Here is a 112,058-nt window from a genome sequence, read left to right on the forward strand (position 1 = left end):
TCCCATGACTAACTCGTCGTATCGTTTTATCAGGCGGGCATCTAGCCCAGTCATTTGATATCCATGCCGTCCCTTTATAGACCAGGATCGGGAGATGTGTAGATACCAATGCAGCGATGGGGCCAGTATAGGCACTGCAGAGTTTCAGACTTTGCTGGCAACCAAGGTAAAGCACAACGGCATCTGCGCCTCGCGGTTCAGGTATTGGTCGTACACCTCTTCGCGGTTCGAATGCGGGTATTCCTTGAAGTGGCTGATGTTCAGGCCCGCTTCGATGGCAGCGGTGAAGATCGCGCCAAGGGTGTGCACGAACCAGTACGATGCCGCTGACTGCTGCTCGACCTTGCCCGCATAGACGATCGGCTGTTCCTGCACGAACGGTTGTTTGCGAAAGTACGACGTCTCCAGGCGAAACGGGTCTTCGCCCTCGGGATCAACCATCTCCAGAAACGGATGAGTTTCGTAGATCACCAAACGACCGCCCGGCTTGAGAGTCGAGGCCACATGGCGGAAAAATTCGCCAATATCGGGCATCCAGTTCAGAACGCCGATGGTGATCAGCGCCACGTCGAAGCGGTTGTGCAGCGACATCGGCAAGTGATGGATATCGGCTTCGATGAATTCACCATGGTGCGGTGAGCGCGCGTTGATCTCCCGCGCCTGCTCAAGGAATGCGGCCGACTGATCAACCCCCACCACCTGCCGCGCCCCCAACGCAAACAGCGAAAGACTTTCACGACCGTTGTTGCAGCCCAGTTGCACGACGTCTTTACCCTCAACGCCGACCTGCTCCAGCAACCCGCGCAACGTGTCGTCGAGGCAGCAAAAATCGGCCTGTATGACCTCGCTCAGCAACACCTGCCAGTCAGGCGACTCCTGATGATGACGGGCAGAATCGTTCCACGCCTGTCGATTGCTTTCGATGGCGTTTTTGTTGTTTGGCACTTCCATGGCGCACTCCGGACGATGCTCGTGATTGAGCGGCCCGAGTCTAGATCAGCCCGACCATCCAGATTGTTGCAATCTTGTAAGCCCCACCTGCGGTAGCCCCTACAGGGGGTTCGTGGTTGCGTTCTGGTTGAGGCGCTCGCGCAAAAACTCGATCAACGCCTGCACCGGGCGCGAGGCCTGGCGGTGTTGTGGATAGACCGCCGAAAGGGTCAAGGGCTCAGGGCGCAGGTCATCCAGCACCGGCACCAGCCGCCCATCCTTCAGCGCTGCGCCCACAATGAACGTCGGCAGATAGGTAATCCCCATTCCCTGCACCGCCGCGTCCCTGAGCAACTCGCCGTTGTTGACCCGCATGCGGCCAGTGACATTCACCAATACCGGCTTGCCCTGCCCCGCATCGAATCGCCATTGCACCGAACGCCCGTGGCCGTAAGGCAAGCAGTCATGGTTGTGCAGGTCCTCAGGTTTGAGCGGCGTGCCGCGTTCGGCGAGGTACGCGGGGCTGGCGCAATACACACGCTCGATGCTGGCGATGCGACGCGCGATCAACGTCGAGTCTTCCAGCACGCCGATGCGCAGCGCCAGGTCATAGCCTTCGCCGAGCAGATCCACCGGGCGGTCGCTCAAGTCGACTTCCACCGTGACTTCGCGATAACGCTGCAAGAACAGCGGCAACAGGCAGCCAAGGTGCGCCACAGCAAACGACAACGGCGCACTCAGACGAATCGCCCCGCGCGGCTCGGCGGTCTGCCCGGCGATGCCTTGCTCGACCTGTTCGACTTCGCCCAGCAAGCGCAGCGCCGACTCGTAATAGCTCTGGCCCAGTGGTGTGACGTCGAGGCGCCGGGTCGAACGGTTGAGCAAGCGCACGCCGAGGCGCTCCTCCAACTGCATCAAGCGACGGCTGACGAACTGCTTGGACAGGCCCAACTGATCAGCCGCTGCGGTGAAGCTGCCGGAGTCCATGACCTGGCAAAAAATACGCATGTCTTCGAACGGGTTCATTGTCACTCTCTGGTGGACAGTTAAACGCTTTATAGCCGCTTTTTCACACCACGGCACCCTATTAATCTGTGTCCACGGTTTGAAAACACCACAACTCAACTTATCGAAAATGGAATTGAACATGAACTTCAAACAAACCCTGACCGCTTCCCTCCTTGCCCTGTCCATCGGCAACGCATTCGCCGCAGAACCGACCGGCGTCGAACACAACACCCAAGCCTTCCTCAACGCCCTCGCCGCTGGCGGTGGCAAACCGCTGGAACAACTCAGCCCGAAGGACGCGCGTGCAGTGCTGACCGGTGCTCAGGCTTCGGTGAAGGTGGATCTGTCCGGGGTGGAAGTCAGCGACAAGGCGATCACCGTCGACGGCCAGACCATCAACCTCAAAGTCGTGCGTCCGGCCAAGGTCAAAGGCGAGTTGCCGGTGTTCATGTTCTTCCACGGTGGCGGCTGGGTGCTGGGGGATTTCCCGACTCACCAACGCCTGATTCGTGATCTGGTGGTGGGTTCTGGTGCAGTGGCGGTGTACGTCGATTACACGCCGTCGCCGGAAGCGCAGTACCCGACCGCGATCAACCAGGCTTACGCCGCAACCAAATGGGTGGCCGAGCACGGCAAAGAGATCGGCGTCGACGGCCAGCGTCTGGCAGTCGCCGGCAACAGCGTCGGCGGCAACATGGCGGCAGTCGTCGCGTTGATGGCCAAGGAACAGAAAACTCCGGCGCTGCGCTTCCAACTGTTGATGTGGCCGGTGACCAACGCGCAGTTCGACGACGGTTCGTACCAGCAATTCGCCGAAGGCCATTTCCTCACCAAAGGCATGATGCAGTGGTTCTGGGACAACTACACCACCAACCCGGCCGAGCGCGCGCAGATCCATGCCTCGCCGCTGAACGCCAGCGCCGAACAGCTCAAAGGCCTGCCCGCCGCGCTGGTGCAGACCGCAGAGTTCGACGTGCTGCGTGATGAAGGCGAGGGTTACGCTCGCCACCTCGACGCGGCGGGTGTACCGGTGACCTCGGTGCGCTACAACGGGATGATTCATGACTTCGGTCTGCTGAATCCGCTGAGTCAGATTCCGGAAGTGAAAGCGGCGGTACGTCAGGCTGCGGCTGAACTCAAGACTCACCTGAACTGAGTCCCAAGGCTTTGCCACCTTTGTGTGGCAAAGCTGCTTTTTGTGGCGAGGGAGCTTGCTCCCGCTGGGTTGCGAAGCGACCCCAGAATCTACAAAACAGTGGAGATTTTGTGAGTGCTGCGCACTCAAGCGGGAGCAAGCTCCCTCGCCACAGATTTCCATCCGGCTCGGAGAATCCCCATGTCCTTCTTCTACACCCACCTGCTGTCCTGGAGCGCCCTGCTGCTGGTGCTCGACACCGCACTCTGGCACCTCGCCCCGTTCAAGCATCGTGCACCGCGGGTCGGTGTGCGGCTGGCGCTGTTTCTGGCGTTCAGTGCGCTGATCATCAATGCCGGCGTCAGCCCGTTGCAGGCGCCGTTGTTCGCTGATGACCGTGTCGCGCAACTCGGCGCAACGGCCCTGGGAATTCTCTGGTGGCTGTACGCGGCGCGCGTGCTGACTGAAGTGATTGGCCTGCTGCTGATGCGCCGCATCGGTCACAGCGGTCGCTTGCTGCAAGACGTGATCGGTGCGCTGGTGTTTCTGGTGGCCATCGTCGCCGCTGCCGGTTACGTGCTGGAACTGCCGGTCAAAGGCTTGCTCGCAACCTCCGGCGTGGTCGCCATCGTCGTCGGTCTGGCGCTGCAAAGCACTCTGGCCGACGTGTTCTCGGGAATCGTGCTCAACACCACCAAACCGTATCAGGTGGACGATTTTGTGGTGATCGACGGCGTCGAAGGCAAGGTGCTCGACATCGACTGGCGCGCCACACACCTGCTGACCAGCGCCGGAACCATGGCCGTGGTGCCGAACTCGGTGGCGGCCAAAGCCAAGATTGTCAACCTCAGCCGCCCAAACAACATGCACGGCGTGTCGATCAGCATCAAAGTGCCCAACCACATCCGCCCGCGCCGCGTACTGGATGCCCTCGACCGCACGCTGCAAGGCAGCAGCAGTCTGCTGTTGTCGCCCGCGCCCAAAGTGGTGTTGAAAGAGGCTGGCGAAGAAATGTCCGAATACGTGGCCAGCGGGTTTATCGCCGAGCTGGGCAAGAAAGGCGAAGTGCGCAATCAACTGTTTGACCTCGCCCACCGCCATCTCGAAGCCGCGGGAATTTCCCGCCATCCCGACGGCGTGATCGAACCTTCGTCCCGCGCTCGCGCGTTGCTTGATGAAGTGAAAATCTTCCGCTCGTTGAGCCCTGATGAACGTGATCGCCTGGCCGAATCGATGGTCGCGCAGCAGTACAGCGCGGGCCAGGTGGTGCTGGATCTGAATGAAGTGCCGGACAGTCTGTTTGTGATTGCCACGGGCGTGGTCAGCGCAACGGTGACCGACGGCAACGGCCAGGCTGAAGCCGGGCGCATGGGGCCGAGTGAAGTAATGGGTGAGCAGAGTATTCTGGCGGATACGCCTTCACAGGCGACGTTCACTGCGCTGACGTCTTCGATCATTTATCGCCTCGATAAAGAGCTGACTCGCCAGTGCATGGGCCAGCGTGGCGAGGTTGGACGCGCGCTGAACAAGTTGCAGGCGGTGCGGCAGCAGAGCAGTCGGTTGGCATTGGTGGCTGCGCCGGTGGCGGTGAGGAAAGGTGGGTTTTTGGGGTGGCTGCAAAGGCGCTGAGGTTTATGGTTTGGAATGCTTTGTCAGCGTTGAGATCTTTACCCCCTCACCCCAGCCCTCTCCCCCAAGGGGACGAGGGGGAAAGGGGGCTGATCTTCACGCTATTCGAGGCCTGAGCTCGACTCAGAATTTTCAGGTCGATGTAACTCGCAAATCCAACACGGTCGGCCCCCTCTCCCTCCGGGAGAGGGCTGGGGTGAGGGTCAGCGATCCCAATCTGAAACCCGATCCAACAGCCAAAAAAATGCCCGCTCTTCAGCAGGCATCTCCCCTCTCACCCAATCACTTCTCAGTGAACTTGGTATAGCTGTTGATCAGATTGCGATAGTTCGGCAGGCGGTTCGACAACAGATTCGCCAGGCCTTCCATATCGTTGCGCCAGTCGCCCTGCAGCTCGCAAGCCACCGAGAACCAGTTCAGCAGTTGAGCGCCAGCCGCCGACATCCGCGCCCACGCCGCTTGCTGCACGGTGGTGTTGAAGGTGCCGGACGAATCCGTCACCACAAACACTTCAAACCCTTCCGCCAGCGCCGACAGGGTCGGGAACGCTACGCAAACGTCAGTCACCACACCGGCGATGATCAGTTGCTTGCGGCCAGTCGCCTTGATCGCTTTGACGAAGTCTTCGTTGTCCCAGGCGTTGATCTGGCCTGGACGCTGAATGAACGGCGCGTCCGGGAATTGCTCGCGCAGTTCCGGCACGATCGGGCCGTTCGGGCCGGCGTCGAAGCTGGTGGTGAGGATGGTTGGCAGTTTGAAGAACTTGGCGATGTCGCCCAATGCCAAAACGTTGTTCTTGAACTCGTTCGGTGTGAAGTCCTGCACCAGCGAGATCAGACCGGTCTGGTGATCGACCAACAGCACAACTGCATCGTCTTTGTTCAGGCGCTTGTAAGGAACGTTGCTCATGTGAAACTCCTCGATGGATGGTTATTGCGCTGAGCGCCGACCAAGCGGGCCGACGCTTTTAAAAGCAATCAGAAAGCGAAGCAGGAGCAACCGAACGCGCCCCAAAACCCGGCGAAGTCGCTGACCGGAGCGTTCGACAGGCGGGCCTTTTCATGGCTGTGCGAGTGCACGCCACACGGGCCGCTGCACTGGTGCACTTGCGCCTGCAATGGCGAATTCGGGCGCCAGTGGCCCGGGACTTTCACCACCGGCGACCAGTCCGGCAGTACCGGCACGCTGGCCGGGCCGAGTTTTTCGAAGTCATCGGCGGCGTACACGATCTTGCCGCCAACCACGGTCAGTACCGACTCGATCCACTTGATCGCTTCTTCTTCGACGTGGAAGAAGTCCGCGCTCAACGCAGCCAGATCCGCCAGTTGCCCGACCTTGATCTGACCCTTCTTGCCCTGTTCGGACGAGAACCAGGCGCTGCCGTGGGTGAACAATTCCAGCGCCGTGGTGCGCGGCAGACCTTCTTCGTACAGCGCCAGACCGCCAACGGTACGGCCGCTGACCATCCAGTACAGCGAAGTCCACGGGTTGTAGCTGGAGACCCGCGTGGCGTCGGTGCCGGCGCCAACCGGTACACCTTCGGCGAGCATGCGTTTGATCGGCGGTGTGGCTTCGGCGGCTTGTTTGCCGTAGCGGTCGACGAAGTATTCGCCCTGGAACGCCATGCGATCCTGAATCGCAATGCCGCCGCCCAGCGCTTTCACGCGTTCGATGTTCTGCGGGGTGATGGTTTCGGCGTGGTCGAAGAACCACGGCAAGCCGTTGAACGGAAGGTCGCGATTGACCTTCTCGAACACGTCGAGCATGCGGCTGATGGATTCGTTGTAAGTGGCGTGCAAACGGAACGGCCAGCGCTGCTCGACCAAGTGCCGCACCACTGGCTCCAGTTCCTGTTCCATGGTCTGCGGCAGGTCCGGGCGCGGTTCGAGGAAGTCTTCGAAGTCGGCTGCCGAGAACACCAGCATCTCCCCAGCGCCGTTGTGGCGCAGGAAGTCGTCGCCCTGGTGCAACTTGACGCTACCGGTCCAGTTCTGGAAATCGCTCAGCTCTTCTTTGGGCTTCTGGGTGAACAGGTTGTAGGCGATGCGGATGGTCAATTGCTCATCCTTGGCCAACTGCTCGATCACCTGATAATCGTCCGGGTAGTTCTGGAAACCACCGCCGGCATCGATCGCACTGGTCAGGCCAAGACGGTTGAGTTCACGCATGAACTGCCGGGTCGAGTTGACCTGATATTCCAGCGGCAGCTTCGGCCCTTTGGCCAGCGTCGAGTACAGAATCATCGCGTTCGGCCGCGCCACCAGCATGCCGGTCGGGTTGCCGTTGGCATCACGCACGATCTCGCCACCCGGCGGATTCGGCGTGTCGCGGGTGTAACCGGCTACGCGCAGGGCAGCGCGGTTGAGCAGCGCGCGGTCGTACAGGTGCAGGATGAACACCGGCGTGTCCGGCGCGGCCTGGTTGATTTCTTCCAGGGTTGGCATGCGTTTTTCAGCGAACTGGAATTCATTCCAGCCCCCGACCACGCGCACCCACTGCGGGGTTGGCGTGCGGTCAGCCTGATCCTTGAGCATGCGCAGCGCATCGGCCAGCGACGGCACGCCTTCCCAGCGCAGTTCGAGGTTGTAGTTCAAACCGCCACGGATCAGGTGCAAGTGCGAGTCGTTGAGACCGGGGATCACGCAGCGGCCCTTGAGGTCGACCACTTGTGTTCCGGCGCCGCGCAGGGCCATGGCTTGGGCATCGTTACCGACGACGGCGAAGCGGCCATCCTTGATCGCCACGGCACTGGCGAGGGGTTTGGTGCGGTCTACGGTATGAAATTGGCCATTGAACAGAATCAGATCAGCATTGGCGTTCATCGCAGTTCCTTCGGTAAAAGTGAAACAAAGCCGGAATCCGCCGGATCAGCGCGGCGGATTGGTGTTGGATTCAGGTTTTTTGGCTTGCAGCCATGGGGCGAACAGACGCGTCGCCAGCGGCATGCACACGTACACCACCGAAACCACGATGGTCACAGTGATCAGAAATGTGGCGATCACGTAGTTGGACAGAAACGCATTGAGGCGCAGCAACGGCCCCCAGATCAGTGGCACCAGCAAGGTGTGGGGCAAAATCACAAACAGCGTGACCACGGCTTGTTTCCAGCGCGGCGGTGGCGGCGCAGCGGCATCGGTCTGCGGCGTGAACCAGAATTCATTGGCGGCGTTGACCTCCGTCACATCACCATCGGCGAGCATCGGCGCGGCTTCATCGACCAGCGCCTGGCGCTGCGGCGAATCGAGCCAGCGCTGCATCGCGTCGGTCGAGCAATAGCGCAACACGCAAGTGAACAACGCGAGCCCGCCCTGCTGGCTGCGCATCACATCCACGCCCAAATGCCCTTCCTCACGCCCCGCCACGCTGACAATGTTGCGCAGCCAGGCTTCGTACGGCGCCTCGAAACCGGCCTTGACCCGGTGCTTGACGATCAACGTGACCGTCTCGTCGGGCCCCGGTTTTTTCAGGGATTGGGCATCAGGCATAACGAAACACTCCGGGCAAACGAACATTGAGCGCCAGCCGTCCCGGCCCGGCGATAAACACAGTGGTGAAAATAATCAGCAGCAACCAGCCGAACTGCCCCTCGGCCACACTCCATTGCGGATGCACAACCAACAGCGCCACCAGCAGCACAAAGAGAATAGGCAAGCACGCCAATCGCGCCAGAACCCCGGCGACGATCAGTAGCGGACAGACGACTTCGGCGAAAATCGCCAGGATCAACGTGAGGTGGGCACCGAGGTGGAACGGGTCTTCGATCAGTTGCAGTTGCGCAGTGAAGTCCAGCAGCTTGGGCAGGCCGTGGATCCACAGCAGAAACAGTCCGCCGGTTACCCGCAGGAACAGCAAGCCAAGGCTTAGCGCCTGGTCATTGCGTTGGGAAGATTGCATGGGGCCACCCGTGATCGATCATTGCCCGTTATGGTGCAACGATCGATCAAGGGGAAATTGAACAGGTGTGCTCTCTTGAACGCCGAACGCTACGCAACCTCCAACTGCTGCCCACCATCCCCTGTGGCGAGGGGATTTATCCCCGTTCGGCTGCGCAGCAGTCGCAAAACCATCAAACACGGTGTATCAGCAATAACCAGGTTGAATGGTTCTGGGGCTGCTGCGCAACCCAACGGGGATAAATCCCCTCGCCACAGGACCGCGTGTTACTGAGGGCTCGCGTCAGCCTTCAGTTCCAGATTATCCAGCACCCGATTCACCGCCAGTTCCCCGAGCATGATCAACTGCGCAATCCCCAACAACACATGCCGCTGCGACGCATCTAGCATCCCGGCGAAGTCGTTGGCCATGACCTTCGCCGAGGCCAGGGTTTCGCAGGCGTTGGCCAGCAGTTCTTCGCTGTCGATGCCGGGGGCGATTTTGTAGATGGTGTTGGGTTTGAGCGCAGGTCTGCGCGGCAGGAACGGGTTGAGGTAATGGTCGAGGGCGCGTTCAGCGGCTTCGTGGAATTTCTTGGAATCGAGGGATTCGTAAGGCGAGGTGGTGTCGGTTTCTGGTGGATTTGGTGTTGGTTTGATCATGGTGAAACTCCTTGAGAATGGAGCCGTCATCCGTCGCTGCTAAACGAATCAGGTGGCGGCTGAACGCGGGTTAGCAGACCAGGCTCAAGGATCCCGGCGCACCGAAGTGCCCCACGCTAGCCGCCATAAAACAACAATGGCGAAACCGACGTGCCTTGAGATTAACCGAGCTGCTAAACCCGATCGCTGTCAATCAGCGACCCGCCAACAATAGAACCCGCCCCCAAGGCGCACAAGCCGGCCGATTCTGGCGTACGTGTAGGCAAAGGCGCAAGGCTGTGTGGCTTTGCGGACATAGCCTTAAACACTATTCAACGAAGGCTTCAGATTGACCTTAAACAAAAACTCGCGCTCCTCTATGAGTAGGAGCGCGGGCTTTCTTAGTTGGGGCTGGAAAATAAATGCGTCCCCTTTTTTTCCCCAGGCTTAAACACTATTCAACGATTTCAGCGAATTTGGCTTAAACAGAAAAAGCCGCACGCCCTTTTTAACAGGAGTGCGGCTTTCTTGGTTGGGACTGGTAAATAAATGCGTTCCCTTTTCTGTCCCATCCGACGCAGAACGCGGAGCGTACGTAAAAGCGTTCCCGCACAGGAGAGTACGACCGATCAGCCTTGGTTAGGCTTCATCTAGGTTTTATACAACCAGCGAGAATAAGTGACTCACTTTCAGATGCATTTCTTGTCTTCACAAATGAAGGGGCAGTTGAATACACAACCCTGACGCCTCCACTCGGTGAGTCAGTGAGCCAAGCCTCAAGGCTATGGTATGAACCAGTCCCTTGTGCATACGCCTCCCGAAGCACGGCGAGGCTAATCATTTGTCGGCCTTCTCGTTGAGCTTGCTGGACACATTGCTGATAGGTGCCCCGAAAGTTCACGATCTCTTTACCAAACTCAAAAACGTTAGCTGTAGTTACAGAATATTGGACCTTTTGGCCCCCAGCGTCTTCTGCCGTGATGACTGCCGAGCCATTCCCTACCGAAACGACATAGCCGTTTTGATCGACTAGGACTTTTGTCGGCTGGCTTGAAGAATATTTATAAGGCTCCTCGCCACCTCGCGCAGATCTAGTGGCATGAGCACCGGCCGGAGGGATTTGGGCGGGCAAACCTAGTGGCCAATTTCTTGAAATGTAGTGAGCCGCTGCGAGCCTTAGAGGTGATGTATCAATGCTCAGGGCCGAGACGACAGTTACTGTCCACGCCGCCGATACCGGCGACGCTCCATACAGCCCCTTGACCGTATAAATGCGCGCACCCGACGCCGGATCAACGTCGGTGTACGAGTAATCACCTGTAGGCCCGACCGTCAGCGTGGTGACCACATCCGTGCCTTTCAGTACCTGAAGTTGTTGACCCGCGCTGGCCTTGCCGGCAATGACCAGAGTGGTCGCCGTAGTCGACCCACCATTTGCAACGGGTGTACCGGTGGCGGTGTTTTCGGTCACTTTGATGATCGTTGGCGCGACGACGGCAACGACAATCACATTCCGCGCATTGGATACCGGCCCATCTTTCCTCCTCGCCTGCAGGTTGTAAGTAGCGACCACAAGATTCTTCAGTTCAAACTTCCATATACCCCGCCCATCAACCTGAATCTCAGCGCCTCCCGGTATAAACGCCCCACCGTTTACAAGATCGAGTGTTGTATTCGGCGGGCCAACTCCGCTCACGATAATTGATGCGCCAATAGTCGTACCGTTATGCGGAATTTCCACACCGCCAGAATCGGTAATCAAAAGCAATTGCGGCACGCTGTTCGCTACCACGTTGAAGTTTCGAACGTTGGAGAATACGTCAGCACTTGGATGGTATAGAGACTTGACATACACGCGCTTGGCGCCCAGTTGCAGAGCTATCGGACGCTCCCAGTATCCCGACTTATCAGCAGTCGCCTTACCCAGGGAAACCGCAGTCGCACCGCGCCCCTGATACGCCTCCACCTCACCGTGCGCACTCGCTGTGCCGCTGATTATCAATGACGTGCTGATGGTGCTCTCGCCTTCCAGAACTTCGATAGTACCGGCAAGCACTTTTTGAAGCGTCGGAACCACAAGTGCCACAGCCCTGATTTTGTAGACCCGATCCGGAAACACCTGCGCTGTCGCCTCGACATTGCTCTTGTCCATCGACACCTTGAACTTGATCGTGAGTAGAGTGGCATCCCCAAGTTGTTTCAAAAAGGTGTTGGCCAGCGCTCGCGGCCAGAAACCTTGTTTGACCCACGTTGAATTGACCCGCGACGGTAAGCCTTTCCACAAATCAAGTTTATGCGCCGTCCCGTCTGACTTCTTGCCTTCGACTGATAACCAGCACGGCTGGTAGTCCTCAATCAATGTAAAGAGCAAAGCGTGAATCGTGGCGTTGCTGGCGCCCAGTGCGGTGACGTCCAGCACGTTGTTTACATCCACCTCCAAAATTTTCGGCGAGATCAATGCCGTGACCGGCAGAGGCAGAATATTCAGAAGCAGAGGTTTCGAAGTTGTTGACACGCCATTACGCTCAATGAAGTAGATGACCTCGACAACTTTGCTCAAACTGTAAGCCAGCACCGAACGCGGGACCACAACCTCCAGACCGGCACTGACCAAGCGCTTCGGACTGGTGAATGAGGCCGCCGGCGTGCTGATCGCGCCTCTCCAGATGGCGTACATTTTGTCGGTGGGCAGCAGCGTGCCCGGAGGCACCAACACGCTCACATCCTGCTGGGTCGGGGTGAAATTGTTGCCCGTCTGGCCCTTGACGGTGGGCGCCGGCAAATCCAGCCGGCGGATATGGATGTCCAGCGACTTTGCTGGCGACTTAACGACGTTGCCCAACTGATCGATAACCAGGAACTCGGTCACTGCACGCGGGTTGTCACCCGCCTTCTCGAACGTATCGGTGAACAACTTGCAGGTAATGGGCGCCGGTGCAGCGGGAACATCAAAGCTGACAGATGTATCGCCCAGCAGAAACAAAATGCTGTCAAATGCCCGGCGGTTGTTATAAGTAAATCCGAACTCAACACCCTGCACCCCGTCGACGGGACCGATTCCGCTGGTTATGTTCTTCGGCGGGATAACCAAGTCCAACGTATCGGCGTGTCGAAGGTGGTAGAGCACGAATAGATCCCGCGAGTTCTCGCCGATATTCCCGCCAGCGCGCTTCACCGTGTAATGCAATCTGTTTACACCGTGAATCAGTCGTCCCTTAGGCACATACAAAAGGATGCGCTGCTGCTCTTCCCCTTTCTTGACCGTATGACCTGTAACAGCGTTGGCGTCATTATTGAGGTACAAGTCAACGCGATCATCGACGACCAACGTTGCCCCACGTGCTTTCTGTTCTGTCCAGGGATCGATCAGACACTCAAGCCCATTGGGCTGGTCGTCGTAAATCGACCATGGGATACCACCATGCGCGAGGTCGCCAGGTTTGACCGGTGATACCCAGCCCTGGATGATTACTGGCACCAATACAAATAACGAATTCAATGTAGAGGACTGGATGTCCATCTTGATCTCCTGGAGTAGCGCTCAAGTGCTTTTTGCGGTGATCTATCACACCGCAAAATCGGAGAGTCGGCACCTGTCAGATCTGACAGGTGCACAGGGTTTCAAGACGAACGGTCGTCAAGGACTTCAGCGGCATCCTCAATGATCATTCGTTGAAGGTGGACACGGTCTGACCTGAGCGGTGAAACAACAAAACCCGCCACCCCGATCAAACGGGACGCGGGTTTTTTGTGTCAGGCAGAAACCTGTGGCGAGGGAGCTTGCTCCCGCTCGAGTGCGAAGCGCTCGCAATACTTTTGGGGCTGCTGCGCAACCCAGCGGGAGCAAGCTCCCTCGCCACAACAGTTCGTAAGCCTACAGGGCTTTGTCAGCCTTCAGTTCCAGATTATCCAGCACCCGATTCACCGCCAGTTCACCTAGCATGATCAACTGCGCAATCCCCAACAGCACATGCCGCTGCGACGCATCAAGCATGCCTGCGAAGTCGTTGGCCATGACCTTGGCCGAGGTCAGGGTTTCGCAGGCGTTTGCCAGCAGTTCTTCGCTGTCGATGCCGGGGGAGATTTTGTAGATGGTGTTGGGTTTGAGCGCAGGTCTGCGCGGCAGGAACGGATTGAGGTAATGATCGAGCGCGCGTTCGGCGGCTTCGTGGAATTTCTTGGAATCGAGGGATTCGTAGGGCGAGGTGGTGTCGGTTTCTGGTGGGTTGGGTGTTGGTTTGATCATTGATAAAGCCTCTAGAGTGGTTGGGGGCGCCACACTTCGCTGCTAAACGAAAGAGGTGGCGGCCGTACGTGGGTTAGCAGACCAGGACTCTAGAACCCGGCGCACCGAAGTGCCCCACGCAAAGCCGCCATAACGTGAACGGACAGGCATTAACCTGATCACGAAAAAGGACGTTGTGCGTCTAGAGAAAAGCCCGGGCTGCTAAACCCGATCGCTGTCAATCAGCGACCCGCAAACAATAGAACCCGCCCCCAAGGCGCACAAGCCGGCCGATTCTGGCGTACGTGTAGGCAAAGGCGCAAGGCGCTGTAGCTTTCATCAAGTAACGATAAACGTCCTTAAACACCGTGGGCTAAACGTCATAAACCACTCGCGAGCGCTACCGAATCGTGTACTGGCGCGGGGCAAAAACCTGAGCCGTTGCGGCGTTAGCCACTGTGTCGAGGTTGACCCTGAACCGCAGAGTCAATGTGCTGCCGGGGCGCAGATCCTTCAGATAGCTGAACAACACGGTGACGCTGTAACCGCCATTGAACACCCAGCTCTGATTCACCACCACGTTGCCCATCCACATCGCCTGGTTGTGCGGGCCGCCATTGGCATCTTCACCCTCAAAGTCCAGCCAAAGTGCCTGCGCACGCACGATATGCGGCCACACACCAAATCGCAGCGTAGCGCCGGCTTGCACATTGGCGAGGATCAAGTCCGTCGTACCATTCGCCTCGAGAAAGACTGGCGCAACGAACCGATCCGCCGGGATCGTGCCCACGTTCAAGTGGATAGGTCCTAAAGGCGCTGGCGGGGCCGTGCCGCGGTCATACTCGGCGCTGACCGTGACCCGCTTGCCCAGGCTGAACGCCAGCAGCGTAAGCGGTAGCGGGATGTTCCTGGGAATCGTGGTACCCGCCGTGACGGTGTTGGTGGTATGTGAGCCGCCCGGTGGAGTGCCCGGGGCAGCAGCCCAGCGGACTCTGATTCGGTCGTTGGCCTGCATGTTGTAATTCAGGACTGCCGTCAGACTGGTCAATGCCGCCATTGGATCAATAGTGCCGTTGTCGGGCGCCTCGGCAATCGTCAGTTCCAGGTTTTGCAGTACGACGTTGATTCGCCGTGGACTTGAGGCGCCGCCGCTGCCATCCGCCAACTTGACTGTAAACACATGCAGTCCACCCGTGAGCGCAGCGACGACATACGTCCAGACGCCGGCAACGGGGTTAACCGTATCGAGGTAGGTCGATCCATCGGATACATCCACTGGGCCGGAGGTGCTGCCGCTCAGAGTGACACTGGTGTAGCGAGTGTCCGCACCATCGAGAATTTCTCCATCAAGATCGGTAACCGACAATATCCTCGGCGCATTGGCTGATTCTGTCAGGAGCACATAGTTGCGGTGGGCAAATGTTTGGGCGCGGGATGGATCTGTACTGCGCTCCAGCGCCGCCATGAACTCCAGCGTCAGCACGCTGCGATGTTTCAGACCTAGCAGTGCTGCAGCAGGAAAACTCTGCTCGAAGAAACCGAAGCGGATGAATTCATCGTTGATCACGTTGCCCGGTGCTTGCCAGAACGACGCCTCAAAAACACTATCATCGGCGTTGGTGCCTTTGAGTTTGAGCCAGAAGAATTGCCCCATGCTGTGCAACAGCCAGGCATCGATTCGCAAACTGAAATCAGTCAGATTGTTCAGATCCAGCACCAGCCCGTGACCGGCGTTATCCGCTTGTTTGATCAATGGTCGGGTAAGGTCGCCTAGCGCGATGGGCAGTACATAGGCAATCAGCGGCTGCGATGCCACCGGCAGCCCGCCATCAGGGTAGATGGTGTAGAAGACGTTAACGGACTGGCCGAGATTGAAGGTCACCAACTCGGTATCCAGACGCACTTCGTGGGGGTCTTGCCCGGAAAAAGGAATGCGCGACGTGGTGTGCGACCCCTCGACCCCTGTTCCCGGTGCGCCTTGCCAAGTCACGGTAAAACTGCCTGATGACTGCCCGTCGTATCTGACCAGAATGGTCAGCGTGTGCCTTAATCGGGCCGGATCCAGCAAGCCGAATGAACGACTTTCCTGCGTCTGCGGGCTTTCCTGTATTGATGGGGGCGGCAGTTCGGTGGTGACGAGAGCATGAGTAGGCGCGTGCATATCCCCATCCCTTGAGTGCTGGCCATTTTCGGCATGGGCCCATCAGACACGGGATGGAGAGAATTCACCACTGTCAGAACTTACAGGTACGGCACAGTTTCGGACGAACGGCAATTCACACCACCGGAATATCCAGCGTCACCGACATGAACTGACTGATTCGCGCCCGCAACCATTTCTCCGCCGGGTCGTTGTCATGCACCCCGCTCCACGCCATCGACAGTTGCGCCGCATCGATGGGAAACGGCGGATCTTCCGCGCGCAACGCGCAACCGTCGACCAATGCACACGCCGCGTAATCCGGCACCGTGGCGATCATCTCGGTGCCCGCCAGCAACGCGCGCAAACCACTGAATTGCGGCACGCCGAGTACCACGCGGCGGGTGCGGCCGAGCTTGGCCAGGTCCATGTCGATATTGCCGCTCAGGTCGCCCGAGAACGACACCATCGCATGCGGACGCTCGCAGTATTCATCGAGCGTCAGCGGCCCCGGACGATCATCGCCGCGCAGGACTTTGCAGGGAATGTCGCGCAGTTTTTTGCGCTTGGCGTTGGCCGGCAGGTCGGTGGTGTAGCTGACGCCAACCGAGATTTCGCCCGAGGCGAGCAATGTCGGCATCAGCAGGTAGTTGGCGCGTCGCACCACCACGACGATGCCCGGCGCCTCTTCCTGCAACTGGCGCAACAGCGGCGGAAACAGACCGAACTCGGCGTCGTCCGAAAGACCAATGCGGAACACATCGCAACTGGTCGCCGGATCGAATTCCTTGGCGCGGCTGACAGCGCCGGAAATCACGTCCATCGCCGGTTGCAGTTCCTGCAGAATCGCCAGCGCCCGCGCCGTCGGTTCCATGCCGCGACCGTTGCGCAGCAGCAACGGATCGTCGAACAGATCGCGCAAGCGGCCCAATGCGGCGCTCACCGCCGGTTGGCCCATGAACAGTTTTTCGGCGACGCGGGTCAGGTTCTTTTCGAACATCAATGCTTCGAAAATCACCAGCAGATTCATGTCGACGCGGCGCAGATCGTTACGGTTCATGGGCACGTTTTCCTTGTTTTAGCCGAGCGTGAGATGTGGGCACTTTACTCGATCAACGGCACTTTGGCCGCGCGTTTGTACGGGCCGTATTCCACGGGCACCCATTGGAAATGTTTGTCGACCGCAGTGATGTGGCCGATACCGGGAAACGGCAGATGCGCAGCCGTCACCCAGGTTTTGCTGGCCGCCGCTGCGCCGAACACCGCGTTGCGACTTTTGATTGCTTGCTGGCTGTTGACGTCGAAGCTGATCGACACCTCGGGATGCTCGAACTGCACGGCGAGGTTGTGCACCAGATCGCCCATGAACACGATGCTCTGGTTTTGCGAGGTGAAGCGGTAGGTGGTGCTGCCCGGCGTGTGCCCGGCCTCAAGCGTGGCGTCGACCAGACCCGGCAGCGGTGACTGGCCGGCGGCGAAGGTTTTGAAGCGCCCGGCCGCAACGTACGGCGCAGTTGAATCCTGGGCGATCTTGAAGAACGCTTTGGCGCCGTCCGGGGCTTTGGCGAGGGCTTGCGGGTCGAGCCAGTAATCGGCTTCAGCCTTGGCGGCGTAGACCGTGGCGTTGGCGAAGATCGGTTTTTGCTCGCCGTCGACCAGGCCACAAACGTGGTCCAGATGCAGGTGCGTCAGCAGAATCGTGTCGACCTGCTCAGGCTTGTAGCCCGCTGCCTGCATGTTCGCCGAGAGCTGACCGGCGGTGGCGCCGATGCACTGGCCAGCGCCGGTGTCGACCAGAATCAGTTGCTTGCCGGTGTTGACCAGGAACGCGTTGAACGCGGTCTGTACGCCCGGCGTTTCAATCGAGCGCCGCGCCAGCAATGCGCGGATCTGGCTCTGACTCATGCCTTGCAACAGCTTGGGCGACAGGTCGTTGTAGCCGTCGAACAATGCTGTCACTTCGTAGTCACCGACGGCCAGGCGGAAATAGCCCGGCGCCTGCGTGCCGACTTGCGGTGCTTGTGCCATCGCGTTGGACACGCCCAGCGCGAGTGCCAAGGTAATTGCGCCGTTAACAAGACTCTTCATGTTTGATCCCGTTTTCGCGACCCCCGATGGCCCGCCCATATTGTCGTCATCCTGCCCGAACCTCGGCGCCCAGACTTGCAACGGTGTGCTGAGTTCACGCAGTGGCGATGGAATTAACAACGTTTAACTCGTCAGCCTCAGGCCCCCGTCCAACAATGAATGCCTCTGCGCAGCGTTGTTTTTTGCCCCGAGGGACAGCACCGCCGGTGCACTCCCCCCGATACGGACTTTGGCCATGGCTCACACACAGCAAAACGTCGCCCTCGCCTCCGCCTGCGAACCGCGCCGCAACAGTACCGGCGGGTTAAGTCCGCAGCGCCAGCGGTTGGTCAAACAGTTGATTCTCGATCGCCTCGGCGACAGTCTCGAAGTCACTGACCTGGCCCGCGCCTGCTCGCTGTCGCGCAGCCATTTCTCGCGCGCCTTCAAATGCAGCACAGGGCTCTCACCGCAGGACTGGATCCGCACTCAACGCATCGCCCGCGCCAAGCTGTTGATCCAGCATACCGACCTGAGCCTGACGCACATCAGCCAGGAATGCGGCTTCTGTGATCAGGCGCACTTCTGTCATATCTTCACTCGCAGCGAAGGGATCAATCCGTTTGCGTGGCGTTGCCGGGAGGTTCGGGATTTGAAGATCAAGAGATCGCAGCCTTCGAATGTTGCGCCGCGAACACCGCCATTTGCAGCAAGGTGTTGAGCATGTCACCCGCACAGGCTGCCGGAATGGGTGATGCCTGCCGCGAGTTTGTCGCGCCAGGGTCGGACCAGATAAACCCCCGCAGTCGCCTCCATGGATTGCTTGAACGCCGCCGGTTTGCGCCTTTAAATACAGTGGGGCGACGCTCGAGGCGGACTTGGCTTGGGCGTTGTTGCGAAAGCGATGCATTGCACTCGCGGCCAATCCTGAGGAATATGCCGGGATACCGCGGCGCAGACGGCTGGCGTGACCCTCAAGTCGCTGTTCGCCCTGCCCGTCACACGTTCGTCGCAACGTCAGGTCAGGATCATGAAAAGCAGCACAGGAGTGAGCGGTTGAGTCTTTCCCCGAATCAGGCCATCGGTTTTGGCCCCTATCGGATCCATCCCGGACAACGGCTGGTGCTTGAAGGCGAGCAGCCGCTGCGTCTGGGTCGGCGCGCCATGGATATTCTGTTGATCCTGCTGGCACACGCTGGCGAGGTGGTGAGCAAGCAGCAATTGATGGTCGGGGTCTGGCCCGACAGCGTGGTTGAAGACATCAACCTGCGCGTGCACATGGCGGCGTTGCGCAAGGCGCTCGGCGACGGTCAGGCCGGGCAGCGTTTCATCGTTACCGTGGCGCAACGCGGCTACAGTTTTGTCGCGCCGATTGCGCTCCAAGCCATAGAACCACGCGCCAGCGTCGATGCGGTTGGCCGGCATAATCTGCCGCTGCGCCGCGCGCGGATGATCGGCCGCCAGCCGCTGGTCGACAGCCTGATCACGCAACTGCCGCGCCAGCGCTGCATCACCCTGGTCGGCCCCGGCGGGATTGGCAAAACCTCGGTCGCGTTACGCGTTGCCGAGCAATTGATCGGCCGCTATCGCGACGGCATACGTCTGCTTGATCTGGCACCGCTGAACGACCCCGGCCTGATTTGCTCGCACCTGGCGGGACTGCTGGATTTGTCACTGCACGACGGTGAACCACTGCCGTGTCTGATCAACAGCCTGCGCGAGCGGCAGATGCTGCTGGTGATCGACAACTGCGAACACCTGATCGACGCCGTCGCACTGCTCAGTGAGAGCATTTTGCGCGGCGCCCCGCACGTGCATATTCTGGCCACCAGCCGCGAAAGTCTGCGCGCCGAAGGCGAGTTTGTGCAGCGCCTGGAATCGCTCGATTGTCCGCCGCCGATTGCTGTGCTCGAGCGCGAACAGGCCATGCGCTTTTCCGCACTGCAATTGTTCGTCGAGCGGGCGATGGCCGCCAACGAACACTTTGAATTCAACGATGCCGAACTGCCGCTGGTTGTCGAAATCTGTCGCCGACTGGATGGCATTCCCCTGGCGCTGGAGCTGGCCGCCGCGCAAGTCGCCAGCCTCGGACTGGACGGTGTGCTGACGCAGTTGCAGGGCCGATTGCCGACTGGCACACAAAGCCTTTTCGGGCGCCATGAAACCCTGCGCGCCACGCTCGACTGGAGCTTCAATCTGCTCACCGAGTGCGAGCAGACCTGTCTGCGCCGACTGAGCGTGTTTCGCGGCGGTTTCACGCTGGAGTCCGCCGCAGCGGTGATCGTCGGCCAGCACATTGCGCCGGGTGAAGTGTTCGCTTCGATCACGCAACTGGTCGCCAAATCGTTACTCAACGTCGAAGTCGGTGATGAAGAGGTGTTTTATCGCCTGCTCGACACCACCCGCCGCTATGCGCTGGAAAAACTCGATCACGCAGTCGAGCTCAGTGACACCCGCGAACGCCACGCCGAGCGCTGCCTGACATTGATGCATCAGGCGCAAAGCGATTGGCAGACCACACCGACCGGATTGTGGATCGAGCGCTATGCGCGGGGCCTGGAAGACTTGCGCGCGGCGCTCGACTGGACGTTGAACGCGGACGGCTCGCGGGAAACCGGCGTGCGCCTGACCGCGACTTCCGCGCCATTGTGGCAAGAGTTGTCGTTGCTCAAGGAATACGGCGGACATGTACGTCATGCGCTGCGGCTGCTCGATGCATCTGCGCAACCCTGCCCACAGCTGACAATCGCTCTGAAACTGGCGCTCGGCAGCGCTTGTTATCACACCTGGGGTGGCACGCCGGAGACGATCAAAGCGTTTGTCGACGCCAACGATCTTGCCCGACAACACGCCAACATGGCCGCGCAATTGCGCGCAGTGTCTGGGCATATGGCGGTCAATCTCAGCTGCGGCCATTACCAGATGGCGCTGGAGCAAAGTGAACAGTTTGATCGCCTCGGTTTGCACGGCGATCCGCAATTGTCATTGAGCACCCATCGCCTGCGCGTGCTGGCGTTGCACTATGCGGGCGATCAGCAGCAGGCTCGGGTGCATGCCGAACAAGTCATTCAACGCATGGCTCAGAGCGGCAACCTCAATCGCTTCACCCACGGCTTTGGCGTGCAATACGATCAGAGCGTCGCTTCACTGACCGTCCTCGCCCGTGTGCTGTGGCTGCAAGGCTTTCCCGAGCAGGCATGGCGTACTGCGCGCCAGGCGCTGGACATCGCGGTGCAGATCAACCACGGCACCTCGATCTGCTACACGCTGGCGTTGGCGAGTTGCCTGATCGCGCATTACAACGGCGACCAACAGAGCGCCCGCGCACTCTTGCGACTGCTGCTGGAACAGGCGCAGAAGCATTCGGTGCTGCTGTTCTACAGATGGGCGCGGCATTATGCGCAGGTGATCGATGCCGATTCGGCGACTGACTTGTTGCCGGATGGCAGCGGCTTGGTTCGGGAAATCATGGTCACGCTGGACGGCTCTTTTGTTGACGATGCCCTGGTGGAGCGGGCACAAGGCGGTGCAGCGGGCTGGAGCACAGCGGAGATTCTGCGCGCCAAAGCAGATAGATCGCTGGCGCAAGAGGCGCCTTGCCTGCAATCGGCCGAAACCGTTCTGCAGCAGGCGCTGTGCATCGCCCAAGCTCAAGGCGCACTCGCCTGGGAACTGCGCAGTGCCACTTCACTGGCGCAGCTGTGGCAGCGTCAGTCGCGCTATCGCGAAGCACTGGAATTATTGCAGCCGATTTACCAACGTTTCACCGAAGGCTATGCCACGCCTGACTTGTGCAAGGTGCGTGCGTTGCTCGACGAGTTAGACGGCCAACTGCACATCTGAAGCCCTGCGGGTATGGGCGATGTATCGGGCGTGCCGGCGTTCAAATTCTTTCGATTCGCCGGTCTGTTCCAGCTGCTCGCGGGCAAAACGGCGGATGGTATTGAGCATCCGATAACGCTCACCGCCGCGCTCCACGCCAAGCAGCGACCTGGCCGTCAGCCGTTCGATCACCGCTGCCAGTACCGACGCTGGCAGCAGCTCACAACCGATCACATCAATAACTGCCTTCAGACTGAACGCCATTTGAAACACTGAAAGCCGCCGCAGCACTTGTTGCTCCTGATGGCTCAGATGCCGATAACTCCATTCCAGTGCGGCGGTCATGGACTGATGACGAGGCACCGCCGTCCTTCGACCGTGGCTCAGCAGCTGCAGACCGTTATCCAGCTGCGCGTGCACACCGATGATCGCCAATGCATCAATCTGCGCCGCCGCCAATTCAATCGCCAATGGCAGTCCATCCAGTCGCCGACAGATGTCGCACACTGCTCGCAAATCCTGCTCGCGCAGTTTGAAACCCTGCTGACGCGCCCGTGCACGGCTGACGAACAACTGCACCGCCGAATAGCCCATTGCCTCAGCGACACTGTTCAGTGCGCTGGCTTTGGGAATCGTCAGAGGCGGCAGCTGTTGTACGGTTTCAAGGCCTACCCGCAACGGTTCACGACTGGTGGCGAGGATCGACAGCCGTGGAGCTGCATCCAGCAGTTTTTCCAGCAAGTGCCGGCAGGGTTCGCGCAAGTGATCGCAGTTATCCAGCACCAGCAAGGCGTGGCGCGTGGTCAACGTAGCCAGGTTTGTATCGAGGGTTTGCAACAGATGATCGAGTATCGGTGTGGACTCGTCGATCAACGAAAAATCCACCTGCCACACGCCGTCACCAAAATGCTGCAGAAGTAGTTCTGCCGCCCGCAGAGCCACGGTGCTTTTGCCGACACCGCCAGGCCCGGTCACGGTCATCAGCCGCGACAGTGGCAATTGCCGCACCAGACTGCCAACCAGCGAATCTCGGCCAGTGACCGGCGTCAGGCGCGCCGGCAAATTATGTTGAGGCGTTTGCAGTGTTTCAAAAACCACTTGCGCGGTGCTATCGCCTCGCACTGGGGCAACAAAGCTGTAACCGCGTTGCGGCACATTGACGATATAGCGCTGGCCGTTCTCGCCGTCGCCTAGCGCCCGACGCAGGGCGGCGATGTGCACCCTGAGATTGATCTCTTCAACCACCGAAGCCGGCCACACCAGCGCGATCAATTGTTCCTTGCTGACCACCCGACCGGCGCGCTCGACCAACACTTGCAGAATGTCCAGTGCACGCCCGCCCATACGCAGTTGGCGATCCCCATCGAGGATCAGCCGTTGGCGCAAATGAAACGCGTACGGGCCGAAATGCAGGACCGACGCTGAGTTCAAATCGAGGACGCTGTTCATATCAACTATCTTGGCAGGCCTCGATGACGCTACAACCACCACGCAGGGCGCAGCACGGACATACAAGTGCGCAGAACGGACAGAAGCGCTCTAGCTGAACTGTTCGCGGTACTGCGCAGGGGTCAGGCCGAGCTTTTCACCGAACAAAATGCGCATGTGCCGAACGCTGCCGAAACCACTTTTGTAGGCCACGGTTTTCAGCGGCAGATCGCTGGTTTCGAGCAGATTGCGTGCGCAATCAATGCGCGCACTTTGCAGAAAATCCATCGGCGTCATGTTCACTTCACGGGTGAACATCCGCGCGAAGTGCCGCGCGCTCATGTTCGCCAGCCCGGCCATGCGCTCGACGCTGAAGGCTTCGTCGAGATGCTCCAGCACATGATTCTGTACGCGGGTGATCGGCGTTTCGTGTGGTGCTACTGCGGCCATCAACGGACTGAACTGCGCCTGCCCGCCTTGGCGCTTCATCACTACCAGCAGCACTTTGGCCACATCCTGCGCGAGCTTTTTGCCGTGATCGCCGGCGACCACGGCCAAGGCCATGTCGATACCGGCCGTTACTCCGCCGGAAGTGATCAGGTTGCGATCCTCGACGTAGATCTGATCGGTTGCGACTTTGGCGTTGGGAAAAGCTTTGGTCAGGCGTTCGGTGTAGTTCCAGTGGGTGGTCACTCGATAGCCATCCAGCAACCCGGCATGCCCGAGCACGAAGGCGCCGGTGCAGATTGAGCCGTAGCGCTCGGCGCGTTTGACCGCACCTTTGAGCCAGGCGAGCAGCGGTGGATGTTTTTCGTTGTAGGCACCCGGGCCGCCGGGTACCAGCAGCAAGTCATAAGCTGCGCTGGCATCCTCGATATGGCGGTCGGTATGGACCATTACGCCGTTGGACGCGCGCAGCGCACCGCGCTCAGTGCCGAGCGTTGTCAACTGATAGTGACATTCGGGTTTGAGGTAGCGATTGGCGACTGAAAAGACCTCCATTGGCCCTGCCATATCCAGCAGTAAGAAATCGGGGAACAACACCATTGCCACGGTTTTCATGGGAAACCATCACTGAAATCGACGAACTGATATAAGCGCAGCATTATGGCGAGGAACATCAAGGCTGGCCCATGAATTTGCGTGAACTGGCCCACGAAACTGTCAACCTGAACAGGACAGTATTTCAATTTTCATCTACTTATTGCATCTGACGGTAACCAGTAAGCTTCTCCTCACTCGGACGAATCAACGTCCTGAAAGGAGATTTCATCATGCTGACCCTTCGCAAAGCTTCTGACCGTGGTCTGGCCAATCATGGCTGGTTGAAGTCTTTCCACACCTTTTCTTTCGCCAGCTACCGCGACCCGCGGGAGCAGGGTTTCTCCGATCTGCTGGTTATCAACGACGACCGCGTCGCCGCCGGCAAAGGTTTCGGCCAGCACCCGCATCGCGACATGGAGATTTTCTCCTACGTGCTCGAAGGTGCATTGGAACACAAGGATACCTTGGGCACTGGCTCGGTGATCCGCCCGGGCGACGTGCAACTGATGAGCGCCGGCAGCGGCGTGGCGCACAGCGAATTCAACCACTCGGCGAGCAAACCGGTGCACTTCCTGCAAATCTGGATCGTGCCGGATGTCAGCGGCGCCAAGCCGCGCTATCAACAAGAGCACTTCAGCGCGCAGAAAAAACGTGGTCGTCTGCAACTGATCATCTCGCCGGAGGGCAACAACGGTTCGCTGAAAGTGCGCCAGGATGCACGAGTGTACGCCGGGCTGTTCGATGGCCAGGAAAGCGCCACGCTGAAATTGCCAGCCAATCGTTATGCGTACGTGCATGTAGCCCGTGGCAGTGTTGAGCTAAACGGCGTGCAATTGCAGGAAGGTGACGGCGTACGGGTTCGCGAAGAACAGATGCTGACCTTGAGCAATGGCGTGGACGCCGAAGTACTGGTGTTCGACCTGCGCCCGCAAGAGCTGCCCGAAATGCCATGAGGCGTGCTTGCATCGCCCACAAAAAACGGCCTTCATTGAGGGCCGTTTTTCATTCTTCGAGAATTGCGTTCGGGGCTGCCAGCGTTGGAGCGCCGCCCTCTTTAACCGATTGAATCATTGCGAGTGTCGTCTGCATGGTAACCAGTACGTTGGCCTGGTTCGCGTAGAAACAGCCGACGAGCATAGCGACCATCGCGAGAAAATGTACGGTCGTAGCAGCCCAATAGTGCGGTTTAAGGTTTCTGGTTGCCTCCTCGATTTTATGCAGATTACTGTCCGAACGATCTCCCAGCAGCGCATAACGTTTGTCACGCTCCAGGTGAACCTGCTCCTGTGCCAAGCGGATTTTTTCCTGAGACTGCAATCGTTCCAATCGGATCTGCTCCTGAGAGTTGTCTCGCTCCTGCCGGGCGGTCTCCTGCCGTGCTTCAGTTTCCAGCCGAAGCTTGTCCCGCTCAGCCTGCTCGACCAGAAACCCGTCGATTTTTACCGACATGGACTCGATCCGGGCATCTATCCGGGTCTCGATAAGCTCGATCCTGGCGCTGAATTCGTCTCGCGTTACGTAGTTCATAGACTCGCTACCATCGGTTTTGCCGGCCATGTCACATTCTTGAAATTGGCTGAATTCCCTTGCAATCAATTTCCCACCCCTGCGCTTGTCAATGCTTCCCTGATTGATCACCTTGCAGCGCTCTAACCGCTCATCCAAGGTGTGAGCAACGATAGAACCCGGCGGAAAAACTCACAAGCCAGCGGATTCTGGTACGGATGTAGGCAATATCGCCGGTCGCTGTAGCCGTCCTACACGGATTTGATTTATCTATTCATTCTCCGACGCAAACGCTTCGACAATCCGCTCGATCACCGCCCTCACCCGCGCCGTATGGCGCAAATCCGCATGGGTCACCAGCCACACTTCGTAAGGCAGCGGCCGCGTGCGTTGCGGCCAGAGCCTCACGAGACCGTCGCGTTCGCCCATGTAGACAGGGATTTCTCCTACACCGAGACCAGCAGCAATCGAGCGGCGCACCAACAGACTTGAACTCAGGCTGGCGACGATCCGCCCACGGGTGATCGGTTCAGATACCAGCGTCATGTCCTTATGCGACTGAAAATAGGGCTGATAAACCACCAGATCGTGTCCCTCGAACGCGCTGCCTGGCGAGGGTTCACCATGGGCGTCGACGTAGGCCTGCGAGGCGAACAACCCCACCGGCCAGCGTGCGATACGTCGGGCGATCAGGTCAGGGTTGTCGGGACGCGTATTGCGCACTGCGATGTCCACTTCGCGTTTGGCCAGGTTGAGCATTTGCGTCGAGGCATCGAGTTGGACACGTACGTCAGGATGCAGCCGGTGCAAACGAGCGATGGCCGGAATCAGGAAATCAATGGCCATGGAATCGGTGGTACTCACCCGCACGTTCCCGGTCAGGCGATCATCCAGGCCCTGAATCTGCCGTTCCAGTTCCAGCGCTGAATGCTCCATTTTTTCCACTGCTTTGAGCGCCGCTTCACCGACTGCGGTGAGCGCGTAACCATCGGAAGTTCGCAGGAACAACGTCGCAGCGAGGGACTTTTCCAGTGCCGTCACCCGCCGTCCGACCGTCGCCTGATCCACGCCCAACACGCGCGCGGCACCGCGCAATGTCGACTCACGACAGACGGCGAGAAACACCCGCGCATCATCCCAATTCATTCAGCCCCCAGATGATGCAGATTTGCATCAGATCGACGCGCAATCGCTGCGCGAATGCAGCAACCATAACCGATAAGCTGCACGCCATGAACCTTTCACATTGGAGCGCAATCATGCGCACATCATCTTCCTCGCTCGACACCGTGCCCTCCGGCATCTGGCTGCCAATTTTCGCCGGTCTCTGTGCCAGCCTCGTCAGTATTGGTCTGGCGCGGTTCGCCTACACACCGCTGATTCCCGCGCTGATTCAGGCGCAGTGGTTTTCCGCCCACGATGTGGTCTATCTCGGCGCGGCGAATCTGGTCGGTTATCTGATCGGTGCGCTGCTCGGCCGGCCGATGGCCCGTCGCCTGAGCAACAAGAATGCTCTGCGACTGATGATGATCGCAGTGACGCTGGCATTTTTTGCCTGCGCCTTCCCGGTGTCGGTGAGCTGGTACTTCGGCTGGCGTCTGCTGTCGGGAATCGCGGGCGGCGCGAGTATGGTGTTGGTCGCCGCAACGGTATTGCCGCATGTGCCGGCCGCGCGCAAAGGCTTGGCAAGTGGTGCGATTTTTCTTGGCATCGGCCTGGGGATCGCCGGTTCCGGGACGCTGGTGCCGCCACTGCTGAGTCTGGGCCTGCAAGCGACCTGGCTGGGGTTGGGCGCGCTGTCGTTGTTGCTGACGGCGCTGAGCTGGTTTGGCTGGCCGGCGGATCTGCCGCATGTTGCGGCCAGCGAGGCAGATGCCAAATCCGGCAAGTCGACGCCGCCGGCTGTTTACCTGTTGTTTGCGCAATACGCTTTCATGGCCGCAGGTCTGGTGCCGGCCATGGTGTTCCTCGTCGATTACGTGGCGCGCGGCCTCGGTGCCGGGGCGCATGTCGGGGCGCTGATCTGGGTCATGTATGGTTTGGGCGCGATTGTCGGCCCGGTGAGTTACGGCTTTCTGGCTGACCACCTCGGTGCGCGAACCGGCATTCGACTGGTGCTGGTGGTACAGGCGATTGCCCTCGGTTTGCTGGCGATATCTCACTCGTTCCTCGCCCTGGCGTTGCTGGCGGTGATCCTCGGCTCGTTCCCGCCGGGCATCGTGCCACTGGCCTTGGCGCGAGTGCATGAACTGGTGCCGGAGCATAAGCGCCAGCAGGTCGCCTGGAGTCGCGCCACCGTGTCGTTCGCCACGTTCCAGGCGCTGGCCGGGTTTGCCTACTCGGCGCTGTTCAATGCCAGTGGCGGCCAGCACGCGCTGCTGTTCATGATCGCCGCTGGCGCAATCGTGGTAGCGCTGTTGCTTGAGCAAGCCATGAAATTACTGCCCGCAAGAACCGAACAGCGTTGCTGCGTGAATTGACGGGAATCATTAACGCCCGATCACATTCCCATCTACGGACGATCAATTGCTCCAGAGGAATCGAAAATGACCCTGCCTACAGAAATGACCCTAGTTGAAATCACCGAACCCGGTGGCCCGGAAGTTCTGCAACCGAAACGCGTGCCGCTGCCAGTGGCTGGCGATGGCGAAGTGTTGATTCGCGTACATGCCGCTGGCATCAATCGTCCGGATGCTCTGCAACGCGCCGGCAAATATCCGATGAAACCGGGGATGAATCCGATCCCGGGTCTGGAAGTGGCGGGTGAAGTGGTGGCTCTCGGTACTGGCGTAACCGCGTTCGTAGTCGGTGACCGAGTTTGCGCGCTGACCAATGGCGGTGGGTACGCCGAATACTGCGCCGTCCCGGCGGGCCAGGCGCTACCAATTCCTGAAGGGCTGGACTGGGTGCAGGCCGCAGCGATCCCGGAAACATTCTTCACAGTGTGGGCCAATCTGTTCGGCCTCGGTGGCGCCAGCAAAGGCCAGCATGCGCTGATCCATGGCGGCACCAGCGGCATCGGCACCACCGCTTTGATGCTCTGCCGCGAATTCGGTATCCAGGCTTTCGCCACTGCCGGCAGTGCCGACAAGTGCGCTGCAATCCGTGAATTGGGTGGCGAGGCAATCAACTATCGCGAACAGGACTTCGCCAGCGTCATCGCCGAGAAAACTGATGGCCAAGGCGTGAATGCGATTCTGGACATCATGGGCGGCTCGTACCTCAACAGTAACGTCAGCGCGCTCGCGATGGACGGACGCCTGGTGATGCTCGGTTTCCTCGGCGGCGCCAAGGCCAACGACGTTGATCTGCTGGCGATCATGGCCAAACGGGCGGTAATCACCGGTTCACTTTTAAGGGCACGAAGCGCTGCGGAAAAAGCTGCCATCGCCGATCAGCTACGCGAGCACGTCTGGCCCGCATTGGCTGGCGGACGCTGCTTGCCGATCATCGACAAGGTCTACGCGCTGACCGATGCGGCTCAGGCCCACGCGCACATGGAGGCTGGCGAGCATATCGGCAAGATTGTGTTGAAGGTGGATTGAGCCTTCGCAGCATTTTGTAATTGTTGCAGGCGCACGGTGGTCGAAAATGTCACGCACGGGCGTGGGCATCTGATACAAAGCGTTCTTTGTCCGCACCATGGTGAAACGTTTAATGTTGCTTGCCTTCATGACCCGACTCCGACGCCGCCGCTTGGCGTTCGCTTGCATGGCCGCGTTGATTATCGGCGTGCCGACGAGTTGTGCCGTGCTGGAACACACTGAGCGCAAACTGCTGTTTCGCATCGAACCGGGCAATGCTGGCTGGTATCACGGTTTGCCCGGCAGCGTGCAGGAACTTGATCTGCAACCGAAGAGCTTCAAGGCCGGGCAAAGCATTCGTGCGTGGTGGTGGCCGGCGGAACGACCCAACGCCCCGGCGATTCTGTATTTGCACGGGGTGCGCTGGAATCTCACCGGGCAGTTGTTCCGTATCGAGCAGTTGCGTGCAGCAGGCTATTCGGTATTGGCCATCGACTATCGCGGGTTTGGCCAGAGCCACGGCGATCTGCCGTCGGAAAGCACGGTGTACGAAGATGCTCGTGTGGCATGGGAGCGCTTCAAACTGCTACAACCGGACCCGGCCAAACGCTTGATCTATGGGCACTCGCTGGGTGGTGCCGTGGCGGTCGATCTGGCCGCAGAACTTGGACAAAAAGCCGTTCGCGAGCATACCCCGCTGCCAGTGCGCGGCCTGGTCATCGAATCGACGTTCACCACGCTGGCGGATGTCGCGGCATCGGTGGCCAACACCTCACTGCCGGTGCGCTGGTTGCTGTCGCAGAAATTCGATTCCATCGACAAGATCGCCGACATTCATATGCCGCTATTAGTGGTGCATGGTTTGGCCGACGCATTCGTGCCGCCGCGCTTCAGCGAGCAACTGTTCGCTGCCGCACAACAGCCGAAGCGCCTGTTGCTGGTGCCCGGCGGGACACACAACAACAGCATGGCGCTGGGCGGGCGGAACTATCGCAAGGCCATCGATGCGCTGATGCAGACCAAACCTGCGCCGCGAGTAGCAGGACCTGCGACAGCGCGCAGTGCGCGCGACACCTAGCGGTAACCGCGCGCTTGCAGATCGAACAACTGCGCGTAGTGTCCACCGGCGCTGATCAAGTCTTGGTGATCGCCCTGCTCCAGAATCCGCCCCTGCGCCAGCACGATGATGTGATCGGCATTGCGCACGCTCGAAAAACGATGGGAGATCAGCAGGGTCATGCGGGCTTCGGTGTTCTGGCTGAAATGTTCGAACACTGCGGCTTCTGCCGCAGGATCAAGGGCCGAGGTCGGTTCGTCGAGAATCAGAATATCGGCGTCGCGACGCATGTAGGCCCGCGACAAGGCGATTTTCTGCCATTGCCCGCCGGACAACTCCTGACCACCGGCAAACCAGCGCCCCAGTTGCGTGGCGTAACCGCGATCCAGCCCTTCAATGAATGGCGCGGCCATGCCCTCGGCGGCAGCGTCTTTCCAGCGTTGTTCGTCGTTGAACGCCAGGGTGTCGCCGACGCCAATGTTTTCCCCGACGGTGAACTGATAGCGGATGTAATCCTGAAAGATCACGCCGATGCGGCGACGCAAAGCGGTTTCTTCCCAGTCCTGCAGATCGCTGCCATCGAGCAGAATCACGCCTTGATCGGGACGGTACAGTCGGGTCAGCAACTTGATCAGCGTGGTCTTGCCTGAACCGTTCTCGCCCACCAGCGCCAGACTGCGACCGGGCACCAGATGCAGGTCAATGCCTTCCAGCGCCGCACGACTGGCGCCGGGGTAGCGGAACCCGACATTGTGCAAACGCAGCCCGTCGCCCGGCAGCGCACCCTCAGTCAGATGACCAGTGTCCGCCAGCACCGGTTCGGCGAGGTAATCGTAAAGACTCGACAGATACAGACCATCTTCGTACAGACCGCTGATCGCACTCAGACTGCTGCTGACCGCGCTCTGCCCTTGCTTGAACAGCACCAGGTACATGGTCATCTGCCCGAGACTGATTTCACCGTGTATCGCGTCGATTACCACCCAGGCGTAGGCCAGGTAAAACGCCGCAGTACCCAGCAGGCCGAGGACAAAACCCCAGCCATCGCGGCGCAGTGTCAGGCTGCGGTCTTCTGCATACAGACGAGTGAAGGTGTCGCGGTAACGCTGTAAGAGCAACTGCGCGAAACCGAACAGTTTGACCTCTTTGATATAGGCCTCATGCGAGAGCAAGGTTTCGATGTAGTTCTGCTGGCGGCTCTCCGGCGCGCGTCGGGTGAACAGGCGAAAGGCATCACCGGAGAAATGCGCCTCGGCGAAAAATACCGGCAGCGCGCCAACCACCAGCAACAGCAGCGCCCACGGCGAAAAGTGCACCAGCAGCACGCCGAAGCTGATCAACATAATCAAGTTCTGCACCAGCCCCAGCGACTTCATCACCAACGCCAACGGCCGGGTCGAAGCCTCTCGCCGCACGCGCACCAGTTTGTCGTAGAACTCCGAGTTTTCGAATTGCACCAGCGACAAGGTCTGCGCCTTCTCCAGAATCAGCGTGTTGACCTTCTGCCCCAGTTGCACTCGCAGCAGCGATTGCTGTACCGACAACGCCCGTTGTGTGCCGGACAGCAAAGCCAGCACGCCCGCCTCCAGCAGCACATAACGCAACACCGGCCACAACGGCGCACTGCCCTGCTGCGCGTGCAACTGCATCGCCGCGACCACCGCATCAACAATTCGCTGCCCCAGCCACGCCGCCAATGCCGGTAGTACCCCGGCGACCAACGTCGCCAGCACCAGGCCGAGAAACAACGCGCGCGACGTGCCCCAGACCAATTGCAGGGCGCGGCTGGCCTGACCGAGCAGCGTGGTGAAGCGTGACAGAGCGGGCATAGAGCATCGGACTCGGTAGAAAGCGGATTGGCGCCATGGTACTCCGGCCCGGTAATTGAATTTCACACCTTGCGTTGGCCACATCCTGCCGGCCCCTGATCGGCCGAGCGATAACCTCGGTTTTATCCATGAAAAAACATCTGGATAAACACTGCCAATCCCGCCGTCAAACGCTCTGCTATGTTTTAACAGCCCACAGCGGAGCCCAGCGAACCACCGCCCTCTCCGCGCCTGACTGCCGGGAGCAACAACATGAAAATCAACCCGTACCTGATCTTCAACGGCGACTGCCGCGAAGCTTTCACGTTTTACCAGCAATGCCTGCAAGGCAAACTCGAAGCGATGATGCCGTTTGGCGAGTCACCCGCTGCTGAACACGTGCCCAAAGAACACCATCACCTGATCATCCACGCCTGCCTGATGGTTGGCGATCAGATGCTTATGGCCTCGGACACCACCCCCGACCGCCCGACCCAAGGCATGAGCGGCTGCTCGATTTCGCTCAACGTCGACAGCATCGCCGAGGCCGAGCGGGTGTTTAACGCACTGGCCGAGAACGGTCGCATCGACATGCCGCTGGAAGCTACTTTCTGGGCCGCGCGCTTCGGCATGCTGGCGGATCGCTTTGGCGTGGCATGGATGGTCAACTGCGACAGCGACAAATCAGCGTAATTTGCGCTACCCATGAAAAAGCCCAACCGGTTCAGGTTGGGCTTGGTGTTTATCGCTGCGCAAGTTCATGCCTGACGCATTGTTCGTAATAGGTCTGCCTGACCTCCGCCGGTTTCAGCCGCGAACTGCTGTCGTAAGTTTGCTCGGTGATGCCCATCGCGGTCATGCGCATCCACGGCTGCTGAAACTTACGCACTTGCAGACGCTTGCGAGCGCCATACAAGGACACGCCCGAGAGCTTGGCTTGCTGCGCGCCCGCCGCAATATCCGCGCCCCAGGTACAGGCAAATCGGTGTCTCTTATCGAGTTCTCGAGCGTGGGCGCTCAGCGAAAATACAGCCAGCGAAAGCATTGCAACGGTTATGACAGTCGTCCGCATATAGCCAGCCTAACCTTTTGAAAAAAGGCGATTTTGCCGGGACGCGGAACGTTAGGGGGCCAGCAGTTTGCCGCATTGCGGCGATTTTTTTCAGGCAAAAAAAGGGACAGTGCGATTTCATGAGAAATCACACCGTCCCGTCAGGCAGAACAACTGCTGCGTACTTCGACCCGCAAGCGGTCTGCGCCCTCCTCGCGACATTCGATGCTGACCGGCATGAAACGCTCGATCACCGCGATGTTGCTTTGCAAGTGCTCGGTCATCCTTGGCGTGGTGAACGAACCGCCACCCGCCAGCACCATCGGCAACAGCAACTGATCGGCGAGGTGCTCGGCAACTGCCGTACCACTGCGCAACCAGTCTGCCGCCTGGTTGATAGCGGCATCGGCCACCGTTTCCGCGCGTAGAGAAACCTGACCGAACGCGCTAAACACTTCCGTGATGTGCTCAAACGCATACTCCAGCAACAACACATTGCCCGGGCCACGCCCCGCATCGAGGCAGACGTGGTTGAGATTTTGCGCCGGCATGCTCAAACGCCTGGCCACCCGATCCAGCTCACGCGCTGCAACTGTCGGGGCCAGCCCGGCGGTGAGCGCCGACGCCCGTTGCGACAGCAGCACACCGCGTTCGCACAGATTCAGCGGCTGCAATTGCGACGGCTGCACCGTGGCTTCGATCTCGCCACCGCCCGCCGGGACAAAACCGTGGCGCAGCAACTGCAACTCGACATCGGCGCCCATGCGTCGTAACAACGGCAACCAACTGTTGCTGAGGAAATCAGCTGGCGGCGCCAACGGATTATGCGTACCGCCAGAGATCCGCACCCGACTGGCTTGCGGCGCCTGCAACAAAGCGGGCAACAAGGTCTGCAAAACCAGCGTGCAACTCCCGGCCGTGCCAATCGCAAACTGATACTCGCCGCCGCGAATCGGCCCGGGCTTAAAACTCAGTTGCATCGAACCTAATTCCGCGCCCTCAACCAGGGCGCCACACACCTCGGCCGCAGCCATCACTGCCGTCAGGTGTTGGCGCAACAGTCCCGGTCGACTGCGTTTGGCGCGGATCTGTTTGATGTGAAATGCCCGTCCCGTCACCATCGACAGGCTCAAGGCGCTGCGTAATACCTGTCCGCCGCCGATGGCGCCGTCCAGTTCAATCACTTCCTGTTTCATTTCGATCCTTATGCGTACAGCCCGACCATTTCCCTGAGGTAGCGATCAAGCTGACGCGAGTCTTCCTGTGTTCTGTTCAAGTGCGGTACGGCGCGTTCCAGTTCCGCCGCGATGAACGCGTGCAAGGCCGGACGACTTGGCCCATAGGCGCTCTCGTCGGCATTGCGTTTGAGTGCAAGCAGTTCGGCGACTTCATCGAGCAACGCGCGGTCATCGACGGTGCTCAGCAGATCAGCAAAGGTCATCGGCGGCCGGCCACGGCCCTGATCGATCCAGCGCACCGCCAGCAGCGGCCGAAGTACATAGAAGTACTTCTTGTAGCGCACGCTGTCGCCTTGCAGGTAGCCGCGAAAGTTCTTTTTCGCCATCGACAGATAGTGATTACGCGCGGCCGGCGGGCTGTAGAACGCCTCAGCCAGTGCCCGCAATTGCGCAACCGCAGCTGTCTCGCTGCGATAGACCAGCGGCGAATCGAGCCACTCCAGCAACGTCGGATTGGATTTGCGCAACAGCCCGAGGGTTTTGCGCAGCTCCCAGCCGCTGACGTCGAGTTCATCGTCCAGCGGCCGCTCGATCACATCTCGTGGCGTGTCAACTTGAACGAACCACTGCGGTTTTTCCACGTAAACAAATCGCACATCGTAGTCACTGTCGGTGGAGGCAAAACCCCAGGCCCGACTACCTGATTCACACGCATACAGCACGCTGACATTACGCTCGCGCTCTATGCGCGCCAGCTCTTCCAGCACCCGTGCGCGCATCGTGCTGCACAGCGGGTGGCGTTGTTCAAGATTCATTGCGTTCAATCCTTTCCATCAAGCGTGCCATCCAGCACGCGTTATCCCTTGACGCACACCACCTGACGCAAGGTGTGCAGCACTTCCACCAGCTCGCGCTGGGCGTGCATGACTTTGTCGATGTCCTTGTAGGCCATCGGAATTTCATCGATCACGGCGGCGTCCTTGCGGCATTCAACGTGAGCAGTGGCGCGGATCTGATCTTCGACGGTGAAAGTATTCTTCGCCTTGGTGCGGCTCATCGTGCGTCCAGCACCGTGGCTGCAAGAGTTGAACGACTCTGGGTTGCCCAACCCGCGCACGATGAAACTTTTCGCGCCCATTGAACCTGGAATGATCCCCAGTTCGCCCTTCTTCGCCGACACCGCGCCTTTGCGGGTGATCAGTACGTCTTCGCCGAAATGCCGCTCTTTCTGTACGTAGTTGTGGTGGCAGTTGACCGCCTCCAGCGCTACGTCAAATGGTTTGCGGATGATCTGCCGTGTTGCCTGAATCACTGCTTGCATCATCAGCGCGCGGTTCTGTTTGGCGAAATCCTGCGCCCAGCCCACCGCTTCCACATAGTCATCAAAATGCTGACTGCCCTCTTCGAAGTACGCCAGATCGCGATCCGGCAGATCCGCAAGGTGCTGCCGCATGTCCGCCTGAGCCATTTGGATGAACAAGTTGCCGATGGCATTGCCGACCCCGCGTGATCCGCTGTGCAACATGAACCACACCCGGTCGGCTTCATCCAGGCACACTTCGATGAAGTGGTTACCGCTGCCCAATGTGCCGAGATGCGCACGGTTGTTGGTGTTGGCCAGTTTCGGGTACTTGTCGGTAATCAACTTGAACCGTGGATGCAGCGCCGCCCAGGCCTGATCGGCTTGTTGCGGAATCTCATCCCAGGCACCCTTGTCCCGCCGCGAACGGGGCGAGCTGCGGCCATGCGGTACCGCTTGTTCGATGGCGGTGCGCAGACCGTGCAAATTGTCCGGCAGATCGGCGGCAGTCAGCGAAGTGCGCGCAGCAATCATGCCGCAACCGATGTCGACGCCGACTGCCGCCGGAATGATCGCGCCGACCGTCGGGATGACGCTGCCGATGGTCGAGCCCTTGCCCAAATGCACGTCCGGCATCACCGCGAGGTGCTTGAAGATGAACGGCATCTTCGCCGTGTTCTTCAACTGCTCGCGGGCCTCGTTTTCCACCGGAACGCCTTCGGTCCAGAGTTTGATCGGCTTGCCGTTGGCGACTTCCAGCAGTTGGTAAGTATGTTCTTTCATGATTTCTGTTCTTTATTCATTGGCCGATGATTCGGCGTTGTTTCCCAGCCCGGCATTCGCCGGGCAAATCTGCAAATAGGTGGCACGACAAAGGTTGATGACTGTTGCGCGTAATCGCGCACCGGGGTTAGCCGGCCTCAGATGTACAGCCATCGGCATTCGTGCCGTCACACGCACTGACCAGGGTTTGACGAGACGCGTTGGATGTAGTCCCGTCGGCATTCAGTGCCTGTGATAAATCAATTCATTCGCCGGAGTTCTCAATCGCTTCGACCCAGTGCTGCGCGCCATAACGACCGGTCGTGAACTGCTCGATCACATCGAACACCGCATCGCTGAAGCCGCCGACATTCAAGATGTCGTCGCGATCCGCGGCCGGCGTCGCCCAACCGGGTTGCACATCGATGCATACCAGTCGCGCTTGCGGGTTGATCTTCTTGATCCGCTCCCATTGCCGCATCGTCTCACTGGCCCCTTGGCGACGTGAGTCGATCCAGGATTCATTGTCCGAGACCATGATCAGCGTATCGACCTTGGCCTTGCTGTCCGCCAGCTTCTTCAGCGGCGCCGAGCAGCAGGTTCCGCCACCAAAAATACTCGCCAGTCTTTCCGCGTTGCTGATCACACTGTCACGAGGGTTGAGGGTGATATCCACCACATCCACCTCGAACGGCATGACTCGCGCGGCCGGCTGTTTACGCAACACCGCAGCAGCGATCAGCGCCGCGACGTCGATGCAGCGCACCGCTGTGGTTGCGCCCTGGCGATAACCAGTCACCGGACTGCCCATCGAACCCGAGACATCCGGGCAGACCACTACAGCGCCTTGCAGCTTCGGCACATTGGCCAGCGACAGTTCCAGCGCGTCCTGCAACGCCTCGCGTATTTGCTGCGGGATGTCGTCGCCGATCATCCGGTAGGCCGTAAGCAACTGGTATGGATACACCCGCGCCTTGGCCACCTCTTGCGGATCCGCCAGCCGCGCCGCCACATACTCGGTGCAACCTGGGACTTCAAATGCCGCATGACGTGCCAGCGTATTCAGGTTGATCCGCAGACCCTGCCAGCCCATGTTGCGCGCTTGGGCGGCCCACTGTTCCTTGGTCAGCGTTTCGTTGCCGAGCAGCTGAAAGGGCACCGCCGGCACTTCATCACTTGCACCACTGCGAAACGCCAGCAGGTTGCGGGTCAGTTCAGGCAACGCCTGCACATCCACCGGTTTGCCAATCAACCAGGCGAAGAACGCTGCACGCCAGGCTTCTGCCGGTTTGGGATGAACCATCTTCACCACATCCGCCAGCGATGGCTGGTTGCCGATCGACGCTTGCAACAACTGACGCTCGGTCGCGGTGTTCAGCCAGTTCTGCACCAGACGCTTGGGCTGCGAACCCAAGGATTTGCGGCCAGTGGCACCGCTGCGCAGGATCTGCACGAAATTGCGCAACATCTTGCCGCTGTCCACGACTTGTTCGAAAACCTGCGGCACCAACGATGAACGCTGAGCAGTCAATGCCGCCAAGAGCAACGCCGGCATGTCTTTCATATGGCCTTGTTGGCGGGCATAAATGGCGGCCTTCGCCACGAAGCGGCTGTCCAGTTCGTTCACCAGTTGCAGCACCTGATCCAACTGACTCTCGGCGGATGCGTAAAACGTCTGGTTCAGGCAACCGGTGACTGCCAGTTGGGCCAACTGATGCTTGGGCGTATAGGCATAAGCCGTAGCGCCGGAAGCATTCAGAGTGTCGCAGGCCGGCAGGTTGTTCGATTGCGTGGTGAAGAGGTTCTGGTTGGCCATCGTGGCGTCTCACTGTGTTGTCCTGTTCGTTGAGATAGATATTGCAGACGCTGTGCCAGTTTCCGAAAACGCGCTGAATAAATTTCTATCTATTTGATTTATATATATTTTTATTTGTAGTTATGAGTTTTGATATTTCAACTGAGACAAATCCAACGCCCGATGACTATCATTCAATATCGTTATTTATCTTTTGAGATAGTCATGTCAAGCAAGCGCACAGTCGCCATCGGTTTTATCGGAGCAACACTCGATCGTGTCGGCAAGGGTGCCAATCGCTGGAACCATTGGCGACCCACTGTCGGTTTGTGCCAGCAGCCCGACGTGGCGATCGACCGCCTGGAGTTGATTCACGGCCTCGACGCGCGGGACGTCAGTCTTGCCGAGCGGGTTAGCGAGGATATTCGCCAGGTCTCGCCGCAGACGGAAGTCCGCCTGCATCCGATGGTTCTGCGCAACGCATGGGATTTCGAAGAGGTGTACGGCGCGCTGCACGACTTCACCACCGCTTACACCTTTGATACCGAGCGCGAGGACTATCTGGTCCACATCACCACTGGCACTCACGTTGCGCAGATATGCTGGTTCCTGCTGACCGAAGCGCGCTATCTGCCGGCCCGTCTGATTCAGACCTCACCTGCACGCCGCGACAACGTGGAAGAGCACGCAATTGGCACTCACGCGCTGATCGACCTCGACCTGTCGCGCTACGACCGAATCGCCTCGCGCTTCGCCAGCAAACGCCTCGAAGGGCTGGAATTTCTCAAGTCAGGCATTGCTACGCGCAATGCCGAGTTCAACCGCTCTATCGAACAGATTGAACGCGTGGCCGTGCGCTCGAAAGCGCCGATGCTTCTTATCGGCCCGACGGGTGCCGGCAAATCCTTCCTCGCCCGACGTATCTACGAACTCAAACGCAGCCGCCATCAAATGCAGGGCCGCTTCGTCGAAGTCAACTGCGCCACTCTGCGCGGCGACGGAGCGATGTCCGCGCTGTTCGGCCACGTAAAAGGCGCCTTCACCGGTGCACAAAATGCGCGCGATGGCCTGCTGCGCGCAGCGGATGGTGGCATGCTGTTTCTCGATGAAATCGGTGAACTGGGCGCGGACGAACAAGCCATGCTGCTCAAGGCCATCGAAGAAAAACGCTTCTTCCCGCTTGGCTCGGACAAGGAAGTCGAAAGCGACTTCCTCATTATCGCCGGCACCCATCGCGACCTGCGCAGCCGGGTTGCCGAAGGGCTGTTTCGCGAAGACCTCTACGCGCGTATCAACCTGTGGACCTTCGATCTGCCGGGTCTCGCTGGACGCCGCGAAGACATCGAACCGAACATCGACTTCGAACTTGAACGCCACGCCCGTGAACAGGGCCAACTGGTGCGTTTCAACCTGGAAGCCAGGCGCCTCTATCTCGCATTCGCCAGCTCGCGCGAAGCTGCATGGCTGGGTAACTTTCGCGAACTGTCAGCCTCGATCACGCGCATGGCTACGTTGGCCGATAGCGGACGGATCGATGAAGCGCAGGTGCAGGAGGAGATCGCTCGGTTGCGCTATGCATGGGGGCTGGCGCAGCCGGGAGCTGACCCGGAAAGTTTGCCAGGAGATGCCGGCAGCATGGACCTGTTTGATCGACTGCAATTGAAGGCAGTGCTGGAGGTTTGCAAGCAAGCCGAGAGCGTGTCGGACGCGGGCAGGAAATTATTCGGGGTGTCACGACAGGCGAAGGCACAGCCCAATGATGCGGATCGGTTGCGCAAGTATCTGGGGCGGTTCGGGATTGAGTGGAATCAGGTCAGGGATCAGTGAACTGTTTATTCATGCGCTCGGTTTGCGGCTTTCACAGTTTTTTCACTGCCGCGCGCATAAGGTGCACACAGCTCCTTTGATAACCCCTTTAGCCCGCGCGCCCCACGCGGGCTTTTCTTTGTCTGTACTTTATAGGTGCGCAGTACAATCGTGGACGCGCAGCCGTAGCACAATTCAAACGCCTCAGAATGAACATACATTCATCCAAAAAACAGTTCCAGGCGTCTAGTCTGCGGGTTCCGACATAGTGACTACAGGAGTAACCCACCATGTTCTCGCACGAAAGCATCCCGCTCATCTCGCTGTTCATCATCCTGCTGCTTTGCGTGCTAGGCGCTGTACTCCACCCTATACACGCGTTGCGCGGGTGGGTTCTACGGCGAAGAAACAAATCGAATGCACGAACCCAGAGCAAGTAAAAGCTCAGCCAGGGATGACTGGCTCCGATGAGGCTCGGGAAGTCTGGGCTTTTCCTCGGTTCATCGCGCACCTCTGAAGACATAAGAACAACATCAGCGAAATTACCGGTTAGTTTTGCGCAGACACAAAAAAGCCGATCTATCTGATCGGCTCAAGTGTCTGATTTTACTCAGGAATTATGGTCGGGACGGAGTGATTCGAACACTCGACCCCTAGCACCCCATGCTAGTGCGCTACCGGACTGCGCTACGCCCCGACTAGGCGTGTACCTCGCTCTTCAACTCGAAGAACGCTCAAGAATATAGCGCAAGCTTTTGAAAACTGGAAGGATTCAAAAGCAGGAAATTATTTCTTGAGAACCACAAGCACATCTTCCAATTCGGCAATCATCTGCCGAATCATCTGCTTGTATTGAGTGGTGTCGTCTTTGGCTTCATCGCCGGACAAGCGCAGTCGCGCACCGCCGATGGTGAACCCTTGATCGTAAAGGAGCGCGCGGATCTGCCGGATCATCAGCACGTCCTGGCGCTGATAATACCGGCGATTTCCGCGGCGTTTGACGGGGTTGAGCTGAGGAAACTCCTGCTCCCAGTAGCGCAGCACGTGTGGCTTTACGGCACACAGCTCGCTGACTTCACCAATGGTGAAGTAGCGTTTGCCCGGGATGACGGGTAGTTCGTCGTTATGACTTGGTTCCAGCATAAGCCTCAACTCGGGCTTTCAACTTCTGCCCTGGACGAAAGGTGACCACACGGCGAGCCGTGATCGGGATTTCTTCCCCCGTTTTCGGGTTGCGGCCAGGCCGCTGGCGTTTGTCCCGAAGGTCGAAATTGCCGAAACCGGACAATTTGACCTGCTCGTTGTCTTCAAGAGCGTGCCTGATTTCTTCGAAAAACAGTTCAACCAATTCCTTGGCTTCCCGTTTGTTCAGGCCCAGCTCTTCATACAGACGTTCCGCCATCTCAGCTTTCGTCAAAGCCCCCATACGTCACTTCCTTAACGTGGCGTTCAACCTTTGTTCGAGCGAGGTGAGGATATTTTGCGTCGTCGAATTCACCTCATCGTCATTAAGAGTGCGCGATGGATGCTGCCAGGTCAAGCCGACTGCAAGGCTTTTTCTATCAGGATCAATACCTTTACCCTGATACACGTCAAATAGCCTGAGGTCTGTCAGCCATTCGCCTGCATTTTCACGGATTACGTCCAATACAGCCGAGGCTGCAACATCTGTGTGTGCAATCAGTGCAAGGTCACGACGCACTTCAGGAAAGCGCGACAACTCCTGGAATTTAGGCATTTTACCGGATGCCACTTCAGCCAGAACCAGCTCGAAAACGAAGACTGGACGGTCAAGCCCCAGAGTTTTCGACAGCTCAGGATGAATCGCGCCGACGTACCCGACTTCACGACCATCGCGCTCGATGCGCGCGGTTTGGCCCGGGTGCAGCGCCGGGTGTTTGCCCGGTACAAACGTGAACGCATCCAGCGCACCAGCGAAACCGAGTACCGCTTCCACATCAGCCTTGACGTCGAAGAAGTCGACTGTGTCGCGACCTTGCGCCCAGCCTTCCGGCAATCGGCTACCGCAAACGACACCAGCGAGCATCGGCTCTTGCTTCAGACCGTCTAGCTGACCGACGAAACGCAGACCGCTTTCGAACAGACGCACGCGATCTTGCTGACGGTTCAGGTTGTGCTGCAGCGACTTGACCAGACCCGGCCACAACGACGAGCGCATCGCGGCCATGTCATTGGAGATCGGGTTGGCCAACAGCAGAGGCTCGACGCCCGGGCTGAACAGCTCGAATTGCTTCGGATCGATAAAGCTGTAGGTGATCGCTTCCTGATAACCACGGGCTACCAGCAGACGACGCAGTTCCGGCAGGTCGCTGCGCGCTTCAGCCTTGGCTTGTGGCGCCAGACGCGCTTGCGGATAGCGAACCGGTAGACGGTTGTAACCGTACAGACGCGCCAGTTCTTCGATCAGATCGACTTCCAGGCTGATGTCGAAGCGATGGCTTGGCACTTCTACGCGCCACTGCCCTGCTCCGTCGGCGGAGATCTTCAGACCCAAAGCACTGAGCAAACGCTCGATTTCAGCCGAATCCATTTCCATGCCGAGCATCTGCGTGATGCGTTGCGCACGCAGAGTGATCGGCGCGATCGACGGCAGATGTTGCTCACTGACGGTCTCGATGATCGGGCCAGCTTCACCGCCAGTAATTTCCAGCAGCAGGCCAGTGGCGCGCTCCATGGCTTCACGGGCCAGCTGCCAATCCACGCCACGCTCGTAGCGATGCGAAGCATCGGTGTGCAGACCGTAAGAACGCGCCTTGCCCGCCACAGCGATCTGGTCAAAGAAGGCACTTTCCAGGAATACGTCACGAGTCGTTGCAGACACGCCGCTGTGCTCGCCACCCATCACACCGGCAATAGCCAGAGCGCGAGTGTGGTCGGCAATTACCAGCGTATCGCTACGCAGGCTGACTTCCTGACCGTCGAGCAGGACCAGCTTCTCGCCCTCTTCCGCCATGCGCACACGAATGCCGCCATTGATTTCGGCGAGATCGAAGGCGTGCAGCGGCTGACCAAGCTCAAGCATCACGTAGTTGGTGATGTCGACAGCAGCGTCGATGCTGCGCACGTCGGCACGGCGCAGACGCTCGACCATCCACAGCGGTGTAGGCTTGGACAGGTCAACGTTACGAATGACACGCCCCAGGTAGCGCGGGCACGCGGCCGGCGCCAACACTTCAACCGGGCGCACTTCGTCATGCGCTGCAGCGACCGAAACCACAACCGGACGAGTCACTACCGCGTCGTACAGAGCGCCGACTTCACGCGCCAGACCGGCCAGGGACAGGCAGTCGCCGCGGTTCGGGGTCAGGTCGACTTCTATGCTGGCGTCTTCCAGATCCAGGTAGACGCGGAAATCTTCGCCCACCGGCGCATCGGCCGGCAGCTCCATCAAGCCGTCGTCGCCTTCACCGACTTGCAGCTCGGCTTGCGAGCACAACATGCCGTTGGATTCAACGCCACGCAGCTTGGCCTTCTTGATTTTGAAGTCGCCCGGCAGCTCGGCACCGATCATGGCGAACGGAATCTTCAGGCCCGGACGCACGTTTGGCGCTCCGCACACGACCTGGAAAGTTTCCGCGCCATTGCTGACCTGGCACACGCGCAACTTGTCGGCATCCGGGTGCTGCTCGGTGCTCAACACCTCGCCTACCACTACGCCACTGAATACACCGGCGGCCAGCGTAACGCTATCGACCTCAAGGCCGGCCATCGACAGACGCGCAACCAGCGCGTCGCGATCTACCTGCGGGCTAACCCAGCCGCGCAGCCATTGTTCACTGAATTTCATCCTGCTCTCCTAAAAATTCGTTACGACTAGCGAAATTGCGCGAGGAACCGCAAGTCGTTGTCGAAGAACAGACGCAAGTCGTTCACGCCGTAACGCAGCATGGCCAGACGCTCGACGCCCATGCCGAAGGCAAAGCCCGAGAACTCTTCCGGATCGATGCCGGACATGCGCAGCACGTTCGGGTGAACCATGCCGCAGCCCATGACTTCCAGCCAGCCAGTCTGCTTGCAGACGCGGCAGCCTTTACCGCTGCACATCACGCATTCCATATCGACTTCAGCGGACGGCTCGGTGAACGGGAAGTACGAAGGACGGAAACGCACTGCAAGTTCTTTTTCGAAGAACACCCGCAGGAACTCTTCGATGGTGCCTTTCAGGTCGGCGAAATTGATGTCGCGATCGACCAGCAGGCCTTCAACCTGGTGGAACATCGGCGAGTGGGTAATATCGGAGTCGCTGCGATACACGCGGCCTGGGCAGACGATGCGGATCGGCGGCTGCTGCGATTCCATGGTGCGGACCTGTACCGGCGAGGTATGGGTGCGCAACAACATGTTCGCATTGAAATAGAAGGTGTCGTGCATCGACCGGGCCGGGTGATGGCCTGGGATGTTGAGCGCCTCGAAGTTGTGATAGTCGTCTTCGACCTCAGGGCCTTCGGCAATGCCGTAGCCGATATGGGTGAAGAACTGCTCGATGCGTTCCAGAGTCCGCGTTACCGGATGCAGACCACCAGAGGTCTGACCACGACCAGGCAGGGTCACGTCAATGGACTCGGCGGACAGTTTGGCGGCCAGCTCGGCCTCTTCAAACAGTGCCTTGCGCGCATTGAGAACGTCCGTAACACGCTCCTTGGCAACGTTGATCAGCGCGCCAACTTGTGGGCGCTCTTCTGCCGGCAAATTCCCCAGGGTCTTCATCACCTGAGTCAATTCACCTTTTTTACCAAGGTAATGAACCCGGATTTGCTCCAGGGCATTGATGTCTTCAGCGCTTTGCACAGCCTCTAGTGCTTGAGAGACCAGCGCATCCAGGTTTTCCATGTACAGACTCCAGATACAAAATAGGGGAAGAGCTTGAAGGCTCTTCCCCTATTTATGACGTTTACCACCTGACCCCACGGAAGTGAGGCCGGGTGATTGTCGGGGGTACTTAAGCCAGAGTGGCTTTAGCTTTCTCGACAATCGCGGCAAACACCGCTTTTTCGTTCACTGCCAGATCAGCCAGAACCTTACGGTCGATCTCGATGGACGCTTTTTTCAGGCCAGCGATGAAACGGCTGTAGGACAGACCGTTAACACGAGCACCAGCATTGATACGAGCGATCCACAGAGCGCGGAACTGACGTTTTTTCTGACGACGGTCACGGTAGGCGTATTGGCCTGCCTTGATTACCGCTTGCTTGGCAACACGGAATACGCGCGAACGTGCACCGTAGTAGCCTTTAGCAAGTTTCAGAATTTTTTTGTGACGCTTACGGGCAATGACGCCACGCTTTACACGAGCCATGAGTTACTTCCTCTATTCTTGACTAAAATTAACGAAGGCGCAGCATGCGCTCGACTTTTGCCACGTCAGACGGATGCAGCAAGCTGCTACCGCGCAGTTGACGCTTACGCTTGGTCGACATTTTAGTCAGGATGTGGCTCTTGAAAGCGTGCTTGTGCTTGATACCGTTAGCAGTTTTCAGAAACCGCTTAGCAGCACCACTTTTCGTTTTCATTTTTGGCATGTTCGGATACTCCGCATTCAGTTGATAAACATAATCAGAAGGCCTGCCGTGCCCTGATGATTACTTCTTCTTTTTCGGGGCGATGACCATGATCAGTTGGCGTCCTTCCATCTTAGGATGCTGTTCGACCGAACCGTACTCGAGCAAGTCACCTTCAACTCGCTTGAGGAGTTCCATCCCCAGCTCCTGGTGGGCCATCTCACGGCCGCGGAATCGCAAGGATACCTTGGCCCTGTCCCCATCACTCAGGAAACGTACCAGGTTGCGCAGTTTTACCTGGTAATCCCCTTCCTCCGTCCCTGGACGAAACTTGATTTCTTTAACCTGAATCTGCTTCTGGTTTTTCTTGGCTGCGGCAACCTGCTTCTTCTTCTCGAAGATCGATTTGCCGTAATCCATCAGTTTGCAAACAGGGGGTACTGCATCGGCGGAAATTTCCACCAAATCCAGTTTGGCCTCTTCAGCCTTAAGAAGCGCGTCTTCAATTGACACAATCCCAAGCTGTTCACCTTCAGCCCCAATTAACCGAACCTCGCGTGCCGAGATATTCTCGTTGATCGGGGCTTTCGGTGCAGCTCGTTTATCTTGTCTCATTTCACGCTTAATAGTAATTACTCCGAATCTGGGCGACCACGCCGGGAAACCGCTTGCGCGAGAAACTCAGCGAACTGGGCGACGGGCATCGAGCCCAGGTCAGCACCTTCACGAGTACGCACAGCGACAGTCTGCATCTCGACTTCCCGATCTCCGATAACCAAGAGAAAGGGGACCTTGAGCAAAGTATGCTCGCGGATTTTAAAGCCGATCTTTTCATTTCTCAAGTCAGACTTGGCACGAAATCCGCTTTCGTTGAGAGTTTTGTCAACCTCGGCGGCAAAATCGGCCTGTTTGTCAGTGATGTTCATGATCACTGCCTGGGTCGGAGCAAGCCACGCAGGGAACGCGCCCTCGTAGTGCTCGATCAGGATTCCGACGAAACGCTCGAAGGATCCGAGGATCGCCCGGTGCAACATTACCGGGTGCTTGCGACTGTTGTCTTCGGAGACGTATTCGGCTCCCAGACGGATCGGCAGGTTAAAATCGAGCTGCAGGGTACCACACTGCCAGACGCGGCCAAGGCAATCTTTGAGCGAGAACTCGATCTTCGGACCGTAGAACGCACCTTCACCCGGCTGCAGATCGTACGCAAGGCCCGCGCTGTCGAGGGCGGCGGCCAGTGCAGCTTCGGCGCGATCCCACAATTCGTCGGAACCAACGCGTTTTTCCGGACGAGTGGACAGCTTCATCTCGACATCGGTAAAGCCGAAGTCGCGATAAACGTCCATGGTCAGCTTGATGAACGCAGCGGACTCAGCCTGCATCTGCTCTTCAGTACAGAAGATGTGGGCGTCATCCTGAGTGAACGCACGCACACGCATGATGCCGTGCAGCGCACCCGATGGCTCGTTACGGTGGCAAGCACCGAACTCGGCCAGACGCATCGGCAACTCGCGGTAGCTCTTCAGGCCTTGATTGAACACCTGCACGTGGCACGGGCAATTCATCGGCTTGATGGCGTAGTCGCGGTTTTCCGACTGAGTGGTGAACATGTTGTCGGCGTAGTTGGCCCAGTGCCCGGATTTCTCCCACAGACTGCGGTCAACGACCTGAGGAGTTTTGATCTCCAGATAGCCGTTATCACGCTGCACCTTGCGCATGTACTGCTCAAGCACCTGGTACAGAGTCCAGCCGTTCGGGTGCCAGAAAACCATACCCGGGGATTCTTCCTGAGTGTGGAACAGGCCAAGACGCTTGCCGATCTTGCGGTGATCGCGTTTTTCAGCTTCTTCGATGCGCTGGATATAGGCTGCCAGTTGTTTCTTGTCAGCCCAGGCCGTGCCGTAAACGCGCTGTAACTGCTCGTTCTTGGCATCGCCACGCCAGTAGGCGCCGGACAGCTTGGTCAGTTTGAAGGATTTCAGAAAACGCGTGTTCGGCACGTGCGGGCCGCGGCACATGTCGACGTATTCTTCGTGATAGTACAGACCCATGGCCTGTTCGTTCGGCATGTCCTCGACCAGGCGCAGCTTGTAGTCTTCGCCACGGGCCTTGAACACTTCAATCACTTCGGCGCGCGGAGTGACTTTCTTGATCACGTCGTAATCTTTTTCGATCAGTTGCTGCATGCGCTGCTCAATGGCAGCCATGTCGTCCGGTGTGAAAGGACGTTCGAAGGCGATGTCGTAATAGAAGCCTTCGTCAATGACCGGGCCGATGACCATTTTGGCCGTCGGGTACAACTGCTTGACCGCATGGCCAACCAGGTGGGCGCAAGAGTGACGAATGATCTCCAGCCCCTCTTGATCCTTTGGCGTAATGATTTGCAGCGTTGAGTCGCTGTCGATGATGTCGCTGGCGTCGACCAGCTGACCATTGACTTTGCCGGCTACGGTGGCTTTGGCCAGACCAGCACCAATGGATGCGGCGACCTCGGCTACGGAAACCGGGTGATCGAATGAACGTTGACTGCCGTCGGGAAGAGTAATAGTTGGCATGGCGCCTCCTCTCCTAGTGGTGACCCCTACCAAAGGTCACGTGGGTTGGGATGAGCCAGTACAAGATCCGATCCAGGCCATTCAATGACGAACGCCTGCCTTACAGCGGCAGGAGCCTTGCGGCCAACCGGAAAATCGAACCAGAGTGACTGGGATTCAAATCGGGATTTTCGTACGTTGCCGCTACCGGGACTGAAGGTCATCCGGAGCCTGCAAACGCCCGAGTCGGGCATGCTAGCACAGATGAACGGTCGCCGATGTGCTCGACTTCTGCTGGAAGGCAAATCATCTGTTTTATGCCACAGTGCTGAACTTGATCGGCCCTTCAGCCCTCAGATAACAAGACATTGACCCACAAGGAGCATCCTCGCATGCGTCTGAATACCCTGTTTGCAGTAGTCGCCCCTTTCGCCCTCCTGCTGCCATTGAGCGCCCACGCCGACTGGCCAAAGGGCGAGCGTGACAAATACATGGCCCAATGCACGCAGGCGGCCACTGCGCAAATCGGCGCAGCCGCGGCTAAAGCTCACTGCGCATGTGGCGCTGACGCCATCAAATCCTATCCGGCCAGTGACATTCAGGCTTTGATGGACAACAAGGCCACACCTGAATTGCAACAGAAAGCGTTGGGCCAGATTGCCAAATGCAAGGCCAATACCCCGGCGAAAAAGTGACAAAAAATTCATTTTGAACCTGTCGAAACGCGAGAAAAAGCACCTGATTTGAGCTTTTTCACTCGATTTATGCAGGTTTTACAGGTTTTTTTATAGTCTTTACGTTTCGCTGGAAGCCTTTAAAACCGGGGCTTTCAGCCGAAACAGACAGTGAAGAAAACACGACTGATTGGCAAACAGCACGTCCGGGGGGCTACCAAAGCGAACATTTCGACTATGATATCCCCGTGTGCCCAGTTGGCCTGAGCAGCACAGTACTGAAAAATATATGTTTCTTGGAGATACACCATGTCTAATCGCCAAACCGGCACCGTTAAGTGGTTCAACGATGAAAAAGGCTTCGGCTTCATCACTCCTCAAGGTGGCGGTGACGACCTGTTCGTACACTTCAAAGCTATCGAAAGCGACGGTTTCAAAAGCCTGAAAGAAGGCCAGACCGTTTCCTTCGTGGCTGAGAAAGGCCAAAAGGGTATGCAAGCTGCACAAGTACGCGCTGAGTAATTTTCAGCCGCACTAAAAAAACCCCGTCCATGTGACGGGGTTTTTTATGCCTGCTAAAAAAGCCTGCCAGCGATCAGCCGCAGTTGATGCGCGTGACCATCAATGCGTTATCGGTGTTCAGGTTCAGGCGATCGGACCGATATTCCAGGGTAACCATGTCATCAGGCTTGAGAAAACGGGCATTTTGCGCGCCGGCTTTGGTACGTGCCTGCTCCAGCAATTCGGGCGAAGCCTTTTTGCCAACAGCGAATTGCGCAGCCTGTGCTTCGCAGCGGCTGTGACCGGATTCGGTCGCCACTGGATCCTTTGCCGACTCACTCGAGCTAGTACTGCAACCGGCCAGCAGGGCAACGGCCATAAAAGTACCCAGTGACGCGAGCTTCCAAGGCATGAAGCCTCCTTCTTTCAATAGATGAACTGAGATCGTGCGACCGCCACTTCGGCGTTTGGTTTCGCGGCGAGAGCCATCACCCTGCCCCACGATCGGAAAAATGGCGAGTGTGCCTGACCAGCGACAGATGCTTAACCACACAATCGTCACTGAATATTAACGCGACTCAATAGACGTCGATGTAGTCGAATGGCGGATTCGGCCAATTGTCCTTGAGCGCATTGTAGATCTGCATGACCCAGACCTCGTCGCTGGCCGCGACGTTTCCCACATAACCGGAACCCTTGGCCCACGTTTCGAGGCGAAACAGCAAGCCGTCGATGCTCTGACCACCCGTAACGCCAGTAGAAATATAGGCGATACCACCCTTGGTCACGCGCAACTGGGTGTGTTCGTCATCGCTGGCCGATGCCAGTAACTGGCGCACCGACTCAAGCGTCAGGCCATCGGGAGAATTCAAATCGATCTGCACAACTCAATCCTGGGTCTATTCGTCAATGACCAAGTGTCGCATAGCCCTGCGCTCATGCCTAAGTCGCAGTGCCAAACGCCTGACAAAATGGTTAACTCGAAACCCAGACCTTCCGACTTTTCGAGCACGATCATGACCACCGTAAGCATCGACGCCGACATCAAAGCCAAATGGGCAGACGGACACAGCTCTTATAGCCCGGGGAGCACAGAAGAATTGGCGCTTATAGGCATCGATCTACTGGTGAAAGAACTGGGGACCGTAGCGGCCCAGCAGTTCATCGCGCAGATCTTCGAGAGATATCCGACCGACTAGATCGGCCAGAAAAAACCCGCAAGCTGGCACCTGCGGGTTGTCGACCTGATTACTTAAGGCGCTTCAGACGCTCGGTCAACAGATCGAAGAAGCCTTGTGCGTCGCCATTTTCCACCCAGAAGGCGTTTTTCGGCGCTTTAAGGCCGTCGTACCAGTCAACGACGGTTTGGCCGAAGGTCGGGCCTTCACGGCTGTCGACCACCACATTCACCGAACGACCGGTGAACAGCTCAGGCTTGAGCAGATACGCCACGACAGTCGCGTCGTGTACCGGGCCACCCGGGATGCCGTAGTGCTCCATATCGCCTTTGACGTACTCATTGAGGATATCGCCGACAATCTTGCCCGCATTGTTGTTCAGCGCAGCAATCTGCTTGAGGCGCGCGTCACTGGTCAGAATCTTGTGCGTCACGTCCAGCGGCAGGTAAGTCATCTTCACGCCACTTTTGAGCACCACTTCAGCCGCTTGCGGATCCGCGAACAGGTTGAATTCGGCCACAGGAGTGATATTGCCACCGTTGAAGTGGGCACCACCCATGACTACCACTTCCTTGATGCCGTTAACGATCTCCGGCTCCTGGATCAACGCAAGTGCCAGGTTGGTCTGCGGACCGAGCATGGCGATGGTGATGCTGTGCGGCTTGGCGTTTTTCAGCGTGTCGATCAAGTAGTTGACCGCATTGCCTTCGGCCAGGCCTTTTTTCGGCTCATGCACGGTGACACCCGACAGGCCTTCCTTGCCATGGATGTTTTCGGCGTAGATCGGCGTGCGCATCAGCGGCTTGGGTGCACCGGCGTACACCGGCACTTCCTCGCGCCCTGCCCACTCACGAGCCAGTCGCGCGTTGCGCGAAGTCTTGTCGAGACGCACGTTGCCGGCCACGGTGGTCAGCGCACGAATATTCAGTTCTTCCGGCGAAGCCAGAGCGAACAGCAGAGCGACCACGTCATCGGCACCTGGGTCAGTGTCGATGATCAGATCAATTTTTTCCGCCGCCTGGGCGCCGGTCGCGGTAATCAGGGACAAAAGCAGCAGACTCCGGATCAGTTGGTGCAGTTTCTGAGCATAGCGGTGCATGGCGCATTCCTTGTGCTTATTAAAATTGGGCGTGACGCCCGTTAAAATGTTACCCCGGCGACCAACACGATGTTGCAGTACGGCTGACATTCGCCTGTACGAACAATCGCCCGCGCCTGTCGGCTAAGAACCTTGAATTGCTCATGACTGAGCAGATCGCGTCGACCGAGAGCGCCTTCGTCATTCAACTCGTTCAGCGTGGTTAACGCACTCGGGTTCTTGTCGAAGATTTCGTTGGCCAGCACATGACTCTCGACCTGCATTTCGCTGAGCACGACTTTCAGGGTGCTGACGAAATCCGGTACGCCATGGGTCAGAGCCAGATCAATCAGCTCGACACCCGGTGGCACCGGCAGACCGGCATCGCCGATGACCACTTTGTCGCCATGACCAAGGGAGGCAATCAGGCGCGAGAGCGCGACGTTGAGCAAAGGAGTCTTTTTCATACGGGTTTAAATGCCTGAACTTCGGATGAAGTGGGAATCGAAGGTTGCGCGCCAGCACGGGTCACCGACAGCGCCGCCGCCACTTGCCCGTAACGAATGGCATCGGCCTCGGTTTTGCCAGACGCCAGCGCAGCCGCGAAGCCACCGACAAAGGTGTCCCCCGCCGCCGTGGTATCCACAGCTTTCACCCTGGGTGCCGGAAAATGTTCAAAGCCTGTGCCATTCGCGAACAACGAACCCTCAGCACCCAAAGTGATGATCACTTTGCCGGCACCCATCGAGATCAGATGGCTGGCCGCGACTTCTGCCGTTTGCAGCGAATCTACCGGCAACCCACTGAGGGCGGCCGCTTCGCTTTCGTTGGGAATCAGGTAATCGATCGATGCATACCAATCCGCTGGCAGCGGGCGGCTTGCCGGCGCCGGATTGAGGATGACGATTTTGCCCAGCTCACGACCGCGCTTGAGCGCATGGCCGACCGTGGCATCGGGAATTTCCAGCTGACAGATGATCACATCCGCTGCCTGCAATACCGCGTCGAATCGGTCCACCACCGCAGGCGTCAAAGCACCATTGGCACCGGCGACGATCACGATCGCGTTCTGACTGTTGTCATCGACCACAATCAATGCCACGCCGCTGGAATCCTCGACCACGCTGACAGCCAGACAATCAATGTGGTCAGCCAGCAACGCCTCACGCAATTGCACGCCATAGGGATCGTTACCGACGCAGCCAACCATTGCCACTTGTGCACCCAAGCGCGCAGCGGCCACTGCCTGATTGGCGCCCTTGCCGCCGGACACGGTTGCGAACGAATGGCCGATCAGCGTTTCACCGCCTCTAGGCAGGCGTGGCGCACGGGTCACCAGATCCATGTTGAGGCTGCCTATTACCACTACTTTTGCTGGCATTCATCACTACTCGTCAATTCGGTTTCAGCGGTACTCGGTGAACACGCCGGACAGCGGCGCGGTCGATTCTCGCAGGACAATACTCGGGGTCACGATCTTCTGATCTGTGGCCAGACTCGGGGTGGCGATCCTTCGCAGCAGCACTTCGGCAGCCATCTCACCCAGTTGCAGGATCGACTGGCCGACCGTAGTCAGCGCCGGGTACACATAACGGCTCATCTGGATATCGTCGAAGCCGATCACCGACAACGCGCTCGGCACTCGCACATTGCGTTCGGCAGCCGCGCGCAGCACACCGATACCGATCATGTCGTTACCGGCAAAGATCGCGCTGGGCGGGTTGTTCGCCAGCAATACCGCCGCTGCGTTGTAACCGCCGGTGCTGGTGAAATCGCTTTCCAGCACACGCTCAGGCACAACTTCGACACCAGCCTCCTGCATCGCCCGACGGAAACCCGCGAGACGCATTTGCGCCACGCGGGTATCTGCCGGACCGCCGATGGTGGCGATGTCGCGATGCCCCAACTCCAGCAAATGCCGAGTGGCCAGGTACGCACCGTATTCGTGGTCGATCCGCACCAGGTCCGCATCCACACCGTCCAGGCTGCGGTCGACAATGACCATCGGCGTTTTCACTGCAGCCAGCCCTTCGGCCAGGCCACGATCACCGCCAGCGGAGGCGACGATCAAGCCATCGATGCGTTTCTCCAGCAGCACGCGCAGGTAGCTGCGCTGCTTGTCCGGGTTGTCGTCGGAGTTGCACAGGATCACGCAGTAACCGTTGCGCTCACAGTAATCCTCGATACCCCGCGCCAGCTCGGCGAAGTACGGGTTGAGGCTGTTAGGCACCAGCAGGCCGATTGTCGCGGTGGTCTTGGCCTTCAACGACCGCGCCACGGCGCTGGGCACATAATCGAGGGTCTTGATGGCCGCCTCGACTTTGAGCCGCACTTCCTGGCTGACCGGCCGGGTCTTGTTCACCACGTGGGACACGGTCGTGTAGGAAATCCCCGCGAGCGCCGCCACATCCTTGATTGTTGCCATGGTTCAGCCCCGCCGGCTTGCGCGTTGACTGCGATAAGTATCGAGCACCACGGCCACGACGATCACTGCACCGGTGATGATGCGCTTGGTCGGCTCGGTCGCACCAATCTGCGCCAGACCGGCCGCCAGTACGGAAATGATCAGTACACCAAAAAAAGTACTGATCACCGAACCGCGCCCGCCCATCAGACTGGTGCCACCGATTACCACCGCAGCGATCACTTGCAGCTCAAGGCCGGAACCGGCGTTTGGATCCGCCGCTTCCAGACGCGAAATCTGGAACAGTGCAGCGACACCCGCGAGCAACCCCATCAGGCTGAACACCAGAATCTTGTAGGGCTTGGGATTGATCCCCGCCAGCCGCACGGCTTCTTCGTTGGTGCCAATGCCGATCAGATAACGACCGAACACCGTGCGGGTAAGCACTGCCTGGGCGATGAAGATCACCAGAAGAGCAATGATGAACGACGGCGAAATGCCGAAGGCAATCGGGTTCGACAGCCAGGCGAAGGAGTCACCTATATAAGCAGTGCGCGAGCCGGTCATCTGATACGCCAGGCCACGGGCCATTTCCAGCACGCCGAGCGAGACGATGAACGACGGAATACGCCACGCCACGGTGATCGAACCGGTGACTGTGCCGGCCAATGCAGCCACGGCCATGCCGAGCAATGCAGCCGGCAAAACGCTCCAGCCCCAGCCCAGGATCGCCACGCTGACCGTCGATGCGGCGAGCGCCAGCACTGAACCCACCGACAGGTCGATGCCGCCGATGATCAGCACGAACGTCATGCCCACCGCCAACACCATCAAATCGGGAATCTGGTTGGCCAGCGTGCTGAACGTGTCGTATGACAGAAAGTGACTGCTCATGACCGAGAACAGCGCGATCATCGCCAGCAAGGCCCCGGCCAGGCCTAGATAAGTGCCGAGCCCGTAAAAATTGCCACTACGTTTGCTGGCGGAAGATGCAGTTTTCATGGGAGATCCCTAGGCGCGGCTTCGTTGAGCAGCGCATCACGTTTTTGGTAGCCGGCGAACGCGGCGGCAAGCAAGTCATCCTGGGTCCAGCTATCGCGCTCGAAGGTGTCGATCAGGCGCCCGGCGGACAGCACGCCGATGCGGTCGCAGATCAACATCAATTCACGCAGATCACTGGACACCACCACCAGCGCTTTGCCCTGACGGGTCAATTCACCGAGCAAGGCATAAATGTCGAACTTGGCACCGACGTCGATACCGCGGGTCGGCTCATCGAACAGCAGCACGGAGCAATCACGCTCGAGCCAACGGCCGATCACGACTTTTTGCTGGTTGCCGCCGGACAGCTCGGACACCAGTTGTGTCGGGCTGGAGCTGCGGATACGCATGGCAGCGATCTGCCGTTGCGCCAGAGATACTTCGTCAGCATTGTTTACGAAACCGCCGCTGGAAATCTCCGGCATGTTGCCGAGTGCGATGTTGGCGCTGATCGACTGGCTGAGCAGCAAACCTTCGCCCTTGCGGTCTTCGGTAATCAAGGCAATGCCGTTGCGCACCGCATCGACCGGCGAGCGAATGCTCACCACCTGCGCTGGCGAACCAAGCGCGACGGTGCCGCTGTCGGCGATATCCGCGCCGAAAATCAAGCGCAGCAGCTCAGTGCGCCCTGCCCCGATCAATCCGGAAATACCGTAGATCTCGCCGGCACGCACCTCAAAGGAAACGTCGCGCACCTTGTCGGAACGGGTCAGGCCTTTGACCGTCAATGCAGGCGCGCCGATGTTGCGCGGCCCCATATCGATGTGTTCGCCCAGCTCACGACCGACCATCAACGTGACCAGTTGCTCGCTGTTGTAATTGGCCATCGGCTCGACGCAGACCAGATTGCCGTCACGCAGCACGGCGATCCGTTGCGCCACGCGCGCCAGTTCTTCGAGGCGGTGCGAGATATAGATGATCGAAACGCCGCGCGCCTGCAAGCGGGTGATCTGCTCGAAGAGCATTTCGACTTCGCGAGCCGTGAGCATCGCGGTCGGTTCGTCGAGGATCAGCACGTGGCAATCGCCGATCAGGTTGCGGGCGATTTCGACCATTTGCTGGTGACCGATGCCCAGTTCACCAACAAGGGTATCCGGATCAATCGCATCGAGACCGACTTGCGCCATTGCCTCGATTGCAGCCTTGCGCAATTGCTTGCGGCTGATCCAGCCACCGTTACTCGGCAAATTGTCGAGAAACAGATTTTCTGCGACCGACAGCGTCGGCAGCAGATTGAGTTCTTGCATGACCATGCGTACGCCAAGCTCTTCAGCCTGAGTCCGACTGCCGGGGCGATAGTCTTTGCCCTGAAACTGCATCTGGCCGGTGGTCGGTGTGACCAGCCCGCCTATGATTTTCGACAGAGTGCTTTTACCGGCGCCATTCTCGCCGGTCAGTGCCAGCACTTCACCGCGCATCAGCGTCAGGTCGATGTCCGAGAGCACCGGCTGCGCATAAGTCTTACCGATACCGCTGACCGTGAGGACAGCGTTCGGAGCGGAAACTGACATAAGAAATCTCCATGGGCTCGCCCGGACGGACGAGCGCCATTTGTGTCGCCAGAAGGCTTACTTGGTGACCAGTTCGACTGGCGTTTCGACTACGCCATTGGTGCCGGTGTCGACCTTCTCACCCTTGACGATTTTCAGTGCAGTCTCAATGCCGAACACCGCTTGCTTGGCAGCGAACTGGTCGGCAGTCGCCAACACGCGGCCGTCTTTGAGCATTGGCTTGATGGCATTGATGTTGTCATAACCGACCACTTGCACTTTGCCAGCCTTGCCGGCGGCACGCACAGCGGACACGGCGCCGACGGCCATGCTGTCGTTGCCGGCGAGCAGGGCTTTGACGTCCGGGTATTCGCTGAGGATCGAAGCGGCAACCTTGTTGCCCTTGTCGATTTCCCAATCACCCGATTGCAGCGAGACCACTTTGATCTGCGCCGCTTCCATCGCGTCCTTGAAGCCAGCGGTACGCGCCTGGGCATTGGTGGTGGTCGATACACCTTCAATGATGCCGACTTGGTCACCAGCCTTCAATTGTTTGGCCAGGTACTCACCCACCAGACGCGCGCCTTTGCGGTTGTCCGGGCCTACGAAAGGCACAGTGAGGTTTTTGCTTTTGACCACGGCCGGGTCGAGCTGGTTATCGATGTTGATCACGGTGATACCGGCATCGATGGCTTTTTTGATCACCGGCACCATGGCTTTGGAGTCAGCCGGCGCGATCACCAGCGCATTGACCTTGGCCAGAATCATTTGCTCGACGATGCGCGTCTGGCCGGCGGTGTCTGTTTCGTCCTTGATGCCGTTGGAGATCAGGTCGAAATCGGCGGCGTGGTCTTTCTGGTAGGCCTTGGCGCCGTCTTCCATGGTCAGGAAGAATTCGTTGGCCAGAGACTTCATGACCAGCGCGACTTTAGGTTTTTCCGGGGTTTCGGCGAAGGCCGAGGAGACAGGCAGTGCAGCGGACGCGGCAGCCAGCATGGCGACAGCGAGAAGACGTCCAGCGAATGGCAGCTTCATGGGTTCACTCCGATCTTATGATTATTGTGAGCAACGCTTGCGCTGGCGTAAGCTTCGCTGCGTCCCCGATGACTGTAGCCCATCGTGGAGGCCGCGCAAACGTTTGCGTAGACCGAACTATGCGAATCCTGCCGAGATTTGTCAACGTTAGAAAATCGGCTTTTTTGGTTAAGCGATTCACCAGAATCGCCGCGCATCTTATGCCGTAGTGTTGATCACGCCGCCCGCGCTCTTGGTCAGCTCCTTCACCAGGCTCGCCGCTACTTGGGCGAGTGCACCGCTGGTGGCGGCGATCTGGCCCTGAATAGCCATCACCCGGGTAGCTTTGGCTTCAGGGGTCGGATAACTCGCAGCTTGCGCGGCGGCCAGTTGCTGCTGCTGTTCTTGCAGTTGCTTTTGCAGTTCCTGCATGCGCTTGAGCAGCATTTTCACGGTGATACTTTGATTGCCACCGCTCTCGACCTGAGGTTCTTCCTGCGCAGGGCCGCCGGTTCTGACTTGATTGGTCTTGACCTCTTCCTTACCCAGCAACTGGTCCGACTCCTTGGCAGCGGCCTCATTCAAGGCATCAATTGCAGCCGGCGTCTTGCCACCGATGGTGATGGTGTTGGGATGAGGAAAACCGACGGTCAACGACATATGAACTCCTGAAAAAATAGATTCCTTAGGGAGCACATCGGCCATTCGGGTGGTTTCTTTAGCAGAGAATCCGCAATAGGCAACCGCGCATGTCCGACTGATCATGCAGGCCTTTTCGGAGAGCCGAACGTGAAAGGCATTGTTGTTCGGAATACCGGACTCCGAATGCTCGCGACGTTTTATCTGACGATAAAATATTGATGTAAATCATCAAGTTAAACAATTTTCTCAAGCACAGTACGGATGGTACAGATCCTGCTCCCTTCCCTGCGCCCCTCAGATCGCGAAGGGGCGCATCTAGATGAACCTGCATCAGCACCGTCTCACTACTAGAGAGAAAAATAATGAAATCTGCTTTCAAAACCTTCGTTCCGGGCGCTTTGGCCCTCCTGCTGCTCCTGCCCACCGCTCTTCAAGCAAAAGAAGTTGAAGCCCAGACCAAACTGGCCAACGTGGTAGTACTGGCCACCGGCGGCACCATTGCCGGCGCTGGCGCCAGCGCAGCCAACAGCGCCACCTATCAGGCGGCCAAGGTTGGCATTGAACAATTGATCGCCGGCATTCCGGAATTGAACAAACTGGCGAACGTGCGTGGCGAACAAGTCATGCAGATCGCCTCGGAAAGCATCACCAATGAAAACCTGCTGCAACTGGGTCGCCGCGTAGCCGAACTGGCCGACAGCAAAGACGTCGACGGCATCGTCATCACCCATGGCACCGACACCCTGGAAGAAACCGCTTACTTCCTCAATCTGGTAGAGAAAACCGACAAGCCAATCATCGTTGTCGGCTCGATGCGCCCAGGCACCGCGATGTCGGCAGATGGCATGCTCAACCTGTACAACGCCGTAGCCGTTGCCAGCAGCAAAGACGCGCGCGGCAAAGGCGTGCTGGTGACCATGAACGACGAAATCCAGTCCGGTCGCGATGTCAGCAAAATGATCAACATCAAGACCGAAGCCTTCAAAAGCGCCTGGGGCCCACTGGGCATGGTCGTTGAAGGCAAGTCCTACTGGTTCCGCCTGCCAGCCAAGCGCCACACCATGGATTCGGAATTCGACATCAAAGACATCAAGAGTCTGCCTGATGTAGAGATCGCCTATTCCTACGGCAACGTGGGCGATACCGCCTACAAAGCCTTCGCGCAATCCGGCGCCAAAGCGATCATCCACGCGGGTACCGGCAACGGTTCGGTGTCTTCGCGCGTAGTTCCGGCGTTGCAAGCCCTGCGTAAGGACGGCGTGCAGATCATTCGCTCGTCCCACGTCAATGCCGGCGGTTTCGTTCTGCGTAACGCTGAACAGCCTGACGACAAGTACGACTGGGTTGTGGCTCACGACCTGAACCCACAGAAAGCGCGCATCCTGGCGATGGTCGCACTGACCAAGACCAACGACAGCAAAGAACTGCAGCGGATGTTCTGGGAATATTGATTGATCCTCGCCCGATCGCATCCTGATCGGGCTTTTTTTGCGCCACTGGCCACGCCGGCGAGTGGTGCAAAATCCTACAAGCGCTTCACCTCTATCCTGCAAAAAAATCCGACTCGAGTTACATCAAAAGCGGAAAACCGCTGTCAGAGGATTTTCTTGAATTTTAAGCAGTTGCGAAAATGCCTACAGTTAAATACTGTATGCACGTACAGCTTAATAAGGATAACCTCGTGGCCACCTCCCCTGATGCTCCTGATACCTATGCGCGTATGGGCATTCGCGTGCAAAAAATCATCAATTCCCCCACCGCGCAAAAAGCCAAGGCTGCGTTGATCTTTCGTCTGCCGGATGAACCCGTGGATGAATGGGAGCAGTTGCTGGAAGAAATCGACGAGAACGACAACGTCACCCTCGCTTATCGCGACGATGGCGGCGTGCAGATTTTCTGGGTTGTGCCGAAGGAAGATTGATTTAATGAGTTTGCGTTTTATTGCTGTGCTGTTGCTGTTCGTTTCCATGGGCGCCAACGCTGGCGCACCCCGGACATTCTCTGAAGCCAAGAAGGTCGCCTGGAAGCTCTACGCGCCGCAGTCCACCGAGTTTTATTGCGGGTGCAAGTACACCGGCAACCGAGTCGATCTGGCCGCTTGCGGTTACGTGCCGCGCAAGAACGCCAAGCGCGCCTCACGGATTGAATGGGAGCACATCGTTCCAGCCTGGCAAATCGGCCATCAGCGTCAATGCTGGCAGGAAGGTGGGCGCAAAAACTGCACGCGCTACGATCCTACCTATCAGAAAGCCGAAGCCGACTTGCACAACCTGGTACCGAGCATTGGCGAGGTCAACGGCGATCGCAGCAATTTCAGCTTCGGTTGGCTGCCGGTGCAGCAGGGCCAGTATGGTTCCTGCCTGACCCAGGTCGATTTCAAGGCGAAGAAAGTCATGCCCCGCCCTTCGATTCGCGGCATGATCGCCCGCACTTATTTCTACATGAGCAAGCAATACGGCTTGCGCCTGTCGAAGCAGGATCGGCAATTGTACGAAGCGTGGGACAAGACCTATCCGGTGCAAGACTGGGAACGTCAGCGCAACCAGAGCGTGGCGTGCGTGATGGGACGCGGCAACGAGTTCGTCGGCCCGGTGAACATGAGATCTTGCGGCTGATCGAGCGCATAAAAAAAAGGCCTCGAACGAGGCCTTTTTTGTGGCTAGCTACCAGCCTTGTTGTAACGCCAGTAACCCATCAGATTGAGTGATTCGCGCGGGATTCCGCGCTCCTTGATGAGGTACTTGCGCAGATTCATGACCGCAGCGGATTCGCCGGCGATCCAGCCATAAAATCCTTCAGTGGCCGCCCCGGCAGTTTCCCAGAGAATTTCTTCATCGATATCGACGTCGGCCAAGTCGACTGCCTGACGGACAGATGATGCGTCGGCAGGTAATGCTGCCTGCCGCACCGCCTCCACCATCAACGAGCCAGCTACCGCTTGCTCGCGAATCAGCCACTGCACCGAAAGCCCGGGCCAGTCGGGAACTGCGAGCATGTCCTCACGACTATCCACTTCAAAAAATGCTTCGGTCTGCGGTGGCTCCGCGAGCGCCGCGAGCTCATCGAGAATACCCATAGCGGCGGGCAATGCGGTCGCATCGGCTACCAGTAACAGCTGCTTAAGGGTTTGTGGCGGCTTCCATTCGAAACCACCCGCGTCCTGCGCAGAAAAATCCCTGTCCGGCGCGAGGATTTGCATCGACTCGCCAGGTTGCGCGCGCAACGCCCAACGAGACGCCGGGCCGGTTTCACCATGCAGAACGAAATCGATATCCACTTCACCCTGTGCGGCGCGCAAGTGGCGGATGGTGTAAGTGCGCATCGCGGGGCGGCGGTCAGCCAGCATCGCGCGGAAACGCGCATACCAGCCCTCACCCTGAGAAAGTTTGGCAGGCGAACCATCGGTGGCGGGGAAAAACAACTTCACTCGTTGATCGGGCGCCCAAGTCGCCATCTCGGTGACTGCCGGACTGGCGAGCGTGATCCGCATCAAATGCGGAGTCAGCCGGGTTTTCTGACGCAAAATCACGTCAAACAGCTTGTACGGATTGGCGGAGGCCATGCGGAGCTCCTTGAGGAATTCATCAGTGAATCCCATGAAAACGAGCCGCTTGGAATCCGCTTTAGTCAGCTCCGCTGAATGGTCCGTTTATTGTGCGGCCGGACGCTCAAGGATCAGCGATTCAATATTCTGTTTTTTCGCCTTGATCAGCGCCGCGCTCAATTGCGCCTGGCGCGCTTCGGCATCCGCCTGCGAATTGAACGGACCGACCAGAATCCGGGTTTTGCCATTGGCATCGCGAATGACACTGGTGACAAAGCCATGTTCGATCAGCCAACCGCTGAGATCGCTGACAGCCTGGGGAGTTTCGCCACGCACTTCCAGATCCCACTGCGGACCTGCGGCGACAGCAGGCGCCGTTACCGCTGCGGATTTCGGCTTCTGCGCGTCCACGCTTTTACCTTCACCACATCCCGCCAATGCCAGTGCCGCGATTACCCAGACCAGTTTGCGCACAACGTTTTCCTCGAAATTCTCAAAGCAGCGATCTTAACATCGCAAATACTGCCAAAGCCCCCGCAAAATGGGCACAAAACAACGAGATTGATGATTGCTCCCCCTGTATAGTTACGCGCTGGGAATTAATGCCGCATCTGCGCGTCAGAATGAGGCACCCAAATTGTGAGACTTCGCACTAATCTATACGTACCACCGACCTCTGCACTGTCTGAATCAGGTGCCCTACAAAGCAATCAAGGAGAAGACCATGCTGATACTCACCCGCAAAGTCGGTGAAAGCATAAATATTGGTGATGACATCACCATCACCATTCTCGGCGTCAGCGGCCAGCAAGTTCGGATCGGCATCAACGCCCCGAAAAACGTTGCCGTGCACCGTGAAGAAATCTACCAGCGCATTCAGGCTGGCCTGACCGCTCCGGACAAGCCACAAACCCCCTGAAACCTGCAGTCAGTAGCCAGTTCGTTTGCCTTCGCGTGATGACTGGCTAAAGATTCGAGCGCCGTATTGCCATCTGCTTCCCGCCCCACAGGTCACGGCGCCTGCGTTGTCATCTCTCCCGCCCTACTCCCCTTTTCGCAGCCGATGTTACCTGCCATTCCCATGACTGGCTGTCGGACGTTTCTGATACATCGCTCGGAATCGCGCTCACCTACCCAAATGTGACGCCGCGCGCCATGCCCGTAGCAGCAATCACCATCAGCACCATCAGCAGCGCTTCGACATGACTGATTCGCGCAAACAGCTTCAGACGCCGCATATCCAGCGGCGCACTGCGCGACTGTGCGATACGCCACTTGATCAACGTGATCATCGGCGCAAGCTCCAGCAGCAGAATCAACACGAACAAAGTCATCTTCAAATGAAATAGCGGCTGGTGTAGATAATAGTCAGTGCCCTTCTCAAAACCGCCGAAGGCGCGCATGCCGCCAGTCACCAGCAACACCAAAGCAGAAAGCCCCCACAGATTGTCGGCGATCAACACACGCCGAGCCTCCCCCGCCCCGGCCGCCAGGCGACTGAAAGCAGCGCCACGGGTCAGCACCGCCCAGAAGCCCAAGGCAAATGCCAGCAGATGAATAGCTGCAAGAAACCAATGAGAAAGCATCGATAGACTCCCGTCGGACGGATTTAGAAATCAGCCTGAGAGTAGTAGTCGAAAAAGCAGGGATTCGCTCGCGGCCGTTGAGTGTCGGTCTGGAGCGAAAATCGGAGAGAGGCAAATCGCAGGCAAAAAAAATCCCAAGCAGCTGATGGAAGCTTGGGATTTAAAAATGCATAAACCGTGGTGGTGAACGCGGGACGAATGTTACTGAAATATCCTTTGTGTAACAACGTATTTTCGATAACTGGTTGGTTAAAATCATACGCAAGTCATTAAATAACCACATATTTTTAATGGTCGCCGCCAGATGGTGAGTTAAAGCGGAGCGTTCAAAACAATAAAGTGGATGAAAAATCATAAATCCGTCTAGAAATCCGGACTACTGATCAAGCAAGGCACATTATCGTAAAATTCCCGTCTTTCCGCGCTTCGCAGACTGTCAACCTAAAACATGTAACTGTTATTGACCGCCTCCTGTATTTAATAGGATTATCCGCGAGCGAATTTTACAGGGACGGTTAAATTTGATGTGATCTTCATCCATGTGCGGGGCCATTCCCTTCGAATGCGCACTCGACACGACTATTCCCACTCGCACCGCCAGGCATTTCATGAGGCCTGATAGCTAGGATCGCGAGATTCAGCGAAGGCCTGCCAACGCCCACTTGAAACTTTGAAAAGGAATTTCCCATGAGTGGCAAACCTGCTGCGCGAGTAACAGACCCCACCAGTTGCCCACTACCGGGACACGGCACCAACCCGATTGCCAGCGGCTCCCCCAACGTGAACTTCGACGGCCTCGCCGCAGCTCGAATGACCGACAAATCCGCCTGCGGCAGCCCCATCACCGGCGGCGTGAGTACCACGGTTTTTATAAACGGACTGAATGCGGCGACTAAGGACAGTACCGGTGGCCACGGCAACGTGGTTATAGGCGGATCTGGCTCAGTCATTATTGGTGACACCGTAGTGGCAGCACCGTTTAGTGGGCTGATACCTATGCCCGTACATTTTAGCGATAAGTTCAGACTCGTCGACGAAGAGTCCGGCGAACCGCTGGCGAATCTCGACTATGCCATCCAGCGCAAAGACGGGAGCATAGAACACGGCGTAAGCGATGCAATGGGTTTCACCCACGTTGTGAGCTCGCACTTGCCAGAAAACATCAAACTGTTTCTGGAGGATTGAGTATGCCCGCTGCGACCGGAGTGCTCAGCAAAAATGGCAGAAACATGTCGGTCAAGGCTGAGGCAGTGGTGACACCCATAAAGGACGTCACTCAAAAAAAATTGTTGCTGTCCGCCAAGCAACAAGTTCGGCGCACTCAGAATGCCGAGTTTCTAAAAAACACCAACGTCAGAGCATTTCTTGAAACTCTTGCGCAGGTTGAGGGAGGCGACTACCACGCCAAGTATGGCTATGGCTGGGCGCCTGGCTTTAAAGCCGGCAAGTGGACATTTAGTGATGAGTCTACCCATCCCGGTCCCGGTTATGGCGGCTCAACTACGGCCTCAGGCAGATACCAGGTCACTAAAGCCACTTGGTCCGAAAATTCGGTGACAGCAATGGGACTAACTGACTTCAGCCCAGGAACACAGGATTTGATTGCCGTTGAACTACTGCGAAAGGTCGGCGCCATCGAATTACTGATCAGTGGGGATTTGAAAGGGGCAGTGGGGAAAGCCTCGAAAAAATGGGAAGCATTACCCATGGGACCAGGCCAGGGAAATCGGCCTATCAACGGCAAGCCATCCGGCCAACCTTTTACTGAATACTCTAAGGTAGCAGCGATGTACAAAAGCTTCGGCGGTACAGAGCAATGATACTGCGAACGATTTTGATCAGCCTGTCGTGCTTCGCCAGTTTCATTGCGCACGCAGCAGAATTACCAATCAAAGAGGGGATGTCATTTACCAGCGCCAGAAAAGCCCTGATCAAAAGTGGCTGGCAGCCGAACAGAACCTATTCTGGAGAGTTTGGCGTCGAAAATATTCTTATGAGAGAAGGACTTGTTGAAATAGAGTCATGCACAGAGGGCGTTCGCTTTTGCAGTTTCAATTACAAAAAAAAGGATATCTGCTTGGGCGTGGGAACTGTGGGTGAAAAAATCAAAGACATGAAGATTTATTCCTGGAACTTCGAATGCCCCGAAACCCAGTAAGCGCTTCATAGGCCGGCGGCAACGGCACTGCTGACCATCCTTATGGTCTGCTGGTAGTACGCGATCCTACCGCGTGTCATGGCTTGCCACCATCGCGTCACCTCGTTCGATCTACCTCAGGGTTTCTTCCGTCTCGAGTGGTCGCCGTACTGGTATCCAATCGGATCAGTTCAATCCATTACTGATGTATTGCAAGACCACCACAAAGGCGCCATACCAAGAGGCGTCAAACCTTTCCTCGCTGCATTGCGAGTTCTTCGAACGCTTCCAGAGCCCCCTTAGGCAGATGCACCAGTTTACTCACCGCCCTGACGATTTGAGGATTTAAGTACAACGGCGAGTTGGTCGCCACGAAGTTGAAATTTTCAGACGAGGCGCTGAAAGGCTACCCCCCACCGAACATTGCGTTACGCCAGACAAGACCTTCATGGGCCCGGTGATGCTGGTCAGCCAGAATCTTCTCAAGAGCGCCGCGCTCTAGGTGTCCACCAATAGGCTCTCCGTCCAGCCTCGACTTGATCTTATCCAGGCTCCTAGACAAAACCGCTTCAGATGGCTTGTCGTTATAGTGCTCGACATCAAGCACATCGCAGTACTGGCGGAGGCGACACCAGTGCATCTAACCCTGATAGCTCGTGATCGAATAGGTGGAGTGATGCGACTAGATATCGATCACCACAAGACTCTGCGAGGTGGTTGAAGAACGCTTGCTCGTGGTCGGGCAAAACGATGTCGTAGCCTAAGCGATCATTTAACAGCCCAAGGCCTTCAGCGATTTTGTGCCCTAGCCCCTTTGAGCTGACCCTGCGAAGAAGCAGCATGCACTTCAAGTACTTTTCGACAGCTTGCAACCCAGACCATATGGCCTGTGTAGCCAAACCAGCATTCAGGGCCAACCTCGCAGCAATGTAATCACCGTCTCCCGTATCCCTGAAGCACCTGATGGCGAAGTCATTGATCCAAGCGGCTTCTGAAGGCGCCTGGTACTCGGAAACAAACTGCTGCCAAGTCTTCTTTACGTCATCGCTCATGCTTACATCTCACCGAAAAGGTTCAGTGATAGTAATGCCCGCAATGGCTAGGGGCCAGCAGCACGTTGCCGATAGTTGCAGCTACAGCTGACCGAGCACGGGAAGGGTTTCGGTACGCTTTGCGACCCACCTCAAATCAGAAATGCTCGCACCAACCAAGAAACGCTTCGTCGTTTTGCAGGAAGATGAAGGGCTTTCTGTCGCCCTCGTCATACTCATTGATCGTCAGTGCATAGATGCTTGAACCAACTCCCGCCCCCTGATCCTTCCGCATGGTCGCTACGGCCTTGTAGCTATTCTCAGTCGAGCCGTAGTCAATAACTTGTGGGGCGGTGACGTAAGAATTCTTCAGGGCGCCTGCCATCAATCCAGTCCGCCTTTCTACGGTGAACTGTTTGCCGATGAAAAATGCGTTTATCGGCTTTTCTTTAGCGGCGACGGTGCTTTCAATCGTGCAACGGAAGTCTTCTGCCGCCCATGCATTTGTTGCCCCTGCCAGAGCCAGCAGTGCAACCGCTGTCCATGCTCTCATTGCGATTCCCTTGGTGTGTTGTTACGCATCGAAGAAAGGAGGTTTTGGAGTTCACATTGCCCAGTGTGAACGAGCCCGATATTTTGTGAACGCTCTGCATGAAATCAAAGACAACAAAAAAGGGCCCACCTTTCGGTGAGCCCTTCTAGACCGCCCAGCAGAGCGGATTTTGTTTGGTAGGCGCGATTGGACTCGAACCAACGACCCCCACCATGTCAAGGTGGTGCTCTAACCAACTGAGCTACGTGCCTGCTGTGAGGCGGCATTCTACGGAATTCCGGAGGGGTGTCAACACCTTTTTTTCACCTAACCCTATGAATATGCAAAATATTTAATTTCGCGCCATGGGCACTGGTTTTTGCCCAGGCTGGCGGAGGATTTTCAACTCGGGTAGGATCGGTGCACTCGTAAAATATATTAAACAGAGGCTGCAGGATGGCGAACACTCCTTACCCAGAGTCTTATTACGCTGCGTCGGCGAATGCCGTACCGCCACGTCCGGCCTTGCAGGATGAGGTAGAGACGGATGTCTGTGTGATCGGCGCCGGGTATACGGGACTGTCCTCTGCCCTGTTCCTGCTGGAGAACGGTTTTCGCGTGACTGTGCTTGAGGCTGCCAAAGTCGGCTTCGGCGCTTCCGGACGCAATGGCGGGCAGATCGTTAACAGTTATAGCCGCGACATCGATGTGATCGAGCGCAGCGTCGGCCCGAAGCAGGCGCAGTTGCTCGGGCATATGGCGTTCGAGGGCGGACGGATCATTCGCGAGCGTGTTGCCACGTACAACATCCAGTGCGATCTGAAGGATGGCGGCGTATTCGCCGCCGTCTCGGCGCGGCAGATGGGGCATCTGGAATCGCAGAAGCGCCTGTGGGAGCGCTTCGGCCACACTCAGCTTGAGTTGCTCGATCAACGACGCATCCGTGAAGTGGTGGCGTGCGATCAATACGTCGGCGGCATGCTCGACATGAGCGGCGGGCACATCCACCCACTGAATCTGGCGCTCGGCGAAGCTGCAGCGGTGGAATCGCTCGGTGGCACTATCTATGAACAATCCCCCGCCGTGCGCATCGAGCGCGGTGCCAACCCGGTGGTGCACACGCCGCAAGGCAAGGTGAGGGCCAAGTTCATCATCGTTGCCGGCAACGCGTACCTGGGCAATCTGGTGCCGGAACTGGCGGCCAAGTCCATGCCGTGCGGCACCCAGGTGATTGCCACCGAGCCGTTGAGTGATGAATTGGCGAAGACTTTGTTGCCGCAAGACTACTGCGTCGAAGACTGCAACTACCTGCTCGACTACTACCGCCTGACGGGCGACAAGCGCTTGATCTTCGGCGGCGGCGTGGTGTACGGCGCGCGCGATCCGGCGAACATCGAAGCGATCATCCGCCCGAAAATGCTCAAGGCCTTTCCGCAGCTTAAAGACGTGAAGATTGATTACGCGTGGACCGGAAATTTCCTGCTGACCCTGTCGCGCTTGCCGCAGGTCGGGCGCCTGGGCGACAACATCTATTATTCGCAGGGTTGCAGTGGCCACGGCGTGACTTATACGCATCTCGCCGGCAAGGTGCTGGCCGAAGCGCTGCGTGGTCAGGCTGAACGATTCGATGCGTTTGCCGATCTGCCGCACTACCCGTTCCCGGGCGGGCAATTGCTGCGTACGCCGTTCGCGGCAATGGGTGCCTGGTACTACGGGCTGCGAGACAAGCTCGGTTTCTGATCAGATTTTCTGACCGCAAAAACACTTGTGGCGAGGGAGCTTGCTCCCTCGCCACAAGTATTGGTTGTGTCAGAGTCGATCGCGAGCAATCCCGCTACGAATCCGCAAGATATCCGCGAGTACCGCCAAGGCAATCTCCGCTGGCGTCTTGCTGCCAAGGTTAAGCCCGATTGGCGCATGAATCCGCGCCAGTTCAACCTCACCCAACCCACCTATCCGGCGCAAACGCTCGAAGCGTTTCTGCGATGTCTTCAGCGAACCCATCACGCCGATGTAAAACGCTTCGGTGCGCACCGCTTCCATCATCGCCAGGTCGTCGATGCGTGGATCATGGGTCAACGCCACCACCGCCGTGTCGCGATGGCAGCCGCCGTCAGCAATGAACACCGACGGCAATTGCCGACGAATTTCCACGCCATTCAGCACTACACCCTCCAGTACTTCATCACGCGGATCGCAGAGAATCACCTCGAAGCCGAGACCGACCGCAAACTCGGCACAGGCCTGCGCCACGCTGGAATAACCCGCGAGCAACAACCGTTGCGCCGCACCGATGCGGATCCGCACGCGATCAATCTCGCGCTCGATCCGCGCGCCCTGCTCCTGATCTGCAAATACGCTGCGCGCGCCTGAGACCAGATCGACCTCACGAATCAACCGACGCTGACCGAGCAACGCCGACTCCAGCTCACGCAGATGCACCTGCACGTCGCAGTCGGCGTCGAATTTCTCAACCAGTACATCAAGAATGCCGCCACACGGCAGGCTGACCCGCGAACGCGGATCATCGCCCTCACCGTAACGCACCACGTTGACCGCATCGAGAAACGCACCTTCGGCAACGCGCTCGAGAAAGTCTTCCTCGACGCAACCACCGGACAGCGACCCCATCCACTGCCCGCCAGCATTGACCGCCAGCAGCGAACCCGGCGCGCGTGGCGCCGAGCCGTAAGTCGTCAGCACCGTGCACAGCCAGATGCGCTGCCCGGCCAGCGACCACTCCAGCGCCCGGCGGATGACCTGCAGATCGAGATGCTGCATGTCAGTGCGCCTTGTGCTCGACGGTCGGGGCGTCGACTTGCAGTTTCTGCACGTCGCTCACCGCCAATTCAGCAGGCTGACCACCCCAACCCTGACGCAGATAGTTGAGCAGATCGGTCAGCTGCCCAGGACTGAGCTTGTCGGCAAAACCCGGCATCGGTTGCATGTGTTCGAACCCGGAAAATTTCTGTTCGCCGATACCATCCTCGATCACTCGCAGCAAATTACGTGGATCTTCCAGACGCAGCGTAGTGTTGCCGCGCATGGCCACAGCGATGTGCGGTTTGCCCTCGCCACCGGCCGCGTGACAACCGGCGCAGACGTTCAGGTATTCCTGACGGCCACGCTGAGCGCTCGGGCTGAGCTTGTCCAATGGCACTTCGGTCAGCGCCTTGGCCTCTGGCGGTTGATCGCCAAGCAGGAACGTCGCCATCGCTGCCAGATCCGGATCACTCAGCCCTTGAGTACTGTTGTGGAACACCGGGAACATCTCGTTGAACATCGTGCCTTGCGCGCTCATGCCGTGCTTGAGGAACGTGCTCAGATCCTGATGATTCCAGCCGCGTGCCGCCAGATCAGTCGCCAGCAGGCTCGGGGCCAGATAGCCATTGAGAATGCCGCCGGTCATGCGCTTGTCTTGCTGCATCGCACCCGGCAAGCCGCGCGGGGTGTGGCATTCGCCGCAGTGCCCTAGCACGTCGACCATGTACTGGCCGCGTTTCCAGGCCTCGCTTTTGCCTTCGGCAGGCTCCAGCTTGACGTCTTTGCCGTAGAGCACGTTCCAGCCCATCAGGCCCAGACGCACGTTGAACGGGAAACTCAGGCTGGTGACCGGCGCAGCGCGCTCGATCGGCTCAACGGTTTTCAGATACGCGTGAATCGCATCCGAATCTTCGCGAGGCATCAAGTGATACGAGGTGTACGGCATCGCCGGGTACAGATTCGCGCCGTCGCGACGCTTGCCTTCGGTCAGCGCGGCGAAGAACTCGTCGTCGTTGTACTGACCAATCCCGTGTTCCTTGCTCGGGGTGATGTTGGTGCCGTAGATCGTGCCGAATGGCGAGACGATTGGCAGCCCGCCAGCATACGGCGCGCCACCCGGCGCGGTGTGGCAAGCCATGCAATCGGCGGCGCGGGCGAGATATTCGCCGCGTTTGACCTGATCATCCGCGTGCGCGAGAAGTACCGGCGCAGCCAAACCGACCGCCAGCGTCAGGCGGGTTAATAGTTGCTTCATGCTCAACCCTCCTTGACCAGGCCGAGATCGGTCAGCACGTTGCGAGTAGCGCTGTAATAACGCACGTACCCGGTGCAACGGCAGATGTGATGGCCGAGGCTGTCCTCGATGACTTGTTCCAGCTGACTTTTGACAATCGGCTGGCGTTGCAGTTTTTCCACCAGCACGGTGGCGGCGTTGACGAAGCCCGGCGCGCAGTAGCTGCACTGGAAGGCGAACTCGTCGACGAAACGCTGCTGAATCGGGTTCAACTCGGTGACCTGGCCTTGCTCGTCACGGGTCGCGTGACCCTCGATGGTACGAACCTTCTTGCCTTCGAAGTAATGTGCGCCGGTGATGCAGGTGCGCACTTCTTCGCTGGTGCCGTCCGGATTATCGACGATCACCACGCAGGCGTGGCAGATGCCTTGGCCGCAGCCCAGACGCGAACCGGTGAGGTTCTTGTATTCGTGCAGGTAGTCGATCATCGGCAGGTCATCAGGGATCTCCACCGGGCCGACGGATTGACCGTTGAGGGTCAGTTGAAGCGGACGGTTAGCCATTGAGGGCCTCCTTGATGCGCGTAGCAGTGATTGGCAGGTCGCGAACACGTTTGCCGATGGCATGAGCCACAGCGTTACCGATGGCACCGACCACCGGGATCATCACCACTTCGGCGATGCCTTTGGACGGATCGCTTGGCGAGAGCGGCGGCAGGATTTCCGCCGTTTGCTTCCACACCGCAACGTGGCGGGCCATCGGCAGGCGATACCGGTTGAAGTTCCAGTCACCCTCCCCCGGCCCGCCTTCGTACAGCGGCATCTCTTCCATCAGCGCATGCCCGATACCCATGGCGATCCCCCCTTCGAGCTGACCGCGCACCAGCTCTTCGACCAACACGCGACCGCATTCCAGCCACGAGTGGTGATTAATTACGGAGACTTCAGCCGAACCTTTGTTGACCTTCAACTCGACCAGCGTTGCGACCGGACTGTAATAAGTCACCGCCGCGTTGTTCAGTTGAGTCGCCGGATAAGCGATGTTCTGCCGATCGAGCAGATGGAAACCATTGCTGCTCATCTGCGCTTTTTTCGCTTTAGGAGCGCCGTCGCCGTACTTCACCGCCAGACCGTCGAGCGGCAAACGCTCGCGCACGCCGTCGATGCTGTATTCGGCCTCGGCCCAACTCCAGCGGTTGAAGCCGTGCACAGTCGCGCCGGTCACCAGACCACGTTCGTGGCAGCGCTTGGCCAGCTCTTCGAACGTCAGCGGCTGCATGCCGTTGGCAGTAAGTTTGCCGTCGACCCAATGCGCATCTTCGCGACGCACCACGTAAGGGTTGGCCTGCCCGCCGAATGGACCTTGGCGCCAGATCTCCAGCGCCGCCGGCCACAGGCCGTGGTTGAACAATACGCGTGCCGCTTCACGGGTGGCGTGGCTGAAGTAGTAAGCAGAGTTGGTCGCCGACGAGGCCGACGCCAGCTTGCCGACCCAACGCGGGTTGCGCAGGAAGCTGTCCTGCTCGGCCTGACTCATGGTGTAAGGATTGCCGCCGGTGATCAGCTGCATTTCCTGCCATTCGGTTTCGCCGGTCTTCACTTCGTGCGCCGGGCTACCGAGGAAATCCGCGACAACCAGTGCTTGCGAGGTGGACATGCCGGTGCCGATCTCGATGCCGATATGGCGCAGGGAAATGCGACCGTCAGCGGTGAATTCGATGCTGGCCATCGGCGCTTCGGAACCGGTGCCGAAGTCTTTCTGGCAAATCGCAAAACCGACGCCGTACCAGTTATCCGGATCGGCCGCTTCACGCTGCTTTTTGATTACATCGCGATTCTTCCAGACTTCGTGCAACGAAGCCTTGTCGAGAATCTCGTGCAGGCGCAGAGCACCGGCCGGGATCGCGCCCTGGGTATTTTTCATCCCCGAACGCAGAGCGTTTTTGCGCCGTAAGTCGATGGCATCGACGCCGAGGCGATCGGCGATTTCGTCGATCATCATTTCAGTGGCAGCCATGCTTTGGAGAGTGCCGTAGCCGCGCATCGATCCCGCTTCAACCGCGCGCGAATGATAGGCCGTCACTTGCAGGTCGTTCTGTGGCATGTAGTAGATCGACTGCGCCGCCGTAGCGCCAACCGCCGCTACTGAAGGGCTGTAGTTGATCCGGCCACCGCCGTCGACACTCATTTCCGAACGGAAAATCTTGAAGCTGTGATCGTCCTTGTCCACTGCCAGTTGGTAGCGAATGTCGAACGGGTGGCGCTTGATGCCGCTCTGGAACTGCTCGTAGCGGTCGTTGGCCAGACGAATCGGCACACCGGCGCCGTACAACGCCGCCAAGGCTGCGTAGTAAACGAAAATATTGTGGTCTTTGGAGCCGTAACCGACGGTATAGCCCGGGTGCATATTCAGGTTGGCCAGGCCGAAGCGCGACGGCGAAATCATCTTCGCGGTTTCGGTCGCAACTTCCAGTGGGCACTGAGTGGCAACCACGAAATGCAGAGTCTTGGTCGCGGGGTCGTACCAACCATTACCGTTGTCCGGCTCCAGCGCGGCCGGTTCGATCGATGGCGTCTTGTAGCGCTCGTCGAACACCAGCCAATTGTCTGGCGGCGTGTCGATCTGTTTCTGCATGCGGTCGGCGTAGAACAGACCACGCTCGGTCAGATTGCCGTGCAGGTTCGGCTGGGCATTCCACACCGGGCGGCGGTTCTTCAGCATCGGAAACAGGATCGAATCCTTGAGGCTGGCGAATTCGTCTTCATCAGCCGAAGTCGCGCCACCGACGCGTACGTAGCGGAAGCTGCCGTACGGATCGCCTTCGTAAAACGGCACTTGCGCACCGTAACGAATCGCTTTGTCGTTGAATTTGAGTTTGTTCTTGGCCTGGCGGAAGCGCTCGAAATCGTTCCAGATCAGGATCGCCACCGGATGCCCGATGAACATCGGCACTTTGCCCGGCGGCAACAGCGGATCGGGCGCGTGTTCTTCCGGGAAGACGATGCCGTCCTTGTCCAGATCGGCCGCAGTGACGATACGGTCAGGCTGCAAGTCGTCGCCGAGCCACGACAGGTCGTAGCCGTCGTAGATGCGATCAGCCTTGATGGTTTTCAGCAACATGGCGTGGCCTTGCTGCTGCGGCCAGCCGGGCATGTCCTTGGAGCGGATGTCGCGGGCGAAGACTTTGCTGCCGCAGACTTTGGACAAAGCATCGTTACGCTGGCGCGCCTTGCCGTTGTTGCCGAGCCACTGCTCGGACGGCACGGTCACGCTGTTTTCCATCAAGGCAGCCAGCGCCTGAGTGCTAAGCGGTGTAAGCGTGACGCTCACACCCGCTACCAGCCCGCCCTGCAGGAACGAGCGCCGGGATATTTCACGGTTGGACATGGATCATCCTCTGGGCGGTTATGCATCCGCCCTTCTGGTTATGTGCTGGGAATCTCGAGTCTTGCAGAAGCTCTTTCTGGCGAAGCAAAGAGCTGTGTTGACAGTGCAAAGCTGACCGAAAGGTTAACTTTAAAGGTTTCTGCGCTCGCCGCAAACAACCAGTTACAAAAATCTGACTAAAGAATCAAAAATCAATGCGGCATTGCACCGCAGTGAACCGGTAGAAACAAAAAAAGGATAATCAGGAGACGGTCAAATTTCAGACACAAAAAACCCCGGTCTTTCGACCAGGGTCTTTGCTATCGATTCCGAATCAACCAGCGGTTGCTTTCGGTGTTTCAAGGCGTTCAGTGGTCCTTGAAACAGATATGGCGCAGCGGACGGGACTCGAACCCGCGACCCCCGGCGTGACAGGCCGGTATTCTAACCGACTGAACTACCGCTGCGTATCGCTTTGAGCTTGCGCTCAAGTAACTCGTTTGATTGAAAGCTTCGGTGCTTTTCAATCGCGAACCAGACAATGTCTGACTCGTTAAATATGGCGCAGCGGACGGGACTCGAACCCGCGACCCCCGGCGTGACAGGCCGGTATTCTAACCGACTGAACTACCGCTGCGCGTCGGTGCAGGCACTTTCAGCCTACGCTCTTGCTTACGCAAGTTTCTCGGGGAGTGGTGGGTGATGACGGGATCGAACCGCCGACATTCTGCTTGTAAGGCAGACGCTCTCCCAGCTGAGCTAATCACCCGTTTGCATCTCCGAGGCCGCGAAATTTACGCAGGTAGCGAACCTAAGTCAATAGCAGGATTGAAGTTTTTCTGAAAAAGACAAAAACGTGTCATTCCGAGTAAATCATCTTCTTGGTCATGCCGCCGTCGACCACGAATTCCTGCCCCGTCACGAACCCGGCATTCTTCGACAGCAGCCAGGCCACCATCGCCGCGACGTCTTCGACCGTCCCTACCCTGCCCGCCGGATGCTGCGCATGATCGGCATCAGCCAACGGCTCGGCACGCCTCACAGACGGATCCCGCGCATCGATCCAGCCCGGACTGACCGCGTTGACGCGAATCTCCGGCCCGAGGCTGATCGCTAGGGCGTGCGTCAGGGCCAGCAAACCGCCCTTGCTCGCCGCGTAGGCCTCGGTATCAGGCTCGGACTGCCCGGCGCGGGTCGAGGCCAGATTGACGATCGCCCCATTGTGCGCGCGCAGATACGGCGCACAGTGCTTGGCCAGCAACATCGGCCCACTGAGGTTCACCGCCAGCACGCGATTCCAGTAAGCCAGATCGAGGCTTTCCAGCGTGATGTTGTGCGGATCGGCTATCGCTGCGTTGCACACCAGTGCATCCAGACGACCGAACTGACCCAACACTTCAGCCACACATAAAGCAACCTGACTCTCGTCCGAGACATCCATGGCGATAAACCAGGCGTTCTCGCCGAGCACCTTGCTGACTTTCGAACCACGCACCCGATCCAGATCCGTCAGCACCACCTGCCAGCCTTCGCTGATCAGCCATGCCGCGATGCCCAGACCGATACCGCGTGCGGCACCCGTGACCAGCGCAACTCGGCCATGAGTCCCGGCCTTCGGCGTGGACAACTCGATCACAGTGCCGCCAAGCCACGCGCCAGATCTGCTTGCAGATCAGCCACATCTTCCAGGCCAACCGCGATGCGAATCAGGCTGTCACGAATGCCCGCCGCTTCACGCTCTTGCGGCGCCAGACGACCGTGGGAGGTGGTGCTCGGGTGAGTGATGGTGGTTTTGCTGTCGCCAAGGTTGGCGGTGATCGAAATCAGTCGGGTCGCATCAATAAAGCGCCACGCGCCCCCTTTGCCGCCCTTGACCTCGAAGCTCACCACCGCGCCGAAGCCTTTCTGCTGACGCTGCGCCAGTTCGTGCTGCGGATGGCTCTTGAGACCGGCGTAGTGCACTTTCTCGATGCCGTCCTGCCGCTCCAGCCACTCGGCCAGCTCTTGCGCGTTGGCGCAGTGCGCTTTCATGCGCAGGCTGAGGGTTTCCAGGCCTTTGAGGAAGATCCAGGCGTTGAACGGACTCAAGGTCGGCCCGGCAGTGCGCAGGAAACCGACAACTTCTTTCATCTGCTCGCTGCGACCGGCCACCACACCGCCCATGCAACGGCCCTGGCCGTCGATGAACTTGGTCGCCGAGTGCACGACAATGTCAGCGCCCATCTTCAGCGGCTGCTGCAACGCAGGCGTGCAGAAGCAGTTGTCGACCATCAGCATCGCGCCTTTGGCGTGCGCGATTTCGGCGAGTGCGGCGATATCCACCAACTCCGCCAGCGGGTTGGATGGCGATTCGACAAACAGCAATTTGGTGTTGGACTTGATCGCCGCATCCCACGCCGGCAGTTCGGCCAGCGGCACGTAGTCAACTTCGATGCCGAATCGTTTGAAATACTTCTCGAACAGGCTGATGGTCGAGCCAAACACGCTGCGCGACACCAGAACGTGATCGCCAGCACTGCACAAGCTCATCACCACAGCCATGATTGCGGCCATGCCAGTGGCGGTGGCGACTGCCTGCTCGGCGCTTTCCAGCGCAGCGATGCGCTCTTCGAACGCGCGCACGGTCGGGTTGGTGTAACGCGAGTAGACGTTGCCCGGCACTTCGCCGGCAAAGCGCGCAGCCGCGTCGGCAGCAGTACGGAACACGTAGCTGGAAGTGAAGAACATCGGATCACCGTGTTCGCCTTCCGGCGTGCGGTGCTGACCGGCACGTACGGCCAGGGTATCGAACGCTACGCCTTCGAGGTCGCTGTCCAGCCGACCGGCATCCCATTCCTGACTCATGCTGTCTCTCCTTGCCCTGTTCGCGAAAAAATAAGTGTCTTTTGCCGGATACAAAACCGGCCCCTCAGGGCCGGTAGAAACTCAGTTGTTGTACAGATCGATGATCGCACTGACCGCCTGGGTCTTGACCTTCGACAGGTCGTTGCGCGCCTGCTCGATCTTGTTCAGGTAAGCCTCGTCGACGTCACCGGTGACGTACTTGCCGTCGAACACCGCGCAATCGAAGTTCTCGATCTTGATCTTGCCGCCACCGACGGCTTCGATCAAGTCAGGCAGGTCCTGATAGATCAGCCAGTCAGCGCCGATCAGATCAGCCACATCCTGAGTCGAGCGATTGTGCGCGATCAGTTCGTGCGCGCTCGGCATGTCGATGCCGTACACGTTCGGGTAGCGCACGGCCGGTGCCGCGGAGCAGAAGTAAACGTTCTTCGCGCCAGCTTCACGGGCCATCTGGATAATCTGCTTGCAAGTAGTACCGCGAACGATCGAGTCGTCCACCAGCATCACGTTCTTGCCGCGGAATTCCAGCTCGATGGCATTGAGTTTCTGGCGTACCGATTTCTTGCGCGCGGCCTGGCCGGGCATGATGAAGGTACGGCCGATGTAACGGTTCTTGACGAAACCTTCGCGGAATTTCACGCCCAGATGGTTGGCCAGTTCCAGCGCGGCGGTGCGGCTGGTGTCCGGGATCGGGATGACCACGTCGATGTCGTGCTCTGGACGCTCGCGCAGGATCTTCTCGGCAAGCTTTTCGCCCATGCGCAGACGTGCTTTATAAACAGATACGCCGTCGATGATTGAATCCGGACGCGCCAGGTAGACGTGTTCGAAGATGCACGGGGTCAGCGATGGGTTGGTCGCGCACTGGCGGGTGTGCAGCTTGCCGTCTTCAGTGATGTAGACCGCTTCACCCGGCGCCAGATCGCGAATCAGGGTGAAACCGAGCACGTCCAGCGAAACGCTTTCGGAGGCGATCATGTACTCCACGCCTTCGTCGGTATGACGCTGGCCGAACACAATTGGACGGATGCCGTGCGGGTCGCGGAAACCGACGATGCCGTAACCGGTGACCATCGCCACTACTGCGTAACCACCGACGCAACGGTTGTGCACGTCGGTCACGGCGGCAAACACGTCTTCTTCGGTCGGTTGCAGCTTGCCGCGCTGGGCCAGCTCGTGGGCGAACACGTTGAGCAACACTTCCGAGTCGGAACTGGTGTTGACGTGACGCAGGTCGGATTCGTAAATCTCTTTGGCCAACTGTTCAACGTTGGTCAGGTTGCCGTTGTGCGCCAAGGTAATGCCGTAAGGCGAGTTGACGTAGAACGGCTGAGCTTCAGCCGAGGTCGAGCTGCCGGCGGTCGGGTAGCGGACGTGGCCGATACCCATGTGGCCGACCAGGCGTTGCATGTGACGCTGCTGGAACACGTCACGCACCAGACCATTGTCTTTGCGCAGGAACAACCGGCCATCATGGCTTGTGACGATACCGGCAGCGTCCTGGCCGCGGTGCTGGAGCACGGTTAGCGCGTCATACAGCGCCTGATTGACGTTCGACTTACCGACGATACCGACGATGCCACACATGCGACGCAACCCCTACTTAATGGATCTGAACTGAGCAACACTCACTGCGGCGTTTTGGCCGACGGCATGAGTTGCTCCTTGAACGGAATATCAGCGGGTACGCTGATACCGCTGGCAAGCCACTGACTGCTCCACCCGAGAATCAGGTTTTTGGACCAGTCTGCGACCAATAGAAACTTTGGCACGAGCTGTGATTCTTTCCACCACCCGTCCTGCTGTACCGGCCCCAGGCTCAACAGCCCGACCGCCACGACCACCAGCAACACGCCACGCGCAGCGCCGAAGGCCATGCCGAGGAATCGATCGGTCCCGGACAACCCGGTGACGCGAACCAACTCGCCGATAAGATAATTGATCATTGCGCCCACGATCAGTGTGGCGACAAACATGATGGCACAGCCCGCGATCACGCGAGCCGATGGGGTTTCGATGTATCCGGCGAGGTACTCGGACAGTGCGCCACCGAACATCCAGGCGACGACTCCTGCGATGATCCAGGTCACCAGCGATAATGCTTCCTTGACGAAGCCGCGGCTCAAACTGATCAAAGCGGAGATGGCGATGATTGCAACGATCGCCCAGTCAACCCAAGTAAATGGCACAGTGCAGCCTACAGACGGATAAGGCGGCGCATTTTAGCAGAGCGCATGGCTGTCGGTAAGCTGCGATTTTCAGTGCATTCCTATCGTATCGATAGATATCAGCCGCGCTCGGGCTGGAAGCGTACGACAAAACCCTTGAGGTTCTGCTGGCGACCCAGAAGATCACGCAGGCGATCGGCTTCGGCGCGCTCGATCAGCGGCCCGACGAACACCCGATTCTTGCCGTCGGCAGAGCGAATGTAGGCGTTGTAGCCCTGGCTGCGCAGGTTCTTTTGCAGGGCTTCGGCACTGGCACGACTCGACAGGCTCGCCAGTTGCACCGACCAGCTTACCGACAGGCCGTTGGCGTCGACGCGGCTTTGCGTGGTATCCGGTTTGGCTGGCGCAGCGGCAATCGGCTGGGCCGGCGCGGCGGCAGGCTTGGTCACGGGCGCCGGAACCACCGGTTTGGCCTGCGCAACGGGTGCCGCTGGAGCTTGCGTTACCGGGGCAATCGGCATTGACGGCGCAGTCTGCTCGGCGACTTCTTCGTCGCTTGGCACGGGCTCTTGCGGCAGGACGCGTGGATCGGTCACCGCCACCGGCTCCATCTGAATCTGCGCCACAGCCGGCGCTTGCGGCGCGGTCGGCGCCTCGACGGTCACTTGCCGCTGCTCATCCTGACGGGTAAACAGCATCGGCAGGAAAATCACCGCCAGCGCCACCAGCACCAGAGCACCGACCATGCGCTGTTTGTACGCTTTATCCAGCAAAGCCATTTGCCGCTTCCTCCGTGGAGCGCCGGGCCAGCCATTCAAGGGCCTCGGCAACACAATAAAATGATCCGAACAACAGAATCTCGTCGTCACTGCTGGCCACGGCACACTGCCCTTCGAGGGCGGCCGCGACACTGTCGTATGACGTCACCGACGCACCAAGGTTCTGCAGTGCTGCCTGCAACTCTCCCACCGGACGCGCGCGCGGCGAATCCAGCGGTGCCACGGCCCAGTGCTCGACACTAGCACTCAACTCGCCGATAACACCATCCAGATCCTTGTCCGCCAGCAGACCGAACACCGCCAGACGTTTGCCGACCGGAGGCCGACTGGCCAGACGCCGCGCCAGATACTCCGCCGCGTGCGGGTTATGCCCCACGTCCAGCAGCAGATTCAGGCGCTTGCCGTTCCAGTCGAACGAGCGACGATCCAGACGCCCGACCACGCGAGTTGCCTGCAATGCGCCAACAATCTGCTGAGCGTGCCACGGCAAGCCCAGCAGTAAATAAGCCTGCAAGGCCAGCGCGGCGTTTTCCATCGGCAGATCGAGCAGCGGCAAGTCACGCAGTTCGACCGATTGCCCTTGGGCATCGGTGCCGCGCCACTGCCAATGCTGATCGGTGATCCCGAGATCAAAATCGCGTCCACGCAGGAAGAACGGGCACGCCAGCTCGCGCGCCTTGTCGAGCAATGGCTGCGGCGGGTTCAGATCGCCACACAGGGCAGGTTTGCCCTGACGGAAAATTCCGGCCTTCTCGAAGGCCACGGATTCGCGGGTGTCGCCCAGATAATCGGCATGATCGACGCCGATGCTGGTGACCAGTGCGATATCGGCATCGACCACATTGACCGTGTCCAGACGCCCGCCCAGACCGACTTCCAGCACCACAGCGTCGAGCCCGGCCTGTTGAAACAGCCAGAACGCCGCAAGGGTGCCCATTTCGAAGTAAGTCAGGGACGTATCGCCACGCCCGGCCTCGACCGCGGCAAAGGCTTCACACAGCTGTGCATCAGTGGCTTCGACGCCATTGAGCTGCACCCGCTCGTTGTAACGCAGCAGGTGCGGAGAATTATAGACACCAACAAGCAGGCCCTGCGCCCGCAGCAAGGAAGCCACGAAAGCACAGGTCGAACCCTTGCCGTTGGTGCCGGTGACCGTTATCACCCGAGGCGCCGGCTGGCCCAGCCCCATGCGGGACGCTACCTGTTGCGAACGCTCCAGGCCCATGTCGATGGCCGACGGATGCAACTGCTCGAGGTAGGCGAGCCACTCGCCAAGGGTGCGCGCGGTCATACGTTGGCAGGCACCGGCGGAACAACGATCGGCTCGATTGGCGCGGCGACGAATTTCGGCGTCGGCAGGCCCATCATTTGTGCCAGCAGGTTACCCAGACGCGGACGCAGTTCCTGACGGTGCACGATCATGTCGATCGCTCCGTGCTCCAGCAGGAACTCACTGCGCTGGAAGCCTTCCGGCAGTTTTTCACGCACGGTCTGCTCGATCACGCGCGGACCGGCAAAGCCGATCAGGGCTTTCGGCTCGCCGACAATCACGTCGCCGAGCATCGCCAGACTGGCGGAAACGCCGCCGTAGACCGGGTCGGTCAGTACGGAGATGAACGGAATGCCTTCTTCACGCAGACGCGCCAGTACCGCCGAGGTCTTGGCCATCTGCATCAGCGAGATCAGAGCCTCCTGCATCCGCGCGCCACCGGAAGCGGCGAAGCAGATCATCGGGCAACGGTTTTCCAGCGCGTAGTTGGCAGCGCGCACGAAACGCTCGCCGACGATTGCGCCCATCGAACCGCCCATGAAGCTGAATTCAAACGCCGAAACCACAACCGGCATGCCCAACAGGGTGCCGCTCATGGAGATCAGCGCGTCTTTTTCGCCGGTCTGCTTCTGCGCAGCGGTCAGGCGATCCTTGTACTTTTTGCCGTCGCGAAATTTCAGACGGTCAACCGGCTCCAGGTCTGCACCCAGTTCGGCGCGGCCTTCGGCATCAAGGAAGATGTCGATGCGCGCACGTGCGCCGATGCGCATGTGGTGGTTGCACTTGGGGCAAACGTCCAGGGTCTTTTCCAGTTCCGGACGGTACAGCACAGCCTCGCAAGACGGGCATTTGTGCCACAGACCTTCAGGCACCGAGCTCTTCTTGACCTCGGAACGCATGATCGAAGGGATCAGTTTGTCTACCAACCAGTTGCTCATGCTTTCTATCTCCAGTACCGGCGGCCCGAACGCTCTGGTTCGCGGCCCCGCGTATGCCCTTCAGCTAAATTCATGGGTGGCGATGATTGATGGATGGCCGGGTCAGCAAAACTGACCTGCGTACGACCCAAAAAATCCTCAGCCTGTTTTCTACCAAGCTGTGGACGGCGGCAGTCTGCCAGCCGTCACATCGTCGTTTTGCGTACTGCGTTGATAAAAGCCTGAATCTTCGCGTGATCCTTGATGCCCTTGCTCGCCTCTACTCCGCCGCTCACGTCCACGGCGTACGGCCGGACCTGGGCGACTGCGTCAGCGACGTTATCCGGCGTCAGTCCACCGGCCAGAATCAATGGTTTGCTCAGCACTTGCGGAATCAGTGACCAGTCGAAGGCTTCGCCGGTTCCGCCGGGCACGCCTTCGACGTAAGTGTCGAGCAACACGCCGCTGGCACTCGGGTAAGCATCGCAGGCGGCGGCAATGTCATCGCCGGCCTTGACCCGTAAAGCTTTGATATAGGGACGATGCCAGCCTTCGCACTCGGCAGCGGTTTCATCACCATGGAACTGCAACAGATCCAGCGGCACGGCATCGAGGATTTCCCCCAACTCGCAGCGGCTGGCGTTGACGAACAGGCCGACCGTGGTCACGAACGGTGGCAGCGCCTGAATGATCGCCCTTGCCTGCTGCACGGTCACGGCGCGCGGACTTTTAGCGTAGAACACAAAACCGATGGCATCGGCCCCGGCTTCGACGGCGGCCAACGCATCTTCTATGCGGGTAATCCCGCAAATCTTGCTGCGAACGGCTGACATGTCGATAAAAACCCCAAGGCAAATCCGAGAAAGTCCCGGATGGTAACAAATGCGTTCGAGGGCGTCAGCCGTCAAGTTCCGAGAAACCCGTAAGGAAATGTGGCCCGATGAAACGCTCAGGCAACGGGAACTCGTCGTGATACTCGACCTGCACCAGATACAGACCGTACGGATGCGCCGTGACCCCGCCGGAACGCCGTTCGCGGCTTTCCAGCACTTCCTTCATCCACTCCACCGGACGCTCGCCCGCACCAATGGTCATCAGCACGCCGGCAATGTTGCGCACCATATGGTGCAGGAAGGCGTTGGCACGGATGTCGAGCACGATCATTTTGCCGTGACGGGTCACGCGCAAGTGATGCATCTTCTTGATCGGCGACTTGGCCTGGCACTGACCGGCCCGGAACGCGCTGAAATCATGGGTGCCGACCAGATATTGCGCGGCTTCGGCCATGCGCTCTACGTCCAGCGGACGATGATTCCAGGTGATTTCTTCGTTGAGGTGCGCCGGGCGGATCTGATCGTTGTAGATCACGTAGCGATAGCGTCGCGCAATCGCCTTGAACCGCGCATGAAAATGCGCGGGCATGACTCGGGCCCAGCTGACACTGACGTCGTGGGGCAGATTGATGTTGGCGCCCATGACCCAGGCTTTCAGCGAGCGGTCGACTGTGGTGTCGAAATGCACCACTTGACCGCAGGCGTGCACGCCCGCGTCGGTACGTCCGGCGCACTGCAGCGAGATCGGCGCATTGGCGACCTTCGACAGGGCTTTTTCGAGGGTTTCCTGCACCGTGGTCACACCGGTCGACTGGCGCTGCCAGCCGCTGTAGCGCGAGCCTTTGTACTCAACGCCGAGTGCGACGCGAAAAAAGCCTTCGGGTGCCATTTCGGCGGCCGGGGTATCGATGTTTGCCAAGATGGGACAGCCTGCTGTTTTTGCAAAGGCGGGCATTATAAGGCTGTGGTTCGTGGATGCCAGAGAGTTCTCTGTCGCCTGATCGGGCCCCATCGCTGGCAAGCCAGCTCCCACAGGTTTTGTGTGCGCCGCGGAAACTGTGGGAGCTGGCTTGCCAGCGATGACAATAGCCCAGACAACACCCATTCCAGCACAAACAAAAACGGCAGCCTCAATGGCTGCCGCTTTTTCTGCCGCTGAACCTGACTTACAAGCTCGAAAGCATTTCTTTCGCTTCGCCGCGCTGCTTCTCGTTACCCTCGGTCAACACTTCCGTGAGGATGTCGCGCGCGCCGTCGTTGTCGCCCATGTCGATGTAGGCCTGAGCCAGATCGAGTTTGGTCGCGGCTTCGTCGGTACCGGCGAGGAAGTCGAAATCATCTTCACCCAGCTCATCACCCAGCGCCGCATCGGCTTCGGTGAACGTCGGCTCGTTAATGCTGCCCGACAGACTATCCAGCTCGGCATTGACGTCGTTCAGTTCGCTTTCGAACGCGTCCGGCTCGGCTGGGGCTGCATCCATCTCGTCAGCCAACGACAGATCGAAATCGGCCGGCAGCTCCAGGTCATCCGGCATTTCTGCCGCGACCGGCGCTTCAACTGGCGGCAGATCCTTCACGCCTTCGTCCAGATCCAACAGGAAATCATCGTCCGCCAGCTCTACCGGTGCCGGCGCAGGATCGGCACCGAGGTCCAGATCGAGGTCAAAGTCCGACAGGTCGTCGAGGTTTTCCTTGATCTCGGTCTGCTGTTGCAGCACCGACTCGAAGCTCAGGTCATCGTCGGACGGGAATTCGTCCAGCTCCACCGGTGCTTCAGGCTCGACAGCAGCAACTGGCTCGATTGGCGTGATGTTGTCCAGATCATCCAGGCTCAAGTCGAATGTGCTGTCCAGATCGTCAGCAGGCGCAGCCACCGGAGCAACCGGCGCTTCGTCTTCATCCAGCAGCAATTCCTTGACGTATTCCGCGTCCAGCTCGGCGGCGATGGCGGCAGCCGCCAGACCGCTTGCAGCCACCACAGCCATGGCCGGGAAGCGGGTTTTCAACTCTTCGACTTTGGCGAAGTTATCGCCGTTGGCAACCAGTTGACGCTCCTGCACCACGAACGCATCGCGGTCGCCCTGACGGCCGTAGACTTCCATCAGTTTCAAACGCAGATCACTGCGCTGCGGTTCCAGGCTGATGCCCTCCTCCAGCAACGCGGCAGCCTGATTCAAGCGACCGGCATCAAGGTGCGACTGGGCTTTGTCGAGCACGTCATCGGAACGTTCGCCCGACGGCGCGACCAGTGGCGCTGAGATCGGCTCAGCCATCACGATTGGCGCGACTACCACAGCAGGTGCCGGAGTGACTGGCGCTGGTGCGAGCGTGACGCTGGCGGCTGGCGTTTCCAGACCTTCGAAGCTGCTTTGCGGCAGATCGTCATCGGCGGAGAACGACTGTTCCTCCAGCGCACGCGCCATGCGCAGATGTTTGTCGGCTTCTTGCTGAGCCTTGCGGCGACGCGCCAGCAGCAACAGCAGAAGCAACAACACCACAGCGCCACCACCGACCAGACCCAGCAGGATCGGATTGGTCAGCAGTTCGTTGAAGGTTTTCTCGTCGTCAGCGACAGGGGTCGTTTCGACGACCGGCCCAACCACCGGCTCGACTGGTGTTTCAACCGGCGGCGCAATAGCCGACTCTGGCGTAGGCGCTGCCGCTGCGGCCTCTGCTGGCGTGGCTGGCGGTGTGGCAGCCAGCTCGGCAGTGATCGCTGGAACAGCAGGATTCACGGCCGGCGCAGCGCCCGCCCCTTCAGCCTGCATCTTCGCCAGTTGATTGTTCTTCAGTTCGATCAGACGTTGCAGCTTGTCTAGCTGACTCTGCAGATCGGACATGCGGCTTTTCAGTTCCTCGTTGTCACGACGGGTCGTGTCGAGGCTTTCCTGAGTGACCGCGAGTTTGTTGCTCAGCGCCTTGGCATCACCGGCCGGGCCTTTGCCGCGACCCTTGGCGTTTTCGGCGGAGACCAGACTGAGATTGTCCTTGGCGTTTTGTGCCGCGCCCGTATTGGCGCGACCACGGTTGGTGGCATCCAGCTGTTGCTGACCGGTGCCAGGCTTGGCCACATAACGCCGGCCCTGACGCCAGGCTTCGTTCTGCGCCGCGACTTCAGCGATGGCAGCCGATTGCGGCAACGCAGCACTTTGTACGGCGTCCGGCAGACGCAGCACCTGACCGGTTTTCAAGCGGTTGATGTTGCCGCCAATGAACGCATCCGGGTTCAAGGCCTGGATTGCGAGCATGGTCTGCTGCACCGAACCGCCGGTACGCGCCTTCGCCGCGATTTCCCACAGGGTATCGCGCGGCGTGGTGGTGTATTGGTTCGGATGGGTCGCGCCGGTGCTCGGTGCGGTGATGGTCGAAGCCGGCGCAGGCTGAGCAGCGGCGTCAGCGGTCTGCGGCGAGAACTTCGACGGATCCAGCAGCACGCTGTAGTCACGCAGCAGACGGCCGTTGGGCCACATCACCTGCACGAGGAATTTGACCATCGGTTCCGACAGCGGCTTGCTCGAGGTTATACGCAGCACGCTTTTGCCGCTGGCGTTGAGCACCGGGGTAAAGGTCAGGTCGTTGAGGAAGGCCTGGCGATCGACGCCGGCCTTGGCGAAATCTTCCGGCGAGGCCAGGCTCGGCACCACTTCGGCAGCGGTGAGATCCTTGACATCGAGCAGCTCGATTTCCGCCAGCAGCGGCTGGTTCAGGGTCGACTTCAGGGTCAGCTCCCCGAGCCCGAGGGCATGCGCCATACCGGAGGACAGCGCCGAGGCGGCCGCTATTGCTAACACCAGTTTGCGAACTTGAACCATAGCCTCATCCTTTGTTTGAACGTTCCTCGGCCAGCGAGAAGATATTGATTGCCGCTGCCGTAAGGCATTGCGCGCGACGACGACAGCATGTCGCGCGCGATCATTTCTTTGATGCCCCGGAAAGTCCCGGAGGGTGAAACGTTATCAAGTGCTCCGGCCAAGCATAGCGCCCGGCTAGAATCAGTCGACAAATTGTTGCCAAGTATCTTTTACAGCAGGTCTTTTATCAACAATTCGGCGACCTGCACAGCATTGAGTGCCGCGCCTTTACGCACGTTATCTGACGTCAGCCACAGATTAAGTTCCGCCGGCTCGTCGACCCCGCCACGCACCCGCCCGACATAGACCACGTCCTGCCCTACCGCGTCACCGACCGCCGTCGGGTAATCACCGGCCTCGACCAGCTCGATACCCGGCGCATCTTCGAGCGCAGCGTTGACCTTTTGCAGGTCGACCGCGCTCGCTGACTGCAAGGTCACGCTAAAGCTATCGCCAAAAAACACCGGGGCTTGAACACAAGTTGCGGAAATCTTTAATAAAGGCTGTGCCAGCACCTGACGCAGCTCGCGCACCAAGCGTTTTTCCAGCAGCGTATGGCCCTGTGCATCCGGCGTACCGACCTGCGCCAACAGGTTGAACGCCATCTGCCGGTCGAAGAATGTCGGCTCCAGCGGACGCAGATTGAGCAGCTCGGCAGTCTGGCGGGCCAGTTCGGAAACGGCTTCGCGACCTTGTGCGGAAACGGCCAGATTAGCGGTGACATGCACGTATTGCAGATCGATCAGATCTAGCAGCGGCGCCAGCACCACGGCCAGTGTGGTAGCCGACGGGCTCGGGCTGCTGACCTGGAACGGCGCTTTCAGACTGGCTATCACTTGGGCATTGGCTTCGGGTACCACTTGCGGCGCCTGATCGGCCGGCAAGGCGCCGGACAGGTCGATCAACGAGCAACCGGCAGCGTGCGCACGGGCGGCATAGCTCAGGGTGACGGCCGGGCCGGCTGCGAAGAAGACAAGCTTGACCTTGGCGAAATCGAACTCGTCGACCTCACGCACGCGCACGTTCTTGCCGCGATACGGCACCGAACTGCCCGCCGATTCGCTGCTGGCCAACAGGTGCAGCGTGCCGATCGGGAATTTGCGTTCTTCGAGAATCTGTACGAGGGTTTCGCCGACAGTACCGGTGGCGCCGATCACGGCAATATCAATGGTCTGGCTCATGGTGCTACCTCTGGCGAAACGGGGGGAGCGGCACTTTACCGGGTGACCGCTACGCAGGCAATTTCTGCCGGGGTTTTGTATTGGTTGTTCTGGCCTCATCGCTGGCAAGCCAGCTCCCACAGGTTTCGAAGGTGTACATCAGATTTGTGCCCACCACCGATCACTGTGGGAGCTGGCTTGCCAGCGATGAGGCCAAACCAGACAACCGAGAACCCCAAACAAAAAAACCCGCGCCTGTTTCCGGGCGCGGGTTGTTTCACAGCTTCAAGCGATCAACGTTCAAGCAGAATCCGCAGCATGCGACGCAGCGGTTCGGCCGCGCCCCACAGCAGTTGGTCGCCGACGGTGAAGGCGCCCAGATACTGGGTGCCCATGTTCAGCTTGCGCAGACGGCCAACCGGAACATTCAGAGTGCCGGTGACCTTGGTCGGGCTCAGCTCCTGCATGCTGATTTCGCGCTGGTTCGGCACCAGCTTGACCCACGGGTTGTGCTGGCTGATCAGCCCCTCGATATCAGCAATCGGCACGTCTTTGTTCAGCTTGATGGTCAGCGCCTGGCTGTGGCAACGCATGGCACCGATGCGCACGCAGATGCCATCAACCGGGATCGGGCTCTTGAAGCGGCCGAGGATCTTGTTGGTCTCGGCCTGCGCCTTCCACTCTTCACGGCTCTGGCCGTTCGGCAGTTCCTTGTCGATCCACGGGATCAGGCTGCCAGCCAACGGTACGCCGAAGTGTTCGGTCGGGTAGGCTTCGCTGCGCATGGCTTCAGCCACACGACGGTCGATGTCGAGGATCGCGCTGGCCGGATCCGCCAGTTGCTCGGCAACAGCGCCGTGGGTCACGCCCATTTGCTTGATCAGTTCGCGCATGTGCTGCGCGCCGCCACCAGAGGCTGCCTGATAGGTCATGGCGCTCATCCACTCGACCAGACCGGCTTCGAACAGACCGCCCAGGCCCATCAGCATCAGACTGACGGTGCAGTTGCCGCCGATGTAGTTTTTGGTGCCTGCATCGAGTTGCTGGTCGATCACCTTGCGGTTGACCGGATCAAGGATGATGACCGCATCGTCATTCATGCGCAGGCTCGAAGCCGCGTCGATCCAGTAACCCTGCCAGCCTGCTTCACGCAGTTTCGGGAAGACTTCGCTGGTGTAGTCGCCGCCCTGGCAGGTCAGGATCACATCGAGGGTCTTCAGCTCTTCAATGCTGTAAGCGTCCTTGAGCGGAGCAATGTCCTTGCCCACGGACGGGCCTTGGCCACCGACATTGGAAGTGGTGAAAAACACCGGCTCGATAAGATCGAAATCCTGCTCTTCCAGCATCCGCTGCATGAGCACGGAACCGACCATACCGCGCCAACCGATCAGACCTACACGTTTCATCGCAACTACACCTTCTTGAAAAGTGGGCCGCTGCTTTGTATTGAATTGCGCAGCGGGCCCGAGAGATTACAGATTCCGCAGCGCGGCGACTACAGCGTCGCCCATTTCCTGCGTACCGACTTTTGTACAACCGGGCGAATAGATGTCGCCAGTACGCAGCCCTTGATCGAGCACCACGCTCACGGCTTTCTCGATGGCGTCGGCCGCCGCGTGCAGATTGAAGCTGTAACGCAGCATCATCGACACCGACAAAATCGTCGCCAACGGGTTGGCAATGCCCTTGCCGGCGATATCTGGCGCGGAACCGTGGCAAGGCTCGTACATGCCCTTGTTGTTGGCATCCAGCGAGGCCGACGGCAGCATGCCGATCGAGCCGGTAAGCATCGACGCTTCGTCGGAGAGGATGTCGCCGAACAGGTTGTCGGTGACGATCACATCGAACTGCTTCGGCGCGCGCACCAGTTGCATCGCGGCGTTGTCGACATACATGTGGCTCAGTTCGACATCCGGGTAGTCCTTGGCCACTTGCTCGACCACTTCGCGCCACAGTTGGCTGGAAGCGAGCACGTTGGCCTTGTCTACCGAGCACAGTTTCTTGCCACGCACGCGGGCCATGTCGAAACCGACGCGGGCGATGCGGCGGATTTCGCTTTCGCTGTACGGCAGCGTGTCGTAAGCCTGACGCTCACCGTTCTCCAGCGTACGCGTGCCGCGCGGTGCGCCGAAGTAGATGCCACCGGTCAACTCACGCACGATCAGAATGTCCAGACCGGCAACGATTTCCGGCTTCAGGCTGGATGCTTCGGCCAGTTGCGGATAGAGGATCGCCGGACGCAGGTTGCCGAACAGACCGAGTTGCGCACGGATTTTCAGCAGGCCGCGCTCAGGGCGGATGTCACGCTCGATGGTGTCCCATTTCGGACCGCCCACCGCACCCAACAGCACGGCATCGGCAGCGCGCGCACGGTCGAGGGTTTCGTCGGCCAGTGGCACGCCATGCTTGTCGATGGCCGCGCCGCCGATCACGTCGTGGCTCAATTCGAAGCCCAGGCTGTACTTGTCGTTCGCTAGCTCCAGCACCTTGACCGCCTCGGCCATGATTTCCGGGCCAATACCGTCACCTGGGAGAATCAGAATCTGCTTGCTCATGCTTTCCTCATGTCTTCAGTCGGTGCGCCATCAAGCGGCGCGCCCGGAAAAATACTGTTTAGCGTTCGGCCCACAGCACCAGCACATCTGTACTGAACGAACCATCGGCCTCAATCTCAAAATATTCGCGTACTTCGTTGCCCATCGACTGCTGCAATTCGCGGATCGCGGCACGCATCACTTCCGGTGTGCGCATGCGCTCGACCCAACTGGTGTATTCCAGCCGCAACCGCTGCCGCGTGGTGCTGCGCGTATGCAAACCGGCCTCGCTGACTTGGCGCAACCACTCACCGGCGGAATAATCGCGCACATGGCTGGTGTCGCGCAGCACTTCGACGCTTTGCAGGTAGGTGTCGAACAGCGGGCTACCCGGCGACAACACATCGATGAACGCCGCCACACCGCCCGGCTTCAGCACCCGGCGCACTTCGCGCAGGGCCAGGCCCAAGTCGCTCCAATGGTGCGCCGAATAACGGCTGAAGACGAAGTCGAATTCGCCATCGGCGAATGGCAGACGCTCAGCGGCACCGTTGACCGTGGACACGTTGCTAAAACCGCGATCAACAGCGGCAGCGGCGACCACATCGAGCATTTGCTGCGACAGGTCGTAGGCCACCACTTCTTTCACCAGCGATGCCACATGAAAACTCACATGACCGGCGCCGCAACCCAAGTCCAGCACCCGGGCCTCGCCCTGCCCGGCCAGTTCGGCCTGTAGCAGCGCAAACTCTGTGCCTTGAGCGTGAACGGCGCTGCTCAGGTAGGCGGCAGCCTGTTCACCGAATTGCTTCTGGACAACCTGAGTGTGGGCGGTGCTGGTCATTGGGATTTTCCTTTGATTTTTTGGTGCCTGTTCGGGCCTCATCGCTGGCAAGCCAGCTCCCACAGTGATTTGCAGCGTTCACAAAACCTGTGGAAGCTGGCTTGCCAGCGATGGGGCCCGCTCTGACGACATCAATCTCAAGCGTCGCGAAACAACCACGGCTGGCTCGCCCGATGCTTGCTTTCAAACGTTGCAATCGCTTCGTGGTCCTGCAAGGTCAGGCCGATATCGTCCAGGCCATTGAGCAGGCAATGCTTGCGGAACGCGTCGATCTCGAAGCTGTAGACCTTGCCATCAGGACGGGTCACGGTTTGCGTCTGCAAATCGACCTGCAATTGATAGCCCGGCTCGGCCTCAACCTGCTTAAACAATTCATCGACTTCAGCGTCGCTCAAAATGATCGGCAGCAAGCCGTTCTTGAAGCTGTTGTTGAAGAAGATGTCGGCATAGCTCGGCGCGATGATGCTGCGGAAACCGTACTCTTCCAGCGCCCACGGCGCGTGCTCACGGCTGGAGCCGCAACCAAAGTTCTCGCGGGCCAGCAACACGCTGGCGCCTTGATAACGCTCGGCGTTGAGCACGAACTCCTTGTTCAGCGGGCGCTTGGAGTTGTCCTGATACGGTTGCCCGACATCCAGATAACGCCACTCGTCGAACAGGTTGGGGCCGAAACCGGTGCGTTTAATCGATTTCAAAAATTGTTTCGGGATGATTTGGTCCGTGTCGACGTTGGCACGATCCAGAGGGGCAACAAGTCCAGTGTGCTGGGTAAAAGCTTTCATGCTGCGCTCCTTAAATCAATTCACGAACGTCGATGAAACGACCGTTCACCGCCGCCGCAGCGGCCATGGCCGGGCTGACGAGGTGGGTACGGCCACCGGCGCCCTGACGGCCTTCGAAGTTACGGTTGGAGGTCGAGGCGCAATGCTCGCCGGACTCCAAACGATCCGGGTTCATCGCCAGACACATCGAGCAACCCGGCTCACGCCATTCGAAACCGGCCTCAAGGAAAATCTTGTCCAGCCCTTCGGATTCAGCCTGCGCCTTCACCAGACCCGAGCCTGGCACGACGATGGCCTGCTTGATGGTCGAAGCGACTTTGCGGCCCTTGGCGATCACCGCTGCTGCGCGCAAGTCTTCGATGCGCGAGTTGGTGCAGGAGCCGATAAATACGCGGTCGAGCTGAATGTCGGTGATCGCCTGATTGGCGGTCAAACCCATGTATTTCAGGGCGCGGACGATCGAGTCGCGTTTGACCAGATCCATCTCTTTGGCCGGGTCCGGCACGTTCTGATCAACGGCCAAAACCATTTCCGGCGAGGTGCCCCAGCTAACTTGCGGCTTGATCTGCGTAGCGTCGAGTTCGACGATGGTGTCGAACTTGGCGTCAGCATCGGAAACCAGATCTTTCCACGACTCGACGGCCAGATCCCACTCGGCGCCTTTCGGTGCAAACGGACGGCCCTTCACGTAATCGACAGTCTTCTGATCCGCGGCCACCAGCCCCACGCGGGCGCCAGCTTCGATAGACATATTGCAGATGGTCATGCGTCCTTCAACCGACAAATCGCGGATCGCGCTGCCGGCGAATTCGATGGCATGGCCGTTACCGCCAGCGGTGCCGATCTTGCCGATCACCGCGAGGACGATGTCCTTGGCGGTCACGCCGAACGGCAATTGGCCTTCGACGGAAACCAGCATGTTCTTCATTTTTTTCGCGACCAGGCACTGAGTGGCGAGCACGTGCTCGACCTCGGAAGTGCCGATGCCATGCGCCAACGCGCCGAACGCGCCGTGGGTCGAGGTGTGCGAGTCGCCGCAGACCACGGTCATGCCCGGCAAGGTCGCGCCCTGCTCCGGGCTGATCACGTGGACGATGCCCTGGCGCACGTCGTTCATCTTGAATTCGACGATGCCGTATTCATCGCAGTTGTCGTCGAGGGTCTGAACCTGCAAACGCGAGACCTGGTCGGCAATGGCTTCGATGCCGCCCTTGCGCTCCGGGGTGGTCGGTACGTTGTGGTCCGGGGTCGCGATGTTGGCATCGATGCGCCACGGCTTGCGCCCGGCCAGACGCAGGCCTTCAAAGGCTTGCGGCGAGGTCACTTCGTGGATGATGTGACGATCGATGTAGATCAGCGCCGAGCCATCGTCGCGCTGCTTGACCAAATGCGAATCCCAGAGCTTGTCGTAGAGCGTTTTGCCGGCCATCAGACGGTTCCTCATCAGCTTGTTTCTATGCCCCGGGCTTTGACGATTCAATAACCCTTTGGCTTGTGAGGTCGATCCTATGGGGTTAGATTAAATAACTCAAATTCATATTTTTTATGCTTTGGATAACCAACTGGAATACCAACATGGATCTGGCCAACCTGAATGCTTTTATCGCGATTGCCGAGACCGGAAGTTTCTCCGGCGCCGGCGAACGCCTGCACCTGACGCAACCGGCGATCAGCAAACGTATTGCCGGGCTGGAACAGCAATTGAAGGTGCGCTTGTTTGATCGGCTGGGCCGGGAAGTCGGCCTGACCGAGGCCGGCCGGGCGTTGCTGCCAAGGGCTTATCAGATTCTGAATGTGCTCGACGACACCCGCCGCGCGCTGACCAACCTCAATGGCGAGGTCAGCGGCCGTCTGACGCTGGCCACCAGTCACCATATCGGCCTGCACCGCTTGCCACCCTTATTAAGGGAGTTCACTCGCCGTTACCCACAGGTCGCGCTGGATATTCAGTTCCTCGATTCGGAAGTGGCCTACGAGGAGATTCTCCACGGCCGCGCGGAATTGGCGGTAATTACCCTCGCGCCAGAGCCGCACGCACTGGTCAAAGCCACGCCAGTATGGGACGACCCGCTGGATTTCGTGGTGGCGCCGGAGCATTCGTTGATCAACAACGGCCCGGTGAATCTGGCGGACATCGCCGCTCATCCGGCAGTGTTCCCCGGCGGCAACACCTTTACCCACCACATCGTGCATCGCCTGTTCGAAGCCCAGGGCCTGACGCCGAACATCGCCATGAGCACTAACTACCTGGAAACCATCAAGATGATGGTCTCTATCGGCCTGGCCTGGAGCGTATTGCCACGCACCATGCTCGACGAACAGGTGGCGAGCATCGCTTTGCCGGGCATACAACTCAGTCGCCAGCTAGGCTATATCTTGCACACTGAACGGACGCTGTCGAACGCGGCACGGGCATTTATGGCCTTGCTGGATGCGCAAATCGATCTGCCAGGGACTCTCGGCTAACTTGTGCTACTCCTATAGAGCCACTTATCCCTGTGCCTAACGCCAAAATCTGCTCAAGGCTCGTGAACAATGCCCAAATCTGTTGACCGAATTCCGCCGATGCCGCGTATTCAGGCCATTGACCCGCGTCGTTCCGAGCAGAGCTGGGAAAGTGCGCCGCAACTATTGGCCGCGCTCAACGGCGCGCGGCTGGGCGCTTGGTACTGGGACATCGAGCGCGGGCAGATCAGTTGGTCGCGCGGCACTCAGGCGTTGTTCGGTTTCGATCCCCGGCAACCGCTACCGGAAGACCTCGAATACCTCGACTTGCTGCCGCCGGAAGATCGCGCGAAGACCGTGCGTGCGTTTCACGCGGTGATTGCCGGCGCACCGCTGGAACAGGCGATGCACCACCGCATCCGCTGGCCCGACGGCAGCCTGCACTGGCTGGAAATCAACGGCAGTCTGCTGCCGGACAAGCATGGCCGGCCCCGAATGATCGGGGTGATTCGCGAAATCACCCACCAGCGTCAACGCGAACAGGCTTTAAGCAGCTCGGAGAAACGTTTCGCCACACTGTTTCACCTGTGTCCGAACATGGTGCTGCTGACGCGTCAGGAAGACGGGTTGATCAGCGAAGCCAACCAGTATTTTGAAAGTCTGTTCGGCTGGCCGGTGCAGAGCGCCATCGGCCGCACCACCCTCGAACTGGGCCTGTGGGTGCATCCCGAGCAACGCAAGGAATTGGTCAAGGCAACCATGGCCAAGGGCGAACTGGTGAGCATGGAAGTGCAATTTCGCGCCAGCAACGGCCAAGTCCTCGACGGCATTCTCAGCGCGCAAAAAGTCGAACTTGAAGGCCAGCCGTACCTGCTCAGCACCTTTCTTGACACCACCGAACGCAAAGCCGCCGAGCTTGCGCTCAAGGACAGTCAGGAACGCCTCGATCTGGCACTCGATTCGGCGCAACTCGGCACTTGGGACTGGCACATTCCCAGCGGCATGCTCTACGGCTCGGCGCGCGCCGCGCAATTGCACGGGCTGGAGCCGATACCGTTTCACGAGTCGTTCGAGGAGTTTTTCGAAGGCGTGCCCGGTGAAGAACGCGAGAGCATGCGCGACGCCTACCGCAGCCTGCGCGAAGGCCCGGCCGGCAATTATCAGCTGACCTACCGCGTGCAGTTGCCGGACGGCAGTTCGCGCTACCTGGAAAGCCGCGCGCGCCTGTATCGCGACGACAACGGCGCGCCACTGCGCATGGCCGGGACCTTGCTCGACATCACCGATCAGGTCGAACGCGAGCAGCGCCTGGTGGCTTCGGAAGAAAAATTCGCCACGCTGTTCCAGGTCAGCCCCGACCCGATTTGCGTGACCCGTCAGGACAGCGGCGAATTCATCGAGATCAACTCGAGCTTTACCCAGACCTTCGGCTGGAGCGCCGCCGACATCATCGGCCGCACCGCCGAGGAAATCGGCCTGTGGGATGCCTCGGCGAAAAGCCTGCAACGCATCGAACGGGTGATCCGCGAACAAGGCCTGAGCAACGTTGCGATCATCGTCCAGCACAAGGACGGCCAGTCGCTGACCTGCGTGATTTCCAGCCGACAAATCAGCGTCGGCGATCAGCCGTGCATCGTCACCACCCTGCGCGACATCACCCAGCAGCAACGTTCGGAAGCGGCCCTGAAGGCCAGCGAAGAGAAGTTTGCCAAGGCGTTTCATTCAAGCCCCGACGCGATCACCATCACCGAACGGGATACCGGGCGTTATCTGGAGGTCAACGACGGTTTCTGTCGTTTGACCGGTTACCGCGCCGACGAGGTGGTGGGCAAAACCGTGTATCAGGTCGGAATCTGGGCGGAAGAAAAACAGCGCTCGGCACTGCTCGCCGAATTGCAGATCAAGGGCCGCGTGCACCATCAGGAAATGCTCGGGCGCAACAAGCGCGGGGACATGCTCACCGTGGAAGTCTCGGTCGAGCCGATCACCCTCAACGAAACCGCCTGCCTGTTGCTCACTGCGCGTGACGTCAGTCTGCTGAAAAACGCCGAAGCGCAGATCCGCCATCTGGCCTATCACGACCCGCTGACCAACCTGCCCAACCGCGCGCTGCTGATGGATCGCCTGAGCCAGCAGATCGCCCTGCTCAAACGCCATAATTTGCGCGGTGCGCTGCTGTTTCTCGACCTCGATCACTTCAAGCACATCAACGATTCGCTGGGGCATCCGGTCGGCGACACGGTGCTGAAGATCGTCACCGCCAGGCTTGAAGCCAGCGTACGTATGGAAGACACCGTCGCGCGTCTGGGTGGCGATGAGTTCGTGGTATTGCTCAGCGGGCTGGAAGGCTCGCGCAATGATGTCAGTGCACAGGTGCGCGAACTGGCCGACACCATTCGTGAGCTGCTCTCGGAGCCGATGTTCCTCGATGGCCAGCGCCTGCAAGTCACGCCGAGCATTGGCGTGGCGCTGATTCCCGATCACGGTTCGACCCCGACCGACCTGCTCAAACGTGCCGACATCGCGCTGTACCGGGCCAAGGATTCCGGGCGCAACACCACGCAGATGTATCACAACACCATGCAGAAAGCCGCCAGCGAACGGCTGCGCATGGAAACCGACCTGCGTCTGGCGTTATCGCGTGGCGAATTCAAAGTGCATTACCAACCGCAAGTCGATGCCCGCGACAACCGCATCATCGGTGCCGAAGCGCTGGTGCGCTGGAATCACCCGCAACTCGGCGCACAGTCGCCCACCGAATTCATCAAGGTGCTGGAAGACAGCGGGCTGATTCTTGAAGTCGGTACATGGATTCTTGATGAGGCCTGCGATGCCTTCAAACAATTGATCGACGAAGGTCTGGTGGATCCGCTGGCGTTCAGCCTGTGCGTCAACATCAGTCCTCGGCAATTCCGCCAGAACGATTTCGTCGAACGCATCGAACACAGCATGAGCAGCCACGGTCTGCCTTGTTCGCTGCTGAAATTGGAAATCACCGAAGGCATCGTGATCCAGAATCTGGAAGACACCATCAGCAAAATGCGTCGCCTGAAAAAACTCGGCGTGAGCTTCGCCATGGACGATTTCGGCACCGGTTATTCATCGCTGACCTACCTCAAGCGACTGCCGGTCGACACCCTGAAAATCGATCAGTCGTTCATTCGCGACGCGACCACCGATCCCAACGATGCCGAGATCATCCGCGCCATCGTCGCCATGGCGCGCAGTCTGGGCCTGCAAGTAATCGCCGAAGGTGTGGAAACGCCCGAGCAGCTGGAGTTTTTGCAGGGATTGGGTTGCCATTTGTATCAGGGCTTTTTGCACAGCCGGCCGGTGGCGCTGGAGACACTGAAAACATTGCTCGACTAATCGGTCGGACGAGCAATTGCCAGGTTTTCCCGCAACCTGTAGGGTCGCGTTTTTTGCAACGCGCCAACGAGATCTGACATGCAGGATGCAACCCTCCCCCGCCCGGCCTTGCTGGGCATCGACCTTGGCACCACCAACAGCCTGATCGCCGTGTGGCAGGACGGCCGCGCACAGTTGATTCCCAACGCCCTCGGCGAGGTGCTGACGCCTTCGGTGATCAGCCTCGATGAAGACGAGAGCATTTTGGTCGGCAAAGCCGCCCGGGCTCGACTGACCACTCATCCGCAACGCAGCGCAGCGGCGTTCAAGCGCTTCATGGGCAGCGACAAACAGATCGAATTGGGCAGCCGCCAGTTCAGCCCGGAGGAATTGTCGGCACTGGTCATCGGTTCGTTGAAACAGGATGCCGAAGCCTTTTTGGGCCACCCGGTGACTGAAGCGGTGATTTCCGTACCGGCGTATTTCAGTGACGAGCAACGCAAACGGACGTTGTTCGCCGCCGAACTGGCCGGCCTGAAAGTCTCGCGCCTGATCAATGAACCGACCGCTGCAGCCATGGCTTACGGGCTGCATGAACAGAAGTTCGAACGCACCCTGATCTTCGATCTGGGCGGCGGCACGTTTGATGTGACGGTGCTGGAATATGCGCTGCCGCTGATCGAAGTTCACGCATCGACTGGCGACAACTTTCTCGGTGGCGAAGACTTTACCGAAGCGCTGCTGCACGCCTGCCTTAAACACTGGCAACTCAGCGCTGCGGATATCGACGTGCACGCCATGGCCAGCCTCGGTGATGCGCTGGAACAGCTCAAGTGCAAACTTGCCGAAGGCATTCAGCACCTGAGCTGGCGGCATGCCGACACCGCGTATCAATGGTCGCTGGACGAAGCGTCTGCACTGAAAATCTGGGAACCGCTGCTGGCACGATTGCGTGCGCCAATCGAACAAGCCCTGCGCGATGCCCGTCTGAAGCCGCGTGACCTCGACAGTCTGGTGCTGGTCGGTGGCGCCACGCGCATGCCGGCGGTGCAACAAATGGTCGCGACGCTGTTCGGACGCTTGCCATATCGCCATCTCGACCCGGATACCATTGTGGCGCTGGGTGCTGCGACGCAAGCGGCGTGCAAGGCGCGCGACGGGGCGATCGAGGAGCTGATCCTGACGGATGTTTGTCCGTACACGTTGGGGATTTCCAGCAATCGTGGCGAGCACATCCAGGGCGCTTTTTCGCCGATCATCGAACGCAACACCGTCATTCCGACATCCCGGGTCCAGCATTTCCACACCTCTTACCCCAATCAAACGCAGATCCGCATTGAGGTGTATCAGGGCGAGCGGCCGTGGGTGCGCGACAACATTTTCATCGATGCCTTCAATATTGAGCTGACACCCAGCGAGCAAATCCAGGATCTGGACGTGCGCTTCAGTTACGACATCAATGGTTTGCTGGAAGTCGACGTCACGCTGCTGGCCACTGGCATACGCCATAGCCACAGCATCGACCGCAGCCCCACCGGACTCGACGCGCAAGCGCGCCAGGCTAGCCATGAACGCCTGACCACGCTGAAGATTCATCCGCGCGACGCGCTGCCCAATCGCACGCTGTTGGCGCGACTGGAGCGGGCGTGGATGCAGAGTCTTGGCGACGAACGCGAGCAGATCGCTGACTGGCTGGCGACCTTCACCACCGTGCTTGCCAGCCAGCAATCAGCGCAGATTGCCAGCCAGCGGACTCAGCTGAACAAGGCGCTGGATCAATTGCGCCTCTAGTTGTCGAGCTGCCGTAATGCGGCCTGCAAGCCACCGGGCAGCAAGTCTTCACCTGCACTGTCCGGTGGCACACCATAGCGATTGAGCAATTTGTCGCCCGGGAAGGCGAACAGCATCAACGGCAGAAATGGCAGGAACGGCGACAGGCAGCCAAGCACCAGCAGTGTCGGGATACCGCGTCCGATGTCATGCAGGCGCCGGAGAATGATGCCAAGCAGCAGCGCGATGCCCAACAACAGCACAGCGATCCCCGATAGCGGCGTGCCGCTGAGCAACGCCGCCAGAGGCGTAAGCAACACCGTGCCCAGTACCTGCCAGAAAAACGCCCCGCGCCCCAGCCGCGTATTCAAACGCCAGAATGCTGCGGCGGGCGCCGCACGGCTGGCGCCTTTGGCCAAGAGCAGGCATTCACACCGGGACAGCAGTGCGCTGAAGGCGAACCGCAAACCAAGCCCATTCGCCGGATTGTCTTTGGCGCGCTGCATCCGCAACAGGGTTTTCTGCCGAGGCACGCCGGCGCTGCCATAACGCACCAGATCCTTGAGCACATCGAGTGCCAGATAAAAGGCCTCGCAGTCGATTTCATCATCCTCGAGTGCCTGACGCGGTGGCCGTGGCGGCTCGCCTTTGATCGAACCGTGGCGAAAGCCGTCGAACCAATCCTGTGGATTGACGACCTCCGTTATCCGGTCGATCAAGTATCTGCGCTGCTTCGCATCGAACAATGGGTCGTGATACAGCGCAGCACTCAAGACCATGCGCCCGAGCAAGTCGTCGTCAAAGGCTTGCATGTCGCTGCGCATGCACTCGAACAAGCGGTCATTGCTCAACAGTCGCGGACTGTCGAGCGCCTCCTGAACACCGAGCAATTGCCGGGCGAGCATGGCATGCACCGGGTCTGCCGCCTGCAACCAGCCGAGCATTGCGCTGAGTTCAAGTTGTTCGCGCTGCAGTCGGGACAGCTGCGGTTGCAACCGGCTGACCGGATGCAGGGAATTGAACGTCAGGCGCTGCAGACATTGCGCATCGATCAACTGCATCCAGCGCTCCGCCTGGTCAAGCAACGCCAGCAGGAACGCGGTGTGGGCATGCCATTGCCAGGCCGCCTCGCCCTGCCCGATCGCCGGCAACACAACGCCGCGCTGGCTCAATTCCAGCAACAGTTTGAGCGGCGCCAGATCGCTTTCGGCCTTCGAATCGCTCAGCTTGAACGCCTGATCGATGCGCTCCAGCGCCGCGTGACTGTAAGGACGCATTCTGCGCAGCCACAATCGGCAAATCGTGTGCGGCGCATCTTTGGTCAGAGCCTCGGGCAGTTGCGCCGAGTCAGCGTCAGCGTCGACGAAGGCCTTCATCGCCAGAGGAATCGGCGCCTCAGTCAACCAGCGCAGTTGCTGTTCAGCCTGCAACTTGAACCCGCTCAGCACCAACCCTTCCAGCGCATCCACCGGGGACGGATCGTCCAATACTTGTTGCAGCAGATCTGCCTCACCACGATGCAACGCCCACGCATGCCGATAAAGCCGCAGCAACCGGGTGTCGGCATTCGCCCCCAGCAACTGCGCAAGGAGTGGCAACTCGTCGCCATGCATCTGCCAGTCGACAAAGCTTTTCGCCAGCACCTTCAGGTCGAGATTGGCGATCTCCAGCCAGCGCATCAACGTCTCGGGACGTTGCGCGGGACTGCCAAAAGCCTGAGTGACATCCCCGAGATCGTCCGGCCAGTCACTGAAGTCTTGCAGACGATCGAAAGCCTGAATCAGCAGAGGTAAAAAGTCTGGCTGACGCTTCGCGCACAGTGCCAGCAACTGGCTCTCGGCGTCGGGATGGCGGTGCTCCTGCCAGAGCCGAATCCAGCACGGCAGTGCCGCATCGTCCAGCCCGAGCAAACTGTTCTGACACGCCAGCAGATACAACCAGTCGACGTCATCCGGTGCTGCGCGCTGCTGCTCGGCACATATCTGCTCCAGCCCGGTAACCGCGATGCCCGCCTGGGTGAACTGCATCGCCAGGCGCTTGAGGAACTGCGCATCATCGGGCCATGGCAAGCAGGTCGCACGACTGGCGAACTCGACGAATTCGCGCAGCGGACGCTGATTGAAGATGAAGTCGAGACTGCGCGCATACCACAGCGTTTCCCACTGCGCCGCTTGCGACCATTCACTCATCAGCGTCGTATCAAAAGGATCCGCGGTTTTGATCCTGCTGAGGAATTGCTCCACATGCCGGGCGTGATCGAAATCCAGCTCGAGCAATTGCTGTTCCCAGCTCATGCGCTTGGCCAGCGCATTTGCACAGCGGTGAGACACAGGGCCGGCGTCGGTCAGTTTGCGCAGCATGCCCCAACGCACGTCATCCAGCACCCCCAGCGGCAACTGATCCAGACTGCTGATGAAAGCCTGCCAGGCATCCAGATTGAAGCGTCGCGACGGATCCTTCAGCAGCCCGTTGAAGTCGATGAAAATCTGCTGGACCACCGATTCATCCGCCGACATGTCTTCGGATTCATCCTCAGCCTCGTCAGCGTCTTCACGGGCCAGACGGAGCGCGCCTTCGTAGGCCTGACGAAGCGCTTGAAAGCCTTCGGGATCAGTTTCCGGATGATGCTGCGGCAAGCGTGCGCGATACGCGGTGCGGATCAGTGTTTCGTCGGTGGTGGGCTCGATGCCCAGTTTTATCCAGCAACTCATGACCAGTCGAACTCCTGCAGGGAAGCCGGACGCTGCGGCAAATCCAGATCCATATGCCAGGGCAAGTCAGCCAGAAAATCCGGGATATTTTGATCGAGGCCGCGAGCAATCAGCAGGTTGTGAGGGTTCACCCCTTGTCGATCCAGTTCAAAAGCCAACTGATCGTCACTTTTGCTCAGGCATGACCAGAATGCGCGCCCCGTAAGGAAGCCATTGAAATAGGCCAGCCAACTGCCGTAGTGAAATTGCGCCCTGATCGCCAGCCGACTGTGCAGCCAAAGACTTTCGCCCGGCTCGATCCACTTGTTGCGCACTGCGCAACGCAAGAGAAAACTCATGCGCCCGTAATCCCAGGACAGAATCCCACCCGGCCCACAATTGCCGAAAGTGCGACTGGCGTACTCATGCAGAATGCGTTCACGCGGTTCGAGCGTGTCGAGCAAAGCCTGCCATTCACTGGGCAAACAGCGCTGCCAGGCGAGGTAGGCATCTTCGAGGTGAGTGGCGTGGCCGCGATCGGCCATCCTTTCGAACATGGCCAACAGCTGCGGCCGGTCATCAATGCCCCAGCTACATTGCAGATCGATGTATTTATCGTCACAGAACTCGGGGTCTGCGTAACCCGCACCCGGATTGAGCGCCGCCATCGGCGCAGAGAGGGCGAACAGCCAGCGCTGTTGAATCTCGTCCATGAAAAAAGGCTCCAGGCTGACCGGTAAGGAGTGGGGTCAGCAAAACTGCGCGGATTGTAAAGAGCCGTGGCAGCAGCGGCAAACGCTGCGGTGGTTTCCCCGCACATAAAAAAGGCCCCGACGTATCGGGGCCTCCATTCAACGGCCTAGGGTCTTTTCAGACCATTGTGTTGCGACCCATGAATCAGTGTTGCAACGCCGGCTTCTGCGCCCCGCTGATCGGGATGCGTTTGGCTTTCGCCTCTTCCGGGATCACGCGCAACAGGTCGATGCTCAGCAGACCGTTGCTCAGATCGGCGGCCTTGATCTCGATGTGATCGGCCAGCCGGAAGGACAGCTTGAATGCACGCTGGGCGATGCCCTGGTGCAGGAAGGTCACGCCTTCGTTGTTGTCACGCTTGCCGCCACTGATGGTCAGCACACCTTTCTCGACTTGCAGCTCCAGGTCTTCTTCCTGGAAACCGGCCGCCGCGACGACGATACGGTATTGATCATCACCGTGTTTCTCGACGTTGTAAGGTGGGTAGCTGCTGCCTGGCTCGTTGCGCAGGGCGGTTTCGAACAGATCGTTGAAACGGTCGAAGCCTACCGAGGAACGGAACAGTGGTGCGAGGGAAAATGCAGTACTCATGGTTCAAATCTCCTGAAAGAAATCAGCAAGGTTTTTTGTCGCCGCGACCCGAATTCGGCATCGCGTAACCCTTAGATAGGGACCGCTGATTTGATTTCAAGAGATTATTTTCAATTTTTTTTACGCGGCTTCTGACACCGGCAAACCCAACAAACGCGAGACTTGATCGAGTTCAGTTTCACGCCGCAGGACGGTAAACAGCTCGACCGCTTCCGGATAATTGCGCGTGAGCATGGCCAGCCATTGTTTCAGGCGACCCGGCGATTGACGTGCGGTCATCTGCGCTTTTGCCTGTAGCCAGAAGTCCTGGATCAGCGGCAGCAGCTCGGCCCAGGTCATCTCGACCACTTCTTCGCCAGCGCGCGCAGCAGCGATTTGTCGCGCCAGATCCGGCCGCGAGACCAGGCCGCGACCGAGCATGATGTCTTCGACGCCGCTGATTTCGCGGCAACGACGCCAATCTTCGACGCTCCAGATATCGCCATTGGCGAACACCGGAACCTTGACCACCTCCTGCACACGCGGGATCCACTCCCAATGCGCCGGCGGCTTGTAACCGTCGGTCTTGGTGCGGGCATGCACGACGATGTGTTCGGCGCCGCCCTCAGCCAAAGCCGTGGCGCACACCAGCGAACCGTCGGGGCTGTCGAAGCCCAAGCGCATCTTGGCGGTGACCGGAATGTGCGCGGGTACGGCGCGGCGCACGTGTTCGACAATCTTGTTGAGCAGCTCGGGTTCTTTGAGCAGCACCGCCCCGCCACGGGATTTGTTCACGGTTTTGGCCGGGCAGCCGAAGTTCAGGTCGATGACTTCGGAGCCGAGCTCACAGGCCAGCGCAGCGTTTTCCGCCAGGCACACCGGATCGGACCCGAGTAATTGCACACGCAGCGGCACGCCGGAGCGGGTGCGCGCACCGTTGAGCAGCTCCGGGCCGAACTTGTGGAAGTAGGCTGGGGTGAGCAACTGATCGTTGATGCGGATGAACTCGGTCACGCACCAGTCGATACCGCCGACACGGGTCAGGACATCGCGCAGGATGTCGTCGACCAACCCTTCCATCGGCGCCAAGGCAATTTGCATGGGGAAAACACTACTTAAAGAAAAAACGTGCGGCAGTTTACTGGGTTTCGCCGGTTAAACCCATGTCCGCCGTCTGGATCGCCGGGCCGTAACCTTCGATGAACTCGGCGGGCATACGCTTGGGCTTGCCGCTGGACAGCTCGATACACACGAACGTGGTGTGGGCGCGCAGCAGCGTGGTGTGGTCGCTGGGGCGGATCAACTGGAAGTGCCGGGTCATTTTCAGACGCTGATCCCAATCGACGATCCAGGTCGCCAATTGCAATTCGTCGCCTTCATAGGCAGCAGCGAGGTAATCGATTTCATGGCGCACCACCGCCATTGCGCGATCCAGACGGCGATACTCGACCAGATCCAGACCCAGCCGCTGCGAGTGGCGCCAGGCGCAGCGTTCGAGCCAGGTCACGTACACCGCGTTGTTCGCGTGACCGAGGCCGTCGATGTCCTCGGCACCCACTTGCAGATCAATGGTAAACGGCGTTGCCCGATCCCAGCCCATGCCTCACTCCCGGTCAGATTATTCGACCGTGGCAGTGTAACGGATGCCTACGCCGATTGCCGCGCCTGCAGGCTGCGCCCGGCCAGCAGTGATAGCACGCCATCAATCACCCGCGGATCGGCGAGCACGCGCTGATGGCCGCCGCTTTCGAGTCGCAGCAGACGACTGTCGAACCACGATTCGTGGATCAGTTGCGATTCTTTGACCGAGACTAATTTATCGTCTTCGGCATGCACGATCAGGCCCGGCATATCCAGTTGATAGTGGGCGACATCAAGGGTGGCGGCGCGCATGCCGACGTCGAGCTCAACCTGACGAATGAATGCCGAACGTGCTCTGGGCGGCATGCCGACATAGCGGGCGAAGCCGCGCAACACGCCGAGGATCCGCGCCGGCGCGGCAATACTGACGAGTGTTTCAGTGCGCAAGCCCAGTTGCACGGCGAGCATCGCGCTGGCGCCGCCCATGGAGTGGCCGATGACGGCTTGCAGGGGTGGCAACTCGGCGGCCGCTTCGAGCATGGCTCGGGCGAAAAGCACCAGATTGGCTTCGCGACCGGGCGATCGCCCATGAGCCGGACCATCGAGAGCAACGACCGTGTAACCAGCGTCGACCAGGGCCGTGATCAGCGCAGCAAACTGCGTCGGCCGCCCTTCCCAACCGTGCATCAGCAACACTGCCGGGCCTTGCCCCCAGCGCAGTGCCGAGAGGCCGAAGCGCAACGTGATACGTTCGGAGTTCGCCAGCAATGGCAATTCCCAATCACGCAGTGGACGTTCGCGCGGCGTCATGAACGCCAAGCGCATTTTGCTCGCCACCAGTTGTGGTGCGAACCAGCCTAAGGTGCCATTAACGCCGCGAACCCACTTCAACGTGCTCATCGCTCTCTCCTCAGGCTTGTCGCCTTCAGGTCAACGCACCGCCGACTTGGCCGCGCGCAGCAATCGATCGGATAAATCACCCGGGCCAAGCGCTCTTGCGAGTGCCAGACCACCTACCATCAAGGCCACGTCGGCCAATGCTTTGTCAGTGTCTTCAGGACTGGATGCCAACTGCGCGATCATCAACTCCAGGTGCTCGTTCAGCGCGATGCGGAACTCTTCTGGCAGCCGGCCGAGCTCGCCGATGGAGGCCGGGATCGGGCAGGCGGCTTCGCTGGAGTCGCGGTGCTTGCGCGACAGGTAGAACGCAGCGACCAGCGTGCGACGCTCTTCGCCAGTCAGCTCGCTATCCATGTCGGCAATCAGGTCGCGGCGACGACCCAGCAACTGTTTGAACGCCTCCAGCATCATCGCGTCCTTGCTTTCGAAGTGCGCGTAGAAGCCACCGACGGTCAGGCCGGCGGCGCCCATCACTTCGCCCACGCTCGGTTCGGCCGGGCCACGCTGGATCAGCGCGGAGCTGGCGGCCTTGAGAATGCGTTCGCGGGTTTGAGCTTTCTTGTCGTTCATCGTCGCCTCCGAATATTACGATTAGAATATTATTCTCATAATAATATTCTGCAAGTCAAAGATATGACCGCTGGTCTGAAGCACAGTGTTAGGGAAAAAGGAGATTTGGCCAAACGCCAGACAAACAAAAGGGCCATTCAATAATTGAATGACCCTTATAAATCCCGCAGAGCGGGTAATCGTGGCGTCCCCTAGGGGACTCGAACCCCTGTTACCGCCGTGAAAGGGCGGTGTCCTAGGCCACTAGACGAAGGGGACACAAACCCTTCTATACAGCTGATCAGTGCTGAGTACTGATCGATTCAAGGCCGGTGTGGCCAGACCTTGAACTGTAAAATTGGTGGAGCTTAGCGGGATCGAACCGCTGACCTCCTGCATGCCATGCAGGCGCTCTCCCAGCTGAGCTAAAGCCCCGGATTTTTCGCCTCGCGGCGGAGTGACATCTTGCAATATCACTTCTGTAAAACTGGCGTCCCCTAGGGGACTCGAACCCCTGTTACCGCCGTGAAAGGGCGGTGTCCTAGGCCACTAGACGAAGGGGACACAAACCCTTCTATACAACTGATCAACGCTGAGTGTTGATCGCTTCGAAGCCGGTGTGGCCAGGCTTCAAAGTGTAAATTGGTGGAGCTTAGCGGGATCGAACCGCTGACCTCCTGCATGCCATGCAGGCGCTCTCCCAGCTGAGCTAAAGCCCCTCATCGTTGATGTCATCGCTGAGGACGGGGCGAATCTTAATGGCGCTTCGGAGGGCTGTCAAACTTATTTTTAAAATATTTCAAAGTTTTTTGCCGACATAACAACCACTTACCGCCCTCCCCCCGTAAAACGGGGACACTGCCGAACAGCCGGATCAAAAGATCACAACTCACGGCACCGCCACACAGCCTCAGGCGATTGCGCCCAGCAGCTTTTCCCACTCTTTGTTTTCTTTCTTCGACACGCCGCCCAGCAGGTCAAGCGCCTGGCGCAGACGGAACCGGGTCAGGTCCGGCCCGAGGATTTCCATCGCATCGAGCACCGACACCGAGCTCGCCTGCCCGGTGATCGCAGCAAACATCAGCGGCATCGCATCACGCAGTTTCAGCTCCAGTGATTCAACCACCGCCTGAATCGTCGCGGTAATGCTGTCCTTCTCCCACTGACGCAGGCTTTCGAGCTTCCACAGAATCAACTGCATCAACTGGCGAACCTGATCGCCCGAGAGCTTTTTCGATTCGAACAGCTTGGCATCCGGATTCACGCCACCAGCGAAGAAGAACCCGGCCAGCGGTGCAACCTGGCTGAAGGTTTCAACTCGGCCCTGCACGTGCGGCGCGATCTTCATCATGTATTCCGGGTTCAGTGCCCAGGTTTGCAAGCGGCTGGCGAATTCTTCCACCGGCAGGTCACGCAGCCACTGGCCGTTGAGCCACGAGAGTTTCTCGATGTCGAAAATCGGCCCGCCCAGCGACACACGCTTGAGGTCGAAATTGTCGACCATTTCCTGCAGCGAGAATTTCTCGCGCTCGTCCGGCATCGACCAGCCCATGCGCCCCAGATAGTTGAGCATCGCTTCCGGCATGAAACCCATGCGCTCGTAGAACGTCACCGAAGTCGGGTTCTTGCGCTTGGACAGCTTGCTCTTGTCCGGGTTACGCAGCAGCGGCATGTAGCAGAGTTCCGGTTGCTTCCAGCCGAAGTATTCGTAGAGCAGGATCAGTTTCGGCGCGGACGGCAGCCACTCTTCGCCACGCAGTACGTGGGTGATGCCCATCAGGTAATCGTCGACCACGTTGGCCAGGAAGTAGGTCGGCAGGCCGTCGGTCTTCATTAGCACTTGCATGTCCATGCGATCCCACGGGATCTCGACGTCGCCACGCAGCATGTCCGGCACCACGCACACGCCTTCGCTCGGCACTTTCATGCGGATCACGTGCGGTTCGCCGGCGGCCAGACGCGCAGCCACTTCTTCCTTGGACAGCAGCAGCGCACGACCGTCGTAACGCGGGGTTTCGCCGCGAGCCTGTTGCTCGGCGCGCATCTGATCCAGCTCTTCGGCGGTGCAGAAGCACGGGAAGGCGTGACCGAGGTCAACAAGTTGCTGGCAATATTTCTGGTAGATATCGCCGCGCTCGCTCTGGCGATACGGGCCGTGCGGGCCACCGACGTCCGGGCCTTCGCTCCACTCGATGCCGAGCCAGCGCAGAGCGTCGAAGATCTGCTGTTCGGACTCGCGGGTCGAACGCAACTGGTCGGTGTCTTCGATGCGCAGGATGAACTCACCGCCATGCTGCTTGGCAAAGCAGTAGTTGAACAATGCGATGTAAGCGGTACCTACGTGGGGGTCCCCGGTAGGCGATGGCGCGATGCGAGTGCGGACGGTGGTCATGGCATGTCTCGAAAAGAATGAAAAGCAAAGATCAATAAGCGGCGAATGGTAACAGGCGACACCCGCCCGGCTCCAGCAGGCAGGGCATTTAAGCCAAGTTTGCGTCTGTAACGCCCGTTCGCCGTGGTGAATGGCCGAATATCAGCAGACGGCATTTACCGCTTGTCGACTGTATGCCAGATTCGCCTGCTGATAACTTTCCTTACAATTTCTCGACTACAGTCTGCCCCATGCCTGCCCAACTCAAGCGTCGCCTGTTCATATTCCTGCTGCTGGTCCTGCTGATTGCCGGCGGCTTCTTCGCCCATTGGTTTCTCAAAGGGCGCTTTTATGAAAGTACCGACAACGCCTATGTCCAGGGCGAGATCACCCGTGTGTCGAGCCAATTGAGCGCGCGCATCGACGAAGTGCTGGTGCAGGACAATCAGCACGTGGAAAAGGGCCAGTTGCTGGTGCGCCTCGAAGGTGAGGATTTCCGCCTCGCCGTGGATCGCGCCAACGCCGCCCTCGCCACCCGCGAAGCCGAACGCTTGCAAGCACAGAGCAAACTGACCCAACAAGCCAGCCTGATTGCCTCCAGCGACGCGCAAGTCGCCTCGTCGCAAGCCACACTCGGCCGCTCGCAGATCGATTTATCCCGCGCAGAGACCCTGCGCAAACCGGGCTACGTCTCCGAAGAACGCGTCACCACTCTCGCCGCCGACAACCACATTGCCCGTTCGCAGGTGACCAAGGCCCAGGCCGATGCGCAGAGTCAGCGTCAGCAGGTCAACGCCTTGGCCGCCGAGATCAAACGCCTCGACGCGCAGATCGCCAACGCCCGCGCCGACATCGCCCAAGCCGAACTGAACCTGACTCGCAGTCAAATCCACGCGCCAATCAGCGGCCTGGTCGGCCAGCGCGCCGCACGCAATGGCCAAGTGGTACAGGCCGGCGCCTATTTGCTGTCGATCGTTCCCGACGAAGACATCTGGGTCCAGGCCAACTTCAAGGAAACCCAGATCGGCCACATGCAGCCGGGGCAAAAAGCCCAGCTGACCTTCGATGCCTATGGCGACACGCCAATCGAGGCACGGGTCGACAGTCTGTTCGCTGCATCGGGCGCGCAGTTCAGCCTGTTGCCACCGGACAATGCCACCGGCAATTTCACCAAAGTCGTGCAGCGCATTCCGGTGAAACTGACCTTCAAGGCCGACAATCCGCTGCACGGCAAAATTCGCCCGGGCATGTCCGTCACCGCGACCGTGAACATCAAAGACGCCCCGGACAATGGCCGGTGATTCGCTGATCCGCCCGGTCGGCGAACCGACCCGACGCGACTGGATTGCGGTGATGAGCGTGATGCTCGGTGCGTTCATGGCGGTGCTCGACATCCAGATCACCAACTCTTCATTGAAAGACATTCAGGGCGCGCTATCGGCGACGCTCGAAGAAGGCTCATGGATTTCCACGTCCTATCTGGTGGCGGAAATCATCATGATTCCGCTGACCGCGTGGCTGGTGCAGCTGCTCTCGGCGCGAAGGCTGGCGGTATGGGTGTCTGTGGGCTTTCTGTTTTCATCGCTGCTGTGCTCGATGGCCTGGAGCCTGGAAAGCATGATCGTCTTTCGCGCGATGCAAGGCTTCACCGGCGGCGCGCTGATCCCGCTGGCCTTCACCCTGACCCTGATCAAACTCCCCGAACACCACCGCGCCAAAGGCATGGCGATGTTCGCCATGACCGCGACTTTCGCCCCTTCCATCGGCCCGACCCTCGGCGGCTGGCTCACGGAAAACTGGGGCTGGGAATACATCTTTTATATCAACATCCCGCCGGGGCTGATCATGATTGCCGGGCTGATGTACGGTCTGGAGAAGAAAGAGGCGCATTGGGAACTGCTGAAAAGCACCGACTACACCGGCATCCTCTCGCTAGGGATCGGCCTCGGCTGTTTGCAGGTTTTTCTTGAAGAAGGCCATCGCAAGGACTGGCTCGAATCAAGTCTGATCGTAATGCTGGGGAGCATTGCACTGGTGAGTCTGATCACCTTCGTCATTGTGCAAATCTCCAAGCCGAATCCGTTGATCAACCTGGGCATCCTGCGCAATCGCAACTTTGGCCTGTCGAGTATTTCCAGCCTGGGCATGGGCGTCGGATTGTACGGCTCGATCTATTTGCTGCCGCTGTACCTGGCGCAGATCCAGAACTACAACGCGCTGCAAATCGGCGAAGTAATCATGTGGATGGGTGTGCCGCAGCTGTTTCTGATCCCGCTGGTGCCGAAGCTGATGAAATACATTTCGCCAAAGTGGCTGTGTACGTTGGGCTTCGGGTTGTTTGGGCTGGCGAGTTTTTCTTCGGGGGTGCTGAACCCGGATTTCGCCGGGCCGCAGTTCAATCAGATCCAGATCATCCGTGCACTGGGTCAGCCGCTGATCATGGTCACCATTTCGCTGATTGCCACAGCGTACATCCTGCCGCAGGACGCCGGATCGGCGTCGAGCCTGTTCAACATCCTGCGCAACCTCGGCGGCGCCATCGGCATTGCGTTGCTCGCCACGCTACTGGATGCGCGCACCAAGACTTACTTCGATTATTTGCGCGAGGCGATTGTGCCGACCAATCCACAGGTGGCCGAGCGCATGGCGTCGATGACCGACCGGTTTGGCAGTGACACGGCGGCGCTGGGCAAGTTGAGTGAAATCGTGCATCAGCAGGCGGCGATCATGGCCTACAACGATGCGTTTCACTTTGTCGGGATTGCGCTGGGGATCAGCATGTTGGCGATCTTGTTGACCAAGAAATTGCCGCAGGGGTTGAAGGCTGGGGAGGCACATTGATTTTTGTGGTGGCTGTACTGGCCTCATCGCTGGCAAGCCAGCTCCCACAAGGATTGAAGGTGTACACAAGATGTGTGAACGCCAGAGAAACCTGTGGGAGCTGGCTTGCCAGCGATGGGCATAGGTATCTACACATCTCCCCATCCTGGTCTATAAAGGGACGGCATGGATATCAAATGACTGGGCTAGATGCCCGCCTGATAAAACGATACGACGAGTTAGTCATGGGACACAGTAATGGACTACCGGCTTTGGCGGCAG

98 protein-coding genes, 9 tRNA genes and 1 pseudogene are annotated in these 112,058 nt (G+C 58.9%); 26 read left to right on the forward strand and 82 right to left on the reverse strand.

The window, feature by feature from the left end; all coding sequences use genetic code 11:
* Positions 1-144 precede the first annotated feature (144 nt).
* Together ACP7BN_RS23440 and ACP7BN_RS23445 are read right to left on the reverse strand one after the other, a co-directional pair.
* Entirely contained in the window at positions 145-951 is an 807-nt protein-coding gene (locus tag ACP7BN_RS23440; protein ID WP_426206292.1) for a class I SAM-dependent methyltransferase, read from the reverse strand.
* A 99-nt stretch (positions 952-1,050) separates the two neighbouring features.
* On the reverse strand, positions 1,051-1,956 hold the full coding sequence (locus tag ACP7BN_RS23445) for a LysR family transcriptional regulator (RefSeq protein ID WP_426206293.1): 906 nt from the start codon (positions 1,954-1,956) through the stop codon (positions 1,051-1,053).
* A gap of 121 nt (positions 1,957-2,077) precedes the next feature.
* Here ACP7BN_RS23445 and ACP7BN_RS23450 point away from each other — a divergent pair, with 121 nt between their 5' ends.
* Positions 2,078-3,094 carry an alpha/beta hydrolase gene (locus ACP7BN_RS23450; RefSeq protein WP_426206294.1) on the forward strand — a complete coding sequence of 339 codons (1,017 nt, stop codon included), beginning with the start codon at positions 2,078-2,080 and terminating at the stop codon, positions 3,092-3,094.
* A gap of 180 nt (positions 3,095-3,274) precedes the next feature.
* On the forward strand, positions 3,275-4,702 hold the full coding sequence (locus ACP7BN_RS23455) for a mechanosensitive ion channel domain-containing protein (RefSeq protein WP_426206295.1): 1,428 nt from the start codon (positions 3,275-3,277) through the stop codon (positions 4,700-4,702).
* A gap of 282 nt (positions 4,703-4,984) precedes the next feature.
* Here ACP7BN_RS23455 and ycaC read toward each other — a convergent pair whose 3' ends face one another.
* From ycaC to ACP7BN_RS23505, 10 genes are all read right to left on the reverse strand, one after another.
* The gene (gene ycaC / locus ACP7BN_RS23460; protein ID WP_426206296.1) at positions 4,985-5,611 is read right to left on the reverse strand and encodes an isochorismate family cysteine hydrolase YcaC; all 627 of its coding nucleotides are present in this window, start codon (positions 5,609-5,611) and stop codon (positions 4,985-4,987) included.
* 68 nt (positions 5,612-5,679) lie between these two features.
* The gene (locus ACP7BN_RS23465; protein WP_426206297.1) at positions 5,680-7,524 is read right to left on the reverse strand and encodes an amidohydrolase; all 1,845 of its coding nucleotides are present in this window, start codon (positions 7,522-7,524) and stop codon (positions 5,680-5,682) included.
* Positions 7,525-7,569: 45 nt separating this feature from the next.
* The gene (locus ACP7BN_RS23470) at positions 7,570-8,187 is read right to left on the reverse strand and encodes an antibiotic biosynthesis monooxygenase (RefSeq protein ID WP_426206298.1); all 618 of its coding nucleotides are present in this window, start codon (positions 8,185-8,187) and stop codon (positions 7,570-7,572) included.
* A complete protein-coding gene (locus ACP7BN_RS23475) occupies positions 8,180-8,596 on the reverse strand; it encodes a DoxX family protein (RefSeq protein WP_426206299.1) in 417 nt (138 codons plus the stop codon). The genes ACP7BN_RS23470 and ACP7BN_RS23475 overlap by 8 nt, the downstream gene beginning before the upstream one ends.
* A gap of 266 nt (positions 8,597-8,862) precedes the next feature.
* A complete protein-coding gene (locus ACP7BN_RS23480) occupies positions 8,863-9,237 on the reverse strand; it encodes a DUF6124 family protein (RefSeq protein WP_426206300.1) in 375 nt (124 codons plus the stop codon).
* 625 nt (positions 9,238-9,862) lie between these two features.
* Positions 9,863-12,736 carry a hypothetical protein gene (locus ACP7BN_RS23485; protein WP_426206301.1) on the reverse strand — a complete coding sequence of 958 codons (2,874 nt, stop codon included), beginning with the start codon at positions 12,734-12,736 and terminating at the stop codon, positions 9,863-9,865.
* Positions 12,737-13,090: 354 nt separating this feature from the next.
* Entirely contained in the window at positions 13,091-13,462 is a 372-nt protein-coding gene (locus tag ACP7BN_RS23490) for a DUF6124 family protein (protein ID WP_426206302.1), read from the reverse strand.
* Positions 13,463-13,841: 379 nt separating this feature from the next.
* The gene (locus tag ACP7BN_RS23495) at positions 13,842-15,602 is read right to left on the reverse strand and encodes a hypothetical protein (protein ID WP_426206303.1); all 1,761 of its coding nucleotides are present in this window, start codon (positions 15,600-15,602) and stop codon (positions 13,842-13,844) included.
* Positions 15,603-15,717: 115 nt separating this feature from the next.
* Positions 15,718-16,641: a LysR substrate-binding domain-containing protein gene (locus ACP7BN_RS23500; protein ID WP_426206304.1), complete on the reverse strand. Its 924-nt coding sequence runs from the start codon at positions 16,639-16,641 to the stop codon at positions 15,718-15,720.
* Between the two features lie 44 nt (positions 16,642-16,685).
* Positions 16,686-17,669: an MBL fold metallo-hydrolase gene (locus ACP7BN_RS23505; RefSeq protein WP_426206305.1), complete on the reverse strand. Its 984-nt coding sequence runs from the start codon at positions 17,667-17,669 to the stop codon at positions 16,686-16,688.
* Positions 17,670-17,904: 235 nt separating this feature from the next.
* Between ACP7BN_RS23505 and ACP7BN_RS23510 the strand changes: the two genes are divergently transcribed.
* Positions 17,905-18,369, forward strand: coding sequence for a helix-turn-helix domain-containing protein (locus ACP7BN_RS23510; protein WP_426206306.1), 465 nt, complete (start codon positions 17,905-17,907; stop codon positions 18,367-18,369).
* Here ACP7BN_RS23510 and ACP7BN_RS23515 read toward each other — a convergent pair.
* Positions 18,326-18,482, reverse strand: a pseudogene (locus ACP7BN_RS23515) (NADPH-dependent FMN reductase); the annotation flags it as partial. The gene ACP7BN_RS23510 and the pseudogene ACP7BN_RS23515 sit on opposite strands and share 44 nt — an antisense overlap.
* Positions 18,483-18,704: 222 nt before the next feature.
* On the opposite strand from ACP7BN_RS23515, the gene ACP7BN_RS23520 reads away from it, so the two are divergent.
* Positions 18,705-21,491: an ATP-binding protein gene (locus ACP7BN_RS23520; protein WP_426206307.1), complete on the forward strand. Its 2,787-nt coding sequence runs from the start codon at positions 18,705-18,707 to the stop codon at positions 21,489-21,491.
* On the opposite strand, the gene ACP7BN_RS23525 is transcribed toward ACP7BN_RS23520, so the two are convergent.
* Both ACP7BN_RS23525 and ACP7BN_RS23530 read right to left on the reverse strand, forming a co-directional pair.
* A complete protein-coding gene (locus ACP7BN_RS23525; RefSeq protein ID WP_426206308.1) occupies positions 21,468-22,919 on the reverse strand; it encodes an ATP-binding protein in 1,452 nt (483 codons plus the stop codon). The genes ACP7BN_RS23520 and ACP7BN_RS23525 overlap by 24 nt on opposite strands.
* 90 nt (positions 22,920-23,009) lie before the next feature.
* A complete protein-coding gene (locus ACP7BN_RS23530; RefSeq protein WP_426206309.1) occupies positions 23,010-23,960 on the reverse strand; it encodes a GlxA family transcriptional regulator in 951 nt (316 codons plus the stop codon).
* A 212-nt stretch (positions 23,961-24,172) separates the two neighbouring features.
* On the opposite strand from ACP7BN_RS23530, the gene ACP7BN_RS23535 reads away from it, so the two are divergent.
* Complete coding sequence (locus ACP7BN_RS23535) at positions 24,173-24,895, forward strand: pirin family protein (protein ID WP_420649569.1); 723 nt, start codon at positions 24,173-24,175, stop codon at positions 24,893-24,895.
* A 49-nt stretch (positions 24,896-24,944) separates the two neighbouring features.
* Here ACP7BN_RS23535 and ACP7BN_RS23540 read toward each other — a convergent pair whose 3' ends face one another.
* Together ACP7BN_RS23540 and ACP7BN_RS23545 are read right to left on the reverse strand one after the other, a co-directional pair.
* A complete protein-coding gene (locus ACP7BN_RS23540; protein WP_426206310.1) occupies positions 24,945-25,499 on the reverse strand; it encodes a hypothetical protein in 555 nt (184 codons plus the stop codon).
* Between the two features lie 219 nt (positions 25,500-25,718).
* Complete coding sequence (locus tag ACP7BN_RS23545) at positions 25,719-26,594, reverse strand: LysR family transcriptional regulator (protein ID WP_426206311.1); 876 nt, start codon at positions 26,592-26,594, stop codon at positions 25,719-25,721.
* A 113-nt stretch (positions 26,595-26,707) separates the two neighbouring features.
* On the opposite strand from ACP7BN_RS23545, the gene ACP7BN_RS23550 reads away from it, so the two are divergent.
* The 3 genes from ACP7BN_RS23550 to ACP7BN_RS23560 all read left to right on the forward strand — a co-directional run bounded on the left by ACP7BN_RS23550 (position 26,708) and on the right by ACP7BN_RS23560 (position 30,050).
* Positions 26,708-27,928 (forward strand): YbfB/YjiJ family MFS transporter, encoded by a 1,221-nt coding sequence (locus ACP7BN_RS23550; RefSeq protein ID WP_426206312.1) that lies wholly within the window; start codon positions 26,708-26,710, stop codon positions 27,926-27,928.
* A gap of 66 nt (positions 27,929-27,994) precedes the next feature.
* The gene (locus ACP7BN_RS23555; RefSeq protein WP_426206313.1) at positions 27,995-28,993 is read left to right on the forward strand and encodes an NAD(P)H-quinone oxidoreductase; all 999 of its coding nucleotides are present in this window, start codon (positions 27,995-27,997) and stop codon (positions 28,991-28,993) included.
* Positions 28,994-29,105: 112 nt separating this feature from the next.
* Positions 29,106-30,050: an alpha/beta hydrolase gene (locus ACP7BN_RS23560; protein ID WP_426206314.1), complete on the forward strand. Its 945-nt coding sequence runs from the start codon at positions 29,106-29,108 to the stop codon at positions 30,048-30,050.
* On the opposite strand, the gene ACP7BN_RS23565 is transcribed toward ACP7BN_RS23560, so the two are convergent.
* A complete protein-coding gene (locus tag ACP7BN_RS23565; protein ID WP_426206315.1) occupies positions 30,047-31,858 on the reverse strand; it encodes an ABC transporter ATP-binding protein in 1,812 nt (603 codons plus the stop codon). The genes ACP7BN_RS23560 and ACP7BN_RS23565 overlap by 4 nt on opposite strands.
* Before the next feature lie 252 nt (positions 31,859-32,110).
* Here ACP7BN_RS23565 and ACP7BN_RS23570 point away from each other — a divergent pair, with 252 nt between their 5' ends.
* Positions 32,111-32,530 (forward strand): VOC family protein, encoded by a 420-nt coding sequence (locus tag ACP7BN_RS23570; RefSeq protein ID WP_426206316.1) that lies wholly within the window; start codon positions 32,111-32,113, stop codon positions 32,528-32,530.
* 49 nt (positions 32,531-32,579) lie between these two features.
* On the opposite strand, the gene ACP7BN_RS23575 is transcribed toward ACP7BN_RS23570, so the two are convergent.
* The 5 genes from ACP7BN_RS23575 to ACP7BN_RS23595 all read right to left on the reverse strand — a co-directional run bounded on the left by ACP7BN_RS23575 (position 32,580) and on the right by ACP7BN_RS23595 (position 37,944).
* Positions 32,580-32,909 carry a hypothetical protein gene (locus ACP7BN_RS23575; protein WP_420649578.1) on the reverse strand — a complete coding sequence of 110 codons (330 nt, stop codon included), beginning with the start codon at positions 32,907-32,909 and terminating at the stop codon, positions 32,580-32,582.
* A gap of 140 nt (positions 32,910-33,049) precedes the next feature.
* Positions 33,050-34,084, reverse strand: a complete 1,035-nt coding sequence (gene rtcA / locus ACP7BN_RS23580) for an RNA 3'-terminal phosphate cyclase (RefSeq protein ID WP_426206317.1) — start codon at positions 34,082-34,084, stop codon at positions 33,050-33,052.
* 8 nt (positions 34,085-34,092) lie between these two features.
* Complete coding sequence (locus ACP7BN_RS23585; protein ID WP_426206318.1) at positions 34,093-34,881, reverse strand: nucleotidyltransferase domain-containing protein; 789 nt, start codon at positions 34,879-34,881, stop codon at positions 34,093-34,095.
* A gap of 41 nt (positions 34,882-34,922) precedes the next feature.
* Positions 34,923-36,149 (reverse strand): RtcB family protein, encoded by a 1,227-nt coding sequence (locus ACP7BN_RS23590; RefSeq protein ID WP_426206319.1) that lies wholly within the window; start codon positions 36,147-36,149, stop codon positions 34,923-34,925.
* A 244-nt stretch (positions 36,150-36,393) separates the two neighbouring features.
* The gene (locus ACP7BN_RS23595; protein ID WP_426206320.1) at positions 36,394-37,944 is read right to left on the reverse strand and encodes an RNA-binding protein; all 1,551 of its coding nucleotides are present in this window, start codon (positions 37,942-37,944) and stop codon (positions 36,394-36,396) included.
* A 204-nt stretch (positions 37,945-38,148) separates the two neighbouring features.
* On the opposite strand from ACP7BN_RS23595, the gene rtcR reads away from it, so the two are divergent.
* On the forward strand, positions 38,149-39,750 hold the full coding sequence (gene rtcR / locus ACP7BN_RS23600; protein ID WP_426206321.1) for an RNA repair transcriptional activator RtcR: 1,602 nt from the start codon (positions 38,149-38,151) through the stop codon (positions 39,748-39,750).
* A 599-nt stretch (positions 39,751-40,349) separates the two neighbouring features.
* Here rtcR and ACP7BN_RS23605 read toward each other — a convergent pair.
* The 9 genes from ACP7BN_RS23605 to thrS all read right to left on the reverse strand — a co-directional run bounded on the left by ACP7BN_RS23605 (position 40,350) and on the right by thrS (position 47,803).
* Positions 40,350-40,426 (reverse strand) — tRNA-Pro (locus tag ACP7BN_RS23605).
* An 89-nt stretch (positions 40,427-40,515) separates the two neighbouring features.
* Positions 40,516-40,872: a MerR family transcriptional regulator gene (locus ACP7BN_RS23610; RefSeq protein ID WP_003179985.1), complete on the reverse strand. Its 357-nt coding sequence runs from the start codon at positions 40,870-40,872 to the stop codon at positions 40,516-40,518.
* Positions 40,853-41,155, reverse strand: coding sequence for an integration host factor subunit alpha (ihfA, locus tag ACP7BN_RS23615; protein WP_002553164.1), 303 nt, complete (start codon positions 41,153-41,155; stop codon positions 40,853-40,855). Before ihfA ends, ACP7BN_RS23610 begins: the two co-directional genes overlap by 20 nt.
* Before the next feature lie 3 nt (positions 41,156-41,158).
* Complete coding sequence (pheT, locus tag ACP7BN_RS23620; protein ID WP_426206322.1) at positions 41,159-43,537, reverse strand: phenylalanine--tRNA ligase subunit beta; 2,379 nt, start codon at positions 43,535-43,537, stop codon at positions 41,159-41,161.
* A gap of 26 nt (positions 43,538-43,563) precedes the next feature.
* On the reverse strand, positions 43,564-44,580 hold the full coding sequence (pheS, locus tag ACP7BN_RS23625; protein ID WP_426206323.1) for a phenylalanine--tRNA ligase subunit alpha: 1,017 nt from the start codon (positions 44,578-44,580) through the stop codon (positions 43,564-43,566).
* Positions 44,581-44,689: 109 nt separating this feature from the next.
* The gene (gene rplT / locus ACP7BN_RS23630; protein WP_007913489.1) at positions 44,690-45,046 is read right to left on the reverse strand and encodes a 50S ribosomal protein L20; all 357 of its coding nucleotides are present in this window, start codon (positions 45,044-45,046) and stop codon (positions 44,690-44,692) included.
* 28 nt (positions 45,047-45,074) lie between these two features.
* Positions 45,075-45,269 carry a 50S ribosomal protein L35 gene (gene rpmI, locus ACP7BN_RS23635; RefSeq protein WP_002553160.1) on the reverse strand — a complete coding sequence of 65 codons (195 nt, stop codon included), beginning with the start codon at positions 45,267-45,269 and terminating at the stop codon, positions 45,075-45,077.
* A gap of 60 nt (positions 45,270-45,329) precedes the next feature.
* Complete coding sequence (gene infC, locus ACP7BN_RS23640) at positions 45,330-45,881, reverse strand: translation initiation factor IF-3 (RefSeq protein WP_176469887.1); 552 nt, start codon at positions 45,879-45,881, stop codon at positions 45,330-45,332.
* A complete protein-coding gene (gene thrS, locus ACP7BN_RS23645) occupies positions 45,881-47,803 on the reverse strand; it encodes a threonine--tRNA ligase (RefSeq protein ID WP_426206324.1) in 1,923 nt (640 codons plus the stop codon). Before thrS ends, infC begins: the two co-directional genes overlap by 1 nt.
* 371 nt (positions 47,804-48,174) lie before the next feature.
* Between thrS and ACP7BN_RS23650 the strand changes: the two genes are divergently transcribed.
* Positions 48,175-48,477 carry a hypothetical protein gene (locus ACP7BN_RS23650; protein WP_426206325.1) on the forward strand — a complete coding sequence of 101 codons (303 nt, stop codon included), beginning with the start codon at positions 48,175-48,177 and terminating at the stop codon, positions 48,475-48,477.
* Between the two features lie 288 nt (positions 48,478-48,765).
* Positions 48,766-48,978: a cold-shock protein gene (locus ACP7BN_RS23655; protein WP_007905882.1), complete on the forward strand. Its 213-nt coding sequence runs from the start codon at positions 48,766-48,768 to the stop codon at positions 48,976-48,978.
* 73 nt (positions 48,979-49,051) lie between these two features.
* On the opposite strand, the gene ACP7BN_RS23660 is transcribed toward ACP7BN_RS23655, so the two are convergent.
* Positions 49,052-49,369 carry an I78 family peptidase inhibitor gene (locus tag ACP7BN_RS23660; RefSeq protein WP_426206326.1) on the reverse strand — a complete coding sequence of 106 codons (318 nt, stop codon included), beginning with the start codon at positions 49,367-49,369 and terminating at the stop codon, positions 49,052-49,054.
* A gap of 166 nt (positions 49,370-49,535) precedes the next feature.
* Positions 49,536-49,841: a hypothetical protein gene (locus tag ACP7BN_RS23665; protein WP_426206327.1), complete on the reverse strand. Its 306-nt coding sequence runs from the start codon at positions 49,839-49,841 to the stop codon at positions 49,536-49,538.
* 132 nt (positions 49,842-49,973) lie between these two features.
* Between ACP7BN_RS23665 and ACP7BN_RS23670 the strand changes: the two genes are divergently transcribed.
* Positions 49,974-50,156, forward strand: coding sequence for a hypothetical protein (locus tag ACP7BN_RS23670; RefSeq protein ID WP_420648670.1), 183 nt, complete (start codon positions 49,974-49,976; stop codon positions 50,154-50,156).
* A gap of 49 nt (positions 50,157-50,205) precedes the next feature.
* On the opposite strand, the gene ACP7BN_RS23675 is transcribed toward ACP7BN_RS23670, so the two are convergent.
* The 8 genes from ACP7BN_RS23675 to ACP7BN_RS23710 all read right to left on the reverse strand — a co-directional run bounded on the left by ACP7BN_RS23675 (position 50,206) and on the right by ACP7BN_RS23710 (position 57,822).
* Entirely contained in the window at positions 50,206-51,234 is a 1,029-nt protein-coding gene (locus tag ACP7BN_RS23675) for a nucleoside hydrolase (RefSeq protein WP_426206328.1), read from the reverse strand.
* A 41-nt stretch (positions 51,235-51,275) separates the two neighbouring features.
* Positions 51,276-51,680, reverse strand: coding sequence for a D-ribose pyranase (gene rbsD, locus ACP7BN_RS23680; protein WP_426206329.1), 405 nt, complete (start codon positions 51,678-51,680; stop codon positions 51,276-51,278).
* Entirely contained in the window at positions 51,677-52,594 is a 918-nt protein-coding gene (gene rbsK, locus ACP7BN_RS23685) for a ribokinase (protein ID WP_426206330.1), read from the reverse strand. Before rbsK ends, rbsD begins: the two co-directional genes overlap by 4 nt.
* A 24-nt stretch (positions 52,595-52,618) precedes the next feature.
* Positions 52,619-53,638 carry a LacI family DNA-binding transcriptional regulator gene (locus ACP7BN_RS23690; protein ID WP_426206331.1) on the reverse strand — a complete coding sequence of 340 codons (1,020 nt, stop codon included), beginning with the start codon at positions 53,636-53,638 and terminating at the stop codon, positions 52,619-52,621.
* A gap of 3 nt (positions 53,639-53,641) precedes the next feature.
* Positions 53,642-54,619 (reverse strand): ABC transporter permease, encoded by a 978-nt coding sequence (locus tag ACP7BN_RS23695; RefSeq protein ID WP_420648675.1) that lies wholly within the window; start codon positions 54,617-54,619, stop codon positions 53,642-53,644.
* Positions 54,616-56,169, reverse strand: coding sequence for a sugar ABC transporter ATP-binding protein (locus ACP7BN_RS23700; protein ID WP_420648676.1), 1,554 nt, complete (start codon positions 56,167-56,169; stop codon positions 54,616-54,618). Before ACP7BN_RS23700 ends, ACP7BN_RS23695 begins: the two co-directional genes overlap by 4 nt.
* A gap of 57 nt (positions 56,170-56,226) precedes the next feature.
* On the reverse strand, positions 56,227-57,183 hold the full coding sequence (locus tag ACP7BN_RS23705) for a sugar ABC transporter substrate-binding protein (RefSeq protein ID WP_420648677.1): 957 nt from the start codon (positions 57,181-57,183) through the stop codon (positions 56,227-56,229).
* Positions 57,184-57,381: 198 nt separating this feature from the next.
* A complete protein-coding gene (locus tag ACP7BN_RS23710) occupies positions 57,382-57,822 on the reverse strand; it encodes a hypothetical protein (protein ID WP_420648678.1) in 441 nt (146 codons plus the stop codon).
* Positions 57,823-58,166: 344 nt separating this feature from the next.
* On the opposite strand from ACP7BN_RS23710, the gene ACP7BN_RS23715 reads away from it, so the two are divergent.
* The 3 genes from ACP7BN_RS23715 to ACP7BN_RS23725 all read left to right on the forward strand — a co-directional run bounded on the left by ACP7BN_RS23715 (position 58,167) and on the right by ACP7BN_RS23725 (position 60,419).
* The gene (locus tag ACP7BN_RS23715; RefSeq protein WP_420648679.1) at positions 58,167-59,255 is read left to right on the forward strand and encodes an asparaginase; all 1,089 of its coding nucleotides are present in this window, start codon (positions 58,167-58,169) and stop codon (positions 59,253-59,255) included.
* Between the two features lie 179 nt (positions 59,256-59,434).
* On the forward strand, positions 59,435-59,725 hold the full coding sequence (locus ACP7BN_RS23720; RefSeq protein WP_426206332.1) for a DUF1654 domain-containing protein: 291 nt from the start codon (positions 59,435-59,437) through the stop codon (positions 59,723-59,725).
* A 4-nt stretch (positions 59,726-59,729) separates the two neighbouring features.
* Positions 59,730-60,419 (forward strand): endonuclease, encoded by a 690-nt coding sequence (locus ACP7BN_RS23725; protein ID WP_426206333.1) that lies wholly within the window; start codon positions 59,730-59,732, stop codon positions 60,417-60,419.
* Between the two features lie 44 nt (positions 60,420-60,463).
* On the opposite strand, the gene ACP7BN_RS23730 is transcribed toward ACP7BN_RS23725, so the two are convergent.
* Complete coding sequence (locus tag ACP7BN_RS23730; protein WP_420648682.1) at positions 60,464-61,366, reverse strand: siderophore-interacting protein; 903 nt, start codon at positions 61,364-61,366, stop codon at positions 60,464-60,466.
* Between the two features lie 87 nt (positions 61,367-61,453).
* Complete coding sequence (locus tag ACP7BN_RS23735; RefSeq protein ID WP_426206334.1) at positions 61,454-61,822, reverse strand: SPOR domain-containing protein; 369 nt, start codon at positions 61,820-61,822, stop codon at positions 61,454-61,456.
* Positions 61,823-62,072: 250 nt separating this feature from the next.
* Here ACP7BN_RS23735 and csrA point away from each other — a divergent pair, with 250 nt between their 5' ends.
* Positions 62,073-62,267 (forward strand): carbon storage regulator CsrA, encoded by a 195-nt coding sequence (gene csrA / locus ACP7BN_RS23740; RefSeq protein WP_003179932.1) that lies wholly within the window; start codon positions 62,073-62,075, stop codon positions 62,265-62,267.
* 211 nt (positions 62,268-62,478) lie between these two features.
* Here the strand turns inward: csrA and ACP7BN_RS23745 are convergent, their stop codons facing one another.
* Positions 62,479-62,934, reverse strand: a complete 456-nt coding sequence (locus tag ACP7BN_RS23745) for a DUF2214 family protein (protein WP_426206335.1) — start codon at positions 62,932-62,934, stop codon at positions 62,479-62,481.
* A gap of 687 nt (positions 62,935-63,621) precedes the next feature.
* Here ACP7BN_RS23745 and ACP7BN_RS23750 point away from each other — a divergent pair.
* Genes ACP7BN_RS23750 through ACP7BN_RS23760 form a run of 3 tightly spaced genes read left to right on the forward strand, consistent with a single transcriptional unit; the run spans position 63,622 to position 65,092 of the window.
* A complete protein-coding gene (locus ACP7BN_RS23750) occupies positions 63,622-64,119 on the forward strand; it encodes a PAAR domain-containing protein (RefSeq protein ID WP_426206336.1) in 498 nt (165 codons plus the stop codon).
* A gap of 2 nt (positions 64,120-64,121) precedes the next feature.
* Entirely contained in the window at positions 64,122-64,754 is a 633-nt protein-coding gene (locus ACP7BN_RS23755) for a hypothetical protein (protein WP_426206337.1), read from the forward strand.
* Positions 64,751-65,092 (forward strand): hypothetical protein, encoded by a 342-nt coding sequence (locus tag ACP7BN_RS23760; RefSeq protein ID WP_426206338.1) that lies wholly within the window; start codon positions 64,751-64,753, stop codon positions 65,090-65,092. Before ACP7BN_RS23755 ends, ACP7BN_RS23760 begins: the two co-directional genes overlap by 4 nt.
* Before the next feature lie 1,167 nt (positions 65,093-66,259).
* On the opposite strand, the gene ACP7BN_RS23765 is transcribed toward ACP7BN_RS23760, so the two are convergent.
* Entirely contained in the window at positions 66,260-66,655 is a 396-nt protein-coding gene (locus ACP7BN_RS23765) for a hypothetical protein (RefSeq protein WP_426206339.1), read from the reverse strand.
* Positions 66,656-66,829: 174 nt separating this feature from the next.
* Positions 66,830-66,906 (reverse strand) — tRNA-Val (locus tag ACP7BN_RS23770).
* A gap of 184 nt (positions 66,907-67,090) precedes the next feature.
* On the opposite strand from ACP7BN_RS23770, the gene ACP7BN_RS23775 reads away from it, so the two are divergent.
* Positions 67,091-68,374: an NAD(P)/FAD-dependent oxidoreductase gene (locus ACP7BN_RS23775; protein WP_426206340.1), complete on the forward strand. Its 1,284-nt coding sequence runs from the start codon at positions 67,091-67,093 to the stop codon at positions 68,372-68,374.
* Between the two features lie 69 nt (positions 68,375-68,443).
* Here the strand turns inward: ACP7BN_RS23775 and ACP7BN_RS23780 are convergent, their stop codons facing one another.
* The 23 genes from ACP7BN_RS23780 to leuC all read right to left on the reverse strand — a co-directional run bounded on the left by ACP7BN_RS23780 (position 68,444) and on the right by leuC (position 93,408).
* Entirely contained in the window at positions 68,444-69,415 is a 972-nt protein-coding gene (locus ACP7BN_RS23780; protein ID WP_426206341.1) for an XdhC family protein, read from the reverse strand.
* 1 nt (position 69,416) lies between these two features.
* A complete protein-coding gene (locus ACP7BN_RS23785) occupies positions 69,417-70,652 on the reverse strand; it encodes a c-type cytochrome (protein WP_426206342.1) in 1,236 nt (411 codons plus the stop codon).
* 2 nt (positions 70,653-70,654) lie between these two features.
* Positions 70,655-71,194, reverse strand: coding sequence for a (2Fe-2S)-binding protein (locus ACP7BN_RS23790; protein WP_420648688.1), 540 nt, complete (start codon positions 71,192-71,194; stop codon positions 70,655-70,657).
* Positions 71,187-74,018, reverse strand: a complete 2,832-nt coding sequence (locus ACP7BN_RS23795; protein WP_426206343.1) for a xanthine dehydrogenase family protein molybdopterin-binding subunit — start codon at positions 74,016-74,018, stop codon at positions 71,187-71,189. The genes ACP7BN_RS23790 and ACP7BN_RS23795 overlap by 8 nt, the downstream gene beginning before the upstream one ends.
* A 369-nt stretch (positions 74,019-74,387) precedes the next feature.
* Positions 74,388-74,464, reverse strand: a tRNA-Asp gene (locus ACP7BN_RS23800).
* Between the two features lie 93 nt (positions 74,465-74,557).
* Positions 74,558-74,634, reverse strand: a tRNA-Asp gene (locus ACP7BN_RS23805).
* A gap of 56 nt (positions 74,635-74,690) precedes the next feature.
* Positions 74,691-74,766: transfer RNA gene (locus ACP7BN_RS23810), tRNA-Val, on the reverse strand.
* A 90-nt stretch (positions 74,767-74,856) separates the two neighbouring features.
* Positions 74,857-75,633: an SDR family oxidoreductase gene (locus ACP7BN_RS23815; RefSeq protein ID WP_426206344.1), complete on the reverse strand. Its 777-nt coding sequence runs from the start codon at positions 75,631-75,633 to the stop codon at positions 74,857-74,859.
* Positions 75,630-76,841: an O-succinylhomoserine sulfhydrylase gene (locus tag ACP7BN_RS23820; RefSeq protein WP_426206345.1), complete on the reverse strand. Its 1,212-nt coding sequence runs from the start codon at positions 76,839-76,841 to the stop codon at positions 75,630-75,632. Before ACP7BN_RS23820 ends, ACP7BN_RS23815 begins: the two co-directional genes overlap by 4 nt.
* 81 nt (positions 76,842-76,922) lie before the next feature.
* Positions 76,923-78,428, reverse strand: coding sequence for an amidophosphoribosyltransferase (purF, locus tag ACP7BN_RS23825; protein ID WP_420648692.1), 1,506 nt, complete (start codon positions 78,426-78,428; stop codon positions 76,923-76,925).
* Between the two features lie 41 nt (positions 78,429-78,469).
* Entirely contained in the window at positions 78,470-79,030 is a 561-nt protein-coding gene (locus tag ACP7BN_RS23830) for a CvpA family protein (protein WP_420648693.1), read from the reverse strand.
* A gap of 98 nt (positions 79,031-79,128) precedes the next feature.
* Positions 79,129-79,788, reverse strand: a complete 660-nt coding sequence (locus ACP7BN_RS23835) for an SPOR domain-containing protein (protein ID WP_426206346.1) — start codon at positions 79,786-79,788, stop codon at positions 79,129-79,131.
* Positions 79,772-81,079, reverse strand: coding sequence for a bifunctional tetrahydrofolate synthase/dihydrofolate synthase (gene folC / locus ACP7BN_RS23840; RefSeq protein ID WP_426206347.1), 1,308 nt, complete (start codon positions 81,077-81,079; stop codon positions 79,772-79,774). Before folC ends, ACP7BN_RS23835 begins: the two co-directional genes overlap by 17 nt.
* A complete protein-coding gene (accD, locus tag ACP7BN_RS23845) occupies positions 81,076-81,996 on the reverse strand; it encodes an acetyl-CoA carboxylase, carboxyltransferase subunit beta (RefSeq protein ID WP_420648696.1) in 921 nt (306 codons plus the stop codon). Before accD ends, folC begins: the two co-directional genes overlap by 4 nt.
* A gap of 185 nt (positions 81,997-82,181) precedes the next feature.
* Positions 82,182-82,808, reverse strand: a complete 627-nt coding sequence (locus tag ACP7BN_RS23850; protein WP_420648697.1) for a phosphoribosylanthranilate isomerase — start codon at positions 82,806-82,808, stop codon at positions 82,182-82,184.
* Between the two features lie 64 nt (positions 82,809-82,872).
* Positions 82,873-83,697, reverse strand: a complete 825-nt coding sequence (gene truA / locus ACP7BN_RS23855) for a tRNA pseudouridine(38-40) synthase TruA (protein ID WP_420648832.1) — start codon at positions 83,695-83,697, stop codon at positions 82,873-82,875.
* Between the two features lie 277 nt (positions 83,698-83,974).
* Positions 83,975-86,620, reverse strand: a complete 2,646-nt coding sequence (locus ACP7BN_RS23860) for a FimV/HubP family polar landmark protein (RefSeq protein ID WP_426206348.1) — start codon at positions 86,618-86,620, stop codon at positions 83,975-83,977.
* A 209-nt stretch (positions 86,621-86,829) separates the two neighbouring features.
* Positions 86,830-87,840 (reverse strand): aspartate-semialdehyde dehydrogenase, encoded by a 1,011-nt coding sequence (locus ACP7BN_RS23865; protein WP_426206349.1) that lies wholly within the window; start codon positions 87,838-87,840, stop codon positions 86,830-86,832.
* Between the two features lie 272 nt (positions 87,841-88,112).
* Positions 88,113-89,225: an aspartate-semialdehyde dehydrogenase gene (gene asd, locus ACP7BN_RS23870; RefSeq protein WP_150601435.1), complete on the reverse strand. Its 1,113-nt coding sequence runs from the start codon at positions 89,223-89,225 to the stop codon at positions 88,113-88,115.
* Between the two features lie 66 nt (positions 89,226-89,291).
* Positions 89,292-90,374 (reverse strand): 3-isopropylmalate dehydrogenase, encoded by a 1,083-nt coding sequence (gene leuB, locus ACP7BN_RS23875; RefSeq protein ID WP_426206350.1) that lies wholly within the window; start codon positions 90,372-90,374, stop codon positions 89,292-89,294.
* A 58-nt stretch (positions 90,375-90,432) separates the two neighbouring features.
* Positions 90,433-91,197 carry a class I SAM-dependent methyltransferase gene (locus ACP7BN_RS23880; RefSeq protein WP_420648702.1) on the reverse strand — a complete coding sequence of 255 codons (765 nt, stop codon included), beginning with the start codon at positions 91,195-91,197 and terminating at the stop codon, positions 90,433-90,435.
* Between the two features lie 137 nt (positions 91,198-91,334).
* Entirely contained in the window at positions 91,335-91,979 is a 645-nt protein-coding gene (gene leuD, locus ACP7BN_RS23885; RefSeq protein WP_426206351.1) for a 3-isopropylmalate dehydratase small subunit, read from the reverse strand.
* A 10-nt stretch (positions 91,980-91,989) separates the two neighbouring features.
* Positions 91,990-93,408 carry a 3-isopropylmalate dehydratase large subunit gene (leuC, locus tag ACP7BN_RS23890; RefSeq protein ID WP_426206352.1) on the reverse strand — a complete coding sequence of 473 codons (1,419 nt, stop codon included), beginning with the start codon at positions 93,406-93,408 and terminating at the stop codon, positions 91,990-91,992.
* Between the two features lie 146 nt (positions 93,409-93,554).
* On the opposite strand from leuC, the gene ACP7BN_RS23895 reads away from it, so the two are divergent.
* From ACP7BN_RS23895 to ACP7BN_RS23905, 3 genes are all read left to right on the forward strand, one after another.
* Positions 93,555-94,445, forward strand: a complete 891-nt coding sequence (locus tag ACP7BN_RS23895; RefSeq protein WP_420648705.1) for a LysR family transcriptional regulator — start codon at positions 93,555-93,557, stop codon at positions 94,443-94,445.
* Positions 94,446-94,514: 69 nt separating this feature from the next.
* Positions 94,515-97,793, forward strand: coding sequence for a PAS domain S-box protein (locus ACP7BN_RS23900; RefSeq protein ID WP_426206353.1), 3,279 nt, complete (start codon positions 94,515-94,517; stop codon positions 97,791-97,793).
* Positions 97,794-97,871: 78 nt separating this feature from the next.
* A complete protein-coding gene (locus ACP7BN_RS23905) occupies positions 97,872-99,563 on the forward strand; it encodes an Hsp70 family protein (RefSeq protein WP_426206354.1) in 1,692 nt (563 codons plus the stop codon).
* On the opposite strand, the gene ACP7BN_RS23910 is transcribed toward ACP7BN_RS23905, so the two are convergent.
* From ACP7BN_RS23910 to gltX, 12 genes are all read right to left on the reverse strand, one after another.
* Complete coding sequence (locus ACP7BN_RS23910) at positions 99,560-102,253, reverse strand: DUF805 domain-containing protein (protein ID WP_426206355.1); 2,694 nt, start codon at positions 102,251-102,253, stop codon at positions 99,560-99,562. The genes ACP7BN_RS23905 and ACP7BN_RS23910 overlap by 4 nt on opposite strands.
* Complete coding sequence (locus ACP7BN_RS23915) at positions 102,250-102,945, reverse strand: DUF1266 domain-containing protein (RefSeq protein ID WP_426206356.1); 696 nt, start codon at positions 102,943-102,945, stop codon at positions 102,250-102,252. The genes ACP7BN_RS23910 and ACP7BN_RS23915 overlap by 4 nt, the downstream gene beginning before the upstream one ends.
* 184 nt (positions 102,946-103,129) lie before the next feature.
* Positions 103,130-103,576, reverse strand: coding sequence for an Hsp20 family protein (locus ACP7BN_RS23920; RefSeq protein ID WP_420648710.1), 447 nt, complete (start codon positions 103,574-103,576; stop codon positions 103,130-103,132).
* 120 nt (positions 103,577-103,696) lie between these two features.
* Complete coding sequence (locus tag ACP7BN_RS23925) at positions 103,697-104,656, reverse strand: tRNA dihydrouridine synthase (protein WP_426206357.1); 960 nt, start codon at positions 104,654-104,656, stop codon at positions 103,697-103,699.
* Positions 104,657-104,693: 37 nt separating this feature from the next.
* Positions 104,694-105,155, reverse strand: coding sequence for an acyl-CoA thioesterase (locus ACP7BN_RS23930; RefSeq protein ID WP_426206358.1), 462 nt, complete (start codon positions 105,153-105,155; stop codon positions 104,694-104,696).
* Positions 105,156-105,202: 47 nt separating this feature from the next.
* On the reverse strand, positions 105,203-106,036 hold the full coding sequence (locus tag ACP7BN_RS23935; protein WP_426206359.1) for an alpha/beta fold hydrolase: 834 nt from the start codon (positions 106,034-106,036) through the stop codon (positions 105,203-105,205).
* Between the two features lie 30 nt (positions 106,037-106,066).
* On the reverse strand, positions 106,067-106,606 hold the full coding sequence (locus ACP7BN_RS23940; protein WP_420648714.1) for a TetR/AcrR family transcriptional regulator: 540 nt from the start codon (positions 106,604-106,606) through the stop codon (positions 106,067-106,069).
* A gap of 182 nt (positions 106,607-106,788) precedes the next feature.
* Positions 106,789-106,864 (reverse strand) — tRNA-Glu (locus ACP7BN_RS23945).
* An 80-nt stretch (positions 106,865-106,944) separates the two neighbouring features.
* Positions 106,945-107,020: transfer RNA gene (locus ACP7BN_RS23950), tRNA-Ala, on the reverse strand.
* Positions 107,021-107,073: 53 nt separating this feature from the next.
* Positions 107,074-107,149: transfer RNA gene (locus ACP7BN_RS23955), tRNA-Glu, on the reverse strand.
* A 79-nt stretch (positions 107,150-107,228) separates the two neighbouring features.
* Positions 107,229-107,304 (reverse strand) — tRNA-Ala (locus ACP7BN_RS23960).
* A 191-nt stretch (positions 107,305-107,495) separates the two neighbouring features.
* Positions 107,496-108,977, reverse strand: coding sequence for a glutamate--tRNA ligase (gene gltX, locus ACP7BN_RS23965; RefSeq protein WP_420648715.1), 1,482 nt, complete (start codon positions 108,975-108,977; stop codon positions 107,496-107,498).
* Between the two features lie 230 nt (positions 108,978-109,207).
* Here gltX and ACP7BN_RS23970 point away from each other — a divergent pair, with 230 nt between their 5' ends.
* Both ACP7BN_RS23970 and ACP7BN_RS23975 read left to right on the forward strand, forming a co-directional pair.
* The gene (locus ACP7BN_RS23970) at positions 109,208-110,257 is read left to right on the forward strand and encodes an HlyD family secretion protein (RefSeq protein WP_426206360.1); all 1,050 of its coding nucleotides are present in this window, start codon (positions 109,208-109,210) and stop codon (positions 110,255-110,257) included.
* A 49-nt stretch (positions 110,258-110,306) separates the two neighbouring features.
* A complete protein-coding gene (locus tag ACP7BN_RS23975) occupies positions 110,307-111,797 on the forward strand; it encodes an MDR family MFS transporter (RefSeq protein WP_426206361.1) in 1,491 nt (496 codons plus the stop codon).
* Positions 111,798-112,058 lie beyond the last annotated feature (261 nt).

It is taken from the genome of Pseudomonas sp. TWP3-1, assembly GCF_049896625.1.
Classification (GTDB): domain Bacteria; phylum Pseudomonadota; class Gammaproteobacteria; order Pseudomonadales; family Pseudomonadaceae; genus Aquipseudomonas.

Excerpts from the sequence above, each read along its gene's own strand:
- ACP7BN_RS23440 (WP_426206292.1), bottom strand. The coding sequence starts at position 951 with ATGGAAGTGCCAAACAACAAAAACGCCATCGAAAGCAATCGACAGGCG.
- ACP7BN_RS23445 (WP_426206293.1), bottom strand. The coding sequence starts at position 1,956 with ATGAACCCGTTCGAAGACATGCGTATTTTTTGCCAGGTCATGGACTCC.
- ACP7BN_RS23450 (WP_426206294.1), top strand. The coding sequence starts at position 2,078 with ATGAACTTCAAACAAACCCTGACCGCTTCCCTCCTTGCCCTGTCCATC.
- ACP7BN_RS23455 (WP_426206295.1), top strand. The coding sequence starts at position 3,275 with ATGTCCTTCTTCTACACCCACCTGCTGTCCTGGAGCGCCCTGCTGCTG.
- ycaC (WP_426206296.1), bottom strand. The coding sequence starts at position 5,611 with ATGAGCAACGTTCCTTACAAGCGCCTGAACAAAGACGATGCAGTTGTG.
- ACP7BN_RS23465 (WP_426206297.1), bottom strand. The coding sequence starts at position 7,524 with ATGAACGCCAATGCTGATCTGATTCTGTTCAATGGCCAATTTCATACC.
- ACP7BN_RS23470 (WP_426206298.1), bottom strand. The coding sequence starts at position 8,187 with ATGCCTGATGCCCAATCCCTGAAAAAACCGGGGCCCGACGAGACGGTC.
- ACP7BN_RS23475 (WP_426206299.1), bottom strand. The coding sequence starts at position 8,596 with ATGCAATCTTCCCAACGCAATGACCAGGCGCTAAGCCTTGGCTTGCTG.
- ACP7BN_RS23480 (WP_426206300.1), bottom strand. The coding sequence starts at position 9,237 with ATGATCAAACCAACACCAAATCCACCAGAAACCGACACCACCTCGCCT.
- ACP7BN_RS23485 (WP_426206301.1), bottom strand. The coding sequence starts at position 12,736 with ATGGACATCCAGTCCTCTACATTGAATTCGTTATTTGTATTGGTGCCA.
- ACP7BN_RS23490 (WP_426206302.1), bottom strand. The coding sequence starts at position 13,462 with ATGATCAAACCAACACCCAACCCACCAGAAACCGACACCACCTCGCCC.
- ACP7BN_RS23495 (WP_426206303.1), bottom strand. The coding sequence starts at position 15,602 with ATGCACGCGCCTACTCATGCTCTCGTCACCACCGAACTGCCGCCCCCA.
- ACP7BN_RS23500 (WP_426206304.1), bottom strand. The coding sequence starts at position 16,641 with ATGAACCGTAACGATCTGCGCCGCGTCGACATGAATCTGCTGGTGATT.
- ACP7BN_RS23505 (WP_426206305.1), bottom strand. The coding sequence starts at position 17,669 with ATGAAGAGTCTTGTTAACGGCGCAATTACCTTGGCACTCGCGCTGGGC.
- ACP7BN_RS23510 (WP_426206306.1), top strand. The coding sequence starts at position 17,905 with ATGGCTCACACACAGCAAAACGTCGCCCTCGCCTCCGCCTGCGAACCG.
- ACP7BN_RS23525 (WP_426206308.1), bottom strand. The coding sequence starts at position 22,919 with ATGAACAGCGTCCTCGATTTGAACTCAGCGTCGGTCCTGCATTTCGGC.
- ACP7BN_RS23530 (WP_426206309.1), bottom strand. The coding sequence starts at position 23,960 with ATGAAAACCGTGGCAATGGTGTTGTTCCCCGATTTCTTACTGCTGGAT.
- ACP7BN_RS23535 (WP_420649569.1), top strand. The coding sequence starts at position 24,173 with ATGCTGACCCTTCGCAAAGCTTCTGACCGTGGTCTGGCCAATCATGGC.
- ACP7BN_RS23540 (WP_426206310.1), bottom strand. The coding sequence starts at position 25,499 with ATGGCCGGCAAAACCGATGGTAGCGAGTCTATGAACTACGTAACGCGA.
- ACP7BN_RS23545 (WP_426206311.1), bottom strand. The coding sequence starts at position 26,594 with ATGAATTGGGATGATGCGCGGGTGTTTCTCGCCGTCTGTCGTGAGTCG.
- ACP7BN_RS23550 (WP_426206312.1), top strand. The coding sequence starts at position 26,708 with ATGCGCACATCATCTTCCTCGCTCGACACCGTGCCCTCCGGCATCTGG.
- ACP7BN_RS23555 (WP_426206313.1), top strand. The coding sequence starts at position 27,995 with ATGACCCTGCCTACAGAAATGACCCTAGTTGAAATCACCGAACCCGGT.
- ACP7BN_RS23560 (WP_426206314.1), top strand. The coding sequence starts at position 29,106 with ATGTTGCTTGCCTTCATGACCCGACTCCGACGCCGCCGCTTGGCGTTC.
- ACP7BN_RS23565 (WP_426206315.1), bottom strand. The coding sequence starts at position 31,858 with ATGCCCGCTCTGTCACGCTTCACCACGCTGCTCGGTCAGGCCAGCCGC.
- ACP7BN_RS23570 (WP_426206316.1), top strand. The coding sequence starts at position 32,111 with ATGAAAATCAACCCGTACCTGATCTTCAACGGCGACTGCCGCGAAGCT.
- ACP7BN_RS23575 (WP_420649578.1), bottom strand. The coding sequence starts at position 32,909 with ATGCGGACGACTGTCATAACCGTTGCAATGCTTTCGCTGGCTGTATTT.
- rtcA (WP_426206317.1), bottom strand. The coding sequence starts at position 34,084 with ATGAAACAGGAAGTGATTGAACTGGACGGCGCCATCGGCGGCGGACAG.
- ACP7BN_RS23585 (WP_426206318.1), bottom strand. The coding sequence starts at position 34,881 with ATGAATCTTGAACAACGCCACCCGCTGTGCAGCACGATGCGCGCACGG.
- ACP7BN_RS23590 (WP_426206319.1), bottom strand. The coding sequence starts at position 36,149 with ATGAAAGAACATACTTACCAACTGCTGGAAGTCGCCAACGGCAAGCCG.
- ACP7BN_RS23595 (WP_426206320.1), bottom strand. The coding sequence starts at position 37,944 with ATGGCCAACCAGAACCTCTTCACCACGCAATCGAACAACCTGCCGGCC.
- rtcR (WP_426206321.1), top strand. The coding sequence starts at position 38,149 with ATGTCAAGCAAGCGCACAGTCGCCATCGGTTTTATCGGAGCAACACTC.
- ACP7BN_RS23610 (WP_003179985.1), bottom strand. The coding sequence starts at position 40,872 with ATGCTGGAACCAAGTCATAACGACGAACTACCCGTCATCCCGGGCAAA.
- ihfA (WP_002553164.1), bottom strand. The coding sequence starts at position 41,155 with ATGGGGGCTTTGACGAAAGCTGAGATGGCGGAACGTCTGTATGAAGAG.
- pheT (WP_426206322.1), bottom strand. The coding sequence starts at position 43,537 with ATGAAATTCAGTGAACAATGGCTGCGCGGCTGGGTTAGCCCGCAGGTA.
- pheS (WP_426206323.1), bottom strand. The coding sequence starts at position 44,580 with ATGGAAAACCTGGATGCGCTGGTCTCTCAAGCACTAGAGGCTGTGCAA.
- rplT (WP_007913489.1), bottom strand. The coding sequence starts at position 45,046 with ATGGCTCGTGTAAAGCGTGGCGTCATTGCCCGTAAGCGTCACAAAAAA.
- rpmI (WP_002553160.1), bottom strand. The coding sequence starts at position 45,269 with ATGCCAAAAATGAAAACGAAAAGTGGTGCTGCTAAGCGGTTTCTGAAA.
- thrS (WP_426206324.1), bottom strand. The coding sequence starts at position 47,803 with ATGCCAACTATTACTCTTCCCGACGGCAGTCAACGTTCATTCGATCAC.
- ACP7BN_RS23650 (WP_426206325.1), top strand. The coding sequence starts at position 48,175 with ATGCGTCTGAATACCCTGTTTGCAGTAGTCGCCCCTTTCGCCCTCCTG.
- ACP7BN_RS23655 (WP_007905882.1), top strand. The coding sequence starts at position 48,766 with ATGTCTAATCGCCAAACCGGCACCGTTAAGTGGTTCAACGATGAAAAA.
- ACP7BN_RS23660 (WP_426206326.1), bottom strand. The coding sequence starts at position 49,369 with ATGCCTTGGAAGCTCGCGTCACTGGGTACTTTTATGGCCGTTGCCCTG.
- ACP7BN_RS23670 (WP_420648670.1), top strand. The coding sequence starts at position 49,974 with ATGACCACCGTAAGCATCGACGCCGACATCAAAGCCAAATGGGCAGAC.
- ACP7BN_RS23675 (WP_426206328.1), bottom strand. The coding sequence starts at position 51,234 with ATGCACCGCTATGCTCAGAAACTGCACCAACTGATCCGGAGTCTGCTG.
- rbsD (WP_426206329.1), bottom strand. The coding sequence starts at position 51,680 with ATGAAAAAGACTCCTTTGCTCAACGTCGCGCTCTCGCGCCTGATTGCC.
- rbsK (WP_426206330.1), bottom strand. The coding sequence starts at position 52,594 with ATGCCAGCAAAAGTAGTGGTAATAGGCAGCCTCAACATGGATCTGGTG.
- ACP7BN_RS23690 (WP_426206331.1), bottom strand. The coding sequence starts at position 53,638 with ATGGCAACAATCAAGGATGTGGCGGCGCTCGCGGGGATTTCCTACACG.
- ACP7BN_RS23695 (WP_420648675.1), bottom strand. The coding sequence starts at position 54,619 with ATGAAAACTGCATCTTCCGCCAGCAAACGTAGTGGCAATTTTTACGGG.
- ACP7BN_RS23700 (WP_420648676.1), bottom strand. The coding sequence starts at position 56,169 with ATGTCAGTTTCCGCTCCGAACGCTGTCCTCACGGTCAGCGGTATCGGT.
- ACP7BN_RS23705 (WP_420648677.1), bottom strand. The coding sequence starts at position 57,183 with ATGAAGCTGCCATTCGCTGGACGTCTTCTCGCTGTCGCCATGCTGGCT.
- ACP7BN_RS23710 (WP_420648678.1), bottom strand. The coding sequence starts at position 57,822 with ATGTCGTTGACCGTCGGTTTTCCTCATCCCAACACCATCACCATCGGT.
- ACP7BN_RS23715 (WP_420648679.1), top strand. The coding sequence starts at position 58,167 with ATGAAATCTGCTTTCAAAACCTTCGTTCCGGGCGCTTTGGCCCTCCTG.
- ACP7BN_RS23720 (WP_426206332.1), top strand. The coding sequence starts at position 59,435 with ATGCCTACAGTTAAATACTGTATGCACGTACAGCTTAATAAGGATAAC.
- ACP7BN_RS23725 (WP_426206333.1), top strand. The coding sequence starts at position 59,730 with ATGAGTTTGCGTTTTATTGCTGTGCTGTTGCTGTTCGTTTCCATGGGC.
- ACP7BN_RS23730 (WP_420648682.1), bottom strand. The coding sequence starts at position 61,366 with ATGGCCTCCGCCAATCCGTACAAGCTGTTTGACGTGATTTTGCGTCAG.
- csrA (WP_003179932.1), top strand. The coding sequence starts at position 62,073 with ATGCTGATACTCACCCGCAAAGTCGGTGAAAGCATAAATATTGGTGAT.
- ACP7BN_RS23745 (WP_426206335.1), bottom strand. The coding sequence starts at position 62,934 with ATGCTTTCTCATTGGTTTCTTGCAGCTATTCATCTGCTGGCATTTGCC.
- ACP7BN_RS23750 (WP_426206336.1), top strand. The coding sequence starts at position 63,622 with ATGAGTGGCAAACCTGCTGCGCGAGTAACAGACCCCACCAGTTGCCCA.
- ACP7BN_RS23755 (WP_426206337.1), top strand. The coding sequence starts at position 64,122 with ATGCCCGCTGCGACCGGAGTGCTCAGCAAAAATGGCAGAAACATGTCG.
- ACP7BN_RS23760 (WP_426206338.1), top strand. The coding sequence starts at position 64,751 with ATGATACTGCGAACGATTTTGATCAGCCTGTCGTGCTTCGCCAGTTTC.
- ACP7BN_RS23765 (WP_426206339.1), bottom strand. The coding sequence starts at position 66,655 with ATGAGAGCATGGACAGCGGTTGCACTGCTGGCTCTGGCAGGGGCAACA.
- ACP7BN_RS23775 (WP_426206340.1), top strand. The coding sequence starts at position 67,091 with ATGGCGAACACTCCTTACCCAGAGTCTTATTACGCTGCGTCGGCGAAT.
- ACP7BN_RS23780 (WP_426206341.1), bottom strand. The coding sequence starts at position 69,415 with ATGCAGCATCTCGATCTGCAGGTCATCCGCCGGGCGCTGGAGTGGTCG.
- ACP7BN_RS23785 (WP_426206342.1), bottom strand. The coding sequence starts at position 70,652 with ATGAAGCAACTATTAACCCGCCTGACGCTGGCGGTCGGTTTGGCTGCG.
- ACP7BN_RS23790 (WP_420648688.1), bottom strand. The coding sequence starts at position 71,194 with ATGGCTAACCGTCCGCTTCAACTGACCCTCAACGGTCAATCCGTCGGC.
- ACP7BN_RS23795 (WP_426206343.1), bottom strand. The coding sequence starts at position 74,018 with ATGTCCAACCGTGAAATATCCCGGCGCTCGTTCCTGCAGGGCGGGCTG.
- ACP7BN_RS23820 (WP_426206345.1), bottom strand. The coding sequence starts at position 76,841 with ATGAGTCAGGAATGGGATGCCGGTCGGCTGGACAGCGACCTCGAAGGC.
- purF (WP_420648692.1), bottom strand. The coding sequence starts at position 78,428 with ATGTGTGGCATCGTCGGTATCGTCGGTAAGTCGAACGTCAATCAGGCG.
- ACP7BN_RS23835 (WP_426206346.1), bottom strand. The coding sequence starts at position 79,788 with ATGGCTTTGCTGGATAAAGCGTACAAACAGCGCATGGTCGGTGCTCTG.
- folC (WP_426206347.1), bottom strand. The coding sequence starts at position 81,079 with ATGACCGCGCGCACCCTTGGCGAGTGGCTCGCCTACCTCGAGCAGTTG.
- accD (WP_420648696.1), bottom strand. The coding sequence starts at position 81,996 with ATGAGCAACTGGTTGGTAGACAAACTGATCCCTTCGATCATGCGTTCC.
- ACP7BN_RS23850 (WP_420648697.1), bottom strand. The coding sequence starts at position 82,808 with ATGTCAGCCGTTCGCAGCAAGATTTGCGGGATTACCCGCATAGAAGAT.
- truA (WP_420648832.1), bottom strand. The coding sequence starts at position 83,697 with ATGGCACCCGAAGGCTTTTTTCGCGTCGCACTCGGCGTTGAGTACAAA.
- ACP7BN_RS23860 (WP_426206348.1), bottom strand. The coding sequence starts at position 86,620 with ATGGTTCAAGTTCGCAAACTGGTGTTAGCAATAGCGGCCGCCTCGGCG.
- ACP7BN_RS23865 (WP_426206349.1), bottom strand. The coding sequence starts at position 87,840 with ATGAGCCAGACCATTGATATTGCCGTGATCGGCGCCACCGGTACTGTC.
- asd (WP_150601435.1), bottom strand. The coding sequence starts at position 89,225 with ATGAAACGTGTAGGTCTGATCGGTTGGCGCGGTATGGTCGGTTCCGTG.
- leuB (WP_426206350.1), bottom strand. The coding sequence starts at position 90,374 with ATGAGCAAGCAGATTCTGATTCTCCCAGGTGACGGTATTGGCCCGGAA.
- ACP7BN_RS23880 (WP_420648702.1), bottom strand. The coding sequence starts at position 91,197 with ATGACCAGCACCGCCCACACTCAGGTTGTCCAGAAGCAATTCGGTGAA.
- leuD (WP_426206351.1), bottom strand. The coding sequence starts at position 91,979 with ATGAAAGCTTTTACCCAGCACACTGGACTTGTTGCCCCTCTGGATCGT.
- leuC (WP_426206352.1), bottom strand. The coding sequence starts at position 93,408 with ATGGCCGGCAAAACGCTCTACGACAAGCTCTGGGATTCGCATTTGGTC.
- ACP7BN_RS23895 (WP_420648705.1), top strand. The coding sequence starts at position 93,555 with ATGGATCTGGCCAACCTGAATGCTTTTATCGCGATTGCCGAGACCGGA.
- ACP7BN_RS23900 (WP_426206353.1), top strand. The coding sequence starts at position 94,515 with ATGCCCAAATCTGTTGACCGAATTCCGCCGATGCCGCGTATTCAGGCC.
- ACP7BN_RS23905 (WP_426206354.1), top strand. The coding sequence starts at position 97,872 with ATGCAGGATGCAACCCTCCCCCGCCCGGCCTTGCTGGGCATCGACCTT.
- ACP7BN_RS23910 (WP_426206355.1), bottom strand. The coding sequence starts at position 102,253 with ATGAGTTGCTGGATAAAACTGGGCATCGAGCCCACCACCGACGAAACA.
- ACP7BN_RS23915 (WP_426206356.1), bottom strand. The coding sequence starts at position 102,945 with ATGGACGAGATTCAACAGCGCTGGCTGTTCGCCCTCTCTGCGCCGATG.
- ACP7BN_RS23920 (WP_420648710.1), bottom strand. The coding sequence starts at position 103,576 with ATGAGTACTGCATTTTCCCTCGCACCACTGTTCCGTTCCTCGGTAGGC.
- ACP7BN_RS23925 (WP_426206357.1), bottom strand. The coding sequence starts at position 104,656 with ATGCAAATTGCCTTGGCGCCGATGGAAGGGTTGGTCGACGACATCCTG.
- ACP7BN_RS23930 (WP_426206358.1), bottom strand. The coding sequence starts at position 105,155 with ATGGGCTGGGATCGGGCAACGCCGTTTACCATTGATCTGCAAGTGGGT.
- ACP7BN_RS23935 (WP_426206359.1), bottom strand. The coding sequence starts at position 106,036 with ATGAGCACGTTGAAGTGGGTTCGCGGCGTTAATGGCACCTTAGGCTGG.
- ACP7BN_RS23940 (WP_420648714.1), bottom strand. The coding sequence starts at position 106,606 with ATGAACGACAAGAAAGCTCAAACCCGCGAACGCATTCTCAAGGCCGCC.
- gltX (WP_420648715.1), bottom strand. The coding sequence starts at position 108,977 with ATGACCACCGTCCGCACTCGCATCGCGCCATCGCCTACCGGGGACCCC.
- ACP7BN_RS23970 (WP_426206360.1), top strand. The coding sequence starts at position 109,208 with ATGCCTGCCCAACTCAAGCGTCGCCTGTTCATATTCCTGCTGCTGGTC.